Source organism: Streptomyces sp. NPDC126510 (genome assembly GCF_040302345.1).
Taxonomy (GTDB): domain Bacteria; phylum Actinomycetota; class Actinomycetes; order Streptomycetales; family Streptomycetaceae; genus Streptomyces.
Genome location: NZ_JBEORR010000007.1, coordinates 198,861 through 314,203, shown reverse-complemented (window position 1 = coordinate 314,203; position 115,343 = coordinate 198,861). Strand labels below are relative to the sequence as shown.

Annotated in this window: 88 protein-coding genes and 1 pseudogene (2 of these 89 cut by a window edge); 39 read left to right on the top strand and 50 right to left on the bottom strand. The window is 71.8% G+C overall.

Features of this window, described 5'->3' with window-relative positions; genetic code table 11:
* The 10 genes from ABTX60_RS12425 to eccB form a co-directional block, all read right to left on the bottom strand.
* Window positions 1-839 carry the beginning of a hypothetical protein gene (locus ABTX60_RS12425; RefSeq protein ID WP_352097014.1) on the bottom strand. The gene continues 1,459 nt to the left of window position 1, outside the view, so 839 of the gene's 2,298 nt are visible here — the first part of the coding sequence; the start codon lies at window positions 837-839; its stop codon lies beyond the left edge, outside the window.
* A 10-nt stretch (window positions 840-849) separates the two neighbouring features.
* On the bottom strand, window positions 850-1,335 hold the full coding sequence (locus tag ABTX60_RS12420) for a hypothetical protein (RefSeq protein ID WP_352097013.1): 486 nt from the start codon (window positions 1,333-1,335) through the stop codon (window positions 850-852).
* Between the two features lie 281 nt (window positions 1,336-1,616).
* Window positions 1,617-1,919, bottom strand: coding sequence for a WXG100 family type VII secretion target (locus tag ABTX60_RS12415; RefSeq protein ID WP_184908386.1), 303 nt, complete (start codon window positions 1,917-1,919; stop codon window positions 1,617-1,619).
* An 88-nt stretch (window positions 1,920-2,007) separates the two neighbouring features.
* Window positions 2,008-2,346 (bottom strand): WXG100 family type VII secretion target, encoded by a 339-nt coding sequence (locus ABTX60_RS12410; RefSeq protein WP_221757324.1) that lies wholly within the window; start codon window positions 2,344-2,346, stop codon window positions 2,008-2,010.
* A 93-nt stretch (window positions 2,347-2,439) separates the two neighbouring features.
* Complete coding sequence (locus tag ABTX60_RS12405) at window positions 2,440-3,708, bottom strand: S8 family serine peptidase (protein WP_502992313.1); 1,269 nt, start codon at window positions 3,706-3,708, stop codon at window positions 2,440-2,442.
* 23 nt (window positions 3,709-3,731) lie between these two features.
* Window positions 3,732-5,411: a hypothetical protein gene (locus ABTX60_RS12400; protein ID WP_352097012.1), complete on the bottom strand. Its 1,680-nt coding sequence runs from the start codon at window positions 5,409-5,411 to the stop codon at window positions 3,732-3,734.
* The gene (locus ABTX60_RS12395; RefSeq protein WP_352097011.1) at window positions 5,411-5,863 is read right to left on the bottom strand and encodes a DUF2563 family protein; all 453 of its coding nucleotides are present in this window, start codon (window positions 5,861-5,863) and stop codon (window positions 5,411-5,413) included. The genes ABTX60_RS12400 and ABTX60_RS12395 overlap by 1 nt, the downstream gene beginning before the upstream one ends.
* 163 nt (window positions 5,864-6,026) lie before the next feature.
* Window positions 6,027-6,638: a hypothetical protein gene (locus ABTX60_RS12390; RefSeq protein ID WP_352097010.1), complete on the bottom strand. Its 612-nt coding sequence runs from the start codon at window positions 6,636-6,638 to the stop codon at window positions 6,027-6,029.
* Window positions 6,626-7,897 carry a type VII secretion-associated serine protease mycosin gene (mycP, locus tag ABTX60_RS12385; RefSeq protein WP_352097009.1) on the bottom strand — a complete coding sequence of 424 codons (1,272 nt, stop codon included), beginning with the start codon at window positions 7,895-7,897 and terminating at the stop codon, window positions 6,626-6,628. The genes ABTX60_RS12390 and mycP overlap by 13 nt, the downstream gene beginning before the upstream one ends.
* Window positions 7,898-7,909: 12 nt before the next feature.
* Complete coding sequence (eccB, locus tag ABTX60_RS12380) at window positions 7,910-9,436, bottom strand: type VII secretion protein EccB (protein ID WP_352097008.1); 1,527 nt, start codon at window positions 9,434-9,436, stop codon at window positions 7,910-7,912.
* A 200-nt stretch (window positions 9,437-9,636) separates the two neighbouring features.
* Here eccB and eccE point away from each other — a divergent pair, with 200 nt between their 5' ends.
* From eccE to ABTX60_RS12335, 9 genes and pseudogenes are all read left to right on the top strand, one after another.
* A complete protein-coding gene (gene eccE / locus ABTX60_RS12375) occupies window positions 9,637-10,953 on the top strand; it encodes a type VII secretion protein EccE (protein WP_352097007.1) in 1,317 nt (438 codons plus the stop codon).
* Window positions 10,950-11,738: a hypothetical protein gene (locus ABTX60_RS12370; RefSeq protein ID WP_352097006.1), complete on the top strand. Its 789-nt coding sequence runs from the start codon at window positions 10,950-10,952 to the stop codon at window positions 11,736-11,738. The genes eccE and ABTX60_RS12370 overlap by 4 nt, the downstream gene beginning before the upstream one ends.
* Window positions 11,739-12,040: 302 nt before the next feature.
* Window positions 12,041-12,154 (top strand): annotated as a pseudogene (locus ABTX60_RS12365) (hypothetical protein); the annotation flags it as partial.
* 852 nt (window positions 12,155-13,006) lie between these two features.
* On the top strand, window positions 13,007-16,150 hold the full coding sequence (locus tag ABTX60_RS12360) for a MinD/ParA family ATP-binding protein (protein ID WP_352097038.1): 3,144 nt from the start codon (window positions 13,007-13,009) through the stop codon (window positions 16,148-16,150).
* Window positions 16,151-16,445: 295 nt separating this feature from the next.
* The gene (locus ABTX60_RS12355; RefSeq protein WP_352097005.1) at window positions 16,446-18,299 is read left to right on the top strand and encodes an ABC transporter substrate-binding protein; all 1,854 of its coding nucleotides are present in this window, start codon (window positions 16,446-16,448) and stop codon (window positions 18,297-18,299) included.
* Window positions 18,300-18,317: 18 nt separating this feature from the next.
* Window positions 18,318-19,367, top strand: coding sequence for an ABC transporter permease (locus tag ABTX60_RS12350; protein WP_352097004.1), 1,050 nt, complete (start codon window positions 18,318-18,320; stop codon window positions 19,365-19,367).
* A complete protein-coding gene (locus ABTX60_RS12345; protein WP_352097003.1) occupies window positions 19,364-20,278 on the top strand; it encodes an ABC transporter permease in 915 nt (304 codons plus the stop codon). The genes ABTX60_RS12350 and ABTX60_RS12345 overlap by 4 nt, the downstream gene beginning before the upstream one ends.
* Window positions 20,275-21,366: an ABC transporter ATP-binding protein gene (locus ABTX60_RS12340; protein ID WP_352097002.1), complete on the top strand. Its 1,092-nt coding sequence runs from the start codon at window positions 20,275-20,277 to the stop codon at window positions 21,364-21,366. The genes ABTX60_RS12345 and ABTX60_RS12340 overlap by 4 nt, the downstream gene beginning before the upstream one ends.
* Complete coding sequence (locus ABTX60_RS12335) at window positions 21,363-22,436, top strand: ABC transporter ATP-binding protein (protein ID WP_352097001.1); 1,074 nt, start codon at window positions 21,363-21,365, stop codon at window positions 22,434-22,436. Before ABTX60_RS12340 ends, ABTX60_RS12335 begins: the two co-directional genes overlap by 4 nt.
* An 8-nt stretch (window positions 22,437-22,444) precedes the next feature.
* Here ABTX60_RS12335 and ABTX60_RS12330 read toward each other — a convergent pair whose 3' ends face one another.
* The 9 genes from ABTX60_RS12330 to rimP form a co-directional block, all read right to left on the bottom strand.
* Window positions 22,445-23,389, bottom strand: coding sequence for a bifunctional riboflavin kinase/FAD synthetase (locus tag ABTX60_RS12330; protein WP_352097000.1), 945 nt, complete (start codon window positions 23,387-23,389; stop codon window positions 22,445-22,447).
* A gap of 170 nt (window positions 23,390-23,559) precedes the next feature.
* A complete protein-coding gene (locus ABTX60_RS12325) occupies window positions 23,560-27,045 on the bottom strand; it encodes a trypsin-like peptidase domain-containing protein (protein WP_352096999.1) in 3,486 nt (1,161 codons plus the stop codon).
* Window positions 27,046-27,301: 256 nt separating this feature from the next.
* The gene (gene truB / locus ABTX60_RS12320) at window positions 27,302-28,207 is read right to left on the bottom strand and encodes a tRNA pseudouridine(55) synthase TruB (protein WP_352096998.1); all 906 of its coding nucleotides are present in this window, start codon (window positions 28,205-28,207) and stop codon (window positions 27,302-27,304) included.
* Window positions 28,204-28,656, bottom strand: coding sequence for a 30S ribosome-binding factor RbfA (gene rbfA / locus ABTX60_RS12315; protein ID WP_352096997.1), 453 nt, complete (start codon window positions 28,654-28,656; stop codon window positions 28,204-28,206). The genes truB and rbfA overlap by 4 nt, the downstream gene beginning before the upstream one ends.
* A gap of 32 nt (window positions 28,657-28,688) precedes the next feature.
* Window positions 28,689-28,982, bottom strand: a complete 294-nt coding sequence (locus ABTX60_RS12310) for a DUF503 domain-containing protein (RefSeq protein WP_030853207.1) — start codon at window positions 28,980-28,982, stop codon at window positions 28,689-28,691.
* Between the two features lie 133 nt (window positions 28,983-29,115).
* Window positions 29,116-32,238: a translation initiation factor IF-2 gene (infB, locus tag ABTX60_RS12305; RefSeq protein WP_352096996.1), complete on the bottom strand. Its 3,123-nt coding sequence runs from the start codon at window positions 32,236-32,238 to the stop codon at window positions 29,116-29,118.
* Window positions 32,239-32,383: 145 nt separating this feature from the next.
* Window positions 32,384-32,680, bottom strand: a complete 297-nt coding sequence (locus tag ABTX60_RS12300) for a YlxR family protein (protein ID WP_078955822.1) — start codon at window positions 32,678-32,680, stop codon at window positions 32,384-32,386.
* Between the two features lie 102 nt (window positions 32,681-32,782).
* Window positions 32,783-33,781, bottom strand: coding sequence for a transcription termination factor NusA (nusA, locus tag ABTX60_RS12295; protein WP_352096995.1), 999 nt, complete (start codon window positions 33,779-33,781; stop codon window positions 32,783-32,785).
* 2 nt (window positions 33,782-33,783) lie between these two features.
* Entirely contained in the window at window positions 33,784-34,281 is a 498-nt protein-coding gene (gene rimP, locus ABTX60_RS12290) for a ribosome maturation factor RimP (RefSeq protein WP_352096994.1), read from the bottom strand.
* A 227-nt stretch (window positions 34,282-34,508) separates the two neighbouring features.
* Here rimP and ABTX60_RS12285 point away from each other — a divergent pair, with 227 nt between their 5' ends.
* The 3 genes from ABTX60_RS12285 to ABTX60_RS12275 are packed head-to-tail and all read left to right on the top strand — an operon-like array spanning window position 34,509 to window position 36,433.
* Window positions 34,509-35,024, top strand: coding sequence for a hypothetical protein (locus ABTX60_RS12285; RefSeq protein WP_352096993.1), 516 nt, complete (start codon window positions 34,509-34,511; stop codon window positions 35,022-35,024).
* The gene (locus ABTX60_RS12280) at window positions 35,021-35,485 is read left to right on the top strand and encodes a ferritin-like domain-containing protein (RefSeq protein WP_352096992.1); all 465 of its coding nucleotides are present in this window, start codon (window positions 35,021-35,023) and stop codon (window positions 35,483-35,485) included. The genes ABTX60_RS12285 and ABTX60_RS12280 overlap by 4 nt, the downstream gene beginning before the upstream one ends.
* A 48-nt stretch (window positions 35,486-35,533) precedes the next feature.
* A complete protein-coding gene (locus ABTX60_RS12275; protein ID WP_352096991.1) occupies window positions 35,534-36,433 on the top strand; it encodes an aminoglycoside phosphotransferase family protein in 900 nt (299 codons plus the stop codon).
* A 79-nt stretch (window positions 36,434-36,512) separates the two neighbouring features.
* Here ABTX60_RS12275 and ABTX60_RS12270 read toward each other — a convergent pair whose 3' ends face one another.
* The 7 genes from ABTX60_RS12270 to ABTX60_RS12240 form a co-directional block, all read right to left on the bottom strand.
* Entirely contained in the window at window positions 36,513-38,213 is a 1,701-nt protein-coding gene (locus tag ABTX60_RS12270) for a proline--tRNA ligase (protein WP_352096990.1), read from the bottom strand.
* A gap of 106 nt (window positions 38,214-38,319) precedes the next feature.
* Window positions 38,320-38,850 (bottom strand): GNAT family N-acetyltransferase, encoded by a 531-nt coding sequence (locus ABTX60_RS12265; RefSeq protein WP_352096989.1) that lies wholly within the window; start codon window positions 38,848-38,850, stop codon window positions 38,320-38,322.
* Between the two features lie 90 nt (window positions 38,851-38,940).
* Window positions 38,941-39,789 (bottom strand): GNAT family N-acetyltransferase, encoded by an 849-nt coding sequence (locus ABTX60_RS12260; protein WP_352096988.1) that lies wholly within the window; start codon window positions 39,787-39,789, stop codon window positions 38,941-38,943.
* Between the two features lie 177 nt (window positions 39,790-39,966).
* A complete protein-coding gene (gene ispG, locus ABTX60_RS12255) occupies window positions 39,967-41,124 on the bottom strand; it encodes a flavodoxin-dependent (E)-4-hydroxy-3-methylbut-2-enyl-diphosphate synthase (protein ID WP_352096987.1) in 1,158 nt (385 codons plus the stop codon).
* A 168-nt stretch (window positions 41,125-41,292) separates the two neighbouring features.
* Window positions 41,293-42,597, bottom strand: coding sequence for a M50 family metallopeptidase (locus ABTX60_RS12250; protein ID WP_502992312.1), 1,305 nt, complete (start codon window positions 42,595-42,597; stop codon window positions 41,293-41,295).
* Window positions 42,594-43,850: a 1-deoxy-D-xylulose-5-phosphate reductoisomerase gene (dxr, locus tag ABTX60_RS12245; RefSeq protein ID WP_352096986.1), complete on the bottom strand. Its 1,257-nt coding sequence runs from the start codon at window positions 43,848-43,850 to the stop codon at window positions 42,594-42,596. The genes ABTX60_RS12250 and dxr overlap by 4 nt, the downstream gene beginning before the upstream one ends.
* A 96-nt stretch (window positions 43,851-43,946) precedes the next feature.
* The gene (locus ABTX60_RS12240) at window positions 43,947-45,923 is read right to left on the bottom strand and encodes an acyl-CoA dehydrogenase family protein (protein ID WP_352096985.1); all 1,977 of its coding nucleotides are present in this window, start codon (window positions 45,921-45,923) and stop codon (window positions 43,947-43,949) included.
* Between the two features lie 349 nt (window positions 45,924-46,272).
* Here ABTX60_RS12240 and ABTX60_RS12235 point away from each other — a divergent pair, with 349 nt between their 5' ends.
* The 3 genes from ABTX60_RS12235 to ABTX60_RS12225 all read left to right on the top strand — a co-directional run bounded on the left by ABTX60_RS12235 (window position 46,273) and on the right by ABTX60_RS12225 (window position 50,724).
* Window positions 46,273-47,286: a LacI family DNA-binding transcriptional regulator gene (locus ABTX60_RS12235; RefSeq protein WP_352096984.1), complete on the top strand. Its 1,014-nt coding sequence runs from the start codon at window positions 46,273-46,275 to the stop codon at window positions 47,284-47,286.
* 99 nt (window positions 47,287-47,385) lie between these two features.
* Complete coding sequence (locus ABTX60_RS12230; protein WP_352096983.1) at window positions 47,386-49,428, top strand: glycoside hydrolase family 31 protein; 2,043 nt, start codon at window positions 47,386-47,388, stop codon at window positions 49,426-49,428.
* 108 nt (window positions 49,429-49,536) lie between these two features.
* On the top strand, window positions 49,537-50,724 hold the full coding sequence (locus tag ABTX60_RS12225) for a sulfotransferase family protein (RefSeq protein ID WP_352096982.1): 1,188 nt from the start codon (window positions 49,537-49,539) through the stop codon (window positions 50,722-50,724).
* 31 nt (window positions 50,725-50,755) lie between these two features.
* Here ABTX60_RS12225 and ABTX60_RS12220 read toward each other — a convergent pair whose 3' ends face one another.
* The 6 genes from ABTX60_RS12220 to ABTX60_RS12195 form a co-directional block, all read right to left on the bottom strand.
* Window positions 50,756-51,469: a glycoside hydrolase family 12 protein gene (locus ABTX60_RS12220; RefSeq protein WP_352096981.1), complete on the bottom strand. Its 714-nt coding sequence runs from the start codon at window positions 51,467-51,469 to the stop codon at window positions 50,756-50,758.
* A 52-nt stretch (window positions 51,470-51,521) separates the two neighbouring features.
* Entirely contained in the window at window positions 51,522-53,588 is a 2,067-nt protein-coding gene (locus ABTX60_RS12215; protein WP_352096980.1) for a beta-galactosidase, read from the bottom strand.
* Complete coding sequence (locus tag ABTX60_RS12210; RefSeq protein ID WP_352096979.1) at window positions 53,585-55,792, bottom strand: WD40/YVTN/BNR-like repeat-containing protein; 2,208 nt, start codon at window positions 55,790-55,792, stop codon at window positions 53,585-53,587. The genes ABTX60_RS12215 and ABTX60_RS12210 overlap by 4 nt, the downstream gene beginning before the upstream one ends.
* Window positions 55,793-55,919: 127 nt before the next feature.
* Complete coding sequence (locus ABTX60_RS12205; protein WP_351635487.1) at window positions 55,920-56,870, bottom strand: carbohydrate ABC transporter permease; 951 nt, start codon at window positions 56,868-56,870, stop codon at window positions 55,920-55,922.
* On the bottom strand, window positions 56,867-57,901 hold the full coding sequence (locus ABTX60_RS12200; protein ID WP_351635484.1) for an ABC transporter permease: 1,035 nt from the start codon (window positions 57,899-57,901) through the stop codon (window positions 56,867-56,869). The genes ABTX60_RS12205 and ABTX60_RS12200 overlap by 4 nt, the downstream gene beginning before the upstream one ends.
* A gap of 26 nt (window positions 57,902-57,927) precedes the next feature.
* On the bottom strand, window positions 57,928-59,610 hold the full coding sequence (locus ABTX60_RS12195; RefSeq protein ID WP_352096978.1) for an extracellular solute-binding protein: 1,683 nt from the start codon (window positions 59,608-59,610) through the stop codon (window positions 57,928-57,930).
* A gap of 322 nt (window positions 59,611-59,932) precedes the next feature.
* Here ABTX60_RS12195 and ABTX60_RS12190 point away from each other — a divergent pair, with 322 nt between their 5' ends.
* The gene (locus ABTX60_RS12190; protein WP_352096977.1) at window positions 59,933-62,770 is read left to right on the top strand and encodes a glycoside hydrolase family 3 C-terminal domain-containing protein; all 2,838 of its coding nucleotides are present in this window, start codon (window positions 59,933-59,935) and stop codon (window positions 62,768-62,770) included.
* Window positions 62,771-62,890: 120 nt separating this feature from the next.
* Here ABTX60_RS12190 and ABTX60_RS12185 read toward each other — a convergent pair whose 3' ends face one another.
* From ABTX60_RS12185 to ABTX60_RS12175, 3 genes are all read right to left on the bottom strand, one after another.
* The gene (locus ABTX60_RS12185) at window positions 62,891-64,336 is read right to left on the bottom strand and encodes an aldehyde dehydrogenase family protein (RefSeq protein ID WP_352096976.1); all 1,446 of its coding nucleotides are present in this window, start codon (window positions 64,334-64,336) and stop codon (window positions 62,891-62,893) included.
* Between the two features lie 122 nt (window positions 64,337-64,458).
* Complete coding sequence (locus tag ABTX60_RS12180; protein WP_352096975.1) at window positions 64,459-66,132, bottom strand: PucR family transcriptional regulator; 1,674 nt, start codon at window positions 66,130-66,132, stop codon at window positions 64,459-64,461.
* Between the two features lie 120 nt (window positions 66,133-66,252).
* The gene (locus ABTX60_RS12175; RefSeq protein ID WP_352096974.1) at window positions 66,253-68,385 is read right to left on the bottom strand and encodes an ATP-binding protein; all 2,133 of its coding nucleotides are present in this window, start codon (window positions 68,383-68,385) and stop codon (window positions 66,253-66,255) included.
* 251 nt (window positions 68,386-68,636) lie between these two features.
* Between ABTX60_RS12175 and gabT the strand changes: the two genes are divergently transcribed.
* Window positions 68,637-69,971 carry a 4-aminobutyrate--2-oxoglutarate transaminase gene (gene gabT / locus ABTX60_RS12170; RefSeq protein ID WP_352096973.1) on the top strand — a complete coding sequence of 445 codons (1,335 nt, stop codon included), beginning with the start codon at window positions 68,637-68,639 and terminating at the stop codon, window positions 69,969-69,971.
* 418 nt (window positions 69,972-70,389) lie between these two features.
* Here gabT and ABTX60_RS12160 read toward each other — a convergent pair whose 3' ends face one another.
* On the bottom strand, window positions 70,390-72,312 hold the full coding sequence (locus tag ABTX60_RS12160) for an acyltransferase (RefSeq protein WP_502992311.1): 1,923 nt from the start codon (window positions 72,310-72,312) through the stop codon (window positions 70,390-70,392).
* Between ABTX60_RS12160 and ABTX60_RS12155 the strand changes: the two genes are divergently transcribed.
* On the top strand, window positions 72,311-72,982 hold the full coding sequence (locus ABTX60_RS12155; protein WP_352096971.1) for a phosphatase PAP2 family protein: 672 nt from the start codon (window positions 72,311-72,313) through the stop codon (window positions 72,980-72,982). The two genes, ABTX60_RS12160 and ABTX60_RS12155, sit on opposite strands and share 2 nt — an antisense overlap.
* Here the strand turns inward: ABTX60_RS12155 and ABTX60_RS12150 are convergent.
* The 7 genes from ABTX60_RS12150 to ABTX60_RS12120 form a co-directional block, all read right to left on the bottom strand.
* Entirely contained in the window at window positions 72,964-73,434 is a 471-nt protein-coding gene (locus tag ABTX60_RS12150; RefSeq protein ID WP_352096970.1) for a hypothetical protein, read from the bottom strand. The two genes, ABTX60_RS12155 and ABTX60_RS12150, sit on opposite strands and share 19 nt — an antisense overlap.
* Window positions 73,435-73,576: 142 nt before the next feature.
* Entirely contained in the window at window positions 73,577-74,995 is a 1,419-nt protein-coding gene (locus tag ABTX60_RS12145; RefSeq protein WP_352096969.1) for an NAD(P)/FAD-dependent oxidoreductase, read from the bottom strand.
* Between the two features lie 18 nt (window positions 74,996-75,013).
* On the bottom strand, window positions 75,014-75,814 hold the full coding sequence (locus ABTX60_RS12140; RefSeq protein ID WP_352096968.1) for an ABC transporter permease: 801 nt from the start codon (window positions 75,812-75,814) through the stop codon (window positions 75,014-75,016).
* Entirely contained in the window at window positions 75,815-76,744 is a 930-nt protein-coding gene (locus tag ABTX60_RS12135; RefSeq protein ID WP_352096967.1) for an ABC transporter permease, read from the bottom strand.
* Window positions 76,744-77,907: an ABC transporter ATP-binding protein gene (locus tag ABTX60_RS12130; RefSeq protein WP_352097036.1), complete on the bottom strand. Its 1,164-nt coding sequence runs from the start codon at window positions 77,905-77,907 to the stop codon at window positions 76,744-76,746. Before ABTX60_RS12130 ends, ABTX60_RS12135 begins: the two co-directional genes overlap by 1 nt.
* A gap of 5 nt (window positions 77,908-77,912) precedes the next feature.
* Entirely contained in the window at window positions 77,913-79,160 is a 1,248-nt protein-coding gene (locus tag ABTX60_RS12125) for a polyamine ABC transporter substrate-binding protein (protein ID WP_352096966.1), read from the bottom strand.
* Window positions 79,161-79,216: 56 nt separating this feature from the next.
* Window positions 79,217-80,752: a gamma-aminobutyraldehyde dehydrogenase gene (locus tag ABTX60_RS12120; protein ID WP_352096965.1), complete on the bottom strand. Its 1,536-nt coding sequence runs from the start codon at window positions 80,750-80,752 to the stop codon at window positions 79,217-79,219.
* A gap of 199 nt (window positions 80,753-80,951) precedes the next feature.
* Between ABTX60_RS12120 and ybiA the strand changes: the two genes are divergently transcribed.
* Window positions 80,952-81,527, top strand: coding sequence for a riboflavin biosynthesis intermediates N-glycosidase (gene ybiA, locus ABTX60_RS12115; RefSeq protein WP_352096964.1), 576 nt, complete (start codon window positions 80,952-80,954; stop codon window positions 81,525-81,527).
* A 95-nt stretch (window positions 81,528-81,622) separates the two neighbouring features.
* Here ybiA and ABTX60_RS12110 read toward each other — a convergent pair whose 3' ends face one another.
* Window positions 81,623-82,099: a DUF4190 domain-containing protein gene (locus ABTX60_RS12110; protein WP_352096963.1), complete on the bottom strand. Its 477-nt coding sequence runs from the start codon at window positions 82,097-82,099 to the stop codon at window positions 81,623-81,625.
* Window positions 82,100-82,167: 68 nt separating this feature from the next.
* Complete coding sequence (locus tag ABTX60_RS12105; protein WP_352096962.1) at window positions 82,168-82,821, bottom strand: DUF4190 domain-containing protein; 654 nt, start codon at window positions 82,819-82,821, stop codon at window positions 82,168-82,170.
* A gap of 237 nt (window positions 82,822-83,058) precedes the next feature.
* Here ABTX60_RS12105 and ABTX60_RS12100 point away from each other — a divergent pair, with 237 nt between their 5' ends.
* Together ABTX60_RS12100 and ABTX60_RS12095 are read left to right on the top strand one after the other, a co-directional pair.
* Entirely contained in the window at window positions 83,059-84,120 is a 1,062-nt protein-coding gene (locus ABTX60_RS12100) for an adenosine deaminase (protein ID WP_502992310.1), read from the top strand.
* Entirely contained in the window at window positions 84,117-84,842 is a 726-nt protein-coding gene (locus ABTX60_RS12095; protein ID WP_352096960.1) for a glycerophosphodiester phosphodiesterase, read from the top strand. The genes ABTX60_RS12100 and ABTX60_RS12095 overlap by 4 nt, the downstream gene beginning before the upstream one ends.
* Here ABTX60_RS12095 and ABTX60_RS12090 read toward each other — a convergent pair.
* Both ABTX60_RS12090 and ABTX60_RS12085 read right to left on the bottom strand, forming a co-directional pair.
* Entirely contained in the window at window positions 84,787-86,442 is a 1,656-nt protein-coding gene (locus tag ABTX60_RS12090) for a sigma-70 family RNA polymerase sigma factor (RefSeq protein WP_352096959.1), read from the bottom strand. The genes ABTX60_RS12095 and ABTX60_RS12090 overlap by 56 nt on opposite strands.
* 164 nt (window positions 86,443-86,606) lie before the next feature.
* Window positions 86,607-89,942 carry a helix-turn-helix transcriptional regulator gene (locus ABTX60_RS12085; RefSeq protein WP_352096958.1) on the bottom strand — a complete coding sequence of 1,112 codons (3,336 nt, stop codon included), beginning with the start codon at window positions 89,940-89,942 and terminating at the stop codon, window positions 86,607-86,609.
* A 289-nt stretch (window positions 89,943-90,231) separates the two neighbouring features.
* On the opposite strand from ABTX60_RS12085, the gene ABTX60_RS12080 reads away from it, so the two are divergent.
* From ABTX60_RS12080 to ABTX60_RS12070, 3 genes are all read left to right on the top strand, one after another.
* On the top strand, window positions 90,232-90,900 hold the full coding sequence (locus ABTX60_RS12080) for a helix-turn-helix transcriptional regulator (RefSeq protein ID WP_352096957.1): 669 nt from the start codon (window positions 90,232-90,234) through the stop codon (window positions 90,898-90,900).
* 159 nt (window positions 90,901-91,059) lie between these two features.
* Window positions 91,060-91,749, top strand: a complete 690-nt coding sequence (locus tag ABTX60_RS12075; RefSeq protein WP_352096956.1) for a Pvc16 family protein — start codon at window positions 91,060-91,062, stop codon at window positions 91,747-91,749.
* Window positions 91,746-93,731: an ATP-binding protein gene (locus tag ABTX60_RS12070; RefSeq protein ID WP_352096955.1), complete on the top strand. Its 1,986-nt coding sequence runs from the start codon at window positions 91,746-91,748 to the stop codon at window positions 93,729-93,731. The genes ABTX60_RS12075 and ABTX60_RS12070 overlap by 4 nt, the downstream gene beginning before the upstream one ends.
* A gap of 13 nt (window positions 93,732-93,744) precedes the next feature.
* Here ABTX60_RS12070 and ABTX60_RS12065 read toward each other — a convergent pair whose 3' ends face one another.
* Together ABTX60_RS12065 and ABTX60_RS12060 are read right to left on the bottom strand one after the other, a co-directional pair.
* A complete protein-coding gene (locus tag ABTX60_RS12065; RefSeq protein ID WP_352096954.1) occupies window positions 93,745-95,166 on the bottom strand; it encodes an RICIN domain-containing protein in 1,422 nt (473 codons plus the stop codon).
* Window positions 95,167-95,252: 86 nt separating this feature from the next.
* Window positions 95,253-96,842: an eCIS core domain-containing protein gene (locus ABTX60_RS12060; protein WP_352096953.1), complete on the bottom strand. Its 1,590-nt coding sequence runs from the start codon at window positions 96,840-96,842 to the stop codon at window positions 95,253-95,255.
* Window positions 96,843-97,074: 232 nt separating this feature from the next.
* Here ABTX60_RS12060 and ABTX60_RS12055 point away from each other — a divergent pair, with 232 nt between their 5' ends.
* From ABTX60_RS12055 to ABTX60_RS12000, 12 genes are all read left to right on the top strand, one after another.
* Complete coding sequence (locus ABTX60_RS12055) at window positions 97,075-98,664, top strand: phage tail sheath family protein (RefSeq protein ID WP_352096952.1); 1,590 nt, start codon at window positions 97,075-97,077, stop codon at window positions 98,662-98,664.
* Window positions 98,665-98,733: 69 nt separating this feature from the next.
* Complete coding sequence (locus tag ABTX60_RS12050; protein ID WP_142159014.1) at window positions 98,734-99,177, top strand: phage tail protein; 444 nt, start codon at window positions 98,734-98,736, stop codon at window positions 99,175-99,177.
* Window positions 99,177-99,671 (top strand): hypothetical protein, encoded by a 495-nt coding sequence (locus ABTX60_RS12045; RefSeq protein ID WP_352096951.1) that lies wholly within the window; start codon window positions 99,177-99,179, stop codon window positions 99,669-99,671. Before ABTX60_RS12050 ends, ABTX60_RS12045 begins: the two co-directional genes overlap by 1 nt.
* Window positions 99,668-99,826 carry a DUF6760 family protein gene (locus tag ABTX60_RS12040; RefSeq protein WP_352096950.1) on the top strand — a complete coding sequence of 53 codons (159 nt, stop codon included), beginning with the start codon at window positions 99,668-99,670 and terminating at the stop codon, window positions 99,824-99,826. The genes ABTX60_RS12045 and ABTX60_RS12040 overlap by 4 nt, the downstream gene beginning before the upstream one ends.
* Before the next feature lie 3,186 nt (window positions 99,827-103,012).
* Entirely contained in the window at window positions 103,013-103,525 is a 513-nt protein-coding gene (locus tag ABTX60_RS12035; RefSeq protein ID WP_352096949.1) for an extensin, read from the top strand.
* 83 nt (window positions 103,526-103,608) lie between these two features.
* Window positions 103,609-104,031, top strand: coding sequence for a phage tail protein (locus ABTX60_RS12030; RefSeq protein WP_190053470.1), 423 nt, complete (start codon window positions 103,609-103,611; stop codon window positions 104,029-104,031).
* A gap of 57 nt (window positions 104,032-104,088) precedes the next feature.
* Window positions 104,089-104,814, top strand: a complete 726-nt coding sequence (locus tag ABTX60_RS12025) for a CIS tube protein (protein ID WP_352096948.1) — start codon at window positions 104,089-104,091, stop codon at window positions 104,812-104,814.
* Complete coding sequence (locus ABTX60_RS12020) at window positions 104,814-106,721, top strand: VgrG-related protein (RefSeq protein ID WP_352096947.1); 1,908 nt, start codon at window positions 104,814-104,816, stop codon at window positions 106,719-106,721. The genes ABTX60_RS12025 and ABTX60_RS12020 overlap by 1 nt, the downstream gene beginning before the upstream one ends.
* A gap of 55 nt (window positions 106,722-106,776) precedes the next feature.
* Complete coding sequence (locus ABTX60_RS12015; RefSeq protein WP_352096946.1) at window positions 106,777-107,217, top strand: GPW/gp25 family protein; 441 nt, start codon at window positions 106,777-106,779, stop codon at window positions 107,215-107,217.
* Entirely contained in the window at window positions 107,217-109,178 is a 1,962-nt protein-coding gene (locus ABTX60_RS12010) for a putative baseplate assembly protein (RefSeq protein ID WP_352096945.1), read from the top strand. The genes ABTX60_RS12015 and ABTX60_RS12010 overlap by 1 nt, the downstream gene beginning before the upstream one ends.
* A gap of 28 nt (window positions 109,179-109,206) precedes the next feature.
* A complete protein-coding gene (locus tag ABTX60_RS12005) occupies window positions 109,207-109,767 on the top strand; it encodes a phage tail protein (RefSeq protein WP_352096944.1) in 561 nt (186 codons plus the stop codon).
* Window positions 109,764-111,473 carry an NADase-type glycan-binding domain-containing protein gene (locus tag ABTX60_RS12000; protein WP_352096943.1) on the top strand — a complete coding sequence of 570 codons (1,710 nt, stop codon included), beginning with the start codon at window positions 109,764-109,766 and terminating at the stop codon, window positions 111,471-111,473. Before ABTX60_RS12005 ends, ABTX60_RS12000 begins: the two co-directional genes overlap by 4 nt.
* A 60-nt stretch (window positions 111,474-111,533) precedes the next feature.
* Here the strand turns inward: ABTX60_RS12000 and ABTX60_RS11995 are convergent, their stop codons facing one another.
* Window positions 111,534-112,973, bottom strand: a complete 1,440-nt coding sequence (locus tag ABTX60_RS11995) for a gamma-aminobutyraldehyde dehydrogenase (RefSeq protein ID WP_352096942.1) — start codon at window positions 112,971-112,973, stop codon at window positions 111,534-111,536.
* 164 nt (window positions 112,974-113,137) lie between these two features.
* On the opposite strand from ABTX60_RS11995, the gene ABTX60_RS11990 reads away from it, so the two are divergent.
* The 3 genes from ABTX60_RS11990 to ABTX60_RS11980 form a co-directional block, all read left to right on the top strand.
* On the top strand, window positions 113,138-113,677 hold the full coding sequence (locus tag ABTX60_RS11990) for an Lrp/AsnC family transcriptional regulator (RefSeq protein WP_352096941.1): 540 nt from the start codon (window positions 113,138-113,140) through the stop codon (window positions 113,675-113,677).
* 19 nt (window positions 113,678-113,696) lie between these two features.
* Window positions 113,697-115,058 (top strand): aspartate aminotransferase family protein, encoded by a 1,362-nt coding sequence (locus tag ABTX60_RS11985; RefSeq protein ID WP_352096940.1) that lies wholly within the window; start codon window positions 113,697-113,699, stop codon window positions 115,056-115,058.
* A gap of 206 nt (window positions 115,059-115,264) precedes the next feature.
* On the top strand, window positions 115,265-115,343 hold the start of the coding sequence (locus ABTX60_RS11980) for an ABC transporter ATP-binding protein (protein ID WP_352096939.1). It continues 671 nt past the right edge of the window; only the first 79 of its 750 coding nucleotides appear in the window; its start codon is at window positions 115,265-115,267; its stop codon lies off the right edge, out of view.

Sequence of the window (115,343 nt, the reverse complement as noted above, 5' to 3'; positions counted from 1 at the left end):
GGGTCGGTCGCTGTGGCAAGCGCATTGCCCATATTGCGCTGAAGCTGCCTGGTCAGAGCCAGCCGCGCTTTATTGTCATCTCCCTGCGTGCCTTCGAGAGCCATACGACCGTAGAAGTCCAAAGTCTCCTCGGGCCCTCCAATAGATTTGTAGAATGCCGTGCTGAAGTCCGCGTCCTTCGCGTTCCACTTCATAATGGAGTTCAATTCGGTGAACTGCTTGTCAGTCATCTTCGGACCAAGCTTCGCCAACTCCGCCGCCCGCTCAGACTGAGCGTCGTCCAGGGATTTGTATCGGCTGTGCCCGGCGTTGTGCGGATCGCTGCCATGACTCTTGCGCAGCGCGCGGGCCACCGACGCATCGATTTCTGTGGCGTGGGCGATGAGCCGGTTGATGCGACTCTCCAACTCCTGTTTGGCATCGAGTTGGTCCTGGGTGCGTTCGTCGGTGTCGCCCCTGATGTGCTGGAAGTAGCAGCGAACCTTACCGTCGCCGATGTCCTCGACCCGGACCCCGAGGGTTGGGGCATCAGCCTGGACTGCGGTCTTGATCTGCTTTTGCAGGGAGGCAAGTTCTGTGTGGGCGTCGTTCAGGACCTGATAGATGCTGTTCGCCTCCGCGTGGAGGTCTGCGATCTCCTTGGTCGTCTTGGTGACGAAGCCACGCGTCACTGTGGCGTTCACACCAGCCCACCTGGCCTTTTCCGACTTTGCTTTCATTCCCCGGCGCGCGTTCTGCGCTGCGGTCTTTAGCTTGTCGACGGCGCTCTTCCAGTCTGAGACGGCGGTGGCGAGCTTGACCAGGTCCACCTCAACCAGATCCATATACTTGACGGCCACCAGGCTGCTCCTACTTGAAGTATTTGCTGAGCTCTGACACTGACTCAGCCAAACCGTCTCGGCTGCGCAGTACAGCCGCAATCTTGGCGTCGTCCTCGGCGTGCAGCTTCTTGCTGTAGTCGAGGTGATTGGAGATGTGCGCGCATGCTTGGAGCACCGCCTTGGACTGGGACGTCCAGACTTCGACCGTCAGCTGCAGGGCGCTGCCCATAGCGAAACCATGCGCCTTCAGGGAGGCGGCGGCCTGCATCGTCGATCCGGCGCCGTCCTTGTTCATACCCGCGCCGGCGATGTCCGTCCCGGTTCGAAGGTCCTCGTGCAGGGTGAACGCGTCATGGCCGACGGCGCCGAGGTCATCCTGGTTGACAACCAGATCACCAGCAGCACCACTTCCACCTCCTCCGCCACCATCCCCAGCAAGCTGGTTAAGTTGCATGCTTGTCGATCCACTCTCAGCCACGTCGGCCTTGATCTGCTCCCACTCGTCCCAGGCCATTCCCTCGCGCCCTCCCTTGATTCCCGCTTGACGCATCAGTCCCGATATCCGCTGATCGCGGATCTTCTTTCCCGCGCGTCAACTTAGCAACCGAGGAGGCGGCTTAAGCAGTCGAACGTCAATCCGCATCACAGCTCCACACTTATCCAAAGCCGCACAACGCTGCGCTGACGCCACAGTAAATTTCTCTCCGCTCACCATGGAGGAACGTGGCTGATCAATGCACTACAGGGTGGGCACCTCCCGTGCGTGCCCACCCTGGTTTTGCAGATTGTGCGCTCCTACTGGAAGTAGCTGGCGCCCTTCAGGTCGCCGCCTCGGTAGTCACCGCCGGCGGTGTGGACCCGCTGCGAGATGTTGACCAGCGCCTGGTGGATGCCCCGCGCGTGTGAGTCCCACTGCTTGGACTTCTTCTGGAACTCCTCGTACGCCTCGCCGCCCCAGCCCGCGGACACGTTGAGCACGGCCTGCTTCAGGGCCTCGAGGTCCTCCTCGAGCTTCTTTGCCTGATTGCCGAGCTCGGTGGCGAGCGCATCCATCGTGCCGTATGTGACGGCAAGTTCGTCGTAGTGGGCTCCGGACATGTTTCCCTCGTTTCTGTGCAGAATTCAGCCGGACTGCGCAGCCCGGACCACGGTGCGGCTCACTGCCGCCGATGGCTCGTCAGTAGCCTCAGTAGCTGTTGAGCGCCGAAGTCTTTCCACCGAGATCGTCCACCGAGATCTGCTTGAGGTCGGCTTCGATCTGGTCCTCGAGGTTGCGCTTGTCGGTCTTGTTCAGGTTGATGCCCTCGAGGAAGTCGTCGAGCATCTTGCCGATCGCGACCATGTGCTGGTTGATTTCTGTCTGCTTCGTGTTGAACGCCTGGGCACCCTGGCCCCTCCAGGCCTTCTCGATCATGTCGATCGTGCCCTGCAGCTTCGCGAGCGATCCCCTGATGTTGTCGTATCGATCGACGACCTCGGTCTGAAGCCTCTGTACGTCGCTTTCATTAAGCTTGCGGTCGACCATTTCGGCACTCCCCTTCGTAAGAGCTGTGGTTCGTTTCCGAGCGCGTCATCGCACCGGAGAGGTCGTGTGTGACCGGTTGACCAACGTGAGTCTTCATGCTTTTCGCCGCGAACGAATCAGCGCGAAAGCGCCGCCCCCGATCACCAGGACCGCCCCCGCGGCTGCGAGAGCGACCCACGTCGTGGTGTTGTCGGACGACTCCGAGGTCGATCCTGCCGCCGCAGTCTGGCTGCCCGAAGTGTTCTTGGGAGCCTGTGACGAGGTTGGTGCGGGAGCGGAGGGTGAGGCGGTCCCGCCCGTGACGCCGGTTCCGTTCTCGAAGCTGAGGGGATCGGTGGCGGCCGGCCCCGGGTTGATGTCGCTGTTCTCCAGCACCTTGCGGGGGCGGACCAGGCCGTAGCCCAGGTAATTGCTCGGCTTGTTCTTCGGCCAGTCACGGCTCGCTGTGTCGATCAGACTGCGGAGGACCTGGTTGGCGGTCCAGTTGGGGTGGGCGGACCAGATGAGGGCGGCTGAGGCGGAGGCGATGGAGGAGGCCATACTTGTTCCGTCTCCCTCGTCGCAATACGAGCGGAGTGTCGCGTCGCACCAATAGGGCACGTTGAGGCCTGGAGCTGCAAGATCGACATAGTTGCCGAATTCCGAGAAGGCGCCCACCTTCCCCTTGTCGTCAGCAGCAGCCACCCCCACTACATAGGGATAGGCGGCCGGATAGCCGATGAAGTTTTTCGATTCGGCGTCGTTTCCGGTAGCAGCGAACATCAGTTTGCCCTTGGAGTGGGCATACTTGATGGCCTTCTCCACGTCTGGGTCGATGATGTCACTGCCGAACGACATGTTGATGATCTGAGCATCGCTGTCAGCCGCAGCCTTGATCGCATCGGCAACTGACGGTGTCTTCTTCCTGTCGGTGCTGCTCACACCTTTGGAGAGCACACGATAGGGGACGATTTTCGCACCGGGGGCTAGGCCTTGCATGCCGCCTCCTGCGCCGGTACCGGCGATCAACTCCGCCATGCTGGTGCCGTGGCCGTTGTAGTCCTCAGTGGCGTTGTGCGAGACCGCCTCCGGCACCTCATCTCCGAGCACCTGGCCCTTGAGGGAAGATGTATCCGGATTCACGCCGGTGTCCAGCACGGCAACTTTGACGCCTGCGCCGGTGCTGGCCTTCCACATGTCTTGGGCGTCCATCGCGTTCAAGTACCACTGCTTCGACTGAACGTCTGCGGCGGCCGCACTCGGAGCCAGCCCAGAAGACATGATTGCGAAAGCGCCGAACGCCGCGCACGCGGTGGACACCCCTCTTCCGGCACGTCCTGCGAAGAACGCCGTCAATCCGCCACGTTGGCTGGTCCCTGTCATGCCTCTGCAGATCCTCGCTCTTATCAGTCAGTCACTGGTGGCGTGTTGCGTCGCGGGGTCTCCGGTTGAGACTCACCCTCACGATCCGTGCGGCTCGTGTTTCGTCGTTTTCCCGTCGGACCGTGCGGCGCGCCTGTACCGCCTCCGACCGGTCCACCGCTTCTCCCTGCTGGGGCTCGCCCCTTGGGTGTACCGACGACGCCGTCGGCATTGCTCGCGGCTGGACGCGCTGTTCGGCCCGGACGAGCGCCAGGGGTGGAGTTCGGCGCCCCGATCACTCCACGCTGCCCGATGTGGCCGGCGGGCGCACCGGAGCCGGTGTTGCCGCCGGCGCCGACGACCGTACCGCGCGGGACCTTGGACCCGGTCGTCCCTTGAGGACCTGTGACGGGCCTTCCTCCGACAACTCCATTACCGCGCGCCGCACCTGTGGCACTCGAACCGCCCGCGCGGTCGCTCGCTGGCCCTCCGACAGCGCGTGGCATTCCTCCGGTGACGCCTCGGCCCATGGGGGAAGCGCTGCCACCTCGAGCACCTGACTGCCCCGTGGTGGTGGCGTGCCCCATCGGGCCTGTCGCGCCACGACCGCCGACGGTCCCGCTCGGAGTGCCTGTACGTCCTTGAGCCGAGATCGGGGCCCTGTTGCCGTTCGCTCCGCCGAAGGCAGAGGTACGGCCGGCCGGCTTACTGAGGGCGGGAGGAACTGTGCCGGAAGGATAGGGAGGGGCTGTGCCTCCGTTTCCGCCCATGGGACCAGTCATCGTCGGCGCCACACTGGTCGACGGCCTCGTGGCTTCCTGGGGCGGCAGGGTGCCCACGCTGTCGATCTTCGTGCCGACGTTCGCATCCGAGGAAGCGGTCGGAGCGTCCACATGCTTGAGCGGCGGCGTAGGTTCTCCCGAATACGCGTGTCCGGTCGCCGTACTCGAAGAGTCATGTCCGGCCGCCACGGGCTGGTGGGGAACCCCTAGCCCTCCAATGCCTTGCTCTCCAACGTTTCTGTAATCCCCATACTTCGGATCAGGCTTAGGCACCCCCACATCCGGCATAGGCTCGAACGTCGGCGGCGCCTGCCCCGCCATGATCTCTTCCGACACCGCATAGAAGGACGCCAGCCGGTTCATCTGGTTGATCGCCTCTTGGCGGTCCTTCTCGGCCTTGACCGCAGCTTCGTACTCCTCGTTGCTTTCGGTTTGCTTGGGCGTCGGAATGTCCGCGACCGCCTTGGGGTCCTCTCGGGTGTCGCGCGGCGGCATTGCGCTGCGGACGGAGGCGAGGCCCGTGGCCGCTGCCGTGACCTGGGTGCCGGCGGCGTCGGCGAAGGCAGCGAGTTTGCGGGCGTGGATGACGAGATTGGCGCCCCATTTACGGAAGGCCTCGCCCGACTCGCCCTCCCAGTCGACCCGGGTGATGTGGCCTTCGAGTTCCTCGGCGGCTTCTTCGATGGCGGTTTGGGCGTTCAGCAGGGCAGTGCCCGCAAGTTCCAAGTCCTCTGGTTTTGCGGACTCGACCATGTCGATCATGTCGTTCAGGGCGTGGCCCTCGAAGTTCGTCTTGCCGAAGACACGGGGGACCTTCCAGCCGAAGGGGAGGAGCTGGGCTACCCCCGTCGCACCGCTCACCATGTCGATGACGCTGACCTGCGCCGCGGCCTGCTCCCTCTCCGCCCGGTGCGGTACCGGGTGTTCCTGCTCCTCGCTCATCAGTACAGGTCACCTGCCTGGTCGTCATCAGAACGTTCTGGCGCGGACTCGCCCTGCTTCGCAGCCGCCGCCGCTGCCCGCTCCCGCTCCGCTTCCTCGTGCTGACGGCCGATGTCAGTCCTGATCTCCCAGAACCGCCGCCGCTCCTCTTCGTCGATGTTGCTGAAGTTTCCGCCCGCGCCCATGACGGCGATCTGCATCGCCTCGATCTGAAGGCCCAGGTTCTTGGAGAGTGCGGTGAGACGTTCGTGGACGCGCTCGTACTGGCTGTGGAGGCCCTTGGCCTCGGCGAAGCCGCCCAAGCCGCTGAAGGAGGCCTCGGAGAGGGCGTGCGCCGCGATCTTCTGCGGGCTGCCGGGTGAACCCTCGAAGGTGGAGAGCACGGCATCGACACGCTTTTTGAAGGTTCCCAGCGCCTCCAAGCCGACTTTGAAACCCTCCGCAGGCAGCATGCCTTCCCTCCCCGTTCCCCGTTGTTAAGTCGTTGAGCGGTGCACGGGTGATGACCCGATCGGCACACTCGATGACCACTGTAGTCAACGGGTCAGACACGACCAACTGATTCTCGTGGTATGCGAGTTGCGAAGCGGGACGAGACCAGGCCGAGCCACGGAGTCAGCAACCACCCTCACGCGTCGTCACCGCGAAGTCATATGCAGGGACCGTCACGGTCCCCTTACCTCCCCCGATTCCCGGCGGCTCATAGTCCCCGTCCTTCGACCGGGTGCGTGTGACCTGCATGCAGAAAGCCGAGTCGGCGCCCGTGACCGTGTAGCGCGCCTCGGAAGCGGTGTTCGGGGAGGCGGGCGCCGCGGTCACGCCGTACTGCGGGGCGTCGCCGCCGCCGTGCTCGACGACCTCCTGCTCGATCTTCGTCGCGTACTCGTCGATCCAGCCGGTGTCGTTGTCCTCGGCGTAGATGTCGCCGTAGCCGGAGCTGCCGTCCAAGGCGTTCGTGGCCCCCTGCACCGCAGTCGTCAGCTCGGCGTCGTCCCACGTCGTGTCATCGGAGACATTGAAGCCCTGCACACACAGGTAGATGCCGACGCCGGCCAGGGCGACGAACACGACGCGAGCGGCGACGAAGGAGGCGTCGGACAGCTCTTCGGCCGCCGGGTTGATGCCGGCGCGCCAGGCCCGGACCCGGTCCGCCTTGACGCAGGCCATGGCCAGCAGCCCGGCGGACAGGACGAGGCCGAGGACATTCAGTTCGGTCAGCGCGTCCATGATCCGCCCTCCGCCCGTCGCTTCTGCCTGCGCCGTGCGTCGCGGAGCGCCACCGCCGTGCCGCCCATCCCCGCGACGAGGACCACCGCACCCACGGCCACGTAGGTGGCGAGGCGGGCGTTGCGTTCCTCGGCGGTTTCGCCGATCTGGAATGTGGCCGGGGTGGGGGCTTCCGGTTCACCCAGGCCCGCCTGGGGGTTGGGGGACTCAACGGGGTGTTCGTCATCCGTCAGGGCGCGTACGGGGTCGACCACTCCCCAGCCGACCAGGCGGTCGTGACCCGCGGTGGTGCGCTCCGCGGTCTGTTCGATCTGGGCGACGATCTGCCGGGCCGTCCAGTCAGGGTGTTTCGCCTTGATCAGCGCCGCGAGGCCGGCGACGTACGGCGCCGAGAAGCTCGTACCGTTGTCGGAGCAGTGGCCGCCCTTGGGGACGGTGGAGATCATGTCGACACCGGGGGCCGCGACGCCGACGAACTCGCCGGACTGGGAGAACGCGGCGCGCTCGTTGTTGCGGTCCGAGGCGGCGACGGCGAGGACGCCCTCGTAGGAAGCCGGGTAGGTCTCCTTGACGTTGCCGCCGAGGCCGTCGTTGCCCGCCGAGGCCACCACCACGATCCCCTTGTTCAGGGCCTGGTCGATCGCCAGCTTCAGATCGGACGTCGACGTCATCGGCTTCGTGGTGTCCTGGGAGATGTTGATGACGTCGGCCCCGGCCTGGACGGCGTAGCGGATCGCGTCGGTCAGGGTGCCGACGTCGCCGTTGCCCTCCGCGTCGTTCTGCTGGATCGGGATGATCTTCGCATCGGGGGCCAGGCCCACGAAGCCGGTGCCCTTGACGGGCCGGGCCGCGATGATGCCGGCGACCTTGGTGCCGTGTCCGACCGTGTCCGTGGTGCCGTTCTCCTTGCCCCGCTCGATCGGGTTGCCGTCGTCGTCCTTGAGGTTCTTGGGCAGGAGATTGCGGCCGCTCTTCACGTCGACGGCGTCGGCGAGTTGGGGGTTCGTCACGTCGACACCGGTGTCGATCACCGCCACCCGCATGCCCTTGCCCGTGGACTGACTCCACAGCTCGTCCAGGAGGACGCGCTGCAGGGACCAGGGGCGGCCCGGATACTTGCCGTTGGGGAAGGCGCACTGGTCCGAGTACGGGAGGTCGGCTGCCGTCGCGGGGACTGCGAGGACGACGGGGGCGCTCGTGAGCACGGTCGCGGCCACCACTGTGGTCGCCGCCCGGAGGAGGGAGGGCACGTGTGGCATGTCCGGACCCCCTTAGGAACCCTGCGGCTGGCGTGCCGCCGTCGTCGACAGGCGTGGGCCGGTGGGCAGGAACTCCGACCAGGCGACGGGGATCGGTGCGGGGTCCACGTCCTTGTAGCCGAGCCGGGTCTGGGCCTGTTGGGCCTCCTGCTCGGCCTGCCGGCGGTCCTTGGCGGTCGTACCGATGCCGGCGTCGTCCGCGCCGCTGTCGGCGTTGGACTGCAGGACGTAACGCAGGCCGGTGTCGGTGACGAGGAAGACGGGGCCGGCCTTGGTCTCCCTGCCCTGGAACTGGCGGTAGAGCTGGCCGGAGCCGGGCGTGACATAGGCGCTGGAGGAGCCGGTGGGGAGTTTGGCCGGGAAATCCGTGCCGGCCCAGGTGCTCAGGGTCGTGGCCCCCGAGCCGGCGTCGACACCGCGCAGGACGTTGCAGACGGTGCCGCGGCTTCCTGCCGTGCCGGAGGCTTCGTTGACGGGCTGGGGGTCCTCGGTCGGCCAGCGGTACTCGGTGCCGAACGGCTTGCCGGGGACGATCGCACCGGGGCTCATGCCCGTGGCTTGACCGGCCTGGCCGAGGGCGGCCAGGTCCTCGCTGAACAGCAGGAGTTGGGCTACGAAGGCCGAGACGGGGGCGACCCGGCCGGGCAACACCACGTAGTACTGGTCGCTGTTGAGGTCGGACGCCTTGAGGACCATGCCGACCTTGTCGGTCTTCTCGTCCAGTTGACCAGGGGCGTCGGCCGCGACACCGATCTGGCCGGGGATCTTCGGGAAGGAGATCGGGTCGCCGGTGTGCAGGGTCTCCAGCCACTCGCCGGAGACCTTCTGGGGCTTGCGTCCGGAGCCGACGACGGCGCGCAGCAGCAGTTCGTTGCTCTTGTCGACGGGGTACGAGCGTCCGCTCGCGTCCACCACGTAGTGCTTCCCGTCCGGGGCCACGACGTACAGCAGTTGCCCGCCCGTCAGTTTCTCGCCCTTGCCCTCGGTCGCTTTCACATCACGGGAGGCGAGGACCAAGGCCGCCTTCTGGATGGACTCGCCCCCCGCGCTGGGGCGTTCGCATACCGCCCAGCGCTTCTCGCCGCCCGCCTCGGACGCCGAGGGGAGACGGTCGGGCGCGTACGGGATGCCGATGGTGGCCCCGTGCGGGATCTTGCCGTTGTCGAGGACGGACTCGGCGACGGTCACCACGTCCCCCTGGCCTTCGTTGAGGAGCAGCTTCGCGGAGGCCATGTTGAGGACCGGGTGCAGCTGGGTCTGTTTGCCGGTCTTCAGGACGACGTAGCGTGTGGTCGAGTCGCTGGCGACGATCACTTTGGCGTTGGGCTCGTCCCAGCCCTTGGGTGCGGTGGGCTTGAACATGCCCCAGGCCCCGAACACGGCCATGACGACCACACCCACGATGACGCCGGGGACGACCGCGCGCAGTGGACGAGGCGCCCCCTCCTCCGAACCGTCGGGTGACGACTGCAGGAAAGCCGCGAGCATGCGGCGCTTCGCGAAGGTGTAGGCATTGAGCTGGTCACGCCGAGATGCCATCTCTGCTTGTCTCTCCCCGTGTTCACATGTGCCCGCGCTCGCCGGGCGTGGCATGGTCGCCCACCCCGGTGTCAGAGCGGCCCCCTACTATGCCTGGTAGCTGCGGGGTCTTGCGGAGCGGGTAGGGTACCCGGGCCTTGGCGGGCCTTGTGCGGTGCTGAAACACCAGCGAGTTGTCAGCAAAACGGGGGGATGGAGTGATGGCTTCCGGAACACGCGCCCGGTCCCGTGACCGATCACGGACGCGGGGTGCTTCGGCGTCCGGGCAGGGGTCGGCGCAGCGGACGGCCTCGCCGGGAGCGCTCCACTCCAGGGTGCGTTCGGGGCAGGTCGGGGCATTCCGGTTGCAACGCCTTGTCCTCTTCGAGGTCGGGGCAGCCATCGTGCTCGTCGGATGGGTGATCGATCCTGTGGCCGTGGTGCCTGCGGCCGTCCTCGCCGGCTGTCTGGTGCTGTTCTCCTTCCTCCGTCGCCGCGGGCGTTCCCTGCCCGAGTGGCTGGCCACGGCTCAGGCGTTGCGTGCACGTCAGCGACGGGCCGCGAGTACGCCGATACCGGAGGGCACGGAGCCGGGGCTGGCGCCGGCCGTGGAGTGCGACCCGAGTCTGCGGACGTACACGTACACCGGCCGTGACCGCCGACCCGTCGGAATCGTCGGGGACGGTACGTTCGTCACCGCCGTCCTGCTGGTCGAGGCCGACGCCACCGCGCTGCGGGCCGAGCGGAACCAACAGCCGTTGCCGCTCTCTCTGGTGTACGACGCCCTGGAGGTGGACGGTATCCGGCTGGAGTCGGCGCAGGTCGTGCTCCACACCCAGCCCGCGCCCGCGATCCATCTGCCCCGGCAGTCCGTGGCGGTCGCCAACTACGCGCCACTGCAGGAGCAGACGGGTGCGCCGGCCGTACGCATCACGTGGATCGCGTTGAAGCTCGATCCGGAACTGTGCGCGGAAGCGGTGGCCGCGCGCGGGGGCGGCCTGGTCGGAGCGCAGAAGTGCGTCGTGCGCGCCGCCGATCACCTCGCGAGCCGACTCAGTGGATCCGGATTCCGGGCGACCCTCCTCGACGAGGAGCAGCTGACCTCCGCCATCGCGACGTCGGCCTGTGCCAACCCGCTGGTGACGGCGGAGGCTGGGCGGATGGACTCGCGGGAACGCCGGACCGAGGAGTCGGGCCGGAACTGGCGCTGCGACAACCGCAGACACACTACGTACTGGATCCGTCGGTGGCCCGCCCTGGGTGGGGAGAGGGCGCCGTCGCTGCCGCAGCTCGTCGCTCTGGTCACGGCCGTCCCCACCCTGGCCACCACCTTCAGCCTCACGGTGAGGCGGGGAGAACGGAAGAAGGTGTCCGTCTGCGGGCACCTGCGGGTGACCGGACGCAGCGACGACGAACTCGTCGCCGCCCGGCGCGCGGTGCAGGCCGCGGCCCGGCACACGGGCATGGGGCTCGCCCGACTCGACCGGGAACAGGTGCCCGGCATGCTCGCCACTCTGCCCCTCGGAGGTGCCCGGTGACGGCGACGACCCCCCGCGCAGGACAGGCAGCGGCCACCGGGCGGGGCGAGCCGGAGACCTCTGCCCCCGAGCGGGCGCGTGAACTACTGCGCCGCGGCTTCGGATTGATCGGCCCGAGACATCCGCGGCATTCCGTGACCGTCGACCAACTGGACACCCTCGCCCTTCCCGTGGCCGACGACGGCGTCGTCATCGGCGTGGACGCGGAGCGCCGGCCCGCGGTACTCGGGCTCAATCGGCCGCTGCCGTACGACGTCGTGCTCATCGGCGGGCTGTGGACCGTGCAGGTCATCGCGCTCAGGGCAGCGGCAACGGGGACGCGGGTCGCCGTGGAGACGGCGCGGGCGCAGGCCTGGATGCCGATGGTGCACGCCATGGGGGGCGGTCAGAACGGGATGGCCGTGTACGACGTCGGGCGGGTGCCGCCGCTGGGTGCCTCGGCCGGTACACCCGTACTGGTGGTGCGGGACTGCGGGATGCGGCCACCTCGCGGTCGCGTGGTCTCCGGGCCCTGGCAGTCGGTGTTGACCCTGTTGCCGTACGTCAGCCCGGTCGCTCCGCGGCTCGTGCGGCAGGCGCGGCTGGTCGGGATTCAGCGCGTATCGCCTGACGAGGCCGCAGAACTGGGCCGCACGATGGCGCTCACCCGAGCCGAAGTGGACTCCCTGCCGGGGCTCTCCGACGGACTCACCCTGTGGTGCACCGACCGCGATCGGCAATACGTGATGGCGCAGCCCACGGATGCGGAGACCGGGTTGTTGGGTGCGCCACGTCGGATGGACTGACGGTCCTCGTAGCGAAACCGCTCGTAGCACCGGTTTGTCAACTGTTGCGCCGGCAATTACGTCACATTTGCCTGGTTTTCGAGGTCCAGCGATGCTGTGGAGGGGCAGACGGGCCTGCCGGGTCTGGGCATGTGGTGATTAGGCTGGGACAGGGCTCGACGTCAGACCCCGTGGAGTAGGCGTCGGCGTCCCAGGGGGGAAGCGGGGGAGCCTGTGGAGCGGACGACCTCGGACGACCCCTCGAGAACCTCAAACGACTTCGCACGACGTCGGACGACAAGCAAGGGTCGCCCCAGCACGGCATGAGGGTGCTCGAGCACACCAGGAGGAACACTGTGAGCAGCGATCGGGACGGGATCCGCGGGGGCTGGGCGACACCCGGCGATGACCAGCCCGACGCGGAGTCCGCAGCGGAGATGACGGGCGAGTTCACCATCGACTATGCCCCGCCCGCCTGGTACACGCAGAACGCCTCGGGGAGTTCGTCCTCGGGGCAGGGGGCGGGCGCGTCCGAGGACTCCAGTGCTTCGGGGGCGCCCGGTTCCGGGGCGGGGGCTTCCGGTGCGCCCGGGGGCTCCGGGGCGAACGGCGCTTCCGGCGTGCCCGGTGGTACCGGAGCCGCTGGGGCTGCGGGGGCACCGGGAGGTTCCACCGTGCCGAAGGAGCCCGTGCCGCCGCTGCCGGGGTTGACTCGGCCGGCCCATGCCAGTCCTGACGGTGGACCTTCGTCCCTGCCGACCTCTCTGCCGGGGGCCTCCGCACCGGCTCCGGCGCCCGGGGCGCCCTTCACTCCTCCCGCACCGGCTCCCGCTCCGGGCGCCCCGTTCACGCCCCCCGCGCCCGCGCCGGGTGCGCCCTTCGCGCCACCGGCGCCGCCCGCGCCCTCTTCGGGGGGTCCTTCGGGCGTGCCCAGGCTTCCGATGGGGAGCGGGTTCGAGCCGCAGGGGTCGCCGCACCCCAACCAGGTTCCGGGGCAGGCCGAGGCTCCCGCGGGGGATGCGGCCTCTCCTACGGCCGTGCCGCACATCCCCGTCGGTGGGTATCAGTCACAGTGGACGCCGCCGGCGCCGCCGCAGGCCCCGGCCGCTCCCGAAACTCCGGCAACGGCGCCTGCCGCTCCGCCGATTCCGCCCTTCGCTCCGGCGGCTCCGGCCACTCCCGCGGCTTCGAGCACTCCCCAGGCTTCGGGCACCCCCGAGGCTTCGGCTGCGGCGGCTTCCGGTGACGCCGCGGAGCCGGAGAACGGCGATCTGGAGAGCGGTGCCACCATGCGCTTCTCCGCCGTCGCCCTGAAGCGGGAGATCGCGGAGCGTGCAGTCGCGGAGGCGGCTTCCGCGTCCGGGACCCCCGAGGTCACCGACACCCGCGAGGTCACCGAGGTCACCGAGGTCACCGACGCGAAGGGCGCCGACGAGCCCGGTGGAGGTGTCCGTGCCGACGACGCGGAGGACGTCGCTCCCGGTGTGGAGGCCGACGACTCCGCCGCGGTTCCGGAGCACGCGCTGGACGTGGACTCCTTCACCGACGTGCCGCCGCCGCTCGCCGAGGCCGGGTCGGAGAACCAGCGGCCCGGGGCGGAGGACGTGGCACCCGAGGTCATCGAGCCGCAGGTTGCGGCGACCGAGGGCACGGAGACCGAGGGCACGGAGACCGAGGGCACCGCACCCCAGGACGCCGGGCGGGAAGACGCGGAGTCCCCGGCCACCGAGGCCACCGAGGCCGACGAGGCCGCATCCGGGCAGGTACGGATCGAGGACGCGCCGCCCGAGGACACGAAGTCCGAGGACGGCCGGCCGGAGGACGCACAGCCCGAACACACGGTGCCCGGCTCCGACGAGCCTGTGGACGCGGTACCGGCCGGGGCGGAGCACGAGGATGGGGGCCCGGCGGCGCCCGCCGCCGAGCCGGCCGTCGCTCCCCCCGCCGACCGCACGCCCACGCTGAGCGAGCCGGAGGACGCCGTACCGGCCGTACCGGCCGTCCAGGACTCCCCCGATGCCCCGCACGGCACGCCGTCCGACTTCACTCCCCCGCCTCCGCTGGGCGTACCGCCGCTGCCGCCTTCGTACCAGCCGGCCGCTCCGGCCCCGGCGAGCGAGTGGCCCGCCCAGCCGCAGCAACCGCAGGCGCAGCCCTCGGACCCGAACGCGTCCGCTCGGCCGCAGCCGACGGCAGCACAGGGACAACCCCCGGTACCGGCGCAGCCCTCCGTGCCGGCGCAGCAGCCGCCGTTCCAGCCGCAGGCGCCGCAGCCCGAGCCCGCCGCGTGGAACCAGCCTGCCGCGCCGACGCCGCCCACTCAGCCGCCCGCGCAGCCCACACCGCAGCCCGGCGGCTACGGTTTCCCGCAGCAAGGCACCCCGCCCACTGCCCCGCCCACCCCGCAGGGCGCCTACGGCTTCCCGCACCAGGGTGCAGCCCCCCAGGGCGGCTACGGCTTCCCCCACCAGGGCACGCCGCCCGCCCCGCAGGGTGGCTACGGCTTCCCCCAGCCGGGCGCTTCGGCCCCGGACGCCCAGCAGCCGCCGGTTCAGCAGCCTCCGGTTCAGCAGCCCCAGAGCGCGCCGGCCCCCGCGCCCGACGCACCGGGCGCCTACGGCTTCCCGCACCCCGGTGCGCCCGCCCCGGCCGCACCCGGCCCCCAGGGCGGTTACGGCTTCCCGCAGCAGGGGACCCAGCCCACCCCCCAGGACGGATACGGCTTCCCGCACCCCGGCGCCCAGCCGCCGCATCAGCAGGCCCAGCCGCAGCCGCACATCCCGCCGCAGGTCCGGCCCCACCCCGCAGGCCAGTCGGCGCAACCCGACCCGTCGGGGCAGCCGCAGCCGGGGCAACAGCCGCAGCAGCCCGTCGACCCCCGTACCGGCGCCGCCTGGCCGCAGCCCATGCAGCACGACCAGCGGCAGCCGACCAACCCCGGGGTCGCGCCGCTCGGTTACACCGCTGCCGTGGAGCTGTCCTCCGACCGGCTGCTCAACAGCAAGAAGCAGAAGGCGAAGAGCAGCCGTCCGGCGGCCGGTGGCGGTCGGTTCAAGATCGGCGGCAAGAAGGAGGAGGCCGAGCGGCAGCGCAAGCTCGACCTGATCCGCACGCCCGTGCTGTCCTGCTACCGGATCGCGGTGATCAGCCTCAAGGGCGGTGTCGGCAAGACGACCACGACCACCGCGCTCGGCTCCACGCTCGCCACCGAGCGGCAGGACAAGATCCTCGCGATCGACGCCAACCCGGACGCGGGCACGCTCGGGCGCCGGGTGCGGCGGGAGACCGGGGCAACCATCCGTGACCTCGTCCAGGCGATCCCGTACCTCAACTCGTACATGGACATCCGGCGGTTCACGTCGCAGGCGCCCTCCGGCCTGGAGATCATCGCCAACGACGTCGACCCGGCCGTGTCCACGACCTTCAACGACGAGGACTACCGGCGCGCGATCGACGTGCTCGGCAAGCAGTACCCGGTGATCCTCACCGACTCCGGCACCGGCCTGCTGTACAGCGCCATGCGCGGTGTGCTGGACCTCGCCGACCAGCTCATCATCATCTCGACGCCGTCCGTGGACGGGGCGAGCAGTGCGAGCACGACGCTGGACTGGCTGTCCGCGCACGGATACGCCGACCTCGTCTCGCGGTCCATCACCGTCATCTCCGGGGTCCGCGAGACCGGCAAGATGATCAAGGTCGAGGACATCGTGACGCACTTCGAGACGCGCTGCCGTGGCGTCATCGTCGTGCCGTTCGACGAGCATCTCTCCGCCGGTGCCGAGGTCGACCTCGACATGATGCGGCCGAAGGTGCGGGAGGCGTACTTCAATCTGGCGGCGATGGTCGCCGAGGATTTCGTCCGGCACCAGCAGTCGCACGGGCTGTGGACCTCCGACGGCAACCCGCCGCCGGTCGCGGCCCCGCCGATGCCCGGCCACGCCATGCCCGGCCAGCCGTACGCCCAGCCCGGTCAGCCCGGACAGCCCGCGCCCGGTCAGCCCCATGCCCAGCCGGGCCAGCCCCCCTACCCCGGTCAGCAGCAGCCGGCTCCCGGCCAGCAGGTCCCGGGCCAGCCGGGCGCGTATCCGCAGCAGCCCCAGCAGCCCCTGTACGGCCAGCCGTACGCCCAGCCCGGACAGGCGTACCCGCAGCCCGGACAGCCCTATGCCCAGCCGGGCCAGCCCCCGACACAGCCCGGGCAGCCGTACCCGCAGGCCGCCGGCCAGCCGCCCTACCCGCAGCCGGGACAGCAGGGACAGCAGGGACAGCAGCCGGAGCCGCCGGCGGCCCACCCCGGACAGCCGTACGCCCAACCGGGTCAGCCCCCGGCCGCTCCCCCGCAGCCGGGCTACGGCTACCCCCAGCCCGGGCAGCCGGGCCACCCGGCCCAGCCGGACGGGCAGACCCCGCCGCCCCCGCCTCCGACGCAGTAATCGCCTCACCCGATCGGCCCCTTCTCAGGAGCCGATCCCTTTCGGGCCCGCGCCGCTTCGACTCGGCGCGGGCCTCGGCGCGTTCAGGGGCGAACTCCGTTGCCAGGCCCTGGCCAGGGGCGCGTCAGTGGTCTCGACCAATGGGTGCGGAAAGCTCGCCAATTCGTTATTTCCGCAGGCCACAAGGGGTGAATGCGGCGTTGACGGGTGAAGGGGCCGCTGGTACACACACATCACGCAGCTGACAGCTGATCAACCCGTCCTTCCTGTCCGAGCGATGACGCGAGGTCCGACCATGGGCACGAACGATCAGAAACGCAGCCTCCCGCACGGCCTCCGGCTCGTCGCCCTGGCCGGGGCGGCCGCGCTCACCCTCACCGCCGGTCTCGCGACCCCGCTCGACCCGGCGCCCCAGCAGGCCAGGGCGGCCGACGACGGCAAGAAGGTGCTGACCGTCGCCGTGGCGCAGAGCGTGGACTCGCTCAGCCCGTTCCTGGCGGTCCGGCTGCTCAGTACGAGCATCCACCGGCTCATGTACGAGTACCTGACGAACTACGACCCCAAGGACAACCGCGCCATCGCGGGCCTGGCCACCAAGTGGGAGCCGTCGGCGGACAAGCTGACCTGGACGTACACGATCCGCTCGAACTCCACGTGGTCGGACGGCGAGCAGGCCACCGCCGAGGACGCGGCCTGGACGTTCAACAAGATGATGACCGACACCGGCGCGGCCACGGCGAACGGCAGCTACGTCAGGAACTTCAGGAAGGTGACCGCCCCGAGCCCCACGAAGCTGGTCATCGAGCTGAAGAAGCCGCAGGCCACGATGGCCGCGCTGGACGTGCCGATCGTGCCGAAGCACGTGTGGGGGAAGGTCTCGGACTTCTCCGAGTTCAACAACGACAAGAGCTTCCCCGTGGTGGGGAACGGGCCGTTCGTGCTGAGCGGCTACAAGGCCGACAGCTATGTCCGGCTCAAGGCCAACAAGAGCTTCTGGCGCGGGTCGCCGAAGTTCGACGAGCTGGTCTTCCGCTACTACAAGGACCAGGACGCGGCCGTCTCGGCGCTGCGCAAGGGCGAGGTGTCCTTCGTCGCCGGGTCCCCCTCCCTGACGCCCGCTCAGGCGGAGTCCCTGAAGGGCGCGGACGACATCCAGGTCAACGACGCCCCCGGCCGCCGCTTCTACGCCCTCGCCACCAACCCGGGCGCGAAGGCGAAGAACGGCGAGAAGTTCGGCGACGGCCACCCCTCCCTGCTGGACCAGCGGGTGCGCAACGCGCTGTTCCGGGCCGTCGACCGCGAGGCCATCATCGACAAGGTGTTCCGGGGCCACGCGGTCGAGGGCGAGGGTTACATCCCGCCCCGTTTCCAGGACTACTTCTGGAAGCCCTCCGCGGACCGGAAACTGGCGTACGACCCGGCCGAGGCCGCCCGGCTGCTCGACCAGGCGGGGTACAAGAAGAACGGCGACGGCAAGCGCGTCGGCAAGGACGGCAAGCCCATCACCTACCGCGTGCTGTGCCACGCCACCGACCCGAACGACAAGGCGGTCGGCAAGTACCTCCAGGAGTGGTGGGGCAAGCTCGGCATCGGTGTGCAGCTCAACTGCCTGGACAACGTGACCGACCCGTGGCTGGCCGGCAAGTACGACCTGGCGTTCGACGGCTGGTCGGTCAACCCCGACCCGGACTTCGTGCTGTCGATCCACACCTGCGGCGCGCTCCCGGCGACCCCGAAGGACACGGGAGCGACGGACAACTTCATCTGCGACAAGAAGTACGACGAGCTCTACGCCCGCCAGCTCACCGAGTACGACCCCGCCAAACGGGCGGACATCGTCAAGCAGATGGAATCACGGCTGTACGACCTCGGGTACATGAACGTCATGGCGTATCCGAACGCGGTCGAGGCCTTCCGGACGGACCAGATCAAGTCGATCACGACCATGCCGGCGAAGGCGGGCAACATCTACGGCCAGGACGGCTACTGGAGCTGGTGGTCGGCGGTCCCCGCGGACTCCGGCGGCTCCTCCGACAACGCCTCGTCGACGGGGGTCGTGGTCGGGATCGTCGCGGGTGTCGTGATCCTGGGCGGGCTCGGCGCCTTCGCGGCGATGCGGCGGCGGGCCACCGCCGAGGAACGCGAGTGAAGCGGCGAGCGGGTACTCATGACCGCTGACGCGACTCCGGCGCTGGTCGAGGACAAGCAGCGGACGGCGGACGGCCCGCGGGTGCGCAAGAGCTCCGCGTACCCGCGGTACCTGGCCGGCAAGCTGGCCGGTGCCGCCGTATCGCTGCTGGCCGTCCTCGTGACCAGCTTCTTCCTCTTCCGGCTGATCCCCGGCGACCCCGTGAAGACCATGACGGGGGGCCGTCAGGTGTCGGCGGAGCAACTGGCCTTCTATCGCGAGGAGTTCGGGCTGGACCTGCCGTTGTGGCGGCAGTTCACCGACTACTGCGGCAAGGCGCTCACGGGTGACTTCGGGACGTCGTACCAATTCCGCGCCCCGGTCGTCGACAAGATCACCGAGGCGCTGCCGAACACCCTGCTGCTCACGGGGACGGCGTTCGTGCTCTACACGGCGCTGGGCATTTTCCTCGGCACGCGCTCGGCGTGGCGGCACGGCAGGCTGGGCGACCGCCTCAACACGGGCCTCGCGCTGACCCTGTACTCCATCCCGTCCTTCTGGCTGGGGCTGCTGCTGATCATCGTGCTGTCGGTGGGCGTCGGCCCGCTGCCCGGCATGTTCCCGACCGGCGGCATGGAGTCGGGCGGCGAGCAGGGCTTCGCGTACGTCCTGGACGTGGCGCACCATCTGGTGCTGCCGGTGGTGACGCTGGTGGCCGTGGAGTACGGGCAGACACTGCTGGTCACACGGTCGGCGCTGCTGGACGAGATGGGCAGCGACTATCTGACGACCGCGCGGGCCAAGGGGCTGCGCGACGACCTCGTGCGGCGTCGGCACGCCGTGCCGAACGCGCTGCTGCCGACCGTGACGCTGATCTTCATCAACCTCGGCCGGACGGTGGCGGGCGTGATCCTCGTGGAGACGGTGTTCTCCTGGCCGGGCCTGGGCGGGCTGTTCTACCAGGCGCTGAGCGTGCCCGACCTGCCGCTCGTGCAGGGGCTGTTCTTCGTGTTCGCCGCCGCGGTGATCCTGATGAACACCCTCGCCGACCTGGTCTATCCGCTGCTGGACCCCCGGGTGGCCCGATGACGACGACGACCGGCACGGCCCCGAGCCCGCGCGCCCTCGCCCGGCAGCGCCGCAGGGCGTCCGTCGCTCGCTTCTGGCGACAGTACCGCTCCGAACGGGCGGGGCTGTACGGGCTGACCGCGCTCTCGCTGTGCGCGCTGCTGGCACTGTTCGCCCCGCTGTTCGTCGGGTCCGACGTGAGCAGCGTGACCGACGCGCCGGGGCGTCCGATGCAGAGCCCGAGCGCCGGGTTCCCGCTCGGCACCGACCAGTTCGGCCGGGACCTGCTGGGCCTGGTGATCTGGGGCTCGCGGGTGTCGCTGCTGGTCGGGCTGCTCGCCGCCGTGCTGTCGGTGGCGATCGGCACCCTGATCGGGGTGACGGCCGGGCATTTCAGGGGCTGGTACGCGACGGTGATGATGCGGATCACCGACTGGTTCCTGGTCATGCCGACGCTGGTGCTGGCGATCGCCCTCGCGACGGTGATGTCCCGCTCGCTGACCACGACCGTCGTCGCGATCGGCGTGACCACCTGGCCGACCACGGCCCGGCTGGTGCGCGCGCAGACCCTCGCCGTGGAGACCCGGCCGTACATCGAACGGGCGAGGGCGCTGGGCGGCGGCCACTGGCACATCATGTCCCGGCACGTCCTGCCCAATGTGATGCCGCTGGTGCTGGCCCAGACGACCCTGATCATCTCCTCGGCCATCCTCGCCGAGGCGACCCTCGCCTTCCTCGGCCTGGGCGACCCCACGGTCGTGTCGTGGGGCGGGCTGCTCCAGGACGCGCGGGAGGCGGGCGCGGTCAGCGCCGGGCACTGGTGGTACCTGGTGCCGCCGGGCATCGCCATCGCCGTGGTGGCGCTGGCGTTCACGCTGTGCGGGCGGGCCGTGGAGTCGGTCCTCAACCCCAGGCTGGGGGTGTCGCGTTGAGTCTGCTCGACGTCAGGAACCTGACCGTGACGTACGCGGGCGGGGCAGCCGCCGTGCGCGGGGTGGATCTGCGGCTGGAGGCGGGCCGGAAGCTCGGTCTGGCCGGCGAGTCCGGCTGCGGCAAGTCCACGCTGGCGCTGGCCCTGCTGCGGCTGCTGCCGGCCGGGGCGCGGATCACCGGGGAGGTGCTCCTCGACGGCGAGGACGTGCTGGCCATGAAGTGGGGCCGGGTCCGGGCGGTCCGCTGGGCCGGGGCCTCCATCGTCTTCCAGGGTGCGATGCACTCCCTCAACGCCGTGCACCGCATCGGGGACCAGATCGCCGAGCCGATCCTGCTGCACCGGAAGGCGACCGCGGCCGGGGCGAGGAAGAAGACCGGCGAGCTGCTGGAGCAGGTCGGCCTGCCGGCCGCCCGCGCGGACGCGTACCCGCACGAGCTGTCCGGCGGGCAGCGCCAGCGCGTCATGATCGCGATGGCCCTGGCCTGCGACCCGCGGCTGATCATCGCCGACGAGCCGACCACCGCGCTCGACGTGATGATCCAGGCCCAGATCCTCCGGCTGATCGAGCAGCTGGTCGCGGACCAGGACCTCGGCCTGATCATGATCAGCCACGACCTGGCGGTCCTCGCCGACACCTGTGACCGGCTCGCGGTGATGTACGCGGGCCGGGTGGTCGAGGAGGGGCCCGCCCGGCAGGTGTACGAGGACGCCCGGCACCCCTACGCCCGGGCGCTGTCGGCCGCGTTCCCGCGCATCGGGGACCCGGCGTCCCGGTTCGCGCCGCAGGGACTGGCGGGCGACCCGCCCGACCCGGCCGCGCTGCCGTCCGGCTGCACGTTCCATGCCCGGTGTCCGGTGGCGAGGGCGTCGTGTTCCGAGGAGGACCCGGCGCTGCGGGCGGCGGGGCCGGAGCGTCGGGCGGCGTGTGTGCTGGTCGGGCCGCCGGGAGCCGAGGCCCGTACAGAGCGCGCGACGGCGGAACCCGACGGCCGGGAGAAGGGTCCGGCCGACGGCCCGGGGGCCCTCGAGGAGCGGTCGGCCGAGGGTCCGGAGGCCCTGGAGAAAGCGAGGCCCAGCACGCCATGACCACGTCCCCCACGGCCCCCGAGGCCACCACCGCCCCGCTGCTGAGCGCCCGGGGCCTCCACGTCACCTTCCCCGGACGGCACGGCGGCCCCCGGGCCCGGGCGGTGGACGGCGTCGACCTCGACATCCGGCCCGGCGAGATCGTCGCGCTGGTGGGCGAGTCCGGCTGCGGCAAGACGACCCTGGCCCGCAGTCTGCTCGGCCTGGTCGCACCGACGGCGGGCCGGGTCACCTTCGACGGCCGACCGCTGGAGTACTCCGGCCGGTCCCTGAAGGCCTACCGCAAACGCGTCCAGCTGGTCCTCCAGGACCCGAGCGGCTCCCTCAACCCCCGTCACACGGTGTACGACGCGGTCGCCGAGGGCCTGCGCATCCACGGCCACGGCGGCGACGAACGCACCGCGGTCGCCGGGGCCCTGTCCAGGGCCGGGCTGCGTCCCCCGGAGCGCTTCTTCCTGCGCTACCCGCACGAACTGTCCGGCGGGCAGCGCCAGCGGGTGGTCATCGCGGGCGCGCTGGTCCTGGAACCCGAACTCCTCGTCGCCGACGAGCCGGTGGCGTCCCTCGACGCGTCGGTACGCGGCGAGATCCTCGCCCTGCTGCTGCGACTGCGCACCGAACTGGGCCTGTCAGCCCTGGTCGTCACGCACGACCTGGGCCTGGCGTGGAACATCGCCGACCGGGTCGCCGTGATGTACCTGGGCCGGATCGTGGAGACGGGAGCGGTGGAGCAGGTCCTGACAGCACCCCGGCACCCCTACACGCAGGCGCTTCTGTCCGTCCTCCCGGAGGCTCCGGGCGCCCCGGTGGTCCTCACGGGCGAGCCCCCCGACCCGTCACGCATCCCGTCGGGGTGCCGCTTCCACGTGCGCTGCCAGATCCTGGCCGGTGGAGAGGCGGAGGCAGCGGGCGTGGCGAACGCGTGCAGAGGCCAGGACTTGGCGGTGCTGAACGGGGGCGGCGACTCGCAGGTGGCCTGCCACTGGGCAGTCGCAGACGCACCCGAGAGGGGCGCGGCGAACTGCGCGACAAGCCACAACACACCCGCGGACGGCCGACGAGAAGCCTAGGCAGCCCCTCAGCCGCCGGCCACCAACTCCCTGCACTTCTCGACGTCCTGCCCCATCTGAACCAACAGCGCATCCAACGTGTCGAACTTCGCCTGCCCCCGCACGAACGCCAGGAAGTCGACCGCGACATGCAACCCGTACAGATCGAGCCCCACCCGGTCGATGGCGTACGCCTCCACCGTCCGCTCGGTCCCCTCGAACTGCGGATTCGTCCCCACGGAGATCGCCGCCGGCATCGCCTCGCCCTGGGCGTGCAGCCAGCCGGCGTACACGCCGTCGGCCGGAATGGCGGTGTGCGGCAGCGTCTCGACGTTGGCCGTCGGGAAGCCCAGTTCGCGCCCGCGCTGAGCGCCCCGGACGACGACGCCCTCCACCCGGTGCGGACGCCCCAGGATCTCCGCCGCGCCCCGGACGTCGCCCTCGGCGACCAGCCGGCGCGTCAGCGTGGAGGAGAACGGCTCCCCGCCGCCTGCCTCACCCGTCACGTACAGGTCGACGACCTCGACCTCGAAGTCGTAGGTCTTGCCCTGCGTGGACAGGAACTCCACGTTGCCGGCGGCCTTGTGGCCGAAGCGGAAGTTGGGGCCCTCGACGACGGCCTTGGCGTGCAGCTTGTCGACCAGGACCTTGACGACGAAGTCGGCCGGGGACAGCTTCGAGAACTCGGTCGTGAACGGGAGGATGAGCACCGCGTCCACGCCCAGGTCCGCCATGAGTTCGGCGCGGCGGTGGTGCGGGGCGAGCAGCGGCGGGTGGCTGCCGGGGCGGACGACCTCGCTGGGGTGCGGGTCGAAGGTCACGACGACGGCGGGCACGCCCAGTTCCCGTGCGCGGTCCACGGCATGCCGGATGATCAGCTGGTGACCGCGGTGCACTCCGTCGTAGGAGCCGATGGTGACGACGCTGCGCCCCCAGTCCTGGGGGATGTCCTCCAAGCCACGCCAGCGCTGCACTGTGCCTGCTCCTTGTCGAAAACTCGTCGAACCCGTGTCCGGTCAGTTGTCCGTGGTTGCCTCGTGCGCAGGTCTAAGGGTGCCATGCCGGGTGCCTCCTGCCCGCACCGGCATGGGGGCTGTGACAGGGCGCACGGCAGCGTACTGCGAACCCGGCCCCGGAAGGCCGGTCACACGGGGACGCCGGCGCCCGCCAGGTTCTCGATCGTCCGGTGGGAACTGGGCCCGACCAGCGCCGCCCATTCCCCGGGCGCGTCGGCCAGCCAGGCGGCCGCGCGGGCGGCGAAACCGGGCACGTGCCGGCCCAGGTCGACCAGGGCGCGGTCGAAGCGGGTGGCGCCCTGAGGGGTGCGCACGAGGAGCAGTCCGATGCGGTGGACGAGATCGCGCAGGTCGTCGCCGCCGTTGCGGGCGGCGGCGTGCAGCAGTGCGTCCAGGACGTCGGTGTCGTGCTCGCGGGCGAGGAGCGCGTCGCGCAGTTCGCGGCGCAGCGGACGCGAGGCGGGGATGCCGGGCGGGGTGAGAACGGCGGCGAGGGCGCAGCGCAGCCGCACGTCGCCGTCCTCCAGCAGGCCGGTGACCAGCGGCATGAGCACGGGCCGGGCGGCGGGGCCCCGGTCGAGCCGCTGGTCCGCGTACGCGGCCAGGTGCCCGGCGAGTTCCGGCCGTCGCCGCGCCGCCCGGCCCAGCAGCGCGGCGATCCGGCGGGCCAGGCCCGGCGGGGCCGCGTCGGCGAGTGCCCGCAGCGCCTCCTCCCCGTCCGGCCGCTCCAGCCGGGCCGCGAAGGCCCCGAGGACCGGCTCGGGGTCGGTCTGGAGGGCTCCGGCCAGTGCGTCCGGCGAGAACCGCGGGTCGCCCGCCGCGAAGTGCTCCAGCGCCCGCGGGAGGTAGCGGGCCCGGGTGTGCGGATCCTGGACGAGGAGGGCGAGCGCGCCGCCGTGCAGGGCGCGGTCGGCGGGACGGGCGAGCAGGGTGAGGGCCGCGTAGCGCAGGAGGGCGCGGTCGCCTCTCGTGTTCACGTGCGGCGCGACGCGCAGTCCGTGCGTCACCGCGGCGCTCCGCCGCGCGGGCCGCTCGTCCCGCGCCCACCGGTCGGCGGCCCGGCACACCGCGGACGGCTCCTCCTCGGCGAGCGCCGCGAGCAGTTCGTCGGCCCGTGGGTGCGCGCGGTCGACGAGCACGTCCGTCAGATCGTCCAGGGCGGTGCGGCGGTGGGTGTGCAGCAGCACCTGCGCGGCCGTGGCCACGGTCGCGTGCGGGGTGGCGGGCAGCGGCTGCTCGTCGTCGAACCAGCGGGCGAGCTGGGGTTGCACGGCGATGGGGTCGGCGGTGAGGAGTCCGGCGACGGCGTCCAGGAACCGGGGCCCGGCCTCGCACGGCGGCCCGTCTGCATGGACCAGCCGCCGCAGCAGTGCGCAGCGCGCCTCCAGCGGGAGCCGTACGCCGGTCCAGAAGGAGGGCCCGAGCTCCTCCGGCACGGGCCGCTCCTGCCGCCGCCAGGCCACGATCCGGCCGGCGAGCAACCTCAGCACGTCCGTGTACGGTGCCGCGTCGGGCAGCGCCGACAGCGTCCCGGCGAGCAGCCGTACGCCCCACCAGGACCGCGGGTCGGCTTCCAGCGCGTGCACCAGGTCCGTCAGGCGGGAGGCCAGGTGTCCGGCGCCGTGCTGGCGGGCGAGGCACAGCAGGGCCTCGATCACCGGCCCGACGCGGTGGCGCGGCACCGGGTCGGACTGCGCCTGCTCGCCGCGGTGGACGAGGGCGTGCAGCGCCTCGTCGAGGTCGAGGTGCATGCCCTGGAGCCAGTCGGCGAGCCCCTCGTGCGCGAAGCGGTAGCCGGGCCCGGCGGGCACGAGCAGTCCCTCGGCGAGCACGGCCGCCGCCCAGCCCGAGCAGCCGCCGAGCCGCTCCGGCCCGGTGCCCCACGGGAACACCGCCTCGAACGCCTCCCGGTCCAGGTCGCCCTGTCCCGGGCCGAGGCCGCGCCGGGCGGCTTCGTGCACCTGCCCGGCGACCCTGGCCGCCAGCCGGCGTACGGCCGTGCCGCGCAGGCCGTTAACGGTGGCCAGCCGGGTGGCGATGCGCAACGCCATCAGGTCCAGGTAGGCGGAGAAGACCTCGTCCCGGCCGACGGGGCCCGTGAGGAGGACCGGCGTTGCGGAGGCGTCGGTGAGCTCGTCCCGGATCTCGGCGAGCAGGCGCAGGGTGAGGGGGTGCCGGGCGCCGGTGCCGCCGAGGGCGCCCTCGGCGATGCCGTACCGCAGCCGGGCTTCCCTGGCCTCGTCCTCGCTGAGGTCGCCGAGCCGTACGCACGCTGGACGGTGCAGCAGGCCGGACGCCTCCTCCCAGTACTCCGGCCGGCAGGCCACCACCAGCCGCGCTCCCGTCTCCCCGAGCCACCGCAGGGTTTCGCCGGCCCAGTCGGCCGAGCGGCGGGCTGCCGCCGGGGGCATCTCCTCGGGGCCGTCCAGGAGCAGCAGCAGGGGCCGGCCGTACGAACCGGCGAGGCGGGCGAGGCGCTCGGGCGTCGTGTCCCCCGGACCGGCCGGGGAGGGCAGGGAGGGCGAGGGCGGGGCCTGCGCACCGGCCACGACAGGAACGGCCCGGGCCAGCGCCCTGCGGACCGCGTCCGCCACCGACGTGTCGTCGTCCCGCAGGTCGCAGCCGCGCAGCCAGAGCGTGGGATGCCCACTGCGGGCGCGGCGCGCGGCGAGCGCGGCGAGTTCCGTCGTACGTCCGCTGCCCGGTACCCCGACGAGACCGAGGACGGCCACCGTGCCTGCCGCGAAGGCGTCGAACTCGGCGGCCACACCGGCCCGTTCGACCGGTTCCGGGACTCCGGTCCCACCGGGGGGACCGTCCAGGCCCACCGATGCGCCGGTCAGTTCCAGCACCCCGGCGAGGTTCAGATCGGCCCCGTAGGCCGCGACCGTCGCGGCGTTCTCGGCGAGCAGTGCGGCGAGCGGGCCCACCGCTCCGGCGCCCCCCGCACGCAGCGGTACGGCGAACCCGACGTCGCGATGGCCGGAGCTGAGCGCGGTGCCGAGGACTCCGACCACGGCCCCGGTCCCGGCGTCGAGCACGGGGCCGCCGGCCGCTCCACCGCCCAGCCGCAGCGCGTCCCGCCCCGCCGTGCCGACCGCCAGCTCCAGGGCGTCGAGACGGTGGAGACGGTCCGTGGCCGCGTACGTCACGGAGGCGGGGCCCAGCACCCGCGCCTCGCGCCAGCCGCCGGCGGCGATCCGCACATAGGCGCCGGTCGCTGCCCCGTCCCGCACGGTGACGGGCAGCGGCGGCACACCGAGCCCCTCGGTCCGGACGAGGGCCAGGTCCAGCGCGGGCAGCGGGGTGACCGCGTCGGCGGACACGACCCGGCGACGGTCACCGGCCCCCCGCAGCACGAGCCGGGGCAGGCCGTCGACGGCCTCATGGCTGGTGATCAGCGTGCCGTGGTGGTCGGCCAGGAAGCCGGTGCCGCGTGGGCGGCCGGCGAGATCGTGGATACGGACGAGGCGGTCGTCGGGGACCGCCCCCTCGTCATACTCCGCTGCCCCGGGGCCGGGGACCGCCCCGCCCTCGTGCCCTGCTGTTCCGGGGCGGTCCGGGGAGCCTTGTGAGCTGTCGTCCGTCTCCCGCGACCGGTTCCGCGACGCCATCGTCGAGCCTCCCCGCCGTACACCCGTGCCCTCGCGTTCGACAGTAGGGGCGAGATGATCAGCGGGACAGATCGCTCGGCGAAAGCGCCCCCTTCCGCTCCCCCGGTTCACTCCGAGCGCCCGCACGAACGGGTGAAGGAACGGGGACGGCTGGATACACCCTAGGGGTGGGGGAACCGAGGGGGGATCGTGGAGCGGCGGCCGTGGAGGTACCCGTGGCCGCCGCTCCACGGGCGGACACCCGCTTTCCGGGCCGTCAGGCGAAGACGGCCAGGCTCCTGGCCTTGCCCCGCTGCTCCTCGACGAGCGCGAGGAAGCGGCCCTCCGGATCGAAGACGGCGACGGGGCCGGAGCCCGCGTAGGTCTCGGGCATCTCCAGCCGGACGCCGTTGGTGAGCAGCTTGGCCCGCCGGGCATCGACGTCCCACCGGGGGAACGCGGCAGCGGCGGCCTCGGCCATCGGCATCACGGTCAGCTCCTGCTGGAGCTGGTCGAGGGTGCGGGCCGCGTCCAGCTTGTAGGGGCCGACGCGGGTGCGGCGCAGCGCGGTGAGGTGACCGCCGACCCCCAGGCCGGCGCCCAGGTCGCGGGCCAGGGCCCGGATGTAGGTACCGGAGGAGCAGACGACCGAGACGACCAGGTCGAGGACGGCCGTGCCGTCGTCGGCGACGGCGTCCCGGACGTCGTACACGCCGAAGGACGAGACCGTGACCGGCCGGGCCGGGATCTCGAACTCCTCGCCCTCGCGGGCCCGCTTGTACGACCGCACGCCGTTGATCTTGATGGCGCTGACCTTGGACGGGACCTGCATGATGTCGCCGGTCAGCGCGGCGATGCCGGCGTCGATGGCGTCGCGGGTGACCTTGGAGGCGTCGACGGAGGAGGTGATCTCCCCCTCGGCGTCGTCCGTGAGGGTGTTCTGCCCGAGCCGGATGGTGCCCAGGTATTCCTTCTCGGTCAGCGCGAGGTGGCCGAGGAGCTTGGTGGCCTTCTCGACACCGAGGACGAGGACGCCCGTCGCCATCGGGTCGAGGGTGCCCGCGTGCCCGACGCGTCGCGTCCTGGCGATGCCGCGCATCTTGGCGACGACGTCGTGCGAAGTGAAGCCCGACGGCTTGTCGACGATGACAAGGCCGTCGGGCGTGGTGGGCTTCTGGGTCATTCGGCGCTGTCGTCCGTCTCGTCGTCCTCTTCGGGCTTGCGGTACGGGTCGGCGTCGCCTGCGTACTTCGCGCCCGCGGACGCCTCACGCACCTTCTCGTCGGACTCGCGCGCCTTGTCGAGGAGGTCCTCGATGGTGCGGGCGTTGTCCGGGAGGGCGTCCATGACGAAGGTCAGGGTCGGCGTGAACTTCACGCCGGCGGCCCGGCCCACCTCGGAGCGCAGGATGCCCTTGGCGCTCTCCAGGCCGGCTGCGGCCTCGTTGCGCTCCTCGTCGTCCCCGTACACCGTGTAGAAGACGGTCGCCTCCCTCAGGTCACCGGTGACCCGGGTGTCCGTGATGGTGACGTGCGAGCCGAGCCGCGGGTCCTTGATCCCGCGCTGCAGCTTCTGGGCCACCACCTCTCGGATGAGGTCCGCCAGCCTTTTGGCGCGCGCGTTGTCGGCCACTGGTCCGTCTCCTTAAGTGCTTACTTGTTGCTTCAGTCTTCGTCGCTGTGGAGCCTGCGTCGAACCGAGAGCAGTTCGACTTCGGGCCGCCCGGCGACGAGCCGCTCACAGCGGTCCAGGACATCGGTGAGGTGTCCCGTCTCCCCTGAGACCACCGCGAGCCCGATCTCGGCCCTGCGGTGGAGGTCCTGGTTACCCGTCTCGGCCGCGCTCACCCCGTACTTGCGCTGGAGTTCGGCCACGATCGGACGGACGAGAGAGCGCTTCTCCTTGAGCGAGTGGACATCGCCGAGGAGGAGGTCGAAGGACAGAGTCCCCACATACATGTGTGTATCCGGATGTCCCGCCGGTTCGGGGTACGGGCGCCACGCGTCGACGCCGATACGGGAACCGTACACGCAACGGCCGGGGCCGATCGACGGAATAAGTCCCGCCGATCGGCCCCGATCGTGGCTCAGGTCAGACGCGCGGCTTCTCGCGCATCTCGTACGTCGCGATGACGTCGTCGACCTTGATGTCGTTGAAGTTGCCGAGGTTGATACCGCCCTCGAACCCTTCGCGGATCTCGGTGACGTCGTCCTTGAAGCGACGCAGACCCTCGATGTTGAGGTTCTCCGCGACCACCTTGCCGTCGCGGATGAGGCGCGCCTTGGTGTTGCGCTTGACCTCGCCGGAGCGGATGAGAACACCCGCGATGTTGCCCAGCTTGGACGACTTGAAGACCTCGCGGATCTCCGCCGTACCGAGCTCGACCTCTTCGTACTCCGGCTTGAGCATGCCCTTGAGGGCCGCCTCGATCTCCTCGATCGCCTGGTAGATGACCGAGTAGTACCGGACGTCCACACCCTCGCGCTCGGCCATCTGCTGCGCACGCCCGGCGGCGCGCACGTTGAAGCCGATGACGATGGCGTCGGAGCCCATGGCCAGGTCGATGTCGGACTCCGTGACCGCACCGACGCCGCGGTGCAGGACGCGGATGTCGACCTCTTCGCCGACGTCCAGCTGGAGCAGCGAGGACTCGAGGGCCTCGACCGATCCGGAAGCGTCACCCTTGATGATCAGGTTCAGCTGCTGGACCTCGCCGGCCTTGAGCACCTTGTCCAGGTCCTCCAGCGACACGCGGCGCGTGCGCTTGGCGAACGCGGCGTTGCGCTCACGGGCGGCGCGCTTCTCGGCGATCTGACGGGCCGTACGGTCCTCGTCGACCACCAGGAAGTTGTCGCCCGCACCCGGGACGTTGGTCAGGCCCAGGACCTGAACCGGCGTCGAGGGACCGGCCTCGGCAACGCTGTTGCCGTTGTCGTCGTGCATCGCCCGGACTCGGCCGTACGCGTCGCCGACCACCATGGTGTCGCCGACCCGCAGCGTGCCTCGCTGGACGAGGACCGTCGACACGGCACCGCGGCCGCGGTCGAGGCGGGACTCGATCGAGATGCCCTGCGCGTCCTGGTGCGGGTTGGCCCGCAGGTCGAGCGAGGCGTCGGCGGTGAGGACCACGGCCTCCAGCAGGGAGTCGATGTGCAGACCCTGCTTGGCGGAGATGTCGACGAACATGGTGTCGCCGCCGTACTCCTCGGCCACCAGGCCGTACTCGGTCAGCTGACCGCGCACCTTGGTCGGGTCCGCGCCCTCGACGTCGATCTTGTTGACCGCGACGACGATCGGGACCTCGGCCGCCTTCGCGTGGTTGAGCGCCTCGACCGTCTGCGGCATGACGCCGTCGTTGGCCGCGACGACCAGGATCGCGATGTCGGTCGACCGCGCACCACGGGCACGCATGGCGGTGAACGCCTCGTGACCCGGGGTGTCGATGAAGGTGATCTTGCGCTCTTCTTCGTTGACCTCGGTCGCGACCTGGTAGGCACCGATGTGCTGGGTGATGCCGCCGGCCTCGCCCGCGATGACGTTCGTCTTGCGGATGGCGTCGAGGAGCCGGGTCTTACCGTGGTCGACGTGACCCATGACGGTGACGACGGGCGGACGGACCATCAGGTCCTCCTCGTCGCCCTCGTCCTCGCCGAACTCGATGTCGAAGGACTCGAGGAGCTCGCGGTCCTCCTCCTCCGGGCTGACGATCTGAACCGTGTAGTTCATCTCGCCGGCGAGGAGCTGCAGCGTCTCGTCGGAGACGGACTGCGTGGCCGTGACCATCTCGCCGAGGTTCATCATGACCGCGACGAGCGACGCCGGGTTGGCGTTGATCTTCTCCGCGAAGTCGGTGAGCGAGGCACCGCGCGACAGGCGAACGGTCTCGCCGTTGCCGCGAGGCAGCATCACACCGCCGACCGACGGGGCCTGCATGGCCTCGTACTCCTGGCGCCTCTGCCGCTTCGACTTGCGGCCACGACGCGCGGGACCACCGGGACGACCGAAGGCACCCTGCGTGCCACCACGGCCACCGGGACCGCCGGGACGACCACCGAAGCCGGGACGGCCACCGCCACCGGGACCACCGGGACGACCGGCGAAACCGCCGCCACCGCCACCGGGACCACCGGGACGACCGGCGAAACCGCCACCGCCGCCACCGGGACGTCCGGCGAAGCCGCCGCCGCCACCCGGGCGACCGCCGCCGCCACCGGGACGACCGCCGCCACCGGGACCGCGGCCGCCGGGGCCACCGCCACCGGGACGCGGGCCGGCAGCAGGACGCTGCGGCATCATGCCGGGGTTGGGACGCGGACCACCGGGACCGCCGCCGGGACGCGGGCCGCCGCCCTGCGGACGGGGCATGCCGCCCGGGGTCGGACGCGCGCCGCCCGGAGCCTGCGGACGAGGACCGCCGCCGGCACCCTGCGGACGGGGACCGCCCTGGCCGCCCTGGCCCTGCGGACGCGGGGCGCCACCGGGCGCACCGGGGCCGCCCGGACGCGGGGCGCCACCCGGACGGGGCGCCTGCGGGCGCGCCATGCCGGTGGAGCCGCCGGAGGTGAACGGGTTGTTGCCCGGACGGGGACCCGCCGGACGGGCACCGGGACGCGGGGCGCCGCCACCCTGGCGCGGAGCGCCGGGACGGTCGCCGCGGTCGCCGCGGTCACCACGGCCCTGGCCGCCCTGGCCGGGACCGCCCGGACGCGGGGCACCCGGACGCGGGGCCTGGCCGGCCGGACGCGGGGCGCCCGGACGCGGGCCGGAGCCCTGGCCCTGAGAGGCGGCCGGTGCGGCGGGAGCCGACGGGGGCGCCGTGAACTCGGGCGTGGTCGGAGCCGGGGACGCCGGGGCGGGCCGCGGCGCGGGCTTCGGGCCCGGGGTGGGACGGGGGCCGGGAGCGGCCGGCGCGGCGGGAGCCGCGGGCTTCTCGGCGGCGGCCGGCTTGGGGGCCGGCGGGCGCGGGGCGGCCGGACGGGCAGCCTGCGCGGGAGAGGGGGCGCCCGGCTTCGCCGGGGCAGCCTTGCGGGCGGGGGCGGGCTTACCGCCTCCGCTGCCCTGCTGGAGGGCGTCCGTCAGCTTGCGTACAACGGGCGCTTCGATCGTCGAAGACGCCGAACGGACGAATTCACCGAGTTCCTGGAGCTTGGCCATGACGACCTTGCTCTCGACGCCGAACTCCTTGGCGAGTTCGTAGACCCGGACCTTAGCCACTTCGCTCCTTTGAGGTCCGGGTTGCGTCCGGACCGTCGCTAGTTCATGGGCGTACTCATCGCGTACTCATCGAGTGCTCATCGCAATCTCGACCTGCTTTCGACTCGCGAGGTACCTAGCCGCACGGGGTTCCGTGCGGCACGTCTTACCGTGTTGCCTGCTCGGCAACTGTCGTCTGCTCGACGTACTGGCGCAACGCCTTTGTGTCGAGCGGTCCCGGGACGCGCAGTGCCCTCGGGAACGCCCGGCGGCGTACCGCCTGGTCGAGACAGACCGGTGCGGGGTGTACGTACGCACCCCGGCCGGGCAGCGTACCGCGTGGATCAGGGACGCACGCGTCCTTGATCGCTACGATCCGCAGCAGTTCGGCCTTGGCCGCTCGCTCCCGACACCCCACACAGGTGCGTTCAGGGCATGCGCGGGCGCGCGTCCGGCCAGACACTGCTAAGTCTACCTCCCCGTACGCTCCTCACCCCTTTGGGGCAGGATTCGAACAGTTGCCGCGCAGGAACCTGTCGTGATCTGAACGGCGCGCGGCTTGGATCTATTCCTCGGAACCGGCCGCGGCAGGTTCGGTGTCCGGGCGGATGTCGATCCGCCAGCCGGTCAGCCGGGCCGCGAGGCGGGCGTTCTGCCCCTCCTTGCCGATGGCCAGGGACAGCTGGTAGTCGGGCACGGTCACCCGGGCCGACCGCGTCGCCATGTCCACGATCTCCACCTTGGAGACCCGGGCCGGGGACAGCGCGTTCGCCACCATGTCGCCCGGGTCGTCCGACCAGTCGACGATGTCGATCTTCTCACCGTTCAGCTCGCCCATGACGTTGCGCACACGGCCGCCCATGGGGCCGATGCAGGCGCCCTTGGCGTTCAGGCCGGAGCGGGTGGACCGGACGGCGATCTTCGTGCGGTGACCGGCCTCGCGGGCGATCGCGGCGATCTCCACCGATCCGTCGGCGATCTCCGGCACCTCCAGGGCGAAGAGCTTCTTCACCAGGTTGGGATGCGTGCGCGAGAGGGTGACGGAGGGCCCGCGGACGCCCTTGGCCACCCGGACGACGTAGGTGCGCAGGCGCATGCCGTGGGGGTAGGTCTCCCCCGGCACCTGCTCCTGTACGGGCAGGATGGCCTCGAGCTTGCCGATGTCGACGAGCACGTTCTTCGGGTCGCGGCCCTGCTGGACCACTCCGGTGACGATGTCGCCCTCGCGGCCGGCGTACTCGCCGAGCGTCGCGTCGTCCTCGGCGTCGCGCAGGCGCTGCAGGATGACCTGCTTGGCCGTGGTGGCGGCGATACGGCCGAAACCGGACGGGGTGTCGTCGAACTCGCGGGCCTCCTGGCCCTCCTCCAGGTCGTCGGGGTCCTCCTTCGCCCACACGGTCACATGGCCGGTCTCCCGGTTGAGCTCCACGCGCGCGTGACGGCGGCTTCCCTCGGTGCGGTGGTAGGCGATGAGGAGGGCCGACTCGATCGCCTCGACCAGCAGGTCGAAGGAGATCTCCTTCTCCCGAACCAAGCCCCGCAGGGCGCTCATGTCGATGTCCACGGCTACGCCTCCTCTTCCTTCTTGTCCTTGCGGCTGAACTCGACCTGGACACGCGCCCGGGCGATGTCGTCGAACGCGATCCTGCGCGCGGTGGCCTTACGGCCCTTCACGCCGGGCACCTCGGTGTCGACACCCTCGTCGTCGACCTTCAGGATCCTGGCGACCAGCTCGCCGCCCTCGGCCAGCTGGAACTTCACCAGCCGGTCCGTGGCGCGAACGTAGTGGCGGTGTTCCGTGAGGAGGCGCTCCGCACCCGGGGTGCCGACCTCGAGGGTGTACTCGCCCTCGCCCATCGCGTCCGTCTCGTCGAGCTTCGCCGAGAGCGCGCGGCTCACATCGGCGATCTGGTCCAGGTCGGCGCCCGTGTCCGAGTCGACGACGACGCGCAGCACACGCTTGCGTCCGACGGAGTCCACCTCGATCTCCTCGAGATCCAGGCCCTGGGAGCTGACGAGCGGGTCCAGTAGCTCTCGCAGCCTCTCGCTCTGGGTGGTGCTCATCCGGGTGACTCCTCGGCCGCGTGTGCTGTTGTGGGATGGGTCGCGTGTCTGGTCAAAGGGTATCCGGTCGCGGGGAGTGTTGCCGTCCACCCGGTCACGAACGGTGCCGCTGAGTGATGCCGTGCCACGCCCCGGGTACCGTGATCACGGGCGCGCAGCCCTTGCGGTCCCCTCATTCTCGAATCTTTCTCGAATATTTCTCGACACGAGCCCCGAGGACGTCTGACGTGCCGTTCCCCCCATCGCCGCGTACCCGCTCGGGGCCGCGCAGAAGGAGTCTGTTCGCCGTCGCCCCGGCGGCCCTCGCCCTGACGGGCTGCACCGGCGGGGACTCCGGTGGCCCGGCCGCAGACGGCACGGCGGCCGCCGACCGGGCACGCGCGCGTGCGGCCCGCGACAGCGCGGAGCTGGTGGAGCGCTACGACGCGGTGATCGCCGCCCGGCCGGGGCTCGCGGGCCGGCTGCGGCCGCTGCGCGAGGAGGTCGTACGGCACACGCAGGCGTTCGGCGGTGGCCGAAAAGCATCGCCTTCGGTGTCCCCGTCGGCCTCCCCATCGCCGTCCGCGGCCGTGCCGGGGAACGACAAGGACGCCCTGGCCGGGCTCGCCGCGGCGGAGCGGGAGCTCGCCGACCGGCGGGTCAAGGCGCTGGGCGGGGTTCCGGGCGAGCTGGCGCGGCTGCTGGCGTCGGCGGCGGCGGCCGGGGCGGCGCATGTGTATCTGCTGACGGAGGGCGGCGCGTGAGCGAGGAGAAGGACCGGGAGCTGCGTGCTCTGCAGGCGGCGCTGGCGGCCGAGCACGCGGCGGTCTACGGATACGGCGTCGTCGGCGGGCGGATCGGCGACGGGCGGCGTACCGAGGCGGTCACGGCGTACGACGCGCACCGGGCGCGCAGGGACGCCCTGGTGCGCGAGGTGAAGGACCTGGGGGGCCGGCCGGTGGCCGCGTCGGCCGGTTACGCGCTGCCCTTCCAGGTGCCGGACGCGGCGGCCGCCGTGCGGCTCGCCGCCGAGCTGGAGGACCGGGTGGCCGGGGTGTACGCCGACCTGGTGCGTGCGGCGGGCGGCGGGCGGCGGGCCCAGGCCGCCGAGGCGCTGCGGGAGGCGGCGGTGCGGGCGGTGCGCTGGCGCGGCGAGAGCGTAGCCTTCCCTGGGCTCGCCGAGCGGGCCGGCACGGCCCCGCCCTCGGCGGCGCCGACGGCGTGACCCGCGCGGGGCACGCACCGCGGACAGCACGAAGGGAAAGACTCGCGCATGGTTTTCGAACCGCCGAAGCGTCTGGTGAGGGCGCTCGGTGAGACGGCACCGGACGGTGACGACTGGCTGGAGAAGCTGCCCGAGGCGGCGCGGCAGGCCGTTGCGCTACGCGAGTTGACCGTGGAGCGGGTGCAGGTGCCCGGTGGGCGCAGCAGCCTGGTCGTGCTGGTGCGGGCGGCCGACGGGACACCCGCCGTACTCAAGCTGGCGCCGGGCCGGGCGCGTCCGGAGGCGGAGCGGGCCGCGCTCGCGCACTGGGCCGGGCGGGGTGCCGTACAGCTGGTCGAACCCGTGTCGACGGAGGGCGTGCTGCTGCTGGAGCGGCTGCATCCGGATGTGTCGGTGCGGTCGCTGCCGGAGGCGAAGGCGCTGCTGGAGGCGGCGGGAACGCTGCGGCGGCTGTGGGTGGAGCCGCCCGCCGACTTCCCCTTCGAGACGGTCGCCGAGCGGACCGGGCGGCAGGCCGAGGCGATGCGGGCGCGGGCCCGGGCCGAGCCGGAGGTTGCCGCGCTGGTCGATCTGGCGCTCGTGGCGCGCGAGGAGTTGCTGGCCGCGCCGCCCGAGCACCGGCTGCTGCACGGCACGTTCCGGCAGAGCAAGGTACTCGGCGGTGAGCGGATGCCGTGGCTGGCCGTGGGGCCGGACCCGGTGGTCGGAGAGTGCGCCTTCGATCTGGCCCGGCTGGTCCGGGACCGGGTGGAGGACCTGATCGCCCAGCCGTCCGGCGCGGCGACGACCCGGCGCCGGGTGAAGCGGCTCGCCGAGTCCCTGGACGTGGACCAGGACCGGCTGCGGGGCTGGACGCTGTTCCGGGCCGTGGAGTCGGGCGTACGGGCGGGGCGGGTCGGACGGCCGCGGGATGCGGAGCTGTTGCTGGAGTTCGCCGGCTGGCTGTGAGCGCTCCGCCTCCGGGGCGCTCACAGCGGCATCGACGCCGGCCATGGGCCGTTGCCGCGTCGCAACGGCCCTCCCGGGGCTACGCCGTGAGGCGGGCGACGGCCTCCTCGACCGTCAGCTCCTCGCGCTCGCCGGTGCGGCGGTCCTTCAGTTCCACCACGCCGTCGGCCGCGCGCCGTCCGGCCACGAGGATCTGCGGTACGCCGATCAGCTCGGAGTCCGTGAACTTGACGCCCGGGGAGACGCCGGGGCGGTCGTCGACCAGGACGCGCACACCGGCCGCGGCCAGCTTCTGGGAGATGTCCAGGGCCAGTTCGGTCTGGAGGGCCTTGCCGGCGGCGACCACGTGGACGTCGGCCGGGGCGACCTCGGCGGGCCAGCACAGGCCCTTGTCGTCGGCGCTCTGCTCGGCGAGGGCGGCCACCGCGCGGGAGACGCCGATGCCGTAGGAGCCCATGGTGACGCGGACCGGCTTGCCGTTCTGGCCGAGGACGTCGAGCTTGAGGGCGTCGGCGTACTTGCGGCCCAGCTGGAAGATGTGGCCGATCTCGATGGCGCGGTCCAGGACCAGCCCCGTGCCGCACTTCGGGCAGGGGTCGCCCTCCTGCACGACCACGACGTCGACGTAGGTGTCGACCTCGAAGTCACGGCCCGCGACGACGTTCTTGGCGTGGGTGCCGGCCTTGTTGGCGCCGGTGATCCAGGCCGTGCCGGGGGCGACGCGCGGGTCGGCGATGTACGTGACCTTGTCCAGGCCCCGCGGTCCGACGTAGCCGCGGACCAGGTCGGGGCGGGCGGCGAAGTCCGTCTCGGTGACCAGCTCGACAGCCGCCGGGGCGAAGTGTGCCTCGACCTTGTCCATGTCGACCTCGCGGTCCCCGGGGACACCGACGGCGACGATCTCGCCGTCGACCTTCACGAGGAGGTTCTTCAGCGTGGCCGAGGCCGGGACGCCGAGGTGGGCGGCGAGGGTCTCGATGGTCGGGGTGTCGGGGGTGGGGATGTCCTCGGCGGCCGGCACGTCCGAGGCGTCGACGGGCTTCAACTCGTACGTGATCGCCTCGGTGTTGGCGGCGAAGTCGCAGTTGGGGCAGTCGGCGAAGGTGTCCTCGCCGGCCTCGGCCGGGGCCAGGAACTCCTCGGACTTGGAGCCGCCCATCGCACCGGCCGTCGCTGCGCAGATGCGGTAGTCGAGGCCCAGGCGCGCGAAGATCTTCTGGTAGGCCTCACGGTGCAGGGCGTAGGACTTCGCGAGGCCCTCGTCCTCGGTGTCGAAGGAGTAGGAGTCCTTCATCAGGAACTCGCGGCCGCGCAGGATGCCGGCGCGGGGCCGGGCCTCGTCGCGGTACTTGTTCTGGATCTGGTACAGGATGACCGGCAGGTCCTTGTAGGAGGACGCCTGGTCCTTCACCAGGAGGGTGAAGATCTCCTCGTGGGTGGGGCCGAGGAGGTAGTCGCCGCCCTTGCGGTCCTGCAGCCGGAACAGCTCGGGGCCGTACTCGTCCCAGCGGCCGGTGGCCTCGTAGGGCTCGCGCGGGAGGATGGCGGGGAGCAGGACCTCCTGGGCGCCGACGGCGTCCATCTCCTCGCGGACGATCCGCTCGACGTTGGCCAGCACCTTCTTGCCGAGGGGCAGCCAGCTCCAGACGCCGGCGGCGGTGCGACGTACGTAGCCGGCGCGGACGAGGAGCTTGTGGCTGAGGACCTCGGCGTCCGCCGGGTCGTCGCGCAACGTCTTCGCCAACAACTGGGACATGCGCTGGACCGGTGCGTTTGCCATGGTTCCTCTGCTCCTGCTGCTGGGGGTCCCCCGCTCGAGCGGAGCCGAGAGCGGGGGAAGGTGATGGCAGGAGGTTATCCGGGGGGTGCGCGAGGGTGGAAATCGGTTATGCGCGGCGCAGGGGCAGGGGGGCGCCCATCACGGCGTACGGCTTCGGCGCACTGGGGAAGAGCACCTGGCGGGCCAGGTCCTGGTAGCCAAGGGAGCGGTAGAGGGCGCGGGCCGGGCTGTCGGTGTCGATCGCGGAGAGGATCGAGCGGGGTTCGTCGGCGCCGTCGGTGATCGTGGTGATCAGGGAGCGGCCCAGGCCGCGGTTCTGGTACGCCGGGTGGACGTGCAGTTCGGTGATCACGAAGGAGTCGTCGAGCCAGTGGTCGTTGTGCTGGGCGCGGAGGTAGGGCTCGACGACGGTGGACCACCAGTGGGTGCGGTCGTTGGGCATGCCGTAGACGAAGCCGACCAGGCGTTCGGCGGTGCTGGCGCCGAGGGCCCTGGCGCCCGGGTAGGTCATGTGGCGCAGGACGATCTGGCGGCGGACGGCCACCTCGTCCGGGCCCAGGCCGAAGGCCACGGCCTGGACGGCCAGCGCTTCGTCCACGTGGGCGGAGAGGTCGAGTGGGCCGATCACCAGGTCCATGGCGGGGAGCCTACAGGGGGGTTCCCGTTCCGTGCCGGGTGCAGGCCGGATGTGGCTGAGCGCGCAGTTCCCCGCGCCCCTGAGGGCGGTTCAGAACAGGACGCTCATGAAAGCTCCCACTTCCCGGAAGCCCACCCTCTGGTAGGCCCTCCTGGCCGGAGTGTTGAAGTCGTTGACGTACAGGCTGACCACGGGGGCGACGTCGGCCAGGGCGTAGCGCAGGACCGCCGCCATGCCGGGAGCCGCCATGCCGGTGCCCCGGTATTCGGGGGCCACCCAGACGCCCTGGATCTGGCAGGCGCGGTCCGTCGCGGCGCCGATCTCGGCCTTGAAGACGACCTTGCCGTCCGCGTCGAAGCGGGCGAAGGCGCGGCCGGAGCCGACGAGTTCGGCGACGCGGGCCTGGTAGAGCAGGCCGCCGTCGCCGGCCAGCGGGGAGACGCCGACCTCTTCGGTGAACATCGCCACGCACGCCGGCATGATCGTCTCCATCTCGTCCTTGCGGACGCGACGGACGTAGGGGTCCGGGGTGATGCCGTCCGGGAGGCGGTCGGTGACCATGAGCGGCTGGTGGCGGCGGACGTCGCGGGCCGGGCCCCACTGGGGTTCCAGGAGCCGCCACAGGTCGGATGTGGCACCGGAGGGGCCGACGATGGAGGAGCAGCGGCGACCGGCCCGGCGGGCTCGGTCGGCGAAGGCGCGCACGGCGCGCGGGCCCGCACAGATCGGGACCAGGTTGGCGCCGGCGTAGCAGAGGGAGGTGAGTATGCCGTCCTCGTACCAGCCCCACATCTCACCGCCGAGCCGCCACGGGTCGAGTCCGGCGATCTGGACGCGGGACGTCACGAAGGCGTTCGCGACCGGCTCGCGGTCGAGGACGGCGAGCGCGGCGTCCAGGTCGCTCGGTTCGAGGACCCGTGAGGTGGTCTGCGTCAACACGTGCGGGCCTCACGAACTGGGGTTGCTGGTCTCCGCACTATAGCTGCGCCGCTTGGGGCAACGCCTGGGAGCTCGGGGGGAACGGTTCGGCAGCGAGTGCGGGTTCGACGTGGCCGGGCGCGCGGTTCCCCGCGCCCCTGAAAGACGGGGCACTGGGAAACCGCCGATGCCAAGGGATCAGCCCGCGACCGCCACCGACGGTTCGCCCGAGATCACGCCGTCCTTCTCCATCTGCTCGGCGAGCTTCATGGCCTCTTCGATGAGGGTCTCCACGATCTTGGACTCGGGGACGGTCTTGATGACCTCGCCCTTGACGAAGATCTGGCCCTTGCCGTTGCCGGAGGCGACGCCGAGGTCGGCCTCGCGGGCCTCGCCGGGGCCGTTCACGACGCAGCCCATGACGGCGACGCGGAGCGGGACCTCCATGCCGGTGAGGCCGGCAGTGACCTCTTCGGCGAGCTTGTAGACGTCGACCTGGGCGCGGCCGCAGGACGGGCAGGAGACGATCTCCAGGCCGCGCTCCTTGAGGTTCAGGGACTCCAGGATCTGGATGCCGACCTTGACCTCCTCGGCCGGCGGCGCGGACAGCGAGACGCGGATCGTGTCGCCGATGCCCTGGGAGAGCAGGGCGCCGAAGGCGACGGCCGACTTGATCGTGCCCTGGAAGGCCGGGCCCGCCTCCGTGACGCCGAGGTGCAGCGGGTAGTCGCACTGGGCGGCGAGCTGCTTGTAGGCCTCGATCATGACGACCGGGTCGTTGTGCTTGACGGAGATCTTGATGTCGCGGAAGTCGTGCTCCTCGAAGAGCGACGCCTCCCACAGGGCCGACTCGACCAGGGCCTCGGGGGTCGCCTTGCCGTACTTCTGGAGCAGGCGCCGGTCGAGGGAGCCGGCGTTGACGCCGATACGGATCGGGGTGCCGTGGTCCCGGGCCGCCTTGGCGATCTCCTTGACCTTGTCGTCGAACTGCTTGATGTTGCCGGGGTTGACGCGGACCGCCGCACAGCCGGCCTCGATGGCCGCGAAGACGTACTTCGGCTGGAAGTGGATGTCGGCGATGACCGGGATCTGCGACTTGCGGGCGATGGTCGCGAGGGCGTCGGCGTCGTCCTGGGTCGGGCAGGCGACCCGGACGATCTGGCAGCCGGAGGCGGTGAGCTCGGCGATCTGCTGGAGGGTCGCGCCGATGTCGGAGGTGCGCGTCGTGGTCATCGACTGCACCGACACGGGGGCGTCTCCGCCGACGGCCACGGATCCGACCTGGATCTTGCGGCTCTTCCGGCGCTCGGCGAGCTTGGTCGGAACGGACGGCATGCCGAGAGAAATCGCAGTCATCTGCTGTGCAACCCCAAGTCGTGGATCAAGGTCCGGTCCCGTGAGCAGCGGGCTCCGAGCTTCGAGATTACGGCACATGCCTCGGGGCGAGCACATCCCACCCGCCGTGCCACCCAATGGGAGGCGGCCCGGCGAAAAGCCTGCCGGGCCGCCGTGAACGCCGTATGACTAGGAGATTTTCACCGGGTTGACGACGTCTGCGATCAGAACCAGGATCGTGAAGCAGATGAAGATCCCGGCGACGACGTAGGCGACCGGCATGAGCTTCGCCACGTCGAAGGGGCCCGGGTCCGGCCGGCGCAGCACCTTGGCCGTGTTGCGGCGCAGCGACTCCCACAACGCGCCCGCGATGTGACCGCCGTCGAGCGGCAGCAGCGGGAGCATGTTGAACAGGAACAGCGAGAGGTTGAAGCCGGCGACCAGCATCAGGGCCATGGCCAGCTGCTGGGTGGGCGGGATGTCGAGGGTGAAGATCTCACCGCCGACGCGGGCCGCGCCGACCACGCCCATCGGGGAGTCGGCCTCGCGCGGGGCGCCGTCGAAGGCCGCGTTCCACAGGGCCGGGACCTTGCCGGGGAGGGCGGCGAGGGAGTCGACGGCCTCGCCGATGCGGTCCCCCATCCAGGTCACGGAGTCGCCGAAGTCCTGCTTGACCACGCCGGTGGCGGCGCTGAAGCCGAGGAAGCCGGCCTGGACGTACTGACCCTCGACGATCTGGCCGCTCGCGTCCTTCTTGGCGACCCGGTTGGTGGCGATCTTCGCGTGCAGGGTGACGTCCTGGCCCTTGCGGTCGACGACGATCGGCACCTCCTTGCCGGGGGTGGCGCGGATCAGGTCGGACAGCTTGTTCCAGTCGTCGGTCTTCACGCCGTCGAAGGAGACGATCTTGTCGCCGGCCTTGAGGCCCGCGGCGGCGGCGGGGGCGGCCGGGTCGCCCTTCTCGCACTTGTCGCGGTTCTCGTTCTGCGCGATGACGCACTGGGAGACCGAACTGACCGTGGTGGTCTGCTGGGTGATGCCGAAGCCCATCAGGACGGTGAGGAAGAGCGCCACCGCGAGGACGAGGTTCATGAAGGGGCCCGCGAACATCACGATCACGCGCTTCCAGGGAGCGCGTGTGTAGAACATGCGCTTCTCGTCGCCCGGCTGGAGTTCCTCGTAGGCGGCGGTGCGGGCGTCCTCGATCATGCCGCGCCAGGGGGAGGTGGAGCGGGCCTCCATGCGGCCGTCGGGGCCGGGCGGGAACATGCCGATCATGCGGATGTAGCCGCCGAACGGGATGGCCTTGATGCCGTACTCCGTCTCGCCCCTGTTGCGCGAGAAGATCGTGGGGCCGAAGCCGACCATGTACTGCGGCACGCGGATGCCGAAGAGCTTGGCGGTGGACAGGTGCCCCAGCTCGTGCCACGCGATCGAGACGAGCAGGCCGACCGCGAAGAGGACTATGCCGAGGATGAACATCAGGGTCGTCATGCACGGGCCTCCGCCGTCTGTGCCGCCAGTTCCCGGGCCCGGGTCCGCGCCCAGGTCTCCGCTTCGAGGACGTCCGACACGGTGAGCGAGGTTCCCGTACGCGGGGTGCCGTGCTCCTCGACGACCCGGGTGACGGTGTCCATGATCCCGTTGAAGGGCAGCGCCCCCTGGCGGAACGCCTCCACGCTCTCCTCGTTGGCCGCGTTGAACACCGCCGGGGCGGTGCCCGCGAGCTCGCCGACGTGCCGGGCGAGGTTCACCGAGGGGAAGGCCTCGTTGTCGAGCGGGAAGAACTCCCAGGTCGAGGCCTTGCTCCAGTCGAAGGTGGGGGCCGCGTCGGGCACCCGCTCGGGCCAGCCGAGGCCGATGGCGATGGGCCCGCGCATGTCGGGCGGGGTCGCCTGGGCCAGTGTCGATCCATCCGTGAACTCAACCATCGAGTGGACATACGACTGGGGATGCACGACCACCTCAATGCGGTCGAAGGGAATGTCGTAGAGGAGGTGCGCCTCGATGACCTCCAGGCCCTTGTTGACGAGGGTCGCGGAGTTGATCGTGATGACCGGGCCCATGGCCCAGGTGGGGTGCGCGAGGGCGTCCTCGACGGTGACGCTCGCGAGCTCGGCCTTGCTGCGGCCGCGGAAGGGGCCGCCGGAGGCGGTGACGACCAGCTTGCGGACGTCGGCGCGGGTGCCCGCGGCCAGGGCCTGGAAGAGGGCGGCGTGCTCGGAGTCGACCGGGATGATCTGCCCGGGCTTGGCGAGGGCCTTGACCAGCGGGCCGCCGACGATGAGCGATTCCTTGTTGGCCAGCGCCAGGGTCCGGCCCGCCTCCAGGGCGGCCAGGGTCGGGGCGAGTCCGATGGAGCCGGTGATGCCGTTCAGGACGGTGTGGCACTCGGACGCCGCCAGGTGGGTGGCCGCGTCCGGGCCGGCGAGGAGCTCGGGGAGCGGCTCGCCGGGGCCGTACTGAGCGGTGAGCGCCTCGCGCAGGGCCGGTACGACGTCCTCGCGGGCGACCGCGACCGTCCGCACCCGCAGCCGGTACGCCTGCTCGGCGAGGAGGGCGATGCGGCCGCCGTTGGCCGACAGGCCGGTGACGCGGAAGCGGTGGGGGTTGCGCAGCACGAGGTCGATGGCCTGGGTGCCGATGGACCCGGTGGAGCCGAGGATCACCACGTCCTTCGGGCCACTGCCCGCTACGGGGTCGTAGACGAGGTGCGGGTCGGCGAGGGGGGCTGGACTGTCGCTCATTGCTCCATTGTTGCCGTAAGGCCGGTGTGTGAGGACAGCGCATCCCCTTCCCGGGGGCGCGCGCCATATCGGTGCACGCCCCCAGGAAGGCCGGGTCTACCGGATCGGCCGGTGGAGGTTCTCCTTCCGACTCGGTCCCGGTGTCGCGTCCGCGATCCAGGGGCCCTCGCCCGACGGGTCGACGATGCCCTGCTCCAGCCACTCGTACGTGCCGGACAGGACACCCTTGACGACCTTGCGGTCGAGGTCGTCGGTGTTGGTCCACAGACGGGTGAAGAGCTCCTCGACGCGGATCCTGGCCTGGCGGCAGAAGACGTCGGCCAGCTGGTAGGCCTCCCGGCCGTGGTCGCCCTGGCTGCGCAGGAGCTCGGCCCGCACACAGGACGCGCTCATGGCGAACAGCTCGGCGCCGATGTCGACGATCCGGCCGAGGAAGCCCTGCTTGGACTCCATCCGGCCTTGCCAGCGGGACATGGCGTAGAAGGTGGAGCGGGCCAGCTTGCGGGCGGTGCGCTCGACGTAGCGCAGGTGGCCGGAGAGGTCCACGTCGTGTTTGAACTCGCCGTAGGAGGCCGGGAGCTGGCCGGGGCCCGCGACCAGTTTCGGCAGCCACTTGGCGTAGAAGACGCCCGCGTTCGCGCCGGCCCTGGCCTTGTCGCCCAGGGACTTCTCGGGGTCGATGAGGTCGCCGGCGACCGAGAGGTGGGCGTCGACGGCCTCACGCGCGATCAGCAGGTGCATGATCTCGGTGGAGCCCTCGAAGATGCGGTTGATGCGCAGGTCGCGCAACAGCTGCTCGGCCGGGACGCCGCGCTCTCCGCGGGCCCGCAGGGAGTCGGCCGTCTCGAAACCGCGTCCGCCGCGGATCTGGACCAGCTCGTCGGCCATCGTCCAGGCCATCTCGGAGGCGTACAGCTTGGCGAGGGCGCCTTCGATGCGGATGTCGTTGCGGTCCTCGTCGGCCATCTGGGAGGCCAGGTCGGTCACGGCCTCCAGGGCGAAGGTGGTAGCCGCGATGAAGGAGATCTTCGAGCCGACCGCCTCGTGGTGCGCGACGGGCTTGCCCCACTGCTCGCGGGCCGCCGACCACTCCCGGGCGATCTTCAGGCACCACTTGCCGGCCGCGACGCAGGAGGCCGGCAGCGACAGCCGCCCGGTGTTGAGGGTGGTCAGGGCGATCTTCAGGCCCTGGCCCTCCTCGCCGACGCGGTTGGCCGCGGGGACGCGGACCTGGTGGAAGCGGGTGACGCCGTTCTCGATGCCTCGCAGGCCCATGAAGGCGTTGCGGTTCTCGACGGTGACGCCCGGCGAGTTCGTCTCGACGACGAAGGCCGTGATGCCGCCGCGGTGGCCCTCGGACTTCGGGACCCGGGCCATCACGACCAGCAGGTCGGCGACGACGCCGTTGGTGGTCCACAGTTTCACCCCGTCGAGGACGTAGTCTCCCCCACTCTCGGCTCCGCTCGAGCGGGAGGTGCCCCCATCGTCCGGGATCGCGGTGGTGGCCAGGCGGGCCGGGTCGGAGCCGACGTCGGGCTCGGTGAGCAGGAAGGCGCTGATGTCCGTGCGGGCGCAGCGCGGCAGGAAGCGCTCGCGCTGCTCCTGCGTGCCGAACAGCTTCAGGGGCTGGGGCACGCCGATCGACTGGTGCGCGGAGAGCAGCACGCCGATCGCGGGGCTCGCGGAGCCGGCCAGGGCGAGCGCCTTGTTGTAGTACACCTGCCCGAGGCCGAGCCCGCCGTACTTGGTGTCGATCTTCATGCCGAAGGCGCCGAGCTCCTTCAGGCCGTCGATCACCTCGTCGGGGATCCGGGCCTCGCGCTCGATGAGGGCACCGTCGACCTTGGTCTCGACGAAGTCGCGGAGCTTGGCGAGGAACTCCTCGCCGCGCTGGGCCGCCTCGTCGGCAGGGAGGGGGTGGGGGTGGATGAGGTCGAGCCGGAAGCGGCCGAGGAACAGCTCCTTGGCGAAGCTGGGCTTGCGCCAGTGCTGTTCCCGGGCGGCCTCCGCCACCTCACGGGCCTCCCGCTCGGTGACGGCGGGACGGGAAGAGGGGGTGGTGGAAGCGGACATGAGGGGCACCTCGCCGCAACTAGGAAGATGGAGGATCGTTTCGTTACCGACCAGTGCTACTGGATCGTTGGTACCCGAATCCGGACGCTCCCACCAGTCCTCGCGCGTCCGTTCAGCCGAAGGGGGTGGAGCGTGCCCGGCACTTGTCGGGCGCCTGACGACGGTGTTGCATCGAAGGGTCGTCCCCCTGGCCGGTTCCCGCGTCGAGAGCGCTCACGAAAACCCGCATCGAAGCGCTTCGACTGACTATGGACACTCACTCTCGCTGAAGCTACTGTCGAACCACTCTCACGCACCTTTATCAGCAACGCGCACTGTCGAAGCGCTTCACAAGAACTTGGAGAGCTGGATGGTCACCCTCGCCGAGGTCGCCCAGCACGCCGGAGTCTCGGCGAGCACGGTGAGCTATGTCCTCAGCGGCAAGCGGTCCATCTCCGCGAACACCCGGCAGCGGGTCGAGCGGAGCATCCGCGAGCTCGGGTACCACCCGAACGCCGGGGCCCGCGCCCTGGCCAGCAGCAAGTCGAACATCATCGCGCTCATGGTCCCGCTGCGCACGGACATGTACGTGCCCGTGATGATGGAGATCGCCATCGCCGTGGCGACCTCCGCCCGCGCCCACGGGTACGACGTGCTGCTGCTCACCGGTGAGGAGGGCCCGGACGCGGTGCGCCGCGTGGCCGGCAGCGGGCTCGCCGACGGCATGATCCTCATGGACGTCGAACTCCACGACGAGCGGCTGCCCCTGCTGCGCGCGACGGACCAGCCGTCCGTACTGATCGGGCTGCCCGCCGACACCTCGGGGCTGACCTGCGTCGATCTGGACTTCCGGGCGACGGGCGCACTGTGCGTGGAGCACCTGGCCAAGCAGGGGCACCAGGACATCGCCGTCATCGGGGAGGCCCCGGCCGTCTACGAGCGGCACACGGGCTTCGCCGAGCGCACCCTCGAGGGGCTCCGGTCCCGGTCCCGGGAGCTGGGCGTCAGGCTGCTGCACCGGCCGTGCGAGGGCGGGTACGACGCGATGGCGGTCACCCTCGCCCGGATCCTCGACGAACGCCCGGACACCTCGGGACTGATCGTGCAGAACGAGTCGGCGGTCGAGCCGCTGCTCGCGCTGTTGCGGCAGCAGGGCCGGGCCGTTCCGGAGGACGTGTCGGTGGTCGCGATCTGCCCCGACCAGGTCGCGATGCAGGCCTCGGTGCGGCTCACGTCGGTGGCCATCCCCGCGCAGGAGATGGGCCGGCACGCCGTGGACCACCTGGTCGCCAAGCTCGACGGGCGCGGCAGCGACGAGGTCGTACTGATCGCGCCCGAGCTGACGGTACGAGGGAGCACGGGTCCGGCGCCGAGCCGGTCGTAGGCGCCCCGTCTCCCACTCGTTCTGAACACCGCCCTGCTCGCGGGGCACCGCCATGCCTGCACCCCATGTCCGCACTCCTCCAGGAGCACAGGAGCACGCGTGAATCAGCCTGTCGAAACCCAGCCCCAGGTGAGTCTGGCGCAGTCCTCCCCGACCGTCGGCACCTTCCGTGAGCGGGGCGGTGCGCTGGAGTGGAGCGGCCGCCAGGAGACCCTCCGGATCGAACCATGGGGTCCGGACGCGGTCCGGGTGCGTGCCCGGCTCGGCGGTCCGGTCCTGGAGGGACTCCCGGGCGCCCTGCTCGACGAGGTTCCCGCGACGCCGGCCACGGTGAAGATCGAGGACGGCACCGGGCTGCTGACCGTCGGTGCGCTCACCGTCGAGGTGAGCGCCGAGGGCCTGATCCGCTTCCTGCGGACGGAGGACTCCGCAGAGATCCTCGCCGAGGACCGCGCCCACTTCTGGTGGCCCGGCTCCCGCCTCTACACGGCCGTCGGCAACGGCCACCACCGCTTGGAGCAGCGCTTCGCCGCCTACGACGACGAGAAGCTCTACGGCCTCGGCCAGCACCAGCACGGCCGCTTCGACCAGAAGGGCCTGGTCCTGGACCTGGTCCAGCGCAACGCCGAGGTCGGCATCCCGGTGCTGACCTCCAGCCGCGGTTACACCCTGCTCTGGAACAACCCGGCGATCGGCCGGGTGGAGCTGGCGCACAACGGCACCCGGTGGGTCGCCGACTCGGCCCGGCAGATCGACTACTGGATCACCGCGGGCGACCCGGCGACCGGCCAGCGCCGCTACAGCGCGGTGACCGGCCGCAGCCCGATGCTGCCGGAGTGGGCGGCGGGCTTCTGGCAGTGCAAGCTGCGCTACCGCACCCAGGACGAGCTCATGGCGGTGGCCCGGGAGTACAAGCGGCGCGGGCTGCCCATCTCGGCGATCGTCTGCGACTTCTTCCACTGGACGCACCTCGGCGAGTGGAAGTTCGACCCGAAGGAGTGGCCCGACCCGGCGGCGATGGTGCGCGAGCTGGACGAGCTCGGCATCAAGCTGGTGGTGAGCGTCTGGCCCTCGGTGTCGCCGCTCAGCGAGAACCACCCGGTCATGGAGCAGCGCGGGTACTTCATCGGCACCCAGTACGGGCCGATGGCGCACGCCGACTGGCCCGACAAGGAGGTCGCCTCCACGGTCCAGGTGGCCTTCTACGACGCCACCAACCCGGACGCCCGGGAGTTCGTGTGGTCGAAGGTGAAGGAGAACTACCTCGACCCGTACGGCATCACGGCGTTCTGGCTGGACGCCTGCGAGCCCGAGCTCAAGCCGGGCTTCCAGGAGAACCTGCGCTACTGGGCGGGGCCGGGCCTGGAGGTCGGCAACGCCTACCCGGCGGAGAACGCCCGCACCTTCCACGAGGGCCTGGCCGCCACCGGCGAGGAGGAGATCGTCACCCTCAACCGCTCGGCCTGGGCGGGCAGTCAGCGCTACGGCGCCGCCCTGTGGTCCGGTGACATCGGCACCGACTTCCCGACCCTGCGCCGCCAGATCGCGGCCGGTCTCAACACGGCCCTGTCGGGCATCCCGTGGTGGAACACCGACATCGGCGGCTTCCACGGCGGCGACCCGGACGACCCGGCCTACCGGGAGGTGATGGTCCGCTGGTTCCAGTTCGGCGCGCTGTCCCCGCTGATGCGGCTGCACGGCTTCCGCGACCCGGGCATGCCGCTCGGCCCGGAGATGACCGGCGGCCCGAACGAGGTCTGGTCGTACGGCGAGGAGGCCGGGGCGATCCTGGAGCGGTACCTGCGGCTGCGCGAGCGGCTGAAGCCGTATGTGCTGGACGTCATGCGCGCCGCCCACGAGGAGGGGCTGCCGGTGATGCGGCCGCTGTTCCTGGAGTTCCCGGACGACCAGACGGCCTGGTCGGTCGACGACTCCTACCTGTTCGGCCCCGACCTGCTGGTCGCGCCGGTACTGACGGCCGGCGCCACGGTCCGTACGGCGTACCTGCCGGCGGGGGCGTCCTGGACGGACGCGTGGACGGGTGAGACGTACGGGGGCGGCCAGGCCGTGACGGTCGACGCCCCGCTGGACCGGATCCCGCTCTTCCTGCGGGACGGGGCACGGCTGCCTGTGGCGGAGTAGCCGTGCCCGAGGGGTGGCCGGATCGATGGAGGTCTTCCGGCCACCCCCGCGTGACGGTCGACCGACTTCTCTCCTGTGCGACACAGGTGAAAGGGCTAGGTTCTCGGCGTGCCCTCGTCTCCGCTCGCCCTCACCCTCGCCGACCTGGCACTGCGGCCCGCCTTCGGCTCCCGCCGGAACCCCGGCCGGATCTTCGACCGGATCGTGGTGGAGGCCGGGGAGGCGCCGGGCGACCGGGAGTTCGTCGACGACTTCCGGGCGCTGCTGGGCTGGTGGGCGCAGGCCGAGCACCTCACTCCGGTCGGCTGGCAGGCCGCGCAGGGGCACGTGCGGCGGCACCTCGCCAACCGGGCGCGGGTGCGGCGGCTGATCGCCGAGCACCCCGAGATCGAGCGGGAGACGGTCGAGCGGCCGGTGTTCGTCGTGGGGCTCCCCCGTACCGCGACCACCGTCACGCACTCCGTGCTGTCGGTCTCGCAGGAGCACCGGTCTCCTCTGCTGTGGGAACTGCTCGCGCCGGACCTGGAGTTGCCGCCCCGGCAGCGGCGCCGGGCGATCGCGGCCGGGCGCCGGATGGTGCGGGGCACGGACCTGTTCGCGCCACGCTTCCGTGACATCCACGCGATGGCCGCCGAAGGCCCCGAGGAGTGCACGTTCGCGCTGCCGCACGCCCTGATGCCGTTCTCCCAGGCCCGGCTCCCCGCGTACCTGGCGTGGCACTGCGAGCGGGACTTCACCGCCGACTACCGGTACCTCAAGCAGGTCTACCAGGTGCTCCAGTACGGCCGGCCGCGGCGGCGCTGGATGCTGAAGTCCCCCATGCACCTGGAGAACCTGGACGCGCTGCTGACGGTGTTCCCCGACGCCACGATCGTGTGGTGCCACCGCGACCCGGTCACCGCCGTGGCGTCCTTCTGCTCCCTGATCGAGCACGGCATGGCCGTCAGCACCCGGCCCGTCGACCTGGCCGGCATCGGAGCCACCTGGCTGAGCCTGCTGAGCCGGGCCATGACGCGCGGTCTCGCGGCCCGGGCGGCCGTCCCGCCGGAGCAGTTGGTGGACGCCCCGTACGCCTGGCTGGGTTCCGACCCGGCGTCCGGCGCGCCGAAGCTCTACGCGGCCGTCGGCGCCCGGTGGACCGAGACCGAGGCGGCCCGGCTTCCCGCGGCCGTCGCCCGCCCGAAGGGCACCCGCAGGCACACCTACGACCTGTCCCGCTACGGCCTCACCCGCGACGCGGTCGAGTCCGCCTTCGCCGAGTACGAAGCGCTGCGGGCCGAGGTCGACCGCGCCTGACGGCACGGCCTGCCCCGGCCCGCCCGACGGGTCAGCTGCTGCTGACCGTCAGGTTGTTGGTGGTGAAGTTCAGCCCGCCGGACGACGAGGTGACCTCGAAGCCGAACTGCACGTCACCGATCGTCTCGTTGCCCATCCACTTCTTGGTGTCCTTGATCCACTTCAGGATCGACAGGATGTTCACGGTGCCGGAGCCGGAGTTGGAGGTGCGGATGAACGAGAACACCTCGTTGGAGCCGTTGGTGCCCTTGAAGACGTTCCAGGAGTGGCCGCCGAGGCTGACCGTGCCCTGCGAGCTGCCGAGCGGGCCCACGGGCCCGGTCTTGTTGACCCAGAGCATGATCTCGTAGTCGTGGTCCGTGTCCCAGATGTCGTACGACGTGTTGTACGCGCCGGACGACGGGACGCTGACGTTGTAGCTGCTGGAGAGCGAGCCCAGCGAGGTGATCGACTTGTTGATCGCCTTCGTCTGGTTCGGGTAGGACTTGATGCCGCCCGTGTTGGGGTGGTTGGCCCAGATTCCCCAGTTGGTGCCGGAGTTGGCCCAGATGCACTGGCTGCCGGCGCCGCCGCCCCAGATGTTGTTGTAGAGCGTGTAGCCGTTCAGGTTGGTCTGGCCCCACTGGTCGCAGGTGTTCCAGACGGCGGCGGAGGCGGGGGCGGAGGCGAGACCGATCGTGGCGCCGAGCGCCAGGGCGGGGGCCAGCAGGGCCTTGGTGACCCTGCTCAGCGTGCGTGATGCCATGGTGTCCCTTCCATGGGTGGGGGGATTGCGGAGGTGGGGGTTCACCACGCCCTCAGCGCGAGGACGCGGTCTTCTCCGGCGACCGGGCGAGCGGTTCGGCGCCGGTGGAAGTCCTCGAGTCGAGCAGCGGGGGCCGGGGGCCCGGCCGCAGCACCGCCGCCCCGTGGCGGCCGAGGGTGACCCGGTCGGTGACGTCCGTACCGGTCAGCAGGTCGTGGTGGGTGCCGGGCACCTCGACGGTCACCGGTTCACGGCCGTGGTTGAGCACGAACAGCACCTCGCCCCGGCGTACGGCCTCGACCTGCTCGGGCAGGCCGTCGAGCACCGGCCGGACACCCGCGCCGGCGGCGATCGAGGCCAGCAGACCGCGGAGCGCATCCGGCTCCGGAAGGGTGGAGACGTACCAGGCGCGGCCCTTGTTCAGGACGGCGGGCATGCCGTCCAGTTCACCGCCCTTGTAGCAGGTCGTGTCATCGGGATCGGCGGGCTCGATCTCCTCGGACCACAGCGTGCCCCGGAAGCCCTCGCACGCCACGCTCTCCCCCGCGTCCAGCGGCCACCACTCGTGCAGGGTGCGGATGCCGAACAGGGCGCGCAGCCGGGCGTCCATGCCGCCGGGGCGCACGCGGTCGTCCTCGTCGGCGACACCGGTGAGGAAGCCGCAGACGAGGGTGCCGCCCTGCCCCGCGTAGGCGAGGAGGTTGCCGATCGCGGCGTCCGTGAGGGCGTACAACTGCGGTACGACGACCACCGGGTACCGCGTCAGGTCGTGCTCGGGGTGGGCGAAGTCGGTGGTGAGGTGGGCCTGCCACAGGGCCCGGTGCCAGGCGCGCAGCACGTCCGGGTACTCCACCCGGTTGGAGAGGCGGCCGTCCTGGGCACCGGCCCACCAGGAGTGCCAGTCGTGCAGGACGGCGACGCTCGCGGTGAGGTGCCGCCCGGTCACCTCGGGGGCTATCCGTTCCAGGTCGGCGCCGAGCCGCTTGACCTCCTGGTACGTCCGGCCCTCCGCCCCCGCGTGACTGACCATGCCGGAGTGGAACTTCTCCGCGCCCTGCCGGGACTGCCGCCATTGGAAGTAGCAGACGGCGTCGGCACCCCGGGCCACCGCCTGGAGGGACCACAGCCGGTTGAGACCGCGTGGCTTGGGGTGGTTCACGCCACGCCAGTTGACCGGCCCGGCCGCCTGTTCCATCAGCATCCAGGGCCCGCGGGCCTGGGAGCGGGTCATGTCCTGGACGAGGGCGCCGTGCTGTGCGCCGAGCGGATCACGCGGGTCGGGGTAGAGGTCGACCGAGACGACGTCCTCCTCCTCGGCCCAGCGCCAGGCGTCCTGCCCGGACCACAGCGGCATGAAGTTGCTGGTGACCGGCAGGTGCGGGGTGTGCCGCCGGACGATGTCCCGCTCGGCGGTGTAACACTCCAGGAGCATGTCGGAGGTGAACCGGCGGAAGTCCAGGACCTGGCCGGGGTTGCGCATGTAGTGGGGAAGGCGGGGCGGCAGGATGCCGTCCCAGGTGTCGTAGCCCTGGCTCCAGAAGGCTGTGCCCCAGGCGGTGTTGAGGGCGTCGAGCGTGCCGTACCTCTCGCGCAGCCAGCGGCGGAAGGCGGCCGCGGCCTCGTCGCCGTGGTCGTAGGTGCAGTACTCGTTGTTGATGTGCCACATCGTGAGGGCCGGGTGGCCGCCGTACCGGGCGGCCAGGTCCTCGGTGATGGCGGCGGCGTAGCGCCGGTAGGTGGCGCTGGAGTGCGAGAAGTGCTGCCGGCCGCCCCACCACTCGGTGCGGCCGTCCTCGGTGACGGGCAGGGTGTCGGGGTGCAGCCGGCCCATCCAGGGCGGGGGCGAGGAGGTGGGCGTGGCGAGGACGACGCCGATGCCGCTGTCGTGCATCAGGTCCATCAACGTGTCCAGCCAGCCGAACTCCCGTGCCCCCGGCTCCGGTTCGAGCGTCGACCAGGAGAACACCCCGAGGGTGACGGAGTTGACGCCGGCGTCCTTCATCAGCCGGACGTCCTCGTGCCAGGTCTCCTCGGGCCACTGCTCCGGGTTGTAGTCGCCGCCGAAGAGGAGCCGGCCCCGGGTGGCGTCGCCCAGCCCGGGCCGTTTCCCTTCGCTCACCGGACGGGGTCCCCGTACTGCACGCCGCGTCCGTTCGTGGCGATGTAGACGCGTCCGTACACGCGCGGGTCACCGGTGATGGCGGCTCCGGTCCAGCCCCACTGGTGCCGGTCGTCGTTGATCCGCGTCCAGGTCTTCGCCTCGTCGTCGGAGCGGTACACGGCGGTGATGCTCTCGACCGAGCCGACCATGTAGATCGCCGGGTAGGAGGCGCCCTCCGCGGCCTTGCCGAAGCCGAGGGTGTACGACGCCCAGCAGCTGCTCACCTTGGTGAAGGTCGCGCCGCCGTCGGTCGATCGGTACAGCCCGTTCCACTTGAGGCTCAGCCACAGGTCACCGGAGCGCCCCGGCGCCGCGACCAGCTGGAACTCGGTGTCGCCGGAGTCCAGGCCGGTGGCCCGCGCGGTGAAGGTGCGGCCGCTGTCCGTGCCGGCGAAGAGCGTGCCGGTCGTGGTGTCGAAGGCGTAGAAGCGGGCCGGGTCGACGGGGTCCGCGACCGGCTTGGCGCCCTTCGGGAAGGTGGCGGTCTCGGACCAGGTGACGCCGTTGTCCGCCGAGCGGTAGGAGGGGTCCGCCGTGCCGAAGGACCACAGCAGCACGCTGCCGTCGGCGTTGGCGGCGATCGGGCCGGGCGCGGACTTGGCGACAGCGGGCTGGGTCGTGAAGGGCGCCCAGGTCCGGCCGCCGTCGTTGGAGAAGGCGCCGTTGCCGTGGTCCCCCCAGCCGGACCGGACCACGTACGACGGTCTCGCCGCGGCCAGCGACAGGCCGGTCGCCGTGCTGAACACCGGGTTCGTCGCCATGCCGCGCGAGGGCGACGCCGTGAGCCGCTCGTGGTACATCACGCCGACGTCCCCGCATCCGCTGAGCAGGTGCGCCGTGCCGGTCGGGGGCGAGATCAGGTGCCGCGCGGACGCCTCCTCCACTCCGCGGATCTGCGGGGCCCAGTGCCTGAGGTCACGGGTGCCGTAGAGGGTGGCGCCGGTGCCGTACACGACATGCCGGGAGTCGTACGGGTCGAGCCCGACGGCCTGGATCCACCAGCCGAACTTGGGCTTGTCGGCGCCGAAGGTGAGGTAGGGCGTCTCGGAGACGTCGAGGACGGCCTTTTCCTTGAGGGACGTCCAGGTGCGGCCGCCGTCGGTGGTCCGGTAGACGGTGTCCACCAGCGACCAGCGGTTGTTGGTGGCGACGACGACGGTGCCCGGGCGCCGGGCGTCCACGGCGACACCGCCGTAGGCGAAGGAGTCGGTCCCGCCGTCGCCCGTGGGCCCGCCGGGCTTCACCGGCGTGACCTCGGTCCACTTCCCGGTCGTCGTCCGCAGCTTGTGCACGCTGCCGTCGGACTGGCCGTTGGGGCCGGGGGCGTCGCCGTAGCTCACGTACAGCTCGCGGGTGTGCCGGTCGTAGGCGGCCCGGACCGGGACCTTGGCGGCGGTGCCGGTGGGCTGCCCGGGGACGGCCTCCCAGGTGGTGCCGTCGGACGTGCGGTACAGGTTGGGCTTCCCGGCGGTGCCGTCGGAGTCGCCCCAGCCGGCGTAGACACTGCGGCCGGCGGCGACCAGGAGGGTGACGCCCTGGCCGGTCGCGCTCGCAGCGGCAGGGAAGCTCACGGCCTTCCAACTGGCTCCCCGGTCGGTCGACTTGAGCAGGCCGTCGTGCCGGGTGCCCAGCCACAGGGTGTCGCTGTCCCGCGGGTCGACGAGCAGCCGTTCACCGCAACCGCGCCCGTCCTCGTTGGCCCCGAGCTTCACGGTGAGGTCGGTGCGCTGCCAGGTCGCTCCCCGGTCCTCGGACCGCAGCACGGCCCCGTTGCCGGCCCAGGACTGCGTGTACGTGCCGAGGGCCAGGTAGACCCGGTCAGGGTGCGCCGGGTCGACGGCCATGGCCTCCACACCGAGCAGGTTCCAGTCGTCCCAGCCGATGTGGTCGGTCAGCGGGATCCACCGGTCGGTCCGGTCGTCCCAGCGGTAGGCCCCGCCGATGTCGGTGCGGAGGTAGGCGAGCCCCTTGACGGAGGGATGGAACAGCACGCCGGTGATGAATCCGGTGCCGCCCTGGACGGCGTTGCGCCAGCGGTAGCCGCTCGGCGCTTCGGGGGCGGCGGCTCGGGCCCGCCCCTGGGTCAGCGGCAGGGTCCCGGCCGCGGCAGCGACCGCGGTCCCGGCGATGACGGCACGTCTGGAGAGGCTGGACGCATGCATGACACACACCTCGGCGTTCGGAGAGGGAGGGGGGAAGCGCCCCGAAGGGGCGCGGGGAACCGCGCGACCGGCCACACGCGGCCCGCAGCCGCCGGAGGACGGGAGCACCCCACCGGGTGGGCGCCGGTCAGCCCTTCACGGCCCCGGTGAGCATGCCCTTCTTGAAGTGCTTCTGGACGAACGGCGAGATCACGGCGACCGGCAGCAGGGCCATCACCATCACGGCCATCTGGACGGCCAGCGCGGAGATCTGCCCGGTCTTGATCGCCTGACTCACACCGACCGGCGCTTCCTGCTTCTGCACCAGCTGGATCATGACGTTCTGCAGCGGCATCATGTCCTGGTCGCTCAGATAGATCGACGCGTTGAACCAGGCGCTCCAGTAACCGACCGCGTAGAACAGTGTGATCACCGCGATGACGGCACGGGAGAGCGGGATGACGATCTGCCAGAGGATCCGCCAGTCGCCCGCCCCGTCGATGCGCGCGCTGTCGATGAGCTCCGGCGAGATGCCCATGAAGAACGCGCGCAGCACCAGGATGTTGAAGACACTCACCGCACTCGGCAGGATCAACGCGAGATACGTGTCGGTCAGGCCCAGGGACTGCACCAGCAGATAGGTCGGGATGAGCCCGGCGCCGAAGAACATCGTCGCAAGCAGGGTCATCAGCAGCCAGCGGTGCCCCAGTGATCCGCTGCGGGACAGGCCGTAGGCGGCCAGCACCGACACCGTCATGGAGAACGCCGTGCCGGCCAGCGTGACGCACACGCTGACGATGGCGGCCCGGGTCACCTGCCCGCCGCTCAGCAGTTCCTGATAGGCGATGAAGGTGATGTCCTTCGGGATCACCACGAGCCCGCCGGCCGCGTTGATGGTCTGCTTCGTGGACAGGCTGGTGACGATGACGATCCACAGCGGGAAGAGGACGGCGAGGCAGGCGGCGGCAAGGACGATGCCCTTGCCGGCGACGCCGGCCTTGCTGGGCTCGTCCTCCCAGACGGGCCTGGGCGGGGCCTCCCACCAGCGGGGTTCGCGCGCCGCCTCGTCGAGGGCGGCCTTGTCGATGACGGCGGTCACTTCTTGTACACCCCCTGCTCGCCCATGAAGTGGGCCACCTTGTTCGCGGCGAGGACCAGCGCCACGCTCACCAGTCCCTTGATCAGGCCGGCCGCGGCCGCGTAGCTGAAGTCCTGGTTGCGGACACCGTTCCACCACACATAGGTGTCGAGGACCTCCGACGCCCCTGGTCCGACGGCGTCGCGTTGCAGCAGGATCTGCTCGAAGCCGACGGTGAGCGCGTCACCGACCCGCAGCACCAGCAACAGGGCGATCACGGGGCGCAGCGCGGGCAGTGTGACGTGCCACATGCGGCGCCAGCGCCCGGCCCCGTCCATGGCCGCCGCCTCGTACAGGTCGGGGCTCACGGAGGCCAGCGCGGCGAGGAAGACGATGATGCCCCAGCCCGCGTCCTTCCAGACGCCCTCGGCCGTCACCAGGAACTTGAAGATCCCGGGGTCGGTCATGAGGTCGAAGCCCTCATAGCCGTGCTGGCGCAGGGTCTGCGCGATGATGCCCGCTCCGCCGAAGATCTGCTGGAAGACGGTGATCACCAGCACCCAGGAGAAGAAGTGCGGCAGGTAGAGGACGGCCTGCGACACCGCCCGGATCCGGGGCCTGATCACGCTGTTGATGAGCAGCGCGAGCACGATCGGGATGGGGAAGAACAGCACCAGCTGGAGGCCGAACAGCACGAGCGTGTTCCGCACGGCGTCCCAGAACGCCGAGTCCGCGAAAATCCGCTCGAACTGCTCGACACCGACCCAGGGGCTTTCCAGCATCGCGACGAAGCCGTTGTCGCTGACGTAGGGGTCGTACTCCTGGAAGGCGACGACGTTGCCCAGGATCGGTATGTAGTTGAAGACCAGGACCAGCGCGACGGCCGGCAGGGTCATCAAGATCAGCGTGCGGTCGCGGCGGAACCGCAGTCGGAGGCTCAGTCTGCCGGAGCGCTTGCTGCCCGGCCCCTCCCCGGGGGCGTCCGCCGCCCGGGGAGCCGTCTCGGTCGTGTCGGCCTCGGCCCTGCTGCGAGGCACCGTGCTGTGGGACACGGTCATCTCCTTGCCTCAGCGCCGGATCACTGCGTGGAACCGTTGTCGTCGTGCAGCTTCTGGTACCAGTCCCGCAGCTTGTCGCCGCCCTGCTTCTTCCAGTCGGAGACGGCCTGCTGCATGTCGCTGATCTTCTTGCGGCCACGGACGATGTCGTCCTCCAACTGCTCGAAGTCGTTCGAGAGGTTGGTGTAGCGGGCCGGTTCGGTGATCTGCATGCCCCAGAAGGTGGACTTCTTGGTGAAGGCGCCCATCCGCTGCTGCCACTCCACCTGCTCCTTCGCGATCTCCGGAAGGTCCGGGTGCGCGATGGTCGGGGCGGGGCTGGCGATCATCACATAGGCGTTGATGACCTCCTGGTTGCCCTTGTCGTTCTTGGTGGGCACCCCGTCCTTGACGGTGTAGTGCGTGCCCTCCACCCCGTAGTTGGTGAGCATGTACTCCTTGGTGCCGTACGGGGCGGCGGTGACGTTGGCGGCGGCGAGGACGTCCTCGACCACGGCCTTGGAGGCCTTCTTGTTGACGAAGGCGAAGATGCCCGCGGGAGATCCGGCCCACAGCTGGGGGTCGCCGCCGTCGGCGCCGAAGATGTCCATGCCGGAGATGCGGAATTCGGAGTTCTGGCCCGCCTGCTCGGCCATCTTGCCCCACCAGTCCGAGATGTTGCCGTTGTACATCAGCACCTGCCCCGCGGTGAACCGGTCAGCCGGCGTGCCCTGGACCGCCTTGGCGTCCGGGTGGACCACACCCGCCGCGTAGAGCTTGCGCGTCCACTCCAGGGCCTCGAGGAACTCCTCGGTCTCCACCCGGTAGATCATCTTGCCGTCGGTCAGATTCCAGCCGAGCGGCTTCTCGCTGCCGGAGAGCACGCCGAAGAATTGGAAGGCGGACCACTTCATGTCGTCACAGGCCCACACCTTGGACTTGGGCCGGTTGATCTCCTTGGCGAGGGCGAGGTACTCGTCCGGGGACTTGGGGAGCTCGTAGCCCTCCTTGTCGAAGATGTCCTTGCGGTAGAAGGGCACGATGCCGGTGACGGCGGGGGCGGGCTGGGGCAGGCCGCGCAGCTTGCCGCCGAAGATGGAGTACTGCCAGGCACCGCTCGGGATCGCCGCGAGGTTCGGGTACTTCTTGATCGCGTCCCCGGACAGATACGGGCCCAGGTCGGCGAACTTGCTGATGATGGCGCTGGGTATCTTGCCGCCCATGTTCCAGCTCGGGATGACCACGACGTCCGGCAGGTCGCTGGAGGCGAGCACCGCGCCCAGCTTCTCGTCGTAGGTGTTGCCGTCCTGGTTCTGCCACGTGATGTCGACGCCGATCAGGTCGTTCATCGTCGTGTAGTAGGGGTTGGCGCCCTTCGGCGGTGTGCCCCAGAACGGCGACATGATCTTGATGTGGCTGCCCTTGCCGAGCTTCTTCGGCACCGAGGTCTTGAGGCCGGCCAGGTCGAGCTTGGCCGTGAAGCCCATGGCCGAGCCGTTCTTGGACGGGATGTCCGGCGCCACCACGTTGCTCGCGACGTAGGCCGGCAGCAGCTTCTTGGCGCTCTTGCCGGACGTCGTGCCGTCCTTCGACCCACCCTCCGACCCGCCGCACGCGGCGAGCAGCGGCATCCCGCCCGCCACGGCCGCGGTGGCCACTGCCGTGGAGGCGAGGAAACTTCTGCGGCTCGGTCCGGAGGAGGCGGAGGCGGCGTTCGGCGTCATTGCGTCAACCCTTCATGGCGCACCAGGACACCCGGCGGAAGGCCGTCGGCTGTGGTGTCTCGAGTGGAACTGGCTGAGCAGAAGCGGAACTTCGACCAGAGGGGCCTCTGCAGTCGAAGCGCTTCGATGTTGCTGTGAGGTTAAGTGAACACCCCAGGGTGCACAAGGGTCGTCCCCAAACTTCTCATAGGCATCAGAGTGGACCGTTCTTCGTGCCCGGCTTGAAGTGACAGCGCTTGTCTCTTGACACCCGTCCCTCCACCCGCCCAGCATCGAAGCGCTTCGAAAGCGCCTCGTCGTTCCAGCACAGGGGGATCCCCACGTGACCGCACCCACGCCACCCACCGCACCCTTTCGCGACCCGCGGCTGCCCTTCGCGAAGCGCGTCGACGATCTGCTGGGGCGGCTCACCCTCGACGAGAAGATCTCCTTCCTGCACCAGTTCGCGCCCGCCGTCCAGAGGCTCGGCGTCGCCGCCTTCCGTACCGGCCAGGAGGCGCTGCACGGCGTGGCGTGGATGGGCCCTGCGACGGTGTTCCCGCAGGCGGTCGGCCTGGGCGCGACCTGGAACCCGGAGCTGGTGCGGCGCGTCGGCGACGCGGTGTCCAGGGAGGTCCGCGCGATGCGCGCCAAGGACGACCGGGTCGGCCTGAACGTCTGGGCTCCGACGGTCAATCTGCTGCGCCACCCCCTGTGGGGCCGCAACGAGGAGGGCTACTCGGAGGACCCGAAGCTCACCTCGGCGATCGCCACGGCCTACACCCACGGTCTGCGCGGTGACCACCCCGTCTACTGGCGCACCGCGCCCGTGCTGAAGCACTGGCTGGCCCACAACAACGAGACGGACCGCTCCACCACGTCGAGCTCGGTGCGACCGCGCGTGCTGCACGAGTACGACCTGCGGGCCTTCCGCGAGACCGTCGAGGCGGGCGCGGTGGCCGGGGTCATGCCCGCGTACAACCTGGTCAACGGCCGCCCCAACCACGTCTCCCCGTACCTGGCAGCACACCTGCGGGCCTGGACCGACGAGGACCTGCTCGTCTGCTCCGACGCGGGGGCGCCGACCAACCTCGTCGACGCCGAGCACTACTTCGACACCCACGAGGAGGCCACGGCCGCCTCCCTCGTCGCGGGTGTCGACAGCTTCACCGACCACGGCACGGACTCCTCGCAGATGACCGGGCGGCTGCGCGGCGCCCTGGAGCGCGGCCTGCTGACCGAGACCGATGTGGACACCGCCGTCCGCCGTCAGCTCTCGGTGCGTTTCCGGCTCGGCGAGTTCGACCCGGAGGACGACCCGCACGGCGCCACCGCCGCGTTCGACACCCCGGAGCACCGGGCCCTCGCCCGGGAGGCGGCCGAGCAGGCGATCGTGCTGCTCAAGAACGACCATGTGCTGCCGCTCGCCCCGGACACCCGGATCGCGGTGGTCGGGCTGCTCGCCGACGAGTGCAAGCTCGACTGGTACAGCGGCACGCTCATCCACCGCTCCACCCCGCTGGAGGGCCTGTACGAGCGGTTCGGCGCGCAGCGGGTCGAGTTCGCCGAGGGAGCGGACCGGGTCCGGTTGAAGACCTCGGCGGGCGCGTTCCTGCACGTGCCGGTGGTGGAGGACGCCGCCGACGAGACGCGCGGCGCCGAGGGCGCGCTCGACCCGGCGCTGCTCGCGGGCCGCACCGACCTGCCCCCGCTCACCACGGACGCGTCCGGCACCGAACTGGCTCTGGTCGACTGGGGCCAGGGGGTGCTGACCCTGCGCGCCCCCGACGGCCGCTATCTCTCGGTCGCCGAGGACGGCTGCCTGCGCGCCTCCGCCGACCAGCCGGGCGGCTGGGTGGTGCAGGAGACGTTCCGTCTGGAACCGCACGGGGAGGGGCACCTCCTGAAGCACCTGGGGACGGGTCGTCACGTGTGTGTCTCCGCCGACGGCGTGAAGGTTGCCGACGCGGATCCCGAGGTCTTCGAGCTGGTCGTCACCGAGCGCGGCGAGGAGGCGGTGGCGCGTGCCGCCGCGGTCGCCGACGTGGTCGTGGTGGTCGCGGGCAACGACCCGCACATCAACGGCCGCGAGACCGAGGACCGTACGACCCTGCGTCTGCCGGAACAGCAGGAGCGGCTGCTGCGGGCGGCCCGGGCGGCGAACCCGGCCACCGTGCTGGCGCTGGTCTCCGCCTACCCGTACGCCGTCGATCCGGCCGAACTGCCCGCCGTGCTGTGGACCGCGCACGGCGGCCAGGCGGCCGGCACCGCCCTGGCCCGCGTCCTGGCCGGTGACGTCTCCCCCGCCGGCCGTCTGCCGCAGACCTGGTACGCCGACGACGCCGACCTGCCGGGCCTGCTCGACTACGACGTGATCGGCGCCCGCCAGACCTACCTGTACTTCGAGGGGACGCCGCTGTTCCCGTTCGGGCACGGCCTGTCGTACACGTCGTTCGCGTACGGCGGCCTGACGGCGCGGGCCGAGGGCGAGACCGTGCGCGTCTCCTTCTCCGTCACCAACACCGGTGACGTCACGGCCGACGAGGTGGCCCAGCTCTACGCCCGGGCCGCCGACGCGTCCGTGCCGCGTCCGCGCCGCGAGCTGCTGGACCACCGCCGCGTCACCCTCACCCCCGGGGCGACGGCCCAGCTCGGCTTCGAGGTCCCGCTGAGCGCCTTCGCGTTCTGGGACGTCGCCCAGGACCGGTGGCGCGTGGAGCCGGGCGCGTACGAGCTGCTGGCCGGGGCGTCCAGCGAGGACGTCCGGCTGCGCACGACGGTCACGCTCGACGGTGCGCCGGCCCTGCCGCGCGCGGTCCTCGCGCAGGGCCTGGCCGTGGCCGGGTTCGACGAGCAGAGCGGCATCGAGATCGTCGACCGGACGAAGGTCTCGGGCGACGCCGTGACGCCGGGGGGCAGCGGGGTGGGCGAACTGCTCTACCGCGCCTGCGACTTCGGGCCGGGCGTTCGCGAGGTGACGGTGGAGGTGGCCGGCGCGGGCACGTTCGAGCTGTCCCTCGACGGCGGACCGGCACTCGCGGTGCTGTCGCCCGCCGCACCGGCCTCGGGCCCGTACGACTACGTCCGGCTGAGCGCGCCCGTCGCCGCCTCGGGCGTCCACGACGTGCGCCTCGGACTGCGCGGCCCGCTGCGGCTCGCGCACGTCGGCTTCTCCGGTTGAGGGTCCGGAGCAGGCCGGCACAGAGAAGGGGCCCGGCACCGGAAGGCATCGGTGCCGGGCCCCTTCGCGGAGCTTATATGAAAATCGTTTCCATAAGCCAGAGGGTGGGGCAGCGGTGCGTCAGAGGTCGATGCCGGTGAGGACCAGCACCCGCTCGTACGTGTAGTCCTCCATGGCGAACCGCACGCCCTCGCGGCCCACGCCGGACTGCTTGACGCCGCCGTACGGCATCTGGTCGGCGCGGTAGGACGGCACGTCGCCGATGACCACGCCGCCGACCTCCAGGGCCCGGTGGGCGCGGAAGGCGGTCTGCAGGTCGTGGGTGAACACGCCCGCCTGCAGGCCGTACTTGGAGTCGTTGACGGCGGCGAAGGCCGCGGCCTCGCCGTCCGCCTTCTGCACGGTGAGGACCGGCCCGAAGACCTCCTCGCAGGAGATCGTCACGTCGGCCGGGACCTCGGCCAGGACGGTCGGCGCGTAGGAGGCCCCGTCGCGCTTGCCGCCGGTCAGCAGCCGGGCACCGGCGTCCACGGCCTCCTGCACCCACGTCTCGACGCGCTTCGCGGCGTTCTCGTCGACCAGCGGGCCGACGTCCGTCTTGTCGTCACCCGGGTCGCCGGTGACCTGGGCCTCGACGGCGGCGACGATACGCGGCAGCAGCCGGTCGTACACCGCGGCGTCGGCGATGACCCGCTGCACGGAGATGCAGGACTGGCCGCCCTGGTAGTTGGAGAAGGTGGCGATGCGGTTCGCCGCCCGGTCCAGGTCCTCGTCGCTCGCCCAGTCGGCGAGGACGACGGCCGCGCCGTTGCCGCCCAGCTCCAGGGTGCAGTGCTTGCGCGGCACCGAGTCCATGATCGCGTAGCCGACCTTCTCGGAGCCCGTGAAGGAGATGACGGGCAGGCGCTCGTCCTGCACGAGCGCGGGCATCTTGTCGTTGGCGACCGGCAGGATGCTCCAGGAGCCGGCCGGCAGCTCGGTCTCGGCCAGCAGCTCGCCGATGATCAGGCCGGACAGCGGGGTGGCGGGGGCCGGCTTCAGGATGATCGGGGCACCGGCGGCGATGGCCGGGGCGATCTTGTGGGCACAGAGGTTCAGCGGGAAGTTGAAGGGCGCGATGCCGAGCACGACGCCCTTGGGGAAGCGGCGGGTGAGGGCGAGCCGGCCCTGGCCGCCGAGGTCGGTGTCGAGCCGCTGGGCCTCGCCGCCGTTGAACCGCCGGGCCTCCTCGGCCGCGAAGCGGAACACGGACACGGCCCGGCCGACCTCGCCGCGCGCCCACTTCAGCGGCTTGCCGTTCTCGGCGGAGATCAGCTGCGCGATCTCCTCGATGCGCTCGGCCAGACGCTTGCTGACGTGGTCGAGGGCGGCGGCCCGGACGTGGGCGGGGGTGGCGGCGAACTCGTCCAGCGCGGCGTGCGCGGCGGCCACGGCCTCCTCGACCTGCGCGTCCGTCGGCACGCTCACCTTGCCCACGAGCCGTCCGTCCCAGGGGGAGGTGACGTCGAAGGTTTCCTCGCCGGTGGCCTGGCGGCCGGCGAGCCAGAAGGCGTGGGTGGAGGTCATGTGGGTTCCGGCCCTTCGGCGTTGGGGGTGATCCTGTGCTACCGGACCAACCGTAGGCGCGAGCCGGCCGAACGGCGTTTGTCCGAGCCGTAGCAGTGGGGGACGCCGACACTCCGGTTTGGCTATTCGGTGGAGACCGCCTTCAGGGCCAGCCACAGCTCCATCCGGACGTCCGGGTCGTCCAGGGACCGGCCGAGGATCTCCTCGACGCGGCGCATGCGGTAGCGCAGGGTGTGCCGGTGGACGCCGAGCCGGGCCGCCGCCGCGTCCCACTGGCCGTGCTTGGACAGCCAGGCGTGCAGGGAGGAGACGAGGTCGCCGCGGCCCGTGGCGTCGTGCTCGTACAGCGGCCGCAGCATGCCGTCGGCGAAGGCCCGTACCGCGTCGTCCGCCAGCAGCGGCAGCACCGATCCGGCCGCCATCCGCTCGTGCTCCACGAGGACCCGCCCGCGCCGCCTCGCCACCGACAGCGCCTGCTCGGCCTGCTTGTACGCGGCGGACGCGGCTATGGGCCCGGCCGGTGCCGACAGACCGACGACGAGTTCGTCGTCCTCGCCGCCCGGCACCTTCTCGCGTATGCCGGCCCGGGCCGCCTCCAAGGCGGCCGCGTACTCCCCGCAGGCCGCCGCGGCGGCGCCGCCGTCCGCGGCCAGCACCACCAGCCGCTCCCCCTCCGGCACGACCAGCACGGCCTCGCCGGCCCGGGCCGCCGCGGACTCCATGACGTCGGCGAGGACCGCGAGGGGGTCACCGCCGGTGTCGGCCGCGGCGAGTGCGGCGGCCGAGGACCGTTCGGCGGGCGGGGCGCCCTTGCGCGCCTCGGCACGGGCCAGCGCGGCCGACGCCGACACCGGCACCCGCTCCGCGACCAGCATCCGGAACGGGGCGTCCAGCAGCTCGCCGTACAGGTCCCCGGCGACCGCGCGCGCGTGGTCCGGCTCCCCGGCCAGCAGCATGCGCAGCACCGCCGCTCCGACGCGCTGCTCGGCCGCCTGGAGGGACCGGGAGCGTTCCGTGGTCAGGGTCAGCAGGGCGATGGCCGAGTGGACGGCGTAGCGCTCGGCGGTGCCCGGAGCGGCCGCGGTGCCCACGGCGAGGGCCGCGCGGGGGCGGCGGCCGGTGCCGATGGTGTGCAGCTCGACCCGGTCCTCGTTCTCCGGCCCGCCGGACACGGAGGAGGCGGGGGCCGGGCGGTCCCGCAGCTTCTGCACGTCACCGGTGAGCCGCGCGGCACGCCGCCCCGCCCACTCCGGTGCCGTCGCGACGACGGCGCCCGAGGCGTCGTACAGCGCCGCCCAGCCGTCGACCTGCGCGGCCAGCGCGGCCAGCAGCCCCTCCGGCCCGCCGGTCTGGGCCTGCCGGGTCAGTTCGCGCTGGGCGGCGAACCCGGCGGTGACGGCCCGGTACTGGTCGGCGGCGATCGCGGCGGAGACGGCCTTGCTGATGGCGAGGAACGGTGTGCGGCGCGGCACCTCGAGCAGCGGCAGCCCCTCCTTCTCGGCCGCGTCGACGAGCGCCTTGGGGATCTCCTCGTAGTTGACGCCGACGGCGAAACCCAGCCCGACCACTCCGGCCCCGGCCAGCCGGTGGACGTAGCGGCGCATGACCTCCGGGTCCTCGGCGTCCAGCTTGAGCGCGGTGATCAGCAGCAGTTCGCCGCCCTCCATGTAGGGGACGGGGTCGGCGAGCTCGCTGACGTGCGCCCAGCGGACCGGCACGTCGAGGCGGTCTCCGCCCGCCCGCACGGTCAGTTTCAGCGCGGAGTGGTGGACGAGCGAGGCGAGCGTCGGGGGCATGAGGCCTTCTGCGTCAGGGCGGTGTGGTCTCTGTGTTCATTTTGGCCGCCACGTATGAACGACCTGTGACGATTCTGCCTCACCGTACGGTCCCCGCGTATCCGCACCGGTGGGTAACGGTCAGTTCCGCAGGTCCACCAGCAGCGGAGGCGCGTGCTCGCCCTTGACGTCGGTCAGTGACAGCACGGCATGGCCCGCCGGCACGGCGTGCGCCAGCTCCGAGGCGGACCAGCGCTCCCGCTCGACCTGCCGCACGGTCACCGCCCGCGCGGTCGGGGCCTTGCCGGTGATCACCCGGCGCAGCATGTGCACGGCCTTGCCCGCCGGGGTCTCCGCGATGATCTGCCGGTCGGTGACGTCCCGGGCCTCGGTCCACTCCTTGCCCCACACCTCGGCGAAGTCCTGCCCGTCCCAGGGCGTGAGCCCCGACAGCGCCATCCGGCAGCCGGTCGCGCCGAGCAGCGGCCCGCGCAACGGCCGGGCCACGTCGTCGAGCGACCGCAGGGTGAGCACGACCCCGGCGTTGCCCGACCGCAGCCGCTGGATGCCGCGCACGGCCTCGGGCGTCACCACGCCCGTCGCGTCGTCCAGCAGCAGGCAGGCGAACAGCGACCGGTCCTCGCGTACGGCGACACTCGCCGTGAACTGCGCGAGCACCAGCCGCGCGAGCATCCTGGAAGCGTCGGCGTGGCCGCGCTGGGGCAGGTCGATGCGCACCCGCACCGGGTGGTCGAGGGCCTTGAGCGTGAAGGGCCGGGACTGTCCGGAGGTGTCGAAGAACCCGGCGAAGGCGGGCCGGTCGAGCAGCGCGACGCGATCGCCCAGCACCCCGCCGACGTCCCCGGGCTGCCCCATCTGCCGCTCCCGGGCGTCGAGTTCCCGCAGCAGCGACTCCTGTCCGGTCTCCTGGAGCCCCTGCCGCAGCGCGGCGAACGGCCCCGGCGCCCCGTCGAGCAGCTGCCGCAGCTCCGGTACGGAGGGGAAACGCCCGTGCACGGCCCGGAACGGCCCGAGCAGCTGGGCGAGGACGGTGGTGGACCGGCGGCTGTCGCTGCCGGGGTGCGGGTCGGCGAGATCCCCTACGAGCGCCTCGGCGAGCACGGCCGCGGCCTCGTCCGGGTCACCGGTGCCGCCGTACAGGTCGAGGTCGTACTCGGACTCCTGGTTCCCGATGCGCACGACCACGTCGTAGGCGTCGGCCGGCCCGAGCCCGGCACCGGCCGCCCCGACGACGACCACGGCGGCCCGCCCGGCGAGAGCGTGCAGGCAGAGCGACTCGGCGAGGGGCCGGACGACGGTCCCGGTCTTGCCGGATCCGGCCGGGCCGACGGCGACGAGCGAGGTGCCGAGCAGGTCGGGCCCGAGGGCGAGCCCCGTGCCGCGGTAGGTGTAGGGGTTGCGGACGTCGTCGACGGTGGTGCCCAGCCGCACCTGCCCGGTGACGAGGTCGTGCCGGGCGAGCCGGGCGGGCAGGTCACGCTCCCCCGAGGGGTGCAGGCATGCGGCGGAACCGTCCTTGAGCACGGCGCCGCTGAAGGAGGCGAGGCTGTGCCGCCCGGTGCGCACCCCCTGCCAGGCACGCAGGATCCGGGCGTGGTCGACGTCCCGCATCAGCCCGGAGCGGGCCTCGGCGGCGAGCCGCTCGGCGGCGTCGGGGGCCCCGGCGGCACGCAGCTCGTTCCACTGGGCCGGGTCGTCCTCGGGGGCCGTGGGCACCGCCTGGGCCTCCGGCCGGCGGAAGCGGGGCGTGACGAAACGGCGCCACACCTCGCCCCAGCGGCCGAGCCGGGCCGCCCCGATCATGATCGCCAGGGCGACTAGCACCTCGTAGCCCTGGTAGACGATGAACGTCCCGGTCGCACCGAGATCGCTGTCACCGCCACGCCAGGCGTCGGGGACGATCAGGTCGAACGGCACCCACCACCAGGTGCCGAGGTAACCGTTCTGCAGCAGCGACCAGATCAGCCATCCCACGAGGAAGGCGATCAGCGCCCCGCTCAGCAGCTGCCGGGTGGGGATCTCCTCGGGTTCCTCCGCGGGCCGCGGCCGGTGCCCGAAGCGCCACACGCCCGGCGCGGCGTCGGGGCGCGGCGCCCGAAGCCAGGCGAGGAACGCCGAGCCGTCCGGCGGCGGCGGCATCCCCGGCGCCCGGGGCGGGAGGGGAGGCATCGCCGGCACCTCCGCAGGCCCCGCCGGGCGCGGCACGGGACCCGCATGCGTACCCCGCGCCTCCTGCGTCCCGTCGCTGTCCATCGCCCTTGCCCCCTGACCAGCCGCTCCGTCCACCATCAGCGAGCCAATCTAACGCCCTCTCCTGGGGAGTTCACCGCTTACACGGCCGGGTGGTGGGCACCGGTCCACCAGAGTGCCATGTCCACCCCGGACAAGGCGCCCCGCCGACAACGCCCACATGGAGCATGCCCACCCTCCTTCCCCCGCCCTAGCCTGCGAGAAAAGAAGCCAAGCGTCCGCACAGACCATCCGCACCACCCCAGGAGCCCCGCATGACCGCACTTCCGCAGGAGCGCCGCGTCGTCACCGCCATTCCCGGCCCGAAGTCGCAGGAGCTGCAGGCCCGCCGTACCGCCGCGGTCGCTCAGGGCGTGGGGTCCGTGCTGCCCGTGTTCACGGCGCGCGCGGGCGGCGGGATCATCGAGGACGTCGACGGCAACCGGCTCATCGACTTCGGGTCGGGCATCGCCGTGACGTCCGTGGGCGCCTCCGCCGAGGCCGTCGTACGGCGGGCGTCGGCGCAGCTGGCCGACTTCACCCACACCTGTTTCATGGTCACGCCCTACGAGGGGTACGTCGAGGTCGCCGAGGCGCTCGCCGAGCTGACCCCCGGTGACCACGCCAAGAAGAGCGCCCTGTTCAACTCGGGCGCCGAGGCCGTCGAGAACGCCGTGAAGATCGCGCGGGCGTACACCAAGCGGCAGGCCGTCGTGGTGTTCGACCACGGCTACCACGGGCGCACCAACCTGACGATGGCGCTGACCGCGAAGAACATGCCGTACAAGCACGGCTTCGGGCCGTTCGCGCCCGAGGTGTACCGCGTGCCGGTGGCGTACGGCTACCGCTGGCCGACCGGGCCCGAGAACGCCGGCCTCGAGGCCGCCGCGCAGGCCATCGACCAGATCAGCAAGCAGGTCGGCGCGGAGAACGTCGCCGCGGTCATCATCGAGCCGGTGCTCGGCGAGGGCGGCTTCATCGAGCCGGCCAAGGGCTTCCTGCCGGCGATCCGGAAGTTCACCGAGGACAACGGCATCGTCTTCGTCGCCGACGAGATCCAGTCCGGCTTCTGCCGTACGGGCCAGTGGTTCGCCTGCGAGGACGAGGGCATCGTCCCGGACCTCATCACGACGGCCAAGGGCATCGCCGGCGGTCTGCCGCTCGCGGCCGTCACCGGGCGCGCCGAGATCATGGACGCCGCGCACGCCGGAGGCCTGGGCGGCACCTACGGCGGCAACCCGGTCGCCTGCGCGGGTGCGCTCGGCTCGATCGAGACGATGAAGGAGCTCGACCTCAACGCCAAGGCGAAGAACATCGAGGCGATCATGAAGGCGCGCCTCGGCGCCATGGCCGAGAAGTTCGACATCGTCGGCGACGTCCGGGGCCGGGGCGCCATGATCGCCATCGAGCTGGTCAAGGACCGCGCCACCAAGGAGCCGAACCCGGAGGCGACCGCCGCGCTCGCCAAGGCCTGCCACGCCGAGGGCCTGCTGGTCCTGACCTGTGGCACCTACGGCAACGTGCTCCGCTTCCTGCCCCCGCTGGTGATCGGCGAGGACCTGCTGAACGAGGGCCTCGACATCATCGAGCAGGCATTCTCCCGCGTCTGAGCCCTCGTCGCGCGCATCTGAGCCGCCGTCCGGGCAGGTGAGCCGCCCCGGTTCCACCACCGGGGCGGTGAGCGGCAGAGGGTGTGAAGAAGGTGTGCGAGGTGGATGACAGGGGGCCCTACGGCCTGTCCTGCGCCCCGCCCCTGTCGTAGGTTCTACCCAGATGAGAGATACACCCCGCCCACAGGGGACTGTGGGTGACATCAGGCCGGGGCCTCCCCAGCTTCGACCTGGTCGTGCCCTCGCGCACACAACCGGAGCCTGAGGCTCTGGATCTCCTCACCGATCGGACAGTCGCCCGCCCCAAACCCCCCGGGGCGCGCGACGTTCCGGTCCGGAACGGCCGCCCCGGAACTCCCCCCCCTGTTCCGGGGCGGCCGACCTCTTTTCCTCCCCTGTGCGCCACCGTGTTCGGCGGTCAGCCCTGTGTGAGGGGTGCGGGCTCGGCGCGGTGGATTCCCCGCGGGCGGTAGCCCAGGACGTCGGCCAGGCCGAGCACGTCAGCGAGCAGCCAGATGATCGCCAGCCACATCTCCGTGCCCTGCAGGCCCGGTTCACGGCCCGGCCCGGAGCCGTCTGGGGCGGGGCCGAAACCGAAGCCCCGGTCGTCGTGCCATCGGCGCAGGGCGGCCGTGAGCCGGTCCGCCGCCCAGGAGCGGGTCTCTTCCGAGCGGTGGCCGCTCTGCCGGGCGCAGAGCCACAGAGGGTGGATCACGTCCAGGACGTTGCAGGCGTTCTCGCGGCCGGGCGCGAAGTAGCGGGGGTCGCGGGCGTGGTCGAGAACGGTGTCGATCACGCGCTCCGGGTACGGCACGGGCAGAGCGAACTGGGCGAAGGAACCGCGGGTGAGCCGGTAGTAGCCGTTGACCATCTGCAGGCGTCCGGCCTCCCGGGTGGGTGAGCCCCACATCCCGGTCCACGGGTCCGCGTGGGTGTGCAGCCAGCCGAACAGTGCCTCCAGTGCGCCCGGTGCGGCCGCGTCGCCCCCCGTGCGGCGGTTCCAGTGCGCGGCGGTGGCCCAGGAGTCGACCCACGCCCCGGCGTGCCAGGCACGGTCGGACCAGGGCAGTGCGCCGAGCTGCGCCACCAGCCTGTCGGCCGTCGTGGACCGCACCGCGTGGACCGGGTGGGCGAAGGAACTGCCGAGCAGGTCCAGCGCGTATCCGACGCACAGCACGTGGTATGCCGCGGCGCCGTCGTCCTCCGGCAGCCCGGCCGGGCCGGGCGGCGGGGGCGCCGCGCCGTACTCGGGGACCAGGCCGGTGGCGGGGTCCTGCAACGCCCGGAGCCGCTCCACGTGTGTGGCGGCGGGCAGTTGCGGCGGTACGTCCCCGAGCAGCAGGTCGGCGATCTCGACGGCGTCGCAGTGGGCCCGTACGGTCGGCTCGGCGCCGGGCCGGTCGACGTAGCGGCCGGTGTCCGGGCGCCAGGAGCGCTCCAGCAGGGCGCTCGCCTGCGCTCGGGCGGTTTGGGCGAAGGCCGAGAGCGCTTCGGCGAGGGCGTCCTGCTCGGCGAGCCACCCCGCCCCTGCTGAAGCACCGGCTGCGGCGGATCGCCCCGCCCCTCCTGAAGCGATGGCTCCGGCAGCCCGCCCCACCCCGCCCGGAGCACCCACTCCGGCAGCCCGTCCCGCTTCCGCGTCGGCCCCGGTCGGCCGCCGCGTCCCGTCCGGGGCGGCTTCGCCGCCGGGCGGCCGCCTCGCCGCGCGCGGCTCGCGCCGGTCCCTGATCCGGCGGGCCGGGTTGCCCGCCGCGACCGTCCAGGCGGGCAGGTCCTTCGTCACGACCGCTCCGGCGCCGATGACGCAGTGGTCGCCGATCGTGACACCGTCCACGACGATCACCTGCGAGCCGATCCACACGTCGTCGCCGACCGTGATCCCCCGGCTGGTGACCGGCTGCCGATGGACCGGCAGGTCCGGCGCGGAGCCGTGGTTGAAGCCGAGCAGCGAGCTGTGGGCGCCGATGCGCACCCCGTCCCCGAGTGTCACGGTGCCGCGCACCACCGTGAAGGGATTGATCGTGCAGTCGGCGCCCGTGCGTACGGTGTGGGTGACGTAGGCGTGGGCCGCGATGTACGAGCGGTCTCCCAGGTGCAGGACGTCCGGGTGCACGGCCGCCGTCCCGGCCACGAAGCAGCCCTCGCCCAGGAGCACCTCCCCGGGGCCCGCGAGCAGCCGCTCGTGCCGCTCCTCCTGTGCCGCGCGCCGCTCGTCGGAGGCCTGCTCGGAGAAGAGCCAGGGGCAGTGGTCGAAGAGGCTGTCGTCGTGGGACGGCTGGTGCACGTGATCCTCCGAGGGGCCGCGAGCGGGCGTCTGCCCTTGTGCCAAGCTGTGCCCCATGCCGATCTCCGCGAACCGGGACCGTGCCGCTCCCCCGGGCTCCCCGGCCCTCCTGTTCGCCCTTCCGGCTGTCCTCTTCGCGCTGATCACCTGGCAGGTCGTCGCGGACGGCCCGCTCGTCCTTCTCGACGAACGCCTCAGCCGCGTCCTCGTGGACCCGGACCGCTGCTCCGAGCTCCTCGCCGACCTGGGCAACGTCCAGGTCGCGGTCCCGGTCCTCGCCGTCGCGCTCGGGTACGCCGCCGTACGTCACCGTCGCGCCGGCGCGGACCGCTGGTGGCTGCCCGTCGCCGCCGCGGTCCTGCTCATGGCCCTGGTCCCGGCGCTGGTCGTCCCGCTGAAGGAACTCACGGCCCGCCCCGGCACCCCGGCCGTCCCGCCCGGAACCGGCTACTACCCCTCGGGCCACACCGCCACCGCCGCCGTCGCCTACGGCTCGGCGACCCTGCTCCTGCTCCCCTGGCTCCGCACCACCCCGGCCCGCCGCGCCCTGGTCGCCCTCTGCCTCGCCCTGGTCCTCGGCGCGAGCTACGGCCTGGTCCGCCGCGGCTACCACTGGCCACTCGACGTGGTGGGCAGTTGGTGCCTGGGCACCGTGCTGCTGTCGGCGCTGTGGCTGTTCGTCCGGACGGTGACGACGCCCGGCCGGTCTCAACCACCGGTGCCCTGACCGTCGTTCTCCGTCGCCAGGGCCGCCGCCGCCTCGTGCATCGCCAGTTCGAGCAGTGCCGGGTCCGTCAGCATCCCCGAGCCGTCCGGCGGGACCAGCCAGCGGACGCCGCCGGGCGAGGAGCGGCCCGGGTAGGGCACGACGATCCAGGTGCCTGCGCCCGCCGTGCGGATGCCCGTGCCGAGCCAGCGGGCCGCGGTGCCCGGCGGCACGAAGAACCCCATGCGGGCGTCGCCGAAGTCGACGAGCACGGGGCCCGGCCGGTCCAGGACCCGGGTGAGCACGTCGAGCGTGGCGTACCCGAGTTCGCCGGGCAGGATGAGCACGTCCCAGGCACTGCCGGCGGGCAGCAGCGCGACGCCGAGCGGGTTGCGCTCCCACTCCCAGCGGCAGGCCTCGGGATCGGGTGCGACGGATGCGAGCCACTCGAGCGCCGTCTTCGCACCGGTCATCGGAAAGACCCCCTTCTCTCTCGCGAACCTCACGGACGCGCGGGGCGTCAGCGAGGGCATCACGAGGGAGAAGGGGGTGTCCCCCCGGCCATTACGCGGGTTCCGGTACCTCGTTGGAGTGAACCGGATCACACCCGGTCGATCAGCTGTCGAATCCCAGCCCCAACCGGTCCATCGTGCGCAGCCACAGGTTGCGGCGGCCGCCCTGGGCGTCCGCGCGGGCCAGTGACCACTTGGTGAGGGCGATGCCCGTCCAGGCGAACGGCTCGGGCGGGAAGGGCAGGGGCTTCTTGCGGACCATCTCCAGTTCCGTGCGCTCGGTGCGCTCCCCGCTCAGCAGGTCCAGCATCACCTCGGCGCCGAAGCGGGTCGCGCCGACCCCGAGGCCGGTGTACCCGGCCGCGTAGGCCACCTTGCCCTGGTGGGCGGTGCCGAAGAACGCCGAGAAGCGGGAGCAGGTGTCGATCGCGCCGCCCCACGCGTGGCTGAAGCGGACGCCCTCCAGCTGCGGGAAGCAGGTGAAGAAGTGACCGGCGAGCTTGGCGTAGGTCTCGGGGCGGTCGTCGTACTCGGCGCGCACCCGGCCGCCGTACGGGTAGATCGCGTCGTAGCCGCCCCACAGGATCCGGTGGTCGGCGGACAGCCGGAAGTAGTGGAACTGGTTGGCGCTGTCGCCCAGGCCCTGACGGTTCTTCCAGCCGATCGAGTCGAGCTGCCCTGCGGTGAGCGGCTCGGTCATCAGGGCGTAGTCGTAGACCGGCACGGTGTACGAGCGGACGCGTCTGACCAGGTTCGGGAAGATGTTGGTCCCGAGGGCGACCTGGCGGGCGCGGATCCGGCCGTAGGGGGTGCGGACGGCCATGCCCGCACCGTAGGGCTTCAGGGTCAGGGCGGGGGTGTTCTCGTAGACGCGCACGCCGAGCTCCCGGCAGGCGCGCTTCAGGCCCCAGGCCAGCCTGGCCGGGTTCAGCATGGCGACGCCCCTGCGGTCCCACAGTCCGGCCTGGAAGGTGGGTGAGTTCACCTGTTCCCGTACGGCGTCGGCGTCCAGGAACTCGACGCCCTCGGCCAGCCCCCGGCGGGACGTCTCCTCGTACCACTCGCGCAGTTCGCGCGCCTGGTACGCCTCGGTGGCGACGTCGATCTCACCGGTGCGTTCGAAGTCGCAGTCGAGGGAGTGCCGGGCGACGGCGGCCTCGATGGCGTCGAGGTTGCGGTCGCCCAGCTCCTGGAGCTTGTGGATCTCGTCGGGCCAGCGGGCGAGGCCGTTGGGCAGGCCGTGGGTGAGGGAGGCGGCGCAGAATCCGCCGTTGCGGCCGGAGGCGGCCCAGCCCGCCTCGCGGCCCTCCACCAGCACCACGTCCCGCTGCGGGTCGCGCTCCTTGGCGATCAGCGCCGTCCACAGTCCGCTGTAGCCGCCGCCGACGACCAGCAGGTCGCAGGTCTCGGAGGTGGTGAGGGCGGGTTCGGGACGGGGCCGCCCGGGGTCGTCCAGCCAGTACGGGACCGGCTGGGCGTCGGAAAGCGAACGGGTCCACTGATTCATGGCGCTCGGGGCCATGATGTCAACTCCCTACGGTTATGCCTTTGGTCTGCTGCGACGGTTTCCGGCGAGCATGGAAATCAGGACGAACAGTACGGCGACGACGAACATGGTCGTGCCGATGACATTGATCTGAACGGGCGTTCCGCGCTGCGCCGATCCCCACACGAACATGGGGAAGGTGACGGTCGAGCCCGCGTTGAAATTGGTGATGATGAAATCGTCGAAGGAGAGGGCGAAAGCGAGCAGCGCGCCCGCCGCTATTCCGGGTGCCGCGATCGGCAGCGTGACCCGGACGAAGGTCTGGAACGGGCCCGCGTACAGATCCCGTGCCGCCTCCTCGAGCTTCGGGTCCATCGACATCACCCGGGCCTTGACGGCCGTGACCACGAAACTCAGGCAGAACATGATGTGGGCGATGAGGATCGTCCAGAAGCCCAGCTGGGCGCCCATGTTGAGGAACAGGGTGAGCAGCGAGGCGGCCATGACGACCTCGGGCATCGCCATCGGCAGGAAGATCAGCGAGTTCACGGCGCCGCGGGCGCGGAACCGGTAACGCACCAGGGCGAAGGCGATCAGGGTGCCGAGGAGGGTGGCGCCGAGGGTTGCCCACAGGGCGATCTGGAGGCTGAGGGACAGCGATCCGCACAGTCCGGAGACCCCGCACGGGTCCTTCCAGGCGTCCAGGGAGAACTGCTGCCATTCGTAGTTGAAGCGCCCCTTCGGTTTGTTGAAGGAGAACACCGTCACGACGACGTTCGGCAGGAGCAGATAGCCGAGGGTCAGCAGTCCCGCCAGGACGACGAGATTTCTCTTGAGCCAGTTGACGAAGGGCATTTAGACCAGATCCTCCGTCCCCGACTTGCGGATGTAGAGGGTGACCATGAGCAGGATGGCCGCCATGAGGATGAAGGAGAGCGCCGCGGCCGTCGGATAGTCGAGGACTCTCAGGAACTGCGTCTGGATGACGTTTCCGACCATGCGGGTGTCGGTGGAGCCGAGCAGATCGGCGTTCACGTAGTCACCGGCCGCCGGGATGAAGGTCAGCAGCGTGCCGGAGACGACGCCCGGCATCGACAGCGGGAAGGTGACCTTGCGGAAGGTGGTCGAGGGACGGGCGTACAGGTCCCCCGCCGCCTCGTGGAGCCGGCCGTCGATGCGCTCCAGCGAGGTGTACAGCGGCAGGATCATGAACGGCAGGAAGTTGTACGTCAGACCGCACACCACCGCGAGCGGGGTGGCCAGGACGCGGTCGCCGGCGGTCATGCCGAGCCAGTCGGTGACGTCCAGGACGTGCAGCGTGTTCAGCGCGCCCACGACCGGGCCGCCGTCCGCGAGGATCGTCTTCCAGGCGAGGGTGCGGATCAGGAAGCTGGTGAAGAACGGCGCGATCACCAGGATCATGATCAGGTTCTTCCAGCGGCCCGCGCGGAAGGCGATCAGGTACGCCAGCGGGTAGCCGAGCAGCAGGCACAGGATCGTCGCCGTGCCCGCGTAGAGCACGGAGCGGACGAACTGCGGCCAGTACGCGGACAGCGCGTCCCAGTAGGTGGCGAAGTGCCAGGTGACCTTGTAACCCTCCTCCAGGGAGCCCGTCTGCACGGACGTGGAGGCCTGGTAGATCATCGGCAGCGCGAAGAAGACGACCAGCCAGAGGATGCCGGGCAGCAGCAGCCAGTACGGCGTCATCCGGCCCCGGCGCTTTCGCGGCTTCGGTTCGGGCGCTTGGGGGGCGAGCGGCGGTGGCGCCTCGGTGAGTGTGCTCATCAGGCCGCCTCTTCCACTCCGGCGGAGCCCTCTAGTCCATCAAGCACGGACTGGGCGGCGTCCAGGCCGAAGGTGTGGGCCGGGTTCCAGTGCAGGACGACCTCGGCGCCGGGCACCAGACGCGGATCGCGGTCGATGTTCTGGGCGTAGACCTCGAAGTCGGAGCAGACCGGGCTGTCGACGACGTACTGCGTCGAGACGCCGATGAAGCTGGAGTCGGCGATCCGGCCGGTGATGCGGTTGCGGCCCTCGGCTATCTCACCGGCGTCGTCCGCGTGAGTGAGGGAGATTTTCTCGGGGCGCACCCCTACCAGCACCTTGCCGCCCGTGCCCGCGGGCGCCGAACATCGCGCCTCGGGCAGGACGAGCTTGCCGCCGCCCGCCTTCAGCACGATCTCGTCGCCGCTCTTCGAGTCGACCTCGGCCTCGATGAAGTTCGAGGTGCCGAGGAAGTTGGCGACGAACGTGGTGCGCGGGTTCTCGTAGAGTTCCGTGGGCGCGCCCAGTTGCTCGACGCGGCCCGCGTTCATCACGGCGACCGTGTCGGCCATGGTCATGGCCTCCTCCTGGTCGTGCGTGACGTGGATGAAGGTGATGCCGACCTCGGTCTGGATGCGCTTGAGTTCCAGCTGCATCTGGCGGCGCAGCTTCAGGTCGAGGGCGCCGAGCGGCTCGTCGAGCAGGAGCACCTTGGGGTGGTTGATCAGCGCGCGGGCCACGGCGACGCGCTGCTGCTGGCCGCCGGAGAGCTGGTGCGGCTTCTTGCGGGCCTGCTCGCCGAGCTGGACGAGGTCGAGCATCTCCTCGACCTGCTTCTTCACCGACTTGAGGCCCCGCCGGCGCAGGCCGAAGGCGACGTTCTCGAAGATGTCGAGGTGCGGGAAGAGGGCGTAGGACTGGAAGACCGTGTTCACCGGCCGCTTGTACGGCGGGAGCGCGGTCACGTCCTGGTCGCCCAGGAAGACGGTGCCGGCGGAAGGTTCCTCCAGTCCGGCGATCATGCGCAGGGTGGTGGTCTTGCCGCAGCCGGAGGCGCCGAGCAGGGCGAAGAAGGAGCCCTGCGGCACGGTCAGGTCGAGCGGGTGGACGGCGGTGAAGGAGCCGTAGGTCTTGGCGATGCCCGTGAGGCGGACGTCGCCGCTGGGGTCGGTCTTGTTCGTCATGGTGGTCACGCCCCCGTCAGCTTCGCGAACTTCGCTTCGAACTCGGTCTCTTCCTTCGAGCTCAGCGAGCGGAAGGCATGGGACTTGGCGGCCATGGCCTTGTCGGGAATGATCAGCGGGTTGTTCGCCGCGTCCTCGTCGATCTTCTCCAGCTCGGCCTTCACGCCGTCGACCGGGCACACGTAGTTGATGTAGGCGGCGAGTTCGGCGGCCGGCTTCGGCTCGTAGTAGAAGTCGATGAGCCGCTCGGCGTTGGTCTTGTGCCGGGCCTTGTTGGGGATCAGCAGGTTGTCGGTCGACGTCACGTAGCCGCTGTCCGGGATGAGGAAGTCGATGTCGGGGCTGTCCGCCTTGAGCTGGACGACGTCACCGGCCCAGGCGACACAGGCCGCGAAGTCGCCGCTGGTCAGGTCCGAGGTGTAGTCGTTGCCGGTGAAGCGGCGGATCTGGCCCTTGTCGACGGCCTTCTGCAGGCGGGCGATGGCGGCGTCGTAGTCGTCGGCGGTGAAGTCCGCCGGGTCCTTGCCCATGTCGAGCAGCGTCATGCCGATGCTGTCGCGCATCTCCGACAGGAAGCCGACCCGGCCCTTGAGCTTGGGGTTGTCCAGCAGGTCGGATATCGACTTCACCTCGACACCGTCGAGGGCCTTCTTGTTGTACGCGATGACGGTCGAGATGCCCTGCCAGACGTACGAGTAGGCGCGGCCCGGGTCCCAGTCGGGGCTGCGGAACTGGGCCGACAGGTTGGCGTAGGCGTGCGGCAGGTTGCTCGGGTCGAGCTTCTGTACCCAGCCGAGGCGGATGAGGCGGGCGGCCAGCCAGTCGGTGAGGACGATCAGGTCGCGGCCGGTGTCCTGGCCCGCGGCGAGCTGCGGCTTGATCTTGCCGAAGAACTCGTTGTTGTCGTTGATGTCCTCGCTGTACTTGACCTTGATTCCGGTGCGCTTGGCGAACTGGTCCAGCGTCGGGTGGTGCTTGCCGCTGTCGTCGACGTCCATGTACTCGGTCCAGTTGGAGAAGTTCACCGTCTTCTCCTTCGCCGAGTGGTCCTCGGCGGAGACACCGCCCTTCGACTGGCCGGCGGCGGGGATGCCGCAGGCGCTCAGCGTGCCGAGTCCGCCGGCCGCGAGCGTCCCGCCCGCCGAGGCGCGCAGCAGGGACCGCCGGGTGAGGGAGGCCCTGCCGTTGGTCAAACTGCGCCTCATGGCGGCCCTTTGGGCCGCGGACAGGCGGTCGGGCTCGTACTGCTCCATGCGCGTGGTGCCCTTTCGGAGGGTGGACGGCCGTTGGTCAGGCGGCCTGCAAACGGCTATCGATCCCCGAACACGGTGCGGTGCCAGTCCTTCGCGGCCACCGCGGTGTTGTCGAACATGACGTGCTTGATCTGGGTGTACTCCTCGAACGAGTACGCGGACATGTCCTTGCCGTAGCCGGAGGACTTGTGGCCGCCGTGCGGCATCTCGCTGATGATCGGGATGTGGTCGTTGATCCAGACGCAACCGGCCTTGATCTCGCGGGTGGCGCGGTTCGCGCGGTACACGTCCCGGCTCCAGGCGGAGGCGGCCAGACCGTACGGGGTGTCGTTGGCCAGCGCCAGGCCCTCGTCGTCGGTGTCGAAGGGCAGCACGACCAGGACCGGGCCGAAGATCTCCGACTGGACGACCTCGCTGTCCTGGGCGGCGTCCGCGATCAGGGTGGGCCGGTAGTAGGCACCCTTGGCGAGTTCGCCACCGGGTGCCTCGCCGCCGGTGACCACGCGCGCGTAGGCCCGTGCCCGGTCGACGAACCCGGCCACCCGGTCCCGCTGCACGTGCGAGATCAGCGGGCCGAGGTCGGTGCCGGCGGCGAAGGGGTCACCGAGCCGGACCGTCTCCATGAGCGCCGCGGTCCGCTCCACGAAGGCCTCGTACAGCGGCCGCTGCACGTACGCGCGCGTGGCGGCCGTGCAGTCCTGCCCGGTGTTGATGAGGGAGCCCGCGACCGCGCCGTGGGCGGCGGCCTCCAGGTCGGCGTCGTCGAAGACCACGAAGGGCGCCTTGCCGCCGAGCTCCAGGTGGAGGCGCTTGACGGTGGCGGTGGCGACCTCGGCGACGCGCTTGCCGACGGCGGTGGAGCCCGTGAAGGACGTCATGGCCACGTCGGGGTGGCCGACGAGGTGCTCTCCGGCCTCCCGGCCGGTGCCGGTGACGATGTTGATCACACCGTCCGGGATCCCGGCGTCAGTGGCCGCCTGGGCGAAGAGCAGCGAGGTCAGCGGGGTGAGCTCGGCGGGCTTCAGGACGATGGTGTTGCCCGCGGCGATCGCCGGGAGGATCTTCCAGGCGGCCATCTGGAGGGGGTAGTTCCAGGGCGCGATCGACCCGACGACCCCGATGGGCTCGCGCCGGACGTACGAGGTGTGGTCGCCGGAGTACTCACCGGCGGACTGTCCCTGCAGATGCCGTGCGGCACCGGCGAAGAAGGCCGTGTTGTCGATGGTGCCCGGTACGTCGAACTCGCGGGTCAGCTTCAGCGGCTTACCGCACTGGAGCGACTCGGCGCGGGCGAAGTCCTCCGCCCGGTCGGCGAGGACCGCGGCGAACCGGTGCAGGGCGTCGGACCGCTCGCCGGGGGTGGTCCCGGCCCAACCGGGGAAGGCCGCGCGGGCGGCGGCGACGGCCCGGTCGACGTCGGCCGGGCCCGCCAGCTCGTAGGTGAGGACCTCCTCGCCCGACGCCGGGTCGACGACCGCGTGCGTGCGGCCGGAGGTGCCCCTGGTCAGACGGCCCGCGATGTACTGCGCGCCCTCTGCGAAGCGTTCCTCGGCCGGAAATCGGTCCGGGGTGGCAATGCCCGGGTTGTGCATGTCGCTCTCCTCCGTGTCCCCTGGTGGGGCCGGCGTGGCTCAGGCTCGATTTGAGTGCCGATCCTGACAGAGGTATGCCACTCCAACAAGTGATTCCGTTGTTGATTTTTGGTTACGCGACGGAATCTGTCGACCAGGTGTCGAGTTCACCGCGAAAAGGCAGGACGCTGTGTCAGTGGTGCGTGCCACACTCGCGTGCATGGAGAAGATCACGGGGGCGGTCGGTTCGCGGGAGGCCCTGATCAGGGCGGTCAGCGAAGGGGCCAGGATCAAGTACCTGCACTTCTGGGGGCACCGGCCGCGGCCGGACGGCCGGATCGGGGCGAGCTGTCTGAGCCAGTGGTGGCCGGCGCCGTTCACGGTCGACGGCGTGGCCTACGCGACGGCCGAGCACTGGATGATGGCGGGCAAGGCGCGGCTCTTCGAGGACGCGGCGGCGGAGCGTGCCGTGCTGGCCGCGGAGCATCCCGCCCAGGCGAAGAAGGCAGGGCGGCTGGTACGCGGCTTCGACGAGGCCACCTGGGCGCGGGAGCGGTTCCGGATCGTCGTGGAGGGCAGCGTCCACAAGTTCGCCGCGCATCCCGAGCTGCTGGGGTATTTGCTGGGCACGGGCGACCGGGTGCTGGTGGAGGCGAGTCCCGTGGACCGGGTGTGGGGCATCGGGCTGGCCGCGGACGACGAGGCTGCGGCCGATCCGCAGCGGTGGCGGGGGCCCAATCTGCTGGGGTTCGCGCTGATGGAAGCGCGGGAGCGGCTGCGGGCGGCCGGAGCATGAGTGAGGGGCCGGTCCCGGTGACCGGCCCCCCTCCCGACTCCGCGGTCCCCGTCAGGCCGCCGGCCCCGGGGACCGGCCCCGCCTGCGCGTTCCGTTCAGGATGCCGCGCCGAGCCCGCCCATGATGCTGGCGAACAGCAGGAAGCCCAGCAGCGGCAGGATCACGGTGGCGATGATGCCGCAGACCAGCCCCGCGGTGGCCGCGCCCTTGTTGGTGGCCTCACCGCGGGTGGCCCTGCCGCGGCCGATGGCCCCGAAGATGATCGCGAGGATGCCCAGGATCACGCCGAAGAACCACATGATGAACGTCACGCTGCACACCACGCCGATGATGCCCAGCACCAGTCCCGTGGTCCCCATGCCGTTGCTCGGCTGCGCGGGCATCCCGTAGCCGGGCGCCTGCGGGTAGCCCACGGGCGGCGCGGCCGGGTAGCCGGGGCCGCCCTGGGGGTAGCCGTAGCCCGGGGCCGCGGGGGGCTGCTGCGGATAGCCGTAGCCGGGTGTGCCGGGGGGCTGCTGCGGGGGCTGGGCCGGTGGGCCGAAACCACCCGGGGGTGGGTTGGTGTGAGACATGGACGATCTCCCCTCGTTGTCAGACCAGGGCATCGTAGTGGCCAAGTCGGCCGCGCAGAGCCCGAGTTTCAGCGGTGGGACGGGGCGGTGGCCACCGGGCCGAGGGTGCCGTAGGACGAGTTGTCGTCGTAGCTGTCACTGTTGATCGCGGCCGTGATACCGACGGCGATCAGGACGATCACGGTGATGCCCAGGATGATCCCGATGATGCCCATGATCAGACCGGCCTGAGCCTGCCCGTGGTTCGTGGCCACCCCGGCCTCGGCACGCTTGCGGCCCTTGATGCCGAAGACGACGGCGAGGACGCCGGTGATCAGGGAGACCACGCCGTAGAGGCAGAAGAGGGTGCAGGAGACGATGCCGAGCACCATCGCGGCGATACCCAGGCCGTTCTGGGGGGCCGGGGGCATTCCGGGCCAGCCGTAGCCGGACTGGGTGTACCCGGACTGGGTGTACCCGGACTGCGGGTAGCCGGGGTAGCCGTAGCCACCGGACGCTCCGGGGCCGGTGGGGGCCACGGGCGGGGGCGGGACGGCACCGGTGCCGGACGGGTCGTACTGCGGCGTGCCGGTGGGCGGGGTGAAGCCCGGCATGGAGGTGACCGTGGCCTGGTCGTGGACGGACGGCGGCTGCGGCGTCTGGTTCTTGTCGAGCGAGGGCGTGCTCTCCGGCGGCGCCCACGGGTCGTGGCTGCCTCCGTCGGGCTGCGTCGCGTCCGTCATCGTGCGGTCCCCCCTGGGTCGATCGTCCCGTCATGCTACGGGGCCGCTCGGTGCGTGCCACCCCGCGGGTGCGTCGAACCCCCTCGCGCCCTCGCGGGGAGCCGCCCCTCCACCTGCCCGGCGCCCCCGGAAGGGGCGTTGCGACCACCGCCTACGATGAATCCGAGTCATCGATCAGCCGATCACCCGCGCCCGCCCGCCTCGCGCAGGCGAGGGCGCCGTTCCGGGGAGGAACCCTTGACCGAGCATCTTGTCGACCCCCGCGCCCCACGCGGCCTGAAGGCCTTCATCGCCGAGCTGCCCAAGGCCGAACTGCACGTCCACCACGTGGGATCCGCCTCCCCCCGGATCGTCTCCGAACTGGCCGCGCGGCACCCCGACTCGAAGGTGCCGACCGATCCCGAGGCCCTGGTCGACTACTTCACGTTCACCGACTTCGCGCACTTCATCGACGTGTACCTGTCGGTCGTCGACCTGATCCGCACCCCCGAGGACGTCCGGCTGCTGACGTACGAGGTGGCCCGGGACCTGGCCCGGCAGCAGGTGCGGTACGCCGAGCTGACCATCACCCCCTTCTCGTCCACCCGGCGCGGCATCGACGAGCGGGCTTTCATGGACGCGATCGAGGACGCCCGCAAGGCCGCCGAGTCCGAGTTCGGGACCGTACTGCGCTGGTGCTTCGACATCCCCGGCGAGGCGGGCCTGGAGGCCGCCGAGGAGACGACCCGGCTCGCCACCGACGACCGGCTGCGCCCGGAGGGCCTGGTCTCCTTCGGTCTCGGCGGGCCCGAGGTGGGCGTGGAACGGCCGCAGTTCAAGCCGTACTTCGACCGGGCGATCGCCGCCGGGCTGCACTCCGTACCGCACGCCGGTGAGACGACCGGCCCGCAGACGGTGTGGGACGCGCTGACCCACCTGCGGGCCGAGCGCATCGGGCACGGCACCAGCTCCGCGCAGGACCCGAAGCTGCTCGCGCACCTCGCCGAGCACCGGATCCCGCTGGAGGTGTGCCCGACCTCCAACATCGCCACGCGCGCGGTGCGCACCCTCGACGAGCACCCGATCAAGGAGTTCGTGCGCGCCGGGGTCGTCGTCACCGTCAACTCCGACGACCCGCCGATGTTCGGCACCGACCTCGACAACGAGTACGCGGTCGCCGCCCGGCTGCTGGACCTCGACGAACGGGGCCTGGCCGAGCTGGCGAAGAACGCCGTCGAGGTGTCCTTCCTGGACGCGGCGGGCAAGGCCCGGATCGCCCGCGAGATCGACACCTACACCGCGCAGTGGCTCGGCCGGTGACGCCCGCCCCGGTCGCCGTGGCCCACCGGGGTGACCCCTACCACGTCCGCGAGAACACCGTCGCGTCGCTGCGTTCCGCGCTGCGCCGGGGCGCGGACGCGGTGGAGATCGACGTACGGCTCACCCGGGACGGTGTGCCGGTGCTGCTGCACGACGCGACGCTGAAGCGGCTCTGGGAGCACGAGCGGCCCCTGCGCGCGCTGTCCTCCGAGGAGGTGCGCGGGCTGACCGGCGGCGGGGTGCCGACCCTGGCCGAGGCGCTGGGCGCGACCGACGGGCACCGGGTGATGATCGACCTGCCCGGGTCGCCCGATGTGCGTGCGGTGCACAGGATCATGGGCGCCGTGGCGGACGCCGGGGCGGCGGAGCGCGTCTACTACTGCGCGGGCGCCGACGCCATGCTCGCCGTGCGCACGGCGGATCAGGCCGCGGAGATCGCCCTCACGTGGACGACACTGGCCCCGCCCCGGCCGGTGCTGCTGGAGGCGATCCGCCCGCGCTGGCTCAACTACCGCTTCTCGCTGGTGGACCGGCCCCTCGTTGAGCGCGTGCACCGCGAAGGCCGTCTGCTGTCCGTCTGGACCCCCGACACCCGCCGCTCCATGCGCCGGCTGCTGGAGGCCGGCGTGGACTCGATCACGACGAACCGCGTCGACGTGCTGTGCGCTACACGCGCGAGCGCTGCGCCACCGTCGCCGGATCGGCCGGGGTCGCGCGCGTGACGTACTGCGGCACCGGCGCGCTGTCCGTGCCGGTGTCGCGGACGAGCCCGTAGCGGATGGCGCCCTGGGGCGGGCCCTGGTCGATGTCCTCGACGACGGCGTCCCGGTTCGTCGGGAAGACGATGAGGCCGTAGTCGCAGCCCCGTTCGTTCTGGGTGAGGGTGACGGTGCCGTCGAGGTAGAAGTACTCGTTCTGCCACATCTGCTGGGTGCCGGGCGGGAGGACGGCGTAGCCGATGGCGGGCCCGCCCATGCCGGTGGCGTAGCCGTCCGGGGCGCCGGGCAGCGGATCGTCCATCCGCCGCGAGCCGCCGGACGCCACGTGGAACAGCCTGCCCTTCAGGCCGGTCCAGGACGGCATGACCAGCGCGCCGGGCCGGGACTTGGGCGAGATCTGCCAGCGGACCAGGACGTAGCCCCGGCCGGTGAGGGTCACGCGGTCGCCGCGGTGCTGCATGACGGCCTTCGGGCCGCCGGTGCTGGTGACACCGGACTCGGGGCGGCGCGGCAGGGCGGCGGGCCGGGTGTTCGGGTCGGGGGCGCGGTCGACGGCGTCGACGACCGTGCCGTACGGGTCGGACTTGTCTCGCACCGCCTTCTCCTTCCTCGGCGAGGGCGAGGCTTCGGGGGTGGCGGGCGGGGCCGAGGGGCGCTGAGGCAGGGAGGTCGCCGTGGCCGTGGGGGTGACCGCGGCGCGGGGCTGCGGGGCGTCCGGTGGCTGGCCGACGACGTAGGCGCCGCCCGCGACGATCGTGGCTCCCGCGGTCATCGCGACGGCCGGCTTGCTGAGCGCGCCGAGCAGCTTGGCGGACCAGCCGACGGAGGTGGCGGCCGCCGCGGTCTTGCCGCCGAGGGCGAGCGACAGGGTGAATCCTGCGGGCAGCGGGACGAGGGCGAGGCCGACCAGGAGGCGTTCGGCCGGGACGACGGCCTCGCGCGTGCCGCCGCAGTAGCCGCAGCCGCGGATGTGCCGGGCCAGCCGCTTGCGCCACACCGAGTCGGGCCGGCCGTTCCAGCGGCCGGTCACCTCGCGCAGTTCGGGGCAGGCGCCGTCGAGGGCACGGACGATGCCGCGCGAGGTCTCCAAGCGTTCCTTCATCCGCTGCACGCGCACGGCGGCGTGCTGCCGGGTGACGCCGACGGCGGCGGCCAGTTCGCGCCGGGTCAGTTCGCCCGCGACCTCCAGCCACCACAGCGACAGCAGGTGCCGGTCCTCCTCGTCGAGCCACCGGACCGCCTCGGCGACCTCGCGCCGCTGCCCCTCCAGCTGGAGTCGCAGCACGGTCAGCTCGGCGAAGTCGGAGGCCGCCGCCTCCTCCAGCCGGTCCGGGGCCTTCCGCCGGGCCCGGTCGCGGATCTGCCGCATGGCGATCGCCACCAGCCAGGACCGGAAGCTGTCCGGATCGCGCAGCGAACCGAGGTTGCCGACCGCGCGCAGCATGGTCTCCTGCACGACGTCGTCGACGTCGGCGTGCCCGTTCAGGGCCCGGCCCACGATGTTGTAGACCAGCGGCAGCCAGCCCGTGACCAGCTCGTCCAGCGCCCGCCGGTCACCGGCCTGGGCCGCCGTGACGACGGCGCGCCAATGCTGACTGTCCACGATGGCCTCTCGACGCCCGGGTTCACCGATGTTCCGCACGCACCCTCTCAGCCGGTCCCGGGGTCCCCGCCATGTCCGGGATCACAGGGTGGAGACGGTGTGCGGGGCGGGCGATAACACTTTTTGCGGCCGGCGCCCGTCGATCGCGATCGGGGCGCGGGCCGTCAGTCCCCGTTCAGCGCCTGCCCGAGCTCGGCCCGCCGCCGGATGCCCAGCTTCTTGTACGTGCTGGTCAGATGGGTCTCCACGGTGCGCCGGGCGAGGTGGAGGAGGCCTGCGATCTCCGTGTTCGTGCGGCCCTCGGCGGCCAGGCGGGCGATGCGCAGCTCGCTGCCGGTGAGGGACCCGGAGCCGGTGCGGGCGGTGGTGGCGCGGCGGGCCCCGCCTTCCCGCAGGGCCTCCTCCGCGAGCGTCCGCAGCCGGACCGCGCCCAGGCGTTCGGCGTGCCGGGCCGCTGTCCGCAGACATTCCCGGGCCCGGGCGCGTTCCCCGGCGGCGGTCAGCTGCCGGCCCCGCGCGAGCAGCGCGGCCACCAGCTCGCCCCGCGCGGCGGCCGGGGCGTCCGTGAGGAGGCCCACCGCCTCCTCGGCCAGGCGCAGCCCGCGGCGGCCGCCGGTGACCGTGCCGAGCACCCTCAGGGCGCGGCCGACCGTGCGGGGTGTGCCCCACACCCGGGCCAGGCGCAGCTCCTCCTCGGCCAGGGCGAGGGCCTCCCGGGTGCTGCCGAGGGCCAGCCGGCACTCGGCGGCGGCGGAGCGCCACGGGGTGACGACCGGGCTGACCACGTCACGTGCGGTCTGGCGGCGACCGCACTCCAGGAAGTCGTGCAGCGCCCCGGCCGTGTCACCCGCCGCGGCCCGCTGCGACCCCCGCGCGTACAGGAACCGGTTCAGCTCCCAGTTGTCGGGGGCCTCGCGCAGGTCGAAGCCGTCGGCGAGGCGCCTGGCCTCCTCCGTGCGGCCGGTCTCCACCAGGGCGATCAGGGTGGTGGCGTGCACGTTGGAGGGCCCGTGGGCGGGCCCGGGCCGTTCGGCGGGCAGCAGCGCGTACTGGCCCCGCGCGGCGGCGATGTCGGCCCGGGTGTTGAGCAGGGCCGCGTGCATCGGGTGCAGCAGATCGGGGCGCTGACCGGCCAGTCCGCGATCCACCAGACGGTCGGCCTCGTCGAGTTCGTCGGCCCACTGGGCGACCGCGGCGGCCGTCCCCAGCAGGAAGGGCTCGGTCAGCGGGTGGGCCGGCTCGGTGAGCAGGTTCCGCATCCGCCGCATCGCGTCGTCCGCCGAGGTCAGTGCGGCCGTGGCGGCGTACCGCACGAGCAGCGCCCGGGCCGCGGGGCCGACGAGTTCCGGCGCCTGCTCGGCGGTGTCGCACAGGCGGCGGTACACATCCCGGCGGACCGTCTGGTCCTGGTCGGACAGCAGGGCGGACGCGGTCTGCAGGGCGGCTCCCAGATCGGGGTGCCCGGTCAGCTGGCCGTCCACCGAGCGCAGCACCTCCACGGCGGCCCGGGTCCGGCCACGCCCGGCCAGGGCGGTGCCGAGGGCCACGGCGGCACGCACCCGGTCCTGCGGCGTGCCGTGCAGCCGCAGCGCCTCGGTGAGGCGGGTCATCCCGGTCGAGGGCTCCCGGCCGGCGCACTCCAGCGAACCCAGCTCAGTCAGGATCCGCTGCCGGTGGTCCTCCGGGAGCGGCTCCTGAAGGGCCCGGCGCAGAAACACGACGGCCTGGTCCGAGCGGCCGTCGCGCAGGGCGCGGGTGGTGGCGTCCCGCAGCACGGCCGGGGCCCAGGAGGTGCCCACGGGGCCGGACCGCAGGAGCTGCCTGGCCACCGCCGAGGCGGGGGCGCCGCGGTGCAGCATCGCCTGGGCGGCGGCCCGGTGCACCGCGCGCCGCCGGGCGTCGGGGACGCCCGTGAGGACGGCGTCCCGCAGCAGCGGATGGGCGTAACGGGGGTGGCCGTCCGGGCGTAGGCGCAGGATGCCGAGCCCGGTCATCGCCGTGAGCCAGCCCGCCACCCGGGCAGGGTCGGCACCGGCGAGCTCGGCGAGCAGCCCGGCCAGGAGCTCTCCGGGACCGCCGCCGTCGAATCCGGACCTCCCACCGGCCGGTCCGAGGCCGCGACCGGCACCCGCCGACCCGAGCCCGCCACCGGGCGATTCGAGGCCGTCACCGGGCGGCTCGAGCCCGTCACCGGGCAGTTCGAGCCCGCCACCGGACAGGCCGCGACCGGCACCCGCCAACCCGAGCCCGCCACCGGGCGGTTCGAGGCCGTCACCGGGCGGCTCGAGCCCGCCACCGGCCGGCCCAAGCCCGCCACCGGCCGGTCCAAGCCCGGCACCCGCCGACCCGAGCCCGCCACCGGCCAGTTCGCGACCGACCCCCGCCGGTCCGACCCGGCCATCGGACGGGCCGAACCAGCCACCCGGCCCAGGACTTCCACCCACCAACCCGACCTCGCCATCGGACGGCCCCAGCCAGCCACCCAGCCCAGAACCTCCACCCACCAACCCGACCTCGCCGCCAGCTGGTTCGAGACCGCCACCGGCCGGCCCCGCCGTGTCGTCGCCGTCTTCGAGTACGGCCAGCACCCGGGCGACCTCGGCCGTGGCGGTTCCCGCGCTGTCCAGCCACCACCGCACGGCGGCCGGGTAGGAGCCGGGGTAGAGGGCGGCGGACGTCTCGGGGAAGCGCGGGTAGGGGGTGGGGACGTCGTCGGCGGGCAGGTGACCGCGGGTGCCCGGCACGTCCGCCGGGGCGCTTCCTGCGAGTGCGGGAGCCGCTCCGAGATCGTCGAGGAGGGCCCGCAGCAGCAGGGGGTTGCCGGCACCGGCCCGGGCGCAGGTCTCGATCCACTCGGCGGGAGCGTCCGGGTGCTCGGCGCGCACCAGACGGGCCGCCGCGTCCGCGGTGAGCGGGGCCAGGGTGTGGGTGTCGACGAGGGCGGGCGAGAGGGTGTGGGTGAAGCCGGGGGCGGGCGGGTCGATGTCGTACTGGCTGCGTTCGGTGACGGCCAGCAGGACGGGCAGGGGTAATCGGCCGACGTGCCGGGCCGCCTCGACGAGCCAGCGGTACGAGGGTCCGTCGGCCAGGTGGACGTCGTCCACGGCGAGCAGTGTCGGGGAGTCGCCGGCGTGCGCGTGCAGGGACCGCCACAGCAGGTCGGCCTGCTCCCGTTCGTCGCCGTCCGGATCAGGTCTCTCGAACGCGGCGACCCGGTCCAGGAGTTGGTACACCGCGGCGAAGGGCCCGGCCGCGGCCCCCGGTGCGCAGCGGGCGCGCAGCACCCGCAGGCCCTGAGCGGCGGCTGCTTCGGCGGCGGCCTCCAGGACGCTGGTCCGGCCGGTGCCGGTCGCACCGCGCAGCAGTACGAGGCCGCCCGTGCCGGACCGTGCGCGGGCGATGCCGGCGGCCAGCAGGGCGGCCGCCTCCCGGTGTTCGCCGGGCCGGTCGTCGGGGCGCGGCTGACCGGACTCTGGGTGCTCGCGCTGCGGATCGGGCATTCCTGGCTCCTTGGTCGGCATGGCGTCTTCCCCGTCGAGGACGGACTGTGCCCGGGGGCGGTGCCGTGACGAGAAACACGGCGGCGGGATCCGGCCCCGGATCGACCGGACGGGCCGTCATGTCCCCTTCTGCGGGCGACCCTTCGTGGTCCCCGCCGTCCGCCGATCTCGTGGTCCCCTTCGTGGTCCTCCACGATTGCGCCGGGCCCACTCGTCCCAGAAGGCTGGAGCGTGCACATCGGTCACCGGCCCCACGCAGGTGGCCCGCACACGGACACAGGGGAATCGGTTGCTCAGCTCATCGCGGACCACAGGCCCCGGCACGGCCGGCACGACGGCCCGGATACCCGTGGCGGTGCATGCCGCGGACCCGATCTCACGCGAGGGGGCGGTCAGCCAGCTGCGCCGGTTTCCGGAGATCGACCTGCGGGAGGAGACCGGATCCGGTCCCGGCACGGTGGCCCTGCTCATCGACGACGTACTCGACGACACGGCGCTGGCCCGGCTGCGCCGGCTCGTGCGCAGCGAGGGCGCGCGGGCGGTGCTCGTGGTGGGTGCCCTGCGGGAGACCGAACTGCTCGACGTGATCGAGTGCGGGGTCGGTGCCATCGTGTGGCGGCGTGAGGCCACCGCGACCCGGCTGGTGCAGGCCGTGCTAGCGGCCGCCCGCGGCGACGGCGACCTGCCCGCCGACCTGCTCGGCCGGCTCATCAACCAGGTGGGCACCCTGCACCGCGGGGCCGCCGGACGCACCGGCGCTCCGGTCTCGGGACTGACACCGCGTGAGGTGGACGTGCTGCGCCTGGTGGCCGAGGGGTTCGACACCGGTGAGATCGCCAGCAAGCTGTCCTACTCCGAACGCACCGTCAAGAACGTGATGCACGGGCTGACCACCCGGCTGCACCTGCGCAACCGGGCGCACGCCGTGGCGCATGCCCTGCGGGAAGGCTACATCTGACCGAACGGACATCCGGATCCGCCCCCGCGGGCAGCGCTTTCTGCCCCGGAGCCGTCCCGGGCGTCCCTGCGGGCCCGGGTGTCGCCCGGGGCAGGATCGAGCCGGGGCGGCAGGTGACACGCCGGACGTGCGGGGCAGGGCGAAAGCGGGAGCGCAGCGGTGATCCACGAGGTGGACGAGGTCCTCAAGGGCCTGCTCAGCGGCGGCGCGCTCGCCGGTTCCGGCATCGACATCGCCCTCGACGCCCCGACCCGCGACTGGGCCGCCCGCCGCAACGCGCCCACGATCAACGCCTACCTCTACGACATCCGTGAGGACGTCAACCGCCGCCAGCGCGGACAGCTCCCGGTCCGGGACGAGCGGGACATCGTCGTCAAGCGCCGTCAGCCGCCGCGCTGGTTCCGGCTCTCGTACCTGGTGACGGCGTGGACGAAGCAGCCCCAGGACGAACACCGGCTGCTGTCCGCCGTACTGGCGACACTGATACCGCGCGAGTTGCTGCCGCCCTCCGAACTGCCTGGATCGCTGGCCGCGTTGGGCATGACGATCCCGGTGTCGGTGGCCGGCATCCAGACCGAGTCGCGGTCCCTCGCGGAGATCTGGTCCGCGCTCGGCGGCGAACTGAAGCCGTCCCTGGACCTGGTGGTCACGGCGCCTTTCCCGGCCTACCCCGAGTACGACGCCGGGCCGCCCGTCACCGAGGGTGCCGCTGTGCGGATGAGTGCCCTGGACGGCACGCCGCCAGGCACGGAGGAACGCGCGCACAGTCCCCGGCAGGTGGCGGCGGCCGAGGAGGCCCGCAGGAGGGCTCGGCGCATCGCGGGACGCGGACGGAAACCCGTGACGTGACCACCCGGAACGCCGAGACGGCCGCCGCCGCGCTCCTCGCCCGTCTCGCCGCGCTGCGGCACCAGGCCGCCCTGCTGGTCGAGCACCGGTCGGCCGACGACCCCACGGCCGGGGACCCGCTGCGCGGCCTGTACCTGTCGGACGAGGCCGTACGGCATCTGCTGCGCCCGGCCGAGCCGTTGCCGCTCACCTGCCCCGACCCGGACGGGCCGCCCGGGGACCGGCTGGCCGAGCTGTCCGCCCGGCTCGGTCTGACCGAGCTCGACAGCGCGCTGCTCCTGATCGCCCTCGCGCCCGACCTGGACCGCGGGTTCGAGCCGCTGTACGGCTATCTCAACGACGACGTCAGCAGGCGGCGGGCCACCGTGGCGCTCGCCCTCGACCTGTGCGGCGTCCCCGTCCACCTGGCCGGGGCGCGGGCCCGGCTGCGTCCCACGGCCCCGCTGGCCGCCCTCGGGCTGCTCACCGTCGAGGAGCCGGAACGGCCCTTCCTCAGCCGCTCGTTGCGGGTACCGGACCGGCTCGTGGCGCATCTGCTCGGGGACGACACCCCCGACACGGCACTCGCCGGGCACCTTCATCCGCTGCCGCACACGCTCCCCGGCGACGACGAGGAGTCCGCCCGCTTCACCGGCCTGCTCGCCGCCCGCCTCACCACCGGGGCACCGCCCCTGACCGCGTACGTCCGGGAGCGCCGCGAGGGGGACGCCCTCCCCTGTGTCACCAGCGCGCTGCGGGACGCGGGGCGCACGGCCGTACGGTTCTCGGGCCCCGAGGACGGGGTCCCCGATCTGCTGCGCGAGGCCCGGCTGAGCGGCCTCACGGTCGTCGTCACCGGGCTGCCGGACGAACCCGGTTCCCTGGTCCGGCAGTTGGCCGCGGCGGAGGACGTGCCCGTACTGGTCACCGGGACGCGGCCGTACGACCCCCGGTGGTGCGAGCGGGACCCGCTCGTCCTGGAGGCCCCGCCGCGGCGCGCGGGCGCGGTGCACGCCTGGTCGGCCGCCCTCGGCGGGGAAGGGGAGTTCGACCTGGCCGCAACCGTCGCCCCGTACCGCCTCGCCGGCGACCACATCACCCGTGCCGCCCGCGCGGCCCGGGACCTCGCCGCGTTCGAGGGTGTGCCGCTCTCCCCCGCCCATCTGCGCCTCGCCGCCCGCCGGCAGTCCGCCTCCGGCCTGGAGCGGCACGCCCGGCGGATCCGGCCCGCCGTCGACTGGCGGGACCTCGTCCTGCCCGAAGGGCCCCTGACCCAGCTGCGGGAACTGTCCCTGCGGGCCCGGCACCGCGACCGGGTCCTCGGCGACTGGCGGCTCAGCGCGGGCGGCGGCCGGGGCCGCGGTGTCCTCGGCCTGTTCGCGGGTGACTCGGGCACCGGCAAGACGCTCTCGGCGGAGGTGGTCGCGGCCGATCTCGGCCTCGACCTGTACGTCGTCCAGCTGTCGTCCGTGGTCGACAAGTACGTCGGCGAGACCGAGAAGAACCTCGAGCGCATCTTCACCGAGGCCGACCGCACCGACGCGGTGCTCCTCTTCGACGAGGCCGACGCCGTCTTCGGCAAGCGGTCCGAGGTGAAGGGCGCGCACGACCGGTACGCCAACCTGGAGAGCTCCTACCTGCTCCAGCGGCTGGAGTCCTTCGACGGCATCGCGCTGCTCACCACCAACCTGCGCGCCAACATCGACGAGGCGTTCACCCGGCGCCTGGACCTGGTGGTCGACTTCCCGTTCCCGGACCCGGGGCAGCGCCTGGCGCTGTGGCGGCACAGCCTGTCGCACGTGCCCGGCGCGGGCGGCGTCGAACTGGGTTCGCTGGCCGAGGACTTCGAACTGGCGGGCGGCTCCATCCGCAGCGCCGTGGTGACCGCCGCGTATCTGGCCGCGGGGCGCGGGGGGAACGTCACGGCGGGCGACCTCCTGGAGGGCGCCCGCCGTGAGTACCGCAAGGCCGGCCGCCTGGTGCCGGGGGAAGGCACCTGGTAGCCGCCCCGCGGCGTCAGCCCTCCGACGGCTTCACGATGTCCCACTCCTGGTCATCCGTGTTGGAGCAGTCGAAGAGGGTCAGGTTGGTGCCGTCGCCGCCGGTGCTGTAACCGGCCACGTCCAGGCACTTGTTGTTGCCGGCGAAGTTGCGGATCCAGTAGGAGCCGCTCGGCTGCTTGTCGAGCCACCACAGCTGGTTGTCGCGGGTCGTGCCGTCACAGGTGTACTCGGTGATCGGGGACCGCACGGGGGCAGCCCCGTAGTTGGGCAGGTCCACGCACAGCTGGTCCTTGACGTTGCGGATCTGGAACAGCGCCTGGCCGCCCGGACCCTTGTCCGGGTACCTCACCTCGAGGTTCCACCGCTGGTTGCTCTGCGGGGACTCGTTGCACGCGAACTGCTGCACCCGGCCGTCGATCTTGCCCTTGTCGTTGCCCGGCAGGCTCGCGCACTTCCTGGTGGTGGGGTTGCGCAGCAGGATGTTCTCCGCCGGCACCACGGGCTTGGGGGGCTTCTTGGTCTGCTCGGGAGCGCCTGCGCCACCGCCTCCTCCGGCGCCCTGGCCGTCGCCGTCCTCCGGCTGCTGCGGGGTCGGTGACGGTGGCGGCGGGGCCGAGGTGAGGGCCGGGGTGGGGCTCGGCGACGGCGCGAGGGTGCTGCCCGCCTCGACGGCCCGGCCCGGATTGGCCTTGGAGACGACCGCCGGCTTGTAGGTGATCCACAGCATGAGGAAGGTGAACGCGAGGGCGAACAGGATCCCGAAGCAGGTCGCCAGCCAGCGCGGAAGGAACCCGCGCTGGATGAACGTCCCCTCCACGGGCAGCGGTTCGGCGCCCGAGCGCTGCACCGTGAGGGTGTAGGGCCGCTGCTCCTTGGAGCCGAACCAGATGATGTTCTTCGGCTTGAGCGTGGCTTTGACGAAGGCGGCCCGGCCGGGCTCGATCTGCACGTTGCCCGGGTGGAGGTCGTACGACAGCTCGTCGCCGTTGTCGCTCCCGCCGAGGGACGCGGTGAGCCGGGTGTTGCCCACGTTGTCGACCGCGAGCCGGGGCCGTCCCCGCAGGCGTCCCTTGACGGTGGGCGGCACCAGCTCCGCCCGCACCTCGGTGAACGGGGTGATGGTCAGGTTCCCCTCGGGGACGGTCGTCGCCTCGGGGTGTTCGGTCGGCGTGATGCGCACCGCGTAGGGGTTGGGCCCCGCCGTGGCGTCGGGCGTCCGGGGCGGCGCGAACGTCAGCTCCACCGTCCCGGTCGTGCCGGGGTAGAGGCGCACGGCCGCCGGTTCGACCGTCGTCCAGGGGGCGACGGGCCCGACCGGCTCGAAGCGGTACTCGTCGACGACGTCGCCGGTGTTGCGCAGGCGCAGCCGGACGCGCGTCACGCTGCCCGGGTCGACGGTCGCGGACGCGGGTTCCAGGGAAGTCCACAGGCTCACTGTCGCGACGCTAGCCCGGGGCCGACGGCACGTCAGGAAGCCTGAGGGCAGGATGACGTGACCGAACGGGCCACCCCGCTGGGCCGTCAGGTCCGGGGGGTCTGCGCCCCGGTGGCCGTCAGGATGAACTGGGCGTAGGAGTCGGCGTTCATGAGGGCGCGCCGGCCCAGGGCGTACCAGTTGGCCTGCTTGGGCCGGAACGTCTGCTCGTCCTTGCCGGTGAACTCCTGAGGGTCGCGCACCTTGCGCCGGTCGAGCGTCGAGGGCTCCATCGCCGCCGCCGTCTCCGGGTCCGCCGCGGCCAGGAAGTCGTCCTCCTTCACCTCCTCGAAGTACGGGCTGTACTGGAAGTCGAGGGTTCCGGCGAACCGGTGAGTGGCCTCGTGGACGATGTACCAGGCGTTCTGGCCGCGCTCCAGGAGGTGGAGGGGACCGGAGCGCTCCATCATCGGCGGCAGTTCCTCACTGGTCTTCTGATGGCCGAGGTTGAACAGACCCGCCAGGTTCTCGGACAGGTTCCCGTCGACCCAGGCGGTGGCGTTGCCTGGCACTCCGGGCACCCCGCTGCCGACCAGGGCGATCTGTGCGCCCTGCGCGTTCAGACCGGCCTGGATGCGCTGGACGACCTCGGTGATGTGCGGCAGGAACGCCCCCAGCTGCTGGGCCGGCACCGTCCGGAACAGGGGGAAGCCCGAGTGGAGGGCGGCCAGCAGCGGACCCCCGGGGGCGCCGTCGGCCGACTTCAGCAGCTGGAGCGCCGAGGCGATGCGGTGCTTGGCCTCGGCGACCGCGCGCCTGGTCCGGGTGGTGACGCGGGCCAGGTCCCGCTCCGGGATGCGGCCCTCGGTGGAGAACGCGACGTTCTCGCTGCTGTGGAGCTGCCGGGTCTCGTCGTCGTAGCGGTCGCCGGGCCGGGGCTTACGTGCGGGGTCGAGGCCCAGGTCGCCGGAGGACTTGAGGGCGCCGTCGTCGCCGCGCCACCGGTAGTGGGGTCGTTCGCGTTCGTCCTGGACGCTGGCGCCCTGGTCGAAGGTCCACACCGTACGCTGCACGGTCCCCGTCTCCGGTACCGCGCCGGCCGGCCTGGCGGTGCTCTCGTCCGGCGTCCGCTGCACGGCCGGCACCGGCCCGTTCATCACCCGCCGGGCGTTGTCCACGGCGTGCCGTTCACCCGAGTCGTCCTCCCGGGAGACCCGCACCCCGGCGCCGTTGTCCGTGCCGGGGACGGGTCCCGTCATCTGGTCCTGGTAGTGGGTGAGTTCGTGCGCCCAGTCCTCCTTCGTCAGCGGCGCGCCCTCGACGATGTGGGCGCCGGAGGTGTACGCCTTCGCGCCCAGTTCGGCCGCCGACTCCTGGGCGAGGGGCCCCTTGTGCACGCGTACGCCGCTGAAGTCGGCACCGCCGAACCGGGCCTCCATCTCGGTCCGCAGCCCGGCGTCCATGCCCTGCCCCGGGCTGTTCAGCACGTCGTGCACCAGGGCGCGGCGCTGCACGGAGGGGGTGTGCCCGCAGTTTCCGTCGTGCTCGTGGCGCTCCTCCTCGACGGCACGGGCGACGGCCGCGTTGCCGGCCATGCGCTGCAGGGCCAGCATGCGGTGGGCCGGCGCGCCGGATGCGTCCGCACGGCGGTCGTCCCGGTCGGCGGCCCGCCCGCCCCGTGTTCCGTGTGCGTGCACGGCGTTCCCCTCGGTGATCGACGGCTGACCCGTCAGCTGTACCGGCCGTCGCCGCGTCACGGGAGGGCCGGGAGGGCAGATCCGGGGGCAGAACGGGCCGGGGGTGTCGCCGGTGCTGCCCTCGCGGGCAACGGCGTTGCCCCCGCTCCGGCACCGGAGGACGTTTCATCCGCGGTCGGGCGCGCGCGAGGGTGGGAGGTGTTCGTGTCTCGTACCCCGAGGAGAGCAGAGCATGCCGTCCTACCTGTCGCCCGGCGTCTACGTCGAGGAGGTGGCCAGCGGCTCGCGCCCGATCGAGGGGGTGGGGACGTCCGTGGCGGCCTTCGTGGGGCTCGCGCCGACCGGTCCCCTGAACGAGCCGACGCTGGTGACCAACTGGACGCAGTACGTGGCGGCCTTCGGTGAGTTCACCGACGGGTACTACCTCGCGCACTCCGTCTACGGCTTCTTCAACAACGGCGGTTCCGCCGCGTACGTCGTCCGCGTGGGCGGCTCCCCCGAGGGTGCTCCCGTCGAGGCCGGTCAGGGCCCCGCGGCCGTCGCCGGGCGCTCGAACGCCCCGGCCGCGCTGCCCGCGGGCGAGCCGACGCGGCTCGGCACGTTCACCGTCACCGCCGTGGCGCAGGGCGAATTGAGCGTCGAGGTCGCCGACCCCGAGGGCGAGGGCCCCGCCGAGCGGTTCCGGCTGATCGTCAAGGACGACGGCAAGCCGGTTGAGACGTTCGACGTGACCGCCAAGAAGGGCGGCCGCAACTACGTCGTCACACAGGTCAAGGAGCGCTCCAAGCTCATCGCCGTCACGGAGGCCGCGCCGGCCGCGCAGCTGGCCCGCCCGGACAACCAGACGGTGACCCTGGCGGCACCGGCTCCCGCGCCCGCCGCCGCCCCCGCCGAGCCGGCCGGCACCGCGCAGCCGGGCCCGGCCCAGTACCTCGGTGACTCCGCCGACCGGACGGGCTTCGGCGGTCTGGAGGCCGTCGACGAGATCTCCATGGTCGCGGTGCCCGACCTGATGGCCGCCTACCAGCGCGGCGCGATCGACCTGGAGGCCGTCAAGGCGGTCCAGCTCGGGCTGATCGCGCACTGCGAGCTGATGGGCGACCGGGTCGCCGTCATCGACCCGCCGCCGGGCCTCAACGCCCGCCAGATCCGCGTCTGGCGGCAGGAGACCGCGGGGTACGACTCCAAGTACGCGGCCCTGTACTACCCCTGGATCAAGACCTTCGACCCGGCCACCGGCCAGGCCCGCCTGGTGCCTCCGAGCGGCCACGTCGCCGGCATCTGGGCCCGCAGCGACGCCGAGCGCGGAGTGCACAAGGCGCCGGCCAACGAGGTCGTCCGCGGTGCGGTGGACCTGGAGACCCAGATCACCCGCGGCGAGCAGGACCTGCTCAACCCGATCGGCGTCAACTGCATCCGCGCCTTCCCCGGCCGCGGCATCCGCGTCTGGGGAGCCCGCACCCTCTCCTCCGACCCGGCCTGGCGCTACCTCAACATCCGCCGGTACTTCAACTATCTGGAGGAGTCGATCCTGATCGGCACCCAGTGGGTGGTGTTCGAGCCGAACGACCACAACCTGTGGGCGCGGATCCGCCGCAACATCTCGGCGTTCCTGGTCAACGAGTGGCGCAGCGGAGCGCTCTTCGGGCAGCGGCCCGAGGAGGCGTACTACGTCAAGTGCGACGAGGAGACCAACCCGCCCGAGTCGGTCGACGTCGGCCGGGTCGTCTGCGAGATCGGCATCTCCCCGGTCAAACCCGCCGAGTTCGTGATCTTCCGGCTGGCCCAGTTCTCCAGCGGCAACGGGGAGCTGGAGGAGTAGCCCGCCCCGGCCCTTGGTCCCGCCTTCCCGTACCCCCCTCACGATCTCTGTCACAAGGACATCCCACACATGAGTCTCCAGCCGGGTGACGCCCTCACCTCGCACAACTTCGGCCTCCAGATCGACGGTGTGATGGTCGAGTACCTCGCCGAGGTCAGCGGCCTCACCCTCGAACAGGACGTCATCACCTACCAGCAGAACACCGCGCAGGGCAGGTCCGAGGTGGCCCTGCTGCCGGGCGTGCAGAAGAACGGGCAGTGCACCGTCGTACGCGGCATGACCCAGTCGGCGTCGTTCACGCAGTGGATCAACGACTCCATCGCCGGCCGGATGGCGACGGCCCGCAAGAACGCCTCGATCATCATGATGGACTTCGAGGACAACCCGGTGAAGCGGTACAACCTGCGCAACGCCTGGTGCAGCAAGATCGACACGAGCACGGTGAAGGCCGGCGAGGCGGCCGCCCTCACGGAGACCGTCACCATCGTGTTCGAAGAACTGGTCATCGAGTAATGCGGCGTACGGCAGCGAGGGCGGGCGGGGCCGCGCCGCAGGCGCCGGGGAGTGCGGAGCCCGGGCCGGAGCCGGCCCAGGACCTCCACGCCCCCGAGCAGGCCCCGCTCCTCCCCCAGGACCACCTGCGCACCGAGTTCCCCTTCCAGTTGCCGCGCGGCTACGTCGACGACTCGGGCACCGTGCACCGGGACGGCGTGATGCGCCTGTCGACGGCACGGGACGAACTGGTCCCGCTGCGGGACGTCCGTGTCCAGGAGAACCCGGCGTACCTGTCGGTGGTCCTGCTGGGCCGGGTCATCACCCGGCTCGGCACGCTGGCGATGGTCCACGACGGGATCGTGGAGAACATGTTCGCCTCCGACCTGGCGTTCCTGCAGGACTTCTACCGGCAGATCAACGCGGAGGGGCACACCCGCGCGGCCGTGCGGTGCCCGCACTGCACGGAGTCCTTCGAGGTGGAACTCGGCGGGAGCCGCCTGGGGGAATCGTGACGTACGCGACCGACCGGCTGCACGAGGAGATCGCGTACGTGGCCTACCACTTCCACTGGAGCATGGACGACATCCTGGACCTGGAACACCACGACCGCCGCCGGTTCACCAACGAGATCGCGTCCCTGGTGACGCGTGCCGGGGCGGAGGGCTGAGGCGTGGGGTTCCTGGGACGACGGTGGGGGCGGGGGATCGGGGCTGATGCCTCGGGCCCTGGCTCCGTCTTCGGATTCGGTTCGGGGGCCGGTGCCGGCTCCGGTGACGGCGAGGTGGCCGACCGTGCGGTGCCGCTCGACGGTCGGGCCGGGGCGCGGTCCGATGCCGGTCCGGGCGAGTCGGGCCGATCGGGCACGGACGGGCGGGCGGAGGCCGGTACGGGCGTGCCGGGCAGCGGCACCCGGGCGGAGGACCGCCCTGTGGTCACCGCCTCCTGGCCGGGGCTGCCGCCGATCCAGCGGGCGCTGGCCCCGGGGCGGCGGTCCGGGGTCGCGGACGCGGGATTCGGCGGGCGGTTGTCGACGTGGCAGAACCCGTCGTTCATGGACACGGCGTCCCACGCCGTCCTGGACGGGCAGTCGAGCGCCGTACTCGGTGACGTTCCTCGCCCGGCGGCGGGCCGGCCGGTGTCCGGCCTCGAACACCGCGCGGGAGCACTGCCGTTGGCCGGTCCGGAGCCGGTGCCGCAGCGGCCACCGGCGGTGCCGTTGCGGGCACTTCCGCCCAGGGGGCCTGGGGTGACCGGCGGATCTGAGGTGGCCGACAGGTCTGGGGGCGCTGGTGGTCCGGGGGTGGTCGGCGGCTCTGGGGTCGCCGGTGGCCGGGGGGTGACCAGGGGTCCTGGAGTTACCAGGCGTCCTGGGGTGACGAGGGGGCCGGTGGCCGGTGGTGGTTCTGGAGTGGTCGGTGGCGCTGAGGCCGTTCGTGGCCAGGCAGTGACCAGGGGCCCTGCGGTGGACGTCGGCCCTGGGGTGCCCGGTAGGTCCCGTGTCGGCGCTTCCGGTGCGGTGGTGGACGCGGCACCGGGCGCCGGCCCGGGCCCCGGGGACGGGCCTGTCGCGCGGCGGACGCGCAGTGGCGCGCCCGCCGCGTCCGCGAGCCCGTCGCCGGTTGCGGGGAGTGCGGTGAGGCCCCCGGCCGCTCGCTCCGGCCGCGACGGTGCCCCGGCGGCCGGGGTGGCCCCCGTACCAGCCCCGACCGGCACGCCATCCGCCGCGCCGCGCACCTCCGCTCCCGGTTCCACGCGTTCGGGCCCCGGGACGAGCGGCTCGACAGCCACCGCCGGACTCACCCCCGTGACAGCACAACGCACCCCTGCGGCGCGCCCCGGCCCTGGGAAGGGGGCAGCCCCTGCCGAACCCTCGGGCAGGACCACTCCCGCCACAGCCCGCCGAGCCGCTACGGCTGTGCCGGCCTCCCCTGTCGCACACCCCGGGCACGGCGAGGGGACTGCCGCTTCGACACCCGCGGCCCGAACCACCGCCACCGCACAACGCGCCGCCGCCGCAGCGCAGGGAGCCCGCTCGGCGTCGCCCCGTGCGGGGTCTGCCGACGCGGCCGCTCCGCTGCCGCCGGCCGAAACGACTACCTCCCCGCCGCCCGCATCCGGACTCCGGGTGACCCCCGTGCCGACCAACCAGCCGTCCCGGGCCGGGTCGTTGACGAGGACGTCGGGCTCGGCGACTCCGGTGCAGCGGCGGACGCTGCCGACGGCACCCGGAGCTGTCAGGTCCTCCCGCGGCAACACGGCGGGTGGGGCTCCGACGGCAACGGACAGCGGTCGAGCGCACGTTCCCGGCCCTGCGGTGCCGACCCCACCCGAGTCACCGGCTCCAGGCGGCCGACCCGTCGATCCCGTAAGGGGGCCGGGCAACTCCGGCGCGACCGAGGGCGTGCGGGTCCAGAGGGCTGTGCGGGCGCCCGGCAGCAGTACGCCACCGGGGCCCAGCACCCCGGCGGCATCTCCCGGCGCACCACCCGTTTCCCACTCCGCCCCGGTGCGGCCCACGCCCGCCCGTCCCGAGAGCGACTCGGCGGCACGGGCCGACGGCCCCGCGGCACCGAGCTCCTCGCAGGTTCCGGTCCAGCACGTCCCCCGTCCGGCGGCACCGCCCAGCGCGCCCGGCCCCCGTAACGTCCCAGTGCAGCAGCGGCCGTTGCCCGCGCCCCTGGGCAACTCCGCAGCGCGGCCCGGCATCCCGGTGCCCCACTCCGCCGACGTTCCGGTACAGCGCACGACCGCCGTCCGGCGGGATGCGGCACACGACCACGAACGAGACACACCCGGGCATGGCGCGGAGTCATCCTCCGCTGCCGTCCCGGCCGCCCCGCGCCCCACGGCGACCGCACCGGAGATCGACACGGACCCGCACCACGCCCGGCCCGCTACGGGAGCGCCCGCGCAGCAACTCCGAGGTCCGGCCACACCCTCAGCCCCAGGCGGGCCACGACGCTCCACGGGAGAAACCCGGCCGCTCCTCGGCCCCGCCACACCCTCGATCCCGGCCGGGCCACGACGCCCCACGCCACCAACCCAGCCACCCTCCGATCCCGGCACGCCCCCGACCCCGGCCGGGCCACGACGCCTCACGCCACCAACCCAGCCACCCTCCCATCGCACCGCCACGTCCTCCGCGCCTGCCGAGCCGCGACGTCCCGCCCTCGGGAATCCGACGAGTACCCCGACGCCTCCCACAAGGGCAGCGCGCACCGGGGCCGACGGCTCCAGCCAACCGGCTCCCACCGTCCAGCGCCGCCCTGCCGACTCCGGCCCGTCGCCACGCCCCCCGGCCACCAGCAGCGGCGGGGCGCTCACCCCCGGCTCCGGCGGCACTACGACGCACAGCCCCGCACCCCGGCCCGGCACCCCTGCGGCCCCTGCGGCCCCTGCGGCCCCTGCCGGCAAGGCTTCTCACCCCGACTCCCCGACGCCCACGCCCGTACCGGCTCCAGCCGACCGGAACCGTACGACTCCGACCGGCACCACCCCGGCCTCCCACACCCAGGACACCCCCGCGGCCCCCAGTCACACCACCCCGGCCCCCGGCCCCGCACACGTCCTGCCCGCCCCCGACCCGGCACCCAGCGGGCCCACCACCCAGCGGGTGACGACCGGTCCTGCGAAACCCACCCAGCCCGCCCCAACCGCGAAGCCCACATTCCCCACCGCCACACCGCCCGTCCAGCGAACCACCACCCCGCGCCCTCCTCGCCTCGGTCTCGGCGCTCCCCTCACCGCACGGCCCACCTCCGCGACTCCGCCGCCCCCGGGCCCCGTGACGCCCCCCTCGCCCTCACCCTCGCGCACCCCCCACGCCACCTCGCCCGCCCCCCGCCGCTCCCCCTTGGGCGCACCCGTACCCACGCCCCTGCCCACTCCGAGCGGCCTCCCCGCAGGGCCCACCCGCACCACACCGGACCCGACACCTCCGCCACCACAGCCCTCCGCACCACGCACAACGGCCCCCCAGCCCACCCCTCAGGCGACCAGCCCCCAGCCGCCCCTCCCCGTCGTCCAGCACCTCTTCCGCAAGAAGCCCAAGCCGGCGCCCCACACCGCACCCCCCTCGGCCACCGGTGCCCTCGCCGCGGCCGCCGCGGCCACGGTCGCCACCACCCTCACCAACCAGGCCCCGCCACCCCCCGACGGCCCGTCCCATCCCGGCGCAGCTCCGGCCGGACCGCCTCCGCCCGCATACGCGGAAGTCCCGGCCGGCGCCTTCGACCCCCGTGAGCTGACCGACTTCCAGCTGGACGAACTCGTGCACCGCATCATCGGGCGCATCACCCGCCTGATCCGCGCGGAACTGCGCCTGGACCGCGAACGCATCGGCCGGCTCCGGGACCCCCGCCACTGACCGGCACCACCCAGCCGCGCCCAGCCGCATCCAGCCCCACCCCGGAGACGAACGACCGGGAACGACAGAAAGGCCCACCCGCGATGTCCCGCCAGGATCCGGGCTCCACCATCTGGTTCACCCTCAGCATCGACGGCGAGAGCCTCGGTTACTTCAACGGATGCGAAGGGCTGTCCTCGCAGGTGGAGATCGAGCAGCGCCAGGAGGGCGGCAACAACGGCTTCGTCTGGCAGCTGCCGACCCGCGTGTCGTTCTCGACGATCCGGCTGACCCGGCCGCTCACCCCGGACACGACCAAGGTCGCCAAGTGGATCTCGTCGCTGCAGACGGGCATCAAGCGGCCCACCGCCCAGATCGCGGCGCTGCGCGCCGACGGGTCGGAGGTCGCCCGGTGGGGGCTCATCGACGTACTGCCGGTGAGCTGGACCGGCCCCTCCCTCGATCCGGCCAACCCGGCCGTGGCGACCGAGGTGCTGGAGATCACCCACCACGGGTTCACGGACTGAGCGGTCGACGGGACGGACGGAACGGACGGGACGGGCCCAGGGGAGGACCGGGACATCATGGCCAAGGGCAGTAAGAGGGGCGCGGGCAAGAGCCTCATCCGCGCCACGCTCGCCATTCACGAACCGCCGAAGGGCAAGAGCAGGACACCCGGCGGGATCATCAGGACGTTCGACTTCGACTTCAACCCGGCGCAGTTGTCCCTGAGCCGCCGCGCCCAGTGGAAGACGACCCCCGCGCAGACCGAACGGGTCGGCCCGCTGCCGGAGTTCATGGGGGCGGAGCCGCGCGAGATGGCCGTCGAGATCTTCCTCGACTCCTCCGACGAGCCGACCAGCAACTCCGTGATGAAGAAGGTCGACTCACTGCTCGCCTGCTGCGAGGTGACGACCAAGAGCATCGCCGCCAAGCAGCCGTCACCGCCCTGGGTCGTCTTCCAGTGGGGGTCGTTCTCGACGGCCCGGTTCACGGCGTACGTGAGCTCCGTGGCGGCCGACTACACGCTGTTCTCGACGACCGGCGTGCCCATCCGCGCCACCTGCCGGGTGCAGCTGCACGAGATCCCGATGAAGACGAAGGGGCAGAACCCGACCTCCGGCGCGCTCACCGCGCAGCGTGTACACCGGGTCGTGGCGGGCGATTCCCTGCAGTCCCTGGCCTGGCGGGAGTACGGCAACGCGGCCGCCTGGCGCTCCATCGCCGAGGCCAACGGCATCGACGACCCGTCGCGGCTGCCGACCGGCATCGAACTCGTGCTGCCGGCCGCCGAGGAGGTGCGTTCCTGATGGTGCAGTCCGCTTTCGTCAGCGTCGTCGACGTGAAGATCGGCGGGGCCCCGCTGCCGCCCGAGTTCCTCCCGGACCTGGTGGAGAGCCACGTCGACCAGGGGGTCGGCGTCCCGGCCGCGTTCCGGCTGACGTTCCGCGACCCGTACCGGTTGCTGCTCGGCAAGCTGGGCATCACCTTCGGCACCGAGGTGGTGTTCACGCCGGTGTCCGACGGCGAGGGCGCCGGCGATCCGCTGCTGACCGGCGAGGTCACCGGCCTGGAGGCCGACTACGACGGCACCGGCAGCTACACCGTGGTCCGCGGTTACGACTTCGGGCACCGTCTGCTGCGCCAGCGCCGGGTCGCGGCGTACCGCAACCAGAGCGCCTCGGACATCGCCCGCAAGCTCGCCGGCAAGGACGGTGTGCCGATCGGGCGGATCGAGTCGACGAAGACGGTGTACGAGTTCATCAGCCAGTCCAACGTCACCGACTGGGACTTCCTCGCGCGGCTCGCCGACGAGAACGAGATGGTCATGTCGGTGGACGCGGACGGCAAGTTCCAGTTCGTGAAGCCCAAGTCGGCCTCCGGCGCGCCCTCCCCGAACACCGACGGCGACAAGAGCCCGTTCGTCCTCCAGGGCGGGCACGACATCCTGCGCCTGCGGGCCGCCGTCACCGCCGCCGACCAGGTGGCCAAGGTCGAATCGCGCGGGTGGGACGTGACCACCAAGAAGAAGCTGACCGCCACCGCGCCCGCGAGCGGCAACCCCGGCATCACCATCGGCACCACCCCGGGCGCGGCGGCGGGGAAGTTCAAGGCCGCGACGCTCGTGGAGACGGGCACGCCCTACGACAAGCAGAGCGAGGTGAAGTTCGCCGCCGACGCCCTCGCCGACGACGTCACCGGCTCGTTCGCCGAGCTGGAGGTCGTGGCGCGCGGAAATCCCAAGCTGCGCCCGGGAGTTCCGGTCGCGCTGGCGGACGTGGGCGTGCCCTTCGAGGGCAAGTACACCGTCACCTCGGTGCGGCACGACTTCGGCGACGGCAGGCACTACGAGGTGTGGGTGACGGTCAGCGGACGGCAGTGGCGCTCGCTGTTCGGGCTGGCCTCGGGCGGGACGCCCGCCGCGCCGCGGCTGCCCGGCGTGGCCAACGCCCTCGTCACCGACGTCAACGACCCGCTCAAGCAGGGGCGGGTGCGGCTGCAGTTCCCGTGGCTGGACGACACGTACGTCAGCGACTGGACGCGGACCGTGCAACTGGGCGGTCTGGGCGGCGGCGGGGTGTTCCCGATGGACGTCAACGACGAGGTGCTGGTCGCGTTCGACCGGGGTGCCCTGGACCATCCGTTCGTCATCGGCGGGCTCTACAACGGGCGGGACAAGCCCACTGCCGTCGGCGACGTGCCGCTGCACGACACCGTCCGCAAGAAGGCGAGCCGGCACACCGTCTCCGACCGGGACGGCAACCGGATGGACCTGCTCAGCCAGAAGACGGGCCTGCGCAAGCAGGGCGTCCGGCTGATCTCCGGTGACAAGCAGCTGACCATCAACCTGGACCGGACGAAGACCGAGATCACCGTGGACAGCAAGGGCTCGGTGACCATCAAGGGCAGCCGCTCGGTGTCGGTCGAGGCGGGCGGCGACCTCTCGCTGAGTGCCCGGCGCAGTCTCAGCATCAAGAGCGGCGGGCCGCTCACCATCCAGGGCGGCGGTCTGGTCAATGTGCGGGCCGCCGGGGCGATCAGCGTGAACGCGCTCGGCGCCCTGAACCTGGACGCCACGGGCATCGCCAGCCTCACCGGCAAGGGCACCGTGCAGATCAACTCGCTCATCAACACGACGATCAAGTCCCCGACCACGCTCATCGGATCGAACGTGTTCGGCGTCAAGACCATCCCCGTCCCGATGCCGATCCCATGACCGTGACCGTGACCGTGACCGTGATGGTGACCAGGAAAGACAGGGTGTGCTTCTGATGGCCGAGCAGTTCGTCGGCTCCGGCTGGTCCTTCCCGCTGCGCATCGGGCCGACCGGCGGGATCGCCCTGGTCAGCGGCGAGCGGGAGGTCGAGGAGGCGATCCGGCTGGTGCTGTCGACCGCGCCGGGCGAACGACCGATGCGCCCGGACTTCGGCTGCGCGATCCACGACCTGGTGTTCGCGCCGGTCAACGAGCAGACCGCGGGCCGCATCCAGCACGAGGTGTACGTCAGCCTGGACCGCTGGGAGCCGCGCATCGAGGTCGACGACGTCGAGGTCACCGCCGGCGGAGACCAGAGCGTCCTCTACATCGACGTCCGCTACTCGATCCGCGGCACCAACAACCCGCGCAGCCTGGTCTTCCCGTTCTACGTCATTCCGTCCCACGAGGAGCCCGACGCCCCCGGCGCGGGCGCCGCCCCCGAAAGCGACCGCTGATGGCCCTGCCCTCGCCCAACCTCGACGACCGCCGTTTCCAGCAGTTCGTCGACGACGCCAAGCGCTACATCCAGCAGCGCGCCCCGGAGTGGACCGACCACAACGTCTCCGACCCCGGCGTCACGCTCGTCGAGACGGTCGCCCACATGGCCGACCAGATCGTCTACCGGCTGAACCGGGTGCCGGAGAAGAACCACCTGGCGTTCCTGGACCTCGTCGGGATCACCCTGTTCCCGCCGTCCGCGGCCCGCACCGACATGACGTTCTGGCTGTCGGCGCCGCAGGAGGAGGCGGTGCGGGTGCCGGTCGGCACGGAGGTCGCCACGCTGCGCACCGAGAGCGAGGAGGCGGTCGTCTTCGCGACCGAGCGCGAACTGACGGTGGTCCCCAGCGCGTTGCGTCATCTGCTGGTGCAGCACCGGGGCGAGCCGGTGGCCGACCGGACGCACGACCTCGCCGAGGACGGCAAGGACGTCCTGTGCTTCGCCGAGTCGCCCGGCCCTGGTGACGCCATGGTGCTCGGCCTGACGGCGGCGGTGCCGCACTGCGCGGTCGCCCTCGACCTGGACAGCCGGGTGGACGGCGTCGGCGTGGACCCGCGGCAGCCGCCGCTGGTGTGGGAGGCGTGGACCGCGGACGGCTGGCAGCCCTGCGAGGTGGACCGGGACGGCACCGGCGGCCTCAACCGGCCGGGCGAGGTCGTCCTGCACGTCCCCGGTGGCCACGTGCTGTCCCGCAACGCCGGCCAGGAGGCGGGCTGGCTGCGCTGCCGGGTCACCGACCCCCTGCCGGGCCAGCCCTTCTACACCACGTCACCCACCGTGCGGGCCGCCGAGGCGTTCACGATCGGCGGCACCACCGGGGCCGTTCACGCGGAGACCGTTCGCGGCGAGGCACTCGGCGAGTCCACCGGGCTGCCGGGGCAACGGCTGCGGCTGGCGCACGCGCCGGTCGTCGGGGACGACCCGCCGGTGCTGTTGCAGACCGCCGAGCACGACGGCTGGGCGGACTGGCGGGTCGTACCGAACTTCGCGTCCTCCGGACCCGAGGACCGGCACGTCACGCTCGACGCCACGACCGGCGAGATCGCCTTCGGCCCGGCCGTGCGCGAACCCGACGGCTCGCTGCGGCAGTACGGGGCGGTCGCCCCCAAGGGCTCCCCCGTGCGGGCCCGCCGCTACCGCACGGGCGGTGGCCGCGCGGGCAACGTGGCACGCGGCGCCGTGCGGATCCTGCGCACCTCCATCCCGTACGTCTCCGAGGTCGTCAACCGCGAGGCCGCGCGCGGCGGTGTGGACGGGGAGACGGTCGAGGAGGCGAAGGTCCGGGCCCCGATCACGCTGCGCGCCCAGGAGCGGGCCGTGACCCTGCGCGACTACGAGGAACTGGCCCGCCGCGCCGCCCCGGAGACCGCGCGCATCACGTGCCTGGAGGGCGAGGAGGGTGAGCACGGCGCCTACGCGGTACGGGTGCTGGTGGTGCCGCAGGCCGTACCGGACCCGGGCGGCCGGCTGCGCTTCGAGCAACTGGTGCCCGGGGACGCCCTGCTGGACCGCATCACCCGGCACCTGGACGAACGGCGCCTGATCGGGACCCGGTTGGCGGTGGGTCCGCCGTACTACCAGGGCGTCACGGTCGTGGCGACGGTGCACGCCTTCCGGGGTGTCGACACCGACCGGGTGCGCCGGCAGGCGCACGACGCCCTGTACCGGCACCTCGATCCGCTGACCGGCGGTGCCGACGGCAGGGGCTGGCCGTTCGGGCGGCCCGTCCAGTCGGGGGAGGTGTTCGCGGTGCTCCAGCGCGTGCCGGGGGTCGAACTCGTCGACGAGGTGATCCTGCACCCCGCCGACCCGCTCAGCGGCAAACGCGGCGAGCCGACGGACCGGATCGACCTGTCGGCGCCGTCGCTGGTGTTCTCCTTCGACCACCGCGTCCGGGTGATCGGAGACGGATCCTGATGGGCCCGTCGCTGAAGGGGGGCGGCGTATGAGGGGCTCCGTCGACGGCCTCGGATCCTCCGCGCCGATCGGTGTGATGCTGCCGGCCGTGTTCGCCGACGACGACCTGGCCCAGCGGTTCGTGGGCGGGCTCGACGACGTCCTCGCCCCGATCCTGAGCGTGCTGGACTGTCTCGACACCTACTTCCGTCCGTCCCTCGCGCCGCTCGACTTCGCCCAGTGGCTGGGGAGCTGGGTCGGTGCGGAGACGGAGGGCGACGAACCCGAGCCCCTGCTGCGGGCCGCGGTGGCCGCCGCCGCTTATCTGCACCGCATCCGCGGCACCCGGCGGGGGCTGTCCGAGGCGGTCCGGCTGGCGTTCGGCGTGGAGCCCGAGATCACGGAGAGCGGCGGCGCGTCGTGGAACGCCCGCCCGCTGGGCCCGTTCCCCGGCGACCCGCGCCCCCGCCTCCACGTCCATCTGCGCCTGCCCGCCCCGACCCCCGCGGACCGGCACCGCCTGGACACCCTCGTGTCCGCCGCCCGCCCCGCCCACATGCCCTGCACCGTCCAGGTGACCGCCACCCCCGAGAGGACCCCGCACCCATGACGACCCCCCAGAACTGCGCCGACTGCGGCACCCGCGCGCAACCGGGCCAGTCGTTCTGCGACGCGTGCGGGTCCGTACTGAGCTGGACGGACGGGGCCGCGAGAAGCACGACGACCGGCAGCCCGTCCGACGCCGGCGGAAGCGCCGCCGGGGCCGGCTCGTACGGTGCCCCCGCAAACACCGCGACGGCCGACTCGTCCGGCGCCGCGAGGAACCCCGGAACAGCCGGATCTTCCGGTGCCTCCGACAGCGCCCCGCCCCGCAGCACGTCCAGTGCCTCCGGCGCCGCATCCGCCGGCGCACCCGGCGCCACCGGCAGCGCCCCGCCCGCCAGCACGACCCATGCCGCCAGAAGCACCGCAACCGGCCGCTCGTCCGCTGCCCCCGGCAGCGAGGCAGGAGGGGCATCCACCACGCCGCCCCCGTCCGGGCCGGCTGCCACAGCCGCCCCCGGCGACGCCAACCCCGGGTGGAACGCCTTCACCCGCCCGGACGGAGGTACGGGCCTTCCCCTCACAACCCGGGAGCACGTCGGCACCGGCAGCGCACCGCATGCCGCGACCGCCACGCGAACCCCCGCCGCCCCCGCCACCGACACCGCCCCGGAAGAAGCGGCCGCCGGCGCCCGGGACGCACAGCGACCCGAGCCCGGCACCACCCCCTCCCACCCCGTGGGCCACCACGACACACCCGCCGGCGATCCGAGCCGCCCGCCCGCCACCGCCCCTCCGGCCCCGGACGGCACCGCCCCCACCCGGCCCGTTCCCCCGGCTTCCCAGGACCCGGACCCCTCCACCACCCAGGGCATCCACACCCGGGCCCGACGGCTCCTCGTCCCGGTCACCGACGCCGAACCGCGCCCCGCCGCCGAGCCCTCGGTCGCCCCTGTCCTGCCCGGCCGTCCCACCCCCCAGCGCCCCGATTCCGTCCGGGCCCCCGGCGAGGAGCACGGCGTCGACGGCGGCACGCCCTGCCCCTGGTGTGCCACGCGCAACCGCCCCGAGCGGCACTTCTGCGCGCGGTGTGCGATGCCCATGGCCGGTGACGGGCCGGCCCCGGCCCGGCTCCCCTGGTGGCGGCGGCTCGGCCCGTTCGGCTCCCGGGAGACACCCTGGGCGGGCGACCGCCCCCGGCTGCGCCGCACCTTCGACCGGGTCCTGTCCTGGCTGGGCATCGCGCTCGTCCTGGCCCTGCTGATCGCCCTGGCGGTCAACATCCCGCAGGGCATCCAGGCCACCCGCGACCACTTCGCCAAGCGCGCCCCGGTCTCACCGGACCGCTACAGCGCCTCGCGCTCCTACCCCGGCCACAAGCCGGAGCTGGCCTTCGACAAGATCAACGACAGCTGGTGGGGCCCGGGCGTGTCCGAGACGGGCCGGGGCCAGTACATCGAGGCCCGCTTCGACCAGCCCACCCGGCTGCTGGACCTCGTCATCACCCCGGGCACGTCCACACGCGCCGACGAGCTTGCGAAGTCGGCGCTGCCGCACCGGTTGACGGCCACCATCACCGGCAAGGACGGCCGGACCACGACCCGAAGTCTGACCCTCGACCAGGGAGCGGGCCCGCAGCGGCGCGCCTTCCGCGTCGGGGAGGTCACCGCCGTCCGCTTCACCATCGACTCCGCCTACGGCACCTCGGCGAAGAAGCAGGTCGCCATCGCGGAGATCGAGTTCTTCGGCCCGTCCAGCGCCAACGGCACCTGAGTACGCCGCGGCCCCGGACGGAACGAGCCGTCCGGGGCCGCTCGGTCGTGTCCGACCCGCTTACGCGTCCAGCGACGTCATCACGTGCTTGATGCGCGTGTAGTCGTCGAAGCCGTAGCCCGAGAGGTCCTTGCCGTAGCCGGACTTCTTGAAGCCACCGTGCGGCATCTCGGCGACCAGCGGGATGTGCGTGTTGATCCACACACAGCCGAAGTCGAGCTTCTTGGACATCCGCATGGCGCGGCCGTGGTCCTTGGTCCACACGGAGGAGGCCAGCGCGTACTCGACGCCGTTGGCCCACTCCACGGCCTGCTCCTCGTCGGAGAAGGACTGCACGGTGATGACCGGGCCGAAGACCTCCTTCTGGATGATCTCGTCGGTCTGCTTCAGGCCCGAGACGACCGTCGGCGCGTAGAAGTAGCCCGTGTCGCCGACCCGCTTGCCGCCGGCCTCCACGCGCGCGTGCGCGGGCAGCCGCTCGATGAAGCCCTCGACCTGCTTGAGCTGGTTGGGGTTGTTGAGCGGGCCGAACAGCACGTCCTCGTCGTCCGGCTGCCCGGTCTTCGTCTCGGAGGCGGCCTTCGCCAGCGCGGAGACGAACTCGTCGTGGATGGACTCGTGCACCAGCACGCGGGTGGCGGCCGTGCAGTCCTGGCCGGCGTTGAAGTAGCCGGCGACCGAGATGTCCTCGACGGCCTTGGCGATGTCGGTGTCCTCGAAGACCACGACCGGGGCCTTGCCGCCCAGCTCCAGGTGGACCCGCTTGACGTCCTTGGCGGCGGACTCCGCGACCTGGATGCCGGCCCGCACCGAACCGGTGATGGAGGCCATCGCCGGGGTGTCGTGCTCGACCATCATGCGGCCGGTCTCGCGGTCGCCGCAGATGACGTTGAAGACGCCCTTGGGGACGATCGCGCCGATGATCTCGGCCATGAGGACCGTCGAGGCCGGGGTGGTGTCGGACGGCTTCAGCACGACGGTGTTGCCCGCCGCGATCGCCGGGGCGAACTTCCACACGGCCATCATCATCGGGTAGTTCCACGGCGCGACCTGCGCGCAGACACCGACCGGCTCGCGGCGCACGATGGAGGTCAGGCCCTCCATGTACTCACCGGCCGAGCGGCCCTCGAGCATCCGCGCCGCGCCCGCGAAGAAGCGGATCTGGTCGACCATCGGCGGGATCTCCTCGGAGCGGGTCAGCCCGATGGGCTTGCCCGTGTTCTCCACCTCGGCCGCGATCAGCTCCTCGGCGCGCTCCTCGAAGGCGTCCGCGATCTTCAGCAGGGCCTTCTGGCGCTCGGCGGGCGTGGTGTCGCGCCAGCCGGGGAAGGCCTCGGCGGCCGCCGCCATCGCGGCGTCCACGTCCGCCTGCCCGGACAGCGGAGCGGTCGCGTACGCCTCGCTCGTCGCGGGATTGACCACCTCGGTGGTCCGTCCGTCGGCGGCGTCCTTGAACTCACCGCCGATGTAGTTGCGCAGACGACGCAGCTCGGTGCTCACTGCCGGCCCTCCAGTTCGGATGTCCAGTACTTGAGACACCCACCCTAGTCGGCCGACCCACGTTTTCAACACCCCCACTCCCTTCGATCGTGCGGAATCCGCAGGAGTAGAGGACTGAAACAACGAATTTCATCGATCCAGGCTTGCGGAAGTGTCGAGACCTCGTGCACAGTGACCTCGTGGCCAGTCGAAGCGCAGATCAGAAGGGCTCGCGGGAGTCCCGCGAGCCCTCCCGCGAGTCCAGGAACGGCAGCTCGCCGCAGCTGGACGCCGTGTCCCTCGCCATCATCGAGCAGCTCCAGGAGGACGGCCGCCGGCCGTACGCCGCCATCGGCAAGGCCGTGGGCCTGTCGGAGGCGGCCGTGCGCCAGCGCGTCCAGAAACTGCTCGACCAGGGCGTGATGCAGATCGTCGCCGTCACGGACCCGCTCACCGTGGGCTTCCGCAGACAGGCGATGGTCGGCGTCAACGTCGAGGGCGACGTGGAGTCGGTCGCGGACGCGCTGTCGGCCATGTCCGAATGCGAGTACGTGGTGATGACGGCGGGCTCCTTCGACCTGATGGTGGAGATCGTCTGCGAGGACGACGACCACCTCCTCGACGTCATCAACAAACGCATCCGGGCCGTGCCCGGAGTGCGCTCCACCGAGAGCTTCGTCTACCTCAAGCTCAAGAAGCAGACCTACATGTGGGGAACCCGATAACCGTGAGGACCCGATAGCCGTGAGCAAGGACCTCTCCCAGTCCGCGTACGACCACCTGTGGATGCACTTCACGCGCATGTCGTCGTACGAGAAGGCCCCCGTCCCCACCATCGTCCGGGGCGAGGGCACGTACATCTACGACGACAAGGGCAAGCGCTACCTGGACGGCCTCGCCGGCCTCTTCGTGGTGCAGGCCGGGCACGGCAGGGTCGAGCTCGCCGAGACCGCCTTCAAGCAGGCGCAGGAGCTCGCGTTCTTCCCGGTGTGGTCCTACGCCCACCCCAAGGCCGTCGAGCTGGCCGAGCGCCTCGCCGGGCACGCGCCGGGCGACCTCAACAAGGTCTTCTTCACCACCGGCGGCGGTGAGGCGGTGGAGACCGCCTGGAAGCTCGCCAAGCAGTACTTCAAGCTGGTCGGCAAGCCCACCAAGCACAAGGTCATCTCCCGCGCGGTCGCCTACCACGGCACCCCGCAGGGCGCCCTGTCCATCACCGGCCTGCCGGCCCTGAAGGCCCCCTTCGAGCCGCTGGTGCCGGGTGCCCACAAGGTCCCGAACACCAACATCTACCGGGCCCCGATCCACGGCGACGACCCCGAGGCCTACGGCCGCTGGGCCGCCGACCAGATCGAGCAGCAGATCCTCTTCGAGGGCCCCGACACCGTCGCCGCGGTCTTCCTGGAGCCGGTGCAGAACGCGGGCGGCTGCTTCCCGCCCCCGCCCGGCTACTTCCAGCGGGTGCGCGAGATCTGCGACCAGTACGACGTGCTGCTCGTCTCGGACGAGGTCATCTGCGCCTTCGGCCGTCTGGGCACGTACTTCGCCTGCGACAAGTTCGACTACGTGCCGGACATGATCACCTGCGCCAAGGGCATGACCTCGGGCTACTCCCCGATCGGCGCGTGCATCATCTCGGACCGCCTGGCCGAGCCGTTCTACAAGGGCGACAACACCTTCCTGCACGGCTACACCTTCGGCGGCCACCCGGTCTCCGCGGCCGTGGGCCTGGCCAACCTCGACCTGTTCGAGCGCGAGAACCTCAACCAGCACGTCCTGGACAACGAGGGCGCCTTCCGCTCCACCCTGGAGAAGCTCCACGACCTGCCGATCGTCGGCGACGTCCGCGGCAACGGGTTCTTCTACGGCATCGAGCTCGTGAAGGACAAGCACACCAAGGAGTCCTTCGACGAGGAGGAGACCGAGCGCGTCCTGTACGGCTTCCTGTCCAAGGCGCTGTACGACAACGGCCTGTACTGCCGCGCCGACGACCGCGGCGACCCGGTCGTCCAGCTCGCCCCGCCGCTGATCTCCGACCAGTCGACGTTCGACGAGATCGAGCAGATCCTGCGCGCCACCCTCACGGAGGCGTGGACGAAGCTCTGACGCCCGTCGCTCCGATCGTCTGCCTGGATGATCAACACCGGCCCCGGTGCCGCCCGTTCGAGTGAGAAACGGCGGCCCGGGGCCGCGTGCTGTCCGGCGACCCGCCGCCTTCTGCCTAGCGTGCCCAGTGACCGATCGGCCCTGCCTTCGTTCCCCCGCACGGGGGATGGCACGGGAACTACGGATCTGAACCGAGGTGTACGCGCATGGAGGCCCCGCCGGACAACGACGTGCTCTGGGCACGCGCCCTGCACTTCCAGCACGACGACGGCTCGCCCGCGCTCT

Coding starts and splice junctions, on each gene's coding strand:
- ABTX60_RS12270 (WP_352096990.1), bottom strand. CDS start 38,213: ATGGCAAACGCACCGGTCCAGCGCATGTCCCAGTTGTTGGCGAAGACG.
- ABTX60_RS12240 (WP_352096985.1), bottom strand. CDS start 45,923: ATGTCCGCTTCCACCACCCCCTCTTCCCGTCCCGCCGTCACCGAGCGG.
- ABTX60_RS12030 (WP_190053470.1), top strand. CDS start 103,609: ATGTCCCGCCAGGATCCGGGCTCCACCATCTGGTTCACCCTCAGCATC.
- ABTX60_RS12050 (WP_142159014.1), top strand. CDS start 98,734: ATGAGTCTCCAGCCGGGTGACGCCCTCACCTCGCACAACTTCGGCCTC.
- ABTX60_RS12120 (WP_352096965.1), bottom strand. CDS start 80,752: ATGCACAACCCGGGCATTGCCACCCCGGACCGATTTCCGGCCGAGGAA.
- ABTX60_RS12005 (WP_352096944.1), top strand. CDS start 109,207: ATGAGGGGCTCCGTCGACGGCCTCGGATCCTCCGCGCCGATCGGTGTG.
- ABTX60_RS12390 (WP_352097010.1), bottom strand. CDS start 6,638: ATGGACGCGCTGACCGAACTGAATGTCCTCGGCCTCGTCCTGTCCGCC.
- ABTX60_RS12275 (WP_352096991.1), top strand. CDS start 35,534: ATGGTTTTCGAACCGCCGAAGCGTCTGGTGAGGGCGCTCGGTGAGACG.
- ABTX60_RS12350 (WP_352097004.1), top strand. CDS start 18,318: ATGACCGCTGACGCGACTCCGGCGCTGGTCGAGGACAAGCAGCGGACG.
- ABTX60_RS12135 (WP_352096967.1), bottom strand. CDS start 76,744: ATGAGCACACTCACCGAGGCGCCACCGCCGCTCGCCCCCCAAGCGCCC.
- ABTX60_RS12025 (WP_352096948.1), top strand. CDS start 104,089: ATGGCCAAGGGCAGTAAGAGGGGCGCGGGCAAGAGCCTCATCCGCGCC.
- ABTX60_RS12335 (WP_352097001.1), top strand. CDS start 21,363: ATGACCACGTCCCCCACGGCCCCCGAGGCCACCACCGCCCCGCTGCTG.
- ABTX60_RS12045 (WP_352096951.1), top strand. CDS start 99,177: ATGCGGCGTACGGCAGCGAGGGCGGGCGGGGCCGCGCCGCAGGCGCCG.
- ABTX60_RS12250 (WP_502992312.1), bottom strand. CDS start 42,597: ATGACGACCCTGATGTTCATCCTCGGCATAGTCCTCTTCGCGGTCGGC.
- mycP (WP_352097009.1), bottom strand. CDS start 7,897: ATGCCACACGTGCCCTCCCTCCTCCGGGCGGCGACCACAGTGGTGGCC.
- ABTX60_RS12140 (WP_352096968.1), bottom strand. CDS start 75,814: ATGCCCTTCGTCAACTGGCTCAAGAGAAATCTCGTCGTCCTGGCGGGA.
- ABTX60_RS12000 (WP_352096943.1), top strand. CDS start 109,764: ATGACGACCCCCCAGAACTGCGCCGACTGCGGCACCCGCGCGCAACCG.
- ABTX60_RS12150 (WP_352096970.1), bottom strand. CDS start 73,434: ATGACCGGTGCGAAGACGGCGCTCGAGTGGCTCGCATCCGTCGCACCC.
- ABTX60_RS12220 (WP_352096981.1), bottom strand. CDS start 51,469: ATGGCATCACGCACGCTGAGCAGGGTCACCAAGGCCCTGCTGGCCCCC.
- ABTX60_RS12210 (WP_352096979.1), bottom strand. CDS start 55,792: ATGCATGCGTCCAGCCTCTCCAGACGTGCCGTCATCGCCGGGACCGCG.
- ABTX60_RS12155 (WP_352096971.1), top strand. CDS start 72,311: ATGCCGATCTCCGCGAACCGGGACCGTGCCGCTCCCCCGGGCTCCCCG.
- ABTX60_RS12105 (WP_352096962.1), bottom strand. CDS start 82,821: ATGACGGACGCGACGCAGCCCGACGGAGGCAGCCACGACCCGTGGGCG.
- rimP (WP_352096994.1), bottom strand. CDS start 34,281: ATGAGCACCACCCAGAGCGAGAGGCTGCGAGAGCTACTGGACCCGCTC.
- ABTX60_RS12355 (WP_352097005.1), top strand. CDS start 16,446: ATGGGCACGAACGATCAGAAACGCAGCCTCCCGCACGGCCTCCGGCTC.
- truB (WP_352096998.1), bottom strand. CDS start 28,207: ATGACCCAGAAGCCCACCACGCCCGACGGCCTTGTCATCGTCGACAAG.
- ABTX60_RS12020 (WP_352096947.1), top strand. CDS start 104,814: ATGGTGCAGTCCGCTTTCGTCAGCGTCGTCGACGTGAAGATCGGCGGG.
- ABTX60_RS12015 (WP_352096946.1), top strand. CDS start 106,777: ATGGCCGAGCAGTTCGTCGGCTCCGGCTGGTCCTTCCCGCTGCGCATC.
- dxr (WP_352096986.1), bottom strand. CDS start 43,850: ATGAGCGACAGTCCAGCCCCCCTCGCCGACCCGCACCTCGTCTACGAC.
- ABTX60_RS12175 (WP_352096974.1), bottom strand. CDS start 68,385: ATGGACAGCGACGGGACGCAGGAGGCGCGGGGTACGCATGCGGGTCCC.
- ABTX60_RS12010 (WP_352096945.1), top strand. CDS start 107,217: ATGGCCCTGCCCTCGCCCAACCTCGACGACCGCCGTTTCCAGCAGTTC.
- gabT (WP_352096973.1), top strand. CDS start 68,637: ATGACCGCACTTCCGCAGGAGCGCCGCGTCGTCACCGCCATTCCCGGC.
- ABTX60_RS12360 (WP_352097038.1), top strand. CDS start 13,007: ATGCGCTTCTCCGCCGTCGCCCTGAAGCGGGAGATCGCGGAGCGTGCA.
- ABTX60_RS12310 (WP_030853207.1), bottom strand. CDS start 28,982: ATGTATGTGGGGACTCTGTCCTTCGACCTCCTCCTCGGCGATGTCCAC.
- ABTX60_RS12130 (WP_352097036.1), bottom strand. CDS start 77,907: ATGACGAACAAGACCGACCCCAGCGGCGACGTCCGCCTCACGGGCATC.
- ABTX60_RS12400 (WP_352097012.1), bottom strand. CDS start 5,411: ATGAGCGAGGAGCAGGAACACCCGGTACCGCACCGGGCGGAGAGGGAG.
- ABTX60_RS12325 (WP_352096999.1), bottom strand. CDS start 27,045: ATGGCGTCGCGGAACCGGTCGCGGGAGACGGACGACAGCTCACAAGGC.
- ABTX60_RS12160 (WP_502992311.1), bottom strand. CDS start 72,312: ATGGGGCACAGCTTGGCACAAGGGCAGACGCCCGCTCGCGGCCCCTCG.
- ABTX60_RS12110 (WP_352096963.1), bottom strand. CDS start 82,099: ATGTCTCACACCAACCCACCCCCGGGTGGTTTCGGCCCACCGGCCCAG.
- ABTX60_RS12085 (WP_352096958.1), bottom strand. CDS start 89,942: ATGCCCGATCCGCAGCGCGAGCACCCAGAGTCCGGTCAGCCGCGCCCC.
- ABTX60_RS12185 (WP_352096976.1), bottom strand. CDS start 64,336: ATGACCTCCACCCACGCCTTCTGGCTCGCCGGCCGCCAGGCCACCGGC.
- ABTX60_RS12180 (WP_352096975.1), bottom strand. CDS start 66,132: ATGCCCCCGACGCTCGCCTCGCTCGTCCACCACTCCGCGCTGAAACTG.
- ispG (WP_352096987.1), bottom strand. CDS start 41,124: ATGACTGCGATTTCTCTCGGCATGCCGTCCGTTCCGACCAAGCTCGCC.
- ABTX60_RS12405 (WP_502992313.1), bottom strand. CDS start 3,708: ATGACAGGGACCAGCCAACGTGGCGGATTGACGGCGTTCTTCGCAGGA.
- ABTX60_RS12410 (WP_221757324.1), bottom strand. CDS start 2,346: ATGGTCGACCGCAAGCTTAATGAAAGCGACGTACAGAGGCTTCAGACC.
- ybiA (WP_352096964.1), top strand. CDS start 80,952: ATGGAGAAGATCACGGGGGCGGTCGGTTCGCGGGAGGCCCTGATCAGG.
- ABTX60_RS12345 (WP_352097003.1), top strand. CDS start 19,364: ATGACGACGACGACCGGCACGGCCCCGAGCCCGCGCGCCCTCGCCCGG.
- ABTX60_RS12195 (WP_352096978.1), bottom strand. CDS start 59,610: ATGACGCCGAACGCCGCCTCCGCCTCCTCCGGACCGAGCCGCAGAAGT.
- ABTX60_RS12415 (WP_184908386.1), bottom strand. CDS start 1,919: ATGTCCGGAGCCCACTACGACGAACTTGCCGTCACATACGGCACGATG.
- ABTX60_RS12055 (WP_352096952.1), top strand. CDS start 97,075: ATGCCGTCCTACCTGTCGCCCGGCGTCTACGTCGAGGAGGTGGCCAGC.
- ABTX60_RS12395 (WP_352097011.1), bottom strand. CDS start 5,863: ATGCTGCCTGCGGAGGGTTTCAAAGTCGGCTTGGAGGCGCTGGGAACC.
- ABTX60_RS12265 (WP_352096989.1), bottom strand. CDS start 38,850: ATGGACCTGGTGATCGGCCCACTCGACCTCTCCGCCCACGTGGACGAA.
- ABTX60_RS12420 (WP_352097013.1), bottom strand. CDS start 1,335: ATGGCCTGGGACGAGTGGGAGCAGATCAAGGCCGACGTGGCTGAGAGT.
- ABTX60_RS12125 (WP_352096966.1), bottom strand. CDS start 79,160: ATGGAGCAGTACGAGCCCGACCGCCTGTCCGCGGCCCAAAGGGCCGCC.
- eccE (WP_352097007.1), top strand. CDS start 9,637: ATGGCTTCCGGAACACGCGCCCGGTCCCGTGACCGATCACGGACGCGG.
- ABTX60_RS12145 (WP_352096969.1), bottom strand. CDS start 74,995: ATGGCCCCGAGCGCCATGAATCAGTGGACCCGTTCGCTTTCCGACGCC.
- eccB (WP_352097008.1), bottom strand. CDS start 9,436: ATGGCATCTCGGCGTGACCAGCTCAATGCCTACACCTTCGCGAAGCGC.
- ABTX60_RS12235 (WP_352096984.1), top strand. CDS start 46,273: ATGGTCACCCTCGCCGAGGTCGCCCAGCACGCCGGAGTCTCGGCGAGC.